The organism is Actinobaculum sp. 352, from assembly GCF_003957265.1.
In the GTDB taxonomy this organism is placed as follows: domain Bacteria; phylum Actinomycetota; class Actinomycetes; order Actinomycetales; family Actinomycetaceae; genus Asp313.
Genome location: NZ_RQSN01000001.1, coordinates 230687 through 346029 on the forward strand (window position 1 = coordinate 230687; position 115343 = coordinate 346029).

The window sequence follows — 115343 nt, forward strand, 5'->3', positions numbered from 1 at the left end:
AACGACGGATGACATGTTGGCCGTTGTGTATGCAACGTTGACCTGGTGGCAGGAGTCACTCCTGCAGGCTGTCCGGATTAAAGGGATGCGCGGCTAAAGTCTTGAGGTATGGATCAACGGCCGATCGGCATCTTCGACTCAGGGGCAGGCGGGCTTACGGTAGCTCGTGCCATCATTGATCAACTGCCCTGGGAATCGATCACTTACATAGGCGACACTGTCCATTCGCCGTACGGTCCACGCCCTATCGCCGATATTCGCCGGTACGCCATTGAGGTGATGGACCAACTGGTTGACTCCGGTGTCAAGATGCTTGTTATTGCCTGTAATTCGGCGTCGGCGGCGGCATTACACGATGCGCGGGAACGCTACGAAGCGCGGCTGGATATTCCGGTGATTGAGGTGATCCATCCCGCAGTGCGGCGGGCGGTACGCGCGACGAGTTCGGGCAAGGTGGGGGTCATCGGTACCCGGGCGACAATCGAATCGGGGGCCTACCAGGATTCCTTCGCGGCAGCACCAGACCTGACACTGGTGACGCAGGCGTGCCCACGTTTTGTTGAATTGGCGGAAGCGGGGATTACGGCGGGCCCTGAGGTGCAGGAGGTTGCGGAAGAGTATCTGGCACCCATGCGGCATGCCGATATCGATACGCTGGTACTGGGCTGCACGCATTACCCGCTGCTCGCCGGGGCGATTGGATACACGATGGGGGAGGACGTCACCCTCGTGTCCTCTTCCGACGAGACCGCGCGCGACGTTTATCGCGAACTTACTCAACGCGCAATCCTCGCCAATGGGGATGGTCCGCGCCGTAACTTCTACGCCACGGGGGATCCGGAGTCCTTTGGCCATTTGGCGCGTCGTTTCTTGGGGCCCGAGGTTGGGTTCGTTCATTCCACGAAGGAGATGCCACGGTGAGGCTTACAGTAATTGGCTGTTCCGGGTCGATGTCAGGAAGGCAGTCGGCCGCTTCCTCGTATCTCGTCCAGGCGGATGGTCACAATGACGACGGCGAATTGCGCACCTACTCCTTTGTGATGGATTTCGGTCCCGGAGCGATGGGACAGTTGTTGAACTATGCCGATCCCGCAGAGCTGAACGCAATGTTCCTCTCGCATCTGCACACGGATCACTGCGCCGATATCGTCGGCATGCAGGTGTACAGGCGGTGGCTACCCGCCGGACCGCTGCCACGCCTCGACGTGTACTGCCCCGGTGACGGCCTGTCTCGCACCCGCCAGATTGGCGGTGATCCCATCGAGGAGACATACGCGGGGGAATTCTCTTTCACCGAGCTGCGCCCGGGGATGCGAGTTGAGGTGGGACCAATGGTGGTGGAGGCATTCGAAGCCTGGCACACGGTTCCCGCCCTCGGCCTGCGTATTACCGGTCCATCCGACCATGAACCGGGCCGTGAGGTCGTATTCGGATTCACGGGAGACACCGACTATTGCGAGTCGGAGGTCGAAATGGCTCGCGGGGTCGATCTGTTGCTGGCGGAGTCCGCTTTTGAGGATGGCCGAGACTCCGTGCGAGGCGTACACATGACAGGTGAACGTGCAGGGCGTCTTGCGGCGCAGGCACAGGCTGGTCGGCTCTTGCTGACGCACCTGCAGCCTTGGACAAGCCCGGAGAAGGTACGGCGGGCAGCCGAGGACGTGTATGGCGGACCCGTGCGTTGCGTGGAGCCCGGTGATGTCTACCGCTTGTGAGGCGGCTCCACCGCTGCACGGTTAGCGCGGTCGAGTGGAATCTGGCGATGTCTACAGGTTGTGGGGCGGCGCGGGGTGTGGACGGACGGGGATCCTATGCCCAGCGCTGGTAGGCTCGGCATATGAGCACTTGGTCGCGCGCGGACGAACGCGCAGTCGATGAACTTCGTCCCGTTACCATTCACCGCAGGTGGCTTGACCAGGGTGAAGGCAGTGTCTTGATCTCTTTCGGGCGTACTACCGTCTTATGTGTCGCTTCTTTTTCGGAAGGTGTGCCGCGCTGGCGGCGCGATTCCGGGCTAGGCTGGGTGACGAGTGAATACGCGATGCTGCCCCGGGCTACGAGTGAGCGTTCCCAGCGAGAGTCGATACGAGGAAAGGTGGGGGGCCGTACCCAGGAGATCTCTCGCCTCGTCGGTCGTTCACTGCGTGCCGCAGTCGATATGACGGCGCTGGGGGAGAATACAGTAACGATTGATTGCGATGTCCTGCAGGCCGATGGAGGCACACGAACGGCTGCGGTGACCGGTGGATTCGTTGCCCTCGCAGATGCCTTGAATTGGGCCGTGGGCAGGGGAATCGTTAAGCCGCGTGTGAACCGACCGGTGCTGGCCGATACTGTGTCGGCGATTTCGGTAGGAATCGTGGACGGGCATCCGGTGCTTGATCTTCCCTACGAAGAGGATTCCCGTGCAGATACCGATATGAACGTTGTGGCCATGGGATCGGGAAAGCTTGTCGAGGTACAGGGAACCGCCGAGCACAATCCGTTCTCTCGCGAGGAGTTGGACGCTCTTTTGGATTTGGCGGAGCGTGGAAATAGTGCCCTGGCACAGCAGCAGCGTGAGGCGTTGTTCGACGACGATCCTATCGATCCACGCATCATCGGTGATGGCAGCACGGCGAGGTGACAGGAGATGACGGATACGCCGGTGCTGGTGCTCGCGACTCGCAATGAGCATAAAGTCGGTGAATTACGAGCCATACTCGCACCCCTGTTGCCCGGTGTGGACCCGCAGCGCATTGTCGGGGCGTCGTCGTTCGACTTGCCCGACCCGGTGGAGGATGAGGTTACATTCGCGGGCAATGCTTTGATCAAAGCCCGCCAGATCGTTCGGAACACCGGGTTCCTTGCCGTTGCCGATGATTCCGGTCTTTGTGTCGATGTTCTCGGCGGCGCCCCCGGTGTATTCTCTGCGCGGTGGAGTGGACGGCATGGCGATGACCAAGCGAATCTACAACTGCTCCTCGACCAGTTGGCAGGGGTGCAAGAACAGCATCGCGGTGCACGCTTTCACTGTGCGGCTGTGATGGTTACACCCGAGGGACGCGAAGTCGTATGTGAGGCGAAAATGACCGGGACATTGCTATACGCGCCCCGTGGCGACAACGGGTTCGGCTATGATCCGATTTTTCAACCCACTGGCATGACGTGTTCCAACGCGGAGCTCAGCGCTGAGCAGAAGGATGCGATATCGCACCGTGGCAAGGCGTTCCGCGAACTCGCACCGCTATTGGGCGCCGAGATATCCCAACGCTTGGCGCAATAGCGCTGCATGAGCTTCGGTGAGCTCATTCTGCAACTCTGGGGTGCGGGTCTCTCCGGGAGTGAACCAGGTGAATTCGAGGGAGTCGGTTCCGGGGTTGCAATCGCCGTGCATTGGAATTATGTAGGCAAGCGAAACGGCATGCTGTCGTTTGTCGAACCAGCCTGCACCGGGAGTGGGGAAGTACTCTCCGATGGTAAACGGTGTGATAGACGGCGGAAGCTGCGGAAGGGCCATCGGCCCCAGGTCCTTCTCGATGTGTCGTGCCAGAGCATCGCGAACACTTTCGTGATAGAGCACGCGCCCGGATGGGAATGTCCGCATGATTGAATCGGCATTGACGCACAGGATCATTCCGACTGCTTCCAAACGGCCGAGGTCATCGAGCCGTACCGGAACGATGTCGACATACACCATCGGAACCTTACGCCGGACGAATTCTAAGTCTTCCGGGGGCAGCCACGGTCCCATATCTGCCGAATCGATCTCGCTCATGCCACTAGTGTGCCAGCACATGAGGCGGGCGTGGTGCCGAGTGGGTCGCATTTCTTCGCGAGTGAACGCCTCGGAGGGCATGTTCGCTGAACATGCTGCCTGTGCAAAGCTCAGCGGCTGCGCTCGTGGCAGAGAATTACACATATCACGGGGCAGCGTTTAGGAAAGCCGACGATGAAGCGGGTAGAATGTCCGAGCCAGCGCGAGTGGCGGAATTGGCAGACGCGTCAGATTTAGGTTCTGGTGCCTTCGGGTGTATGGGTTCGAGTCCCATCTCGCGCACTAGCATTGCTGCGATGCCGTATTCCTGTACCTGCCGCAGCGCGTAGAATGAGCTTTGTAACAACGGGTTAATCCTCCCAGGCCGATGTAAGCGATCAGAGCGCAACCGATGGGGCGTTCTCCGGCTGCCGATGTTGCCGGGCTGCGCGGATTTCTTGGTTATTGAGGTCCTGCAATGGGGGCGGGCGTGGATGGTGGTCAGGTGACAGATGGGAAGAATCGGCGGTTGATGCCATTCGGTGTCAACCTGCCTGCCGGATCCAGTTTGAACTACCACACGGGTGGCTGGCGCACAGAGCGGCCCATCTACCTGACCAGTGGTGCTCCCTGCAACGCAGCCTGCCCCGCCCGGGAACTGCCGCGTGAGTGGATGCGGCCGATCCATGAGGGAATGACGGATGAGAAGGTGTTCCAGGCTTGGTCTGCCATTCTGGAGGTGAATCCCTTGCCCGCCGTCGTTGGACGGGTTTGTTACCACCCGTGTCAAACGGCGTGCTACCGTGACCGTCTCGACGGCGAGGTCGGTATCGCTTCCCTCGAGCAGTTCGTGGGTGACTATGCCCTGGACCGCGGGTGGAACCCGCCAACACCACGGTACGAGCTTGATCGGCGCATTCTTGTTATCGGGTCCGGGCCACTCGGCCTTTCTGCCGGATATCAATTGCGACGCCGCGGATTCCGCATCGAGATCCGCGAAGCGCAGCGTGTGTTGGGCGGGATGATGCGCTATGGCATCCCGCCCAATAGGTTGGATCATGAAGTGCTGGCCGCCGAAATCGCGGCGCTGGAAGGCACGGGCATCGAGATGCACACCAAAGCGGGTGTGCGACGCATTGATGAAGAAGTGCCCAAGTATGACGCGGTGATCTTCGCCGGTGGCGGCGGGAAATGCGTGGCTGTCGTCCCGGAGAAGGTGTTATGGAATCAACCGGCGCACACCGAACGGCGTAAGACCCGTACCGTTACCGCAGCAATCGGGCGCGGTATGCTCACCGCGCGTGCCGTTATTCAGCATTTCTCTAAGCTTGACGGCTGGCAGGATACGATTGCGCAACTGGGGGCGGAACGCACCGGGGAGGCCCCCGGATCCGGCGTCGGCGTCGTTCCCTTTGCGGACCTGGAACCCTGGTATTACCCGGCAGTACGCAGTGTCGCACGGCCAATCGTGCGTAATAGAGATCTTATCGGTGTGGTGCCGGATCGCGTCATGCCGAGGCTGACGGAGCAGGAGGCCTTGATAGAGGCGTGCCGCTGCCTGTCATGTGGCAGTTGTTTGCGGTGCGACACCTGCTATGGGGTGTGCCCGGAGAATGCGATTGAGAAAGTGTGGAGCGCTGACACCGACTATCGGATTGACCTCGACTTCTGCAAGGGATGCGGAGTGTGCGTGGAGGAGTGCCCGGCGGGTGCGATGCGAATGGTTCCCGAGGTGCGCTGATCGGGTGACGCGCGAGACGAGAGAACCACCTTTGCAGCGCCACGGTCCCTCGGTGTTTTGCTGTCGGGGCAGGGTCCGCAGCCGAGTGCTCCGACGCCGTGGATTGCGAAACCCGTGGTGTGAGCCACGCTTCTGAACTAGAGTTATTGGCATGGGAGCCGGGTGTTTTACCCGGTACGCCTTGGCTCGTAGGACCATGGTCCCCGGAGTTGTGGCACGGGTTACATAGACTTTGTACTACCGAGTGAGTTCATTAGTGATAATGGGTGAACTCAGGCGTCACAATAGATGTGCAAGAGCATCGAAGGAGATGTGGATGATCACTGAAAAGCCGAAGAACGAGGAGGAGTTTCAGCAGTACCTCATGGAGATCCGTGAGCTTGCTGAGGGTCCTTTCGACGAGATGCAGAAAGAGATCGAGGTAACCAACAAGTTCCCCGAAGAGTTCTATGAGCTCGCGAAGGAGCACAACCTCTATCGCTTCTACATGCCCGAGCAGTACGGTGGCTGGGGCTTCACGACGACGCAGATCATGAAGGTCCAGGAGGAGTTCTCCCGTGGCCCCGGTGGTATGCGCATGCATTTGCACCATGCTGCCGGTCTGAACTGGCGTATCATGGACGACTTTGCCCAGCCGGAGCTCAAGGAATGGGCGATGCCCCGCTTCGCTGACAAGACCCTCTTCGTCAACTTCGCCTTGACGGAACAGGAAGCGGGCTCGGGTGCCGATATCAAGACGATCGCGGTGCGCGATGGCGATGAATGGGTCATTAACGGTGAGAAGACCCTCATCTCCCACACCGATTGCTCAGACGGCACGTACTTGATTACGCTGACCGATCCAGACGCCGAGGACAAGAACCGCCGCCTTACGGCATTCTTCGTGCCGACAGATACCCCCGGCTACGAGATCGTTGACATGCCGCATATGATGGGATGCCGCGGTGCCGGTCACGGCTATCTGCACTTCAAGGACTGCCGCGTCCCCGATAAGTACCGCCTGGGCGAGGTCGGCGAGGGGCTACACGTCGCCATGTACTCCCTCGGACTTTCCCGCCTGCACATCGCCGATTCCAACCTCGGAATGGCGCAGCGCATGCTCGAGCTGCAGATCAAGCGGGCAAAGGATCGCGTGACCTTCGGAAAGCCGCTTGCACAGCGCCAGGCCATTCAGAGCTATATCGCCGAGTCTGGCAAGTGGGTGTACATGGTCCGCTCGATGGTGCATGAGGCTGCCGGGCGTTATGACCGCGGCGAAGATCCGATGACGCAGGCTTCGCTGGCAAAGCTCGCTTCGATCGATATGGTCAAGATCGTCTCGGACAATATGCTCGAGATCTTCGGTGGTATCGGGTACTTCGAGGATTGCGAGTACGGCCCGGTTGAGCGGCTTTACCGTGATTGCCGCGCAATGTGGCTGGAGGAAGGCCCGCCGACCGTTCAGCGTACGACGGCCGCTCGCGGCCTGATCGCCTCCGGCGGCGATCTTTGGAATTCTTGAGTCTCGGGATTTCCGCCCTGGGCGCGGCGGCTTTTCGAGTCGCCGCGCCTTCCATAGGTGGCTCCGTAGGTGTGGCCACCCCGCACACACTGGCGGTTGCGTCACGAGCTAGCAGCGCCAGAAAAGGCCCAAATATACGAATTGTGAGGACTCTATGAACCCGCTGCAGGGAATCAAAGTAGTGGATATGACCGCCTTTCTCGCAGCGCCGACGGTGGCGCGCATCCTTGGCGAGTGGGGCGCCGATGTGATTAAGGTCGAAGCACCGAAGGGCGATCCGGGCCGCACGCAGGGCGCGGTTTTCGGCACCCCATATACCGACGACGAAAACCTCGGCTTTGACATGTCAAACATGAACAAACGCTTCATGACAGTCGATTTGCGGCAGGAGGAGGGGCACGAAGTCATGGACCGGCTCTTGGCCGATGCCGACGTGTTCCTGACGTCGACGCGTGTCAAGTCCTTGAAGAAGCTTGGTTACGACTTCGAGACGCTGCATCAGAAATTCCCCCGCCTCGTGATGGCTCAGGTACTTGGCTTCGGTAAGAACGGGCCGCTCAAGGATGCCGCCGGTTTCGATATGACGGCCTGCATGTCACGTGGTGGCGTGCTGGGAACCCAGGTGAACCGTGGTGATCATCCCATGATTCCAGCCAATGGGTACGGTGACTTCCAGGTCTCCTTTGTTCTAGCAGCCGGCATCCTTGCGGCGCTGGTGGGACGGGAGCGGACCGGAGAAGGTGACTACGTGACAACCTCGTTGTTCCACTCCGGCGTCTTCATGATCAACACCGCCATGATCTCAGCCCAGTATGGCAACGTATACCCGAAGGATCGGCGCGAGGTGATCAATCCCTTCAATAACACGTACACCGCGGGCGATGGGAAGATCATCACGTTGTGCGCACCGGAGTATGACCGTGACTGGGATAAGGTCGTCACCCTTCTTGGGCGTGAGGACCTCGTCGGAAACGAACGGTACAACATCTGTGACAACATCAACGCCAATGGGCTCAATGGTGAGGTTGTCGATATCATCGACGAGGCCATTGCCAAGAAGCCGCGCTCCTACTGGTTGGATCTCTTCCTGGAGAACGATGTGCCGGCGGAGGCATGCCAGCTACCCAACGACATCTACGAGGACGAGCAGGGCTGGGCAAATGATGTTCTGCGAAAGGTGCGCTGTGATTCGGGCAATGAGCGCATGATCCCCACCAATCCGGTGCGGTTTGACTCGCAAGGTGACCCGGAGTTGAAACTGACTCGCGCCCAAGGTTCCGATACCGTGGAAATTCTGGGTGAGCTCGGCTATTCCCCAGAGGATATCGACCGCCTTCTTGCTTCCGGTGCCGCCCAGGGCACATTCGCTCGCAACTGACCTAGCGGGTGTGGGCGGCGTGCTTAGCGCGCCGCCCACCGTAAAGAAGGTTGCTATGAGTAGTGCACACCTAGCGGTTGGATTTGGGGAAGCGCTTCCTGAACTTCGCCACCCAGCGATTGCTGATTATTGGGATGAGGCTGTGGCGGCTGTTCCCGACCAACTTGCTGTTGCCGATGCCTGCGGTCCCGGTTTTGAAATGACGTACCGTCAAGTGGATGACGCGGCCAGACGGTTGGCAACGGTCCTGTTAGCGCACGGTATGCGACGGGGTGACGTACTGGCCATCCAAATGCCGAATTGCTGTGAGTTCTTCATCTGCGCCATGGCGGCATTCAAAATCGGTGTGACGGTAACTCCGGTGTTACCGAACTATGGATGCTCGGAACTCAGCTACATTCTGGATAAGACTCAGGCGGCGATTTATATCACTGCCTCCGAGATTCGCGACAGATCCTACAACTCCCTCATTGAACGTGCCTGTGGGCGTGCGACTGTGCGTTGCGCACTCGTCAATCAACGTGGCAACACGCCAGTACCCGCTGCGACCAACGAAGTGCCGGTGCTTGATCTCATGGAGGAGATCGCACACGCGCAGCCCCTGGAGGAAAGCGTAGTCTGCGCACCCGATGAGGTAGCCGCCATTCTCTTCACCTCGGGGTCGGAGGCGGCGCCGAAAGGTGTTCTTCTGACCCATCGGAATCTACTGTCCTCGGAGAGCGCCTTTATTCTGGCGGGCGGTTTTCGCATGGGTGAGCATATGCTCATGCCCGCATCACTCGCCCATGCGACCGGCTTCATGCACGGCATGCTGACACCGATTATGGTCCGTGGCTCGTCCATTATGGTGGACCGAGTACGGGGTGAGGAATGCGTGGCAATGATCGACAAGTTCCAGGTGACCCGCGGTATGGGGACACCCACGATCGTTGACCGCATTCTGTGTGCAGCGGAGACACTGAATAATCCATTGGGTAGTCTCGACTGTATGTTCTGTGGGGGTGCACCCATTCCCAAGAGCCTATTAGATGCAGCTGAAGGTTTCGGCGTCAGGCTCATTTCCGTTTACGGTTCGACTGAGTCCGCGCCTCACACCATGAGTAGGCAGAATGACGCTCCGGATCGTCATCTAACAACTGATGGTCGGGCTGTACCGGGTGTGGAGATAAGGGTGGTGAACCCCGACACGCACGAAACACTGCCCATCGGGGTCGAAGGCGAGGAGGCGAGCAGGGGGCCGAATGTCTTCGTTGGGTATCTGGGTGATCGGGCAGCAACGCGCCGGGTGCTGGATGACGAGGGCTGGTACTACTCGGGCGACCTGTGCGTGATGGACGAGCAGCGGTACATTCGCATTACCGGACGGCGCAAGGACATCATCTTGCGCGGCGGCGAGAACATCTCCGCATTGGAGGTGGAGCGGATCATTGACGCGATGCCGGGAGTTCTCGGAGTGTCCGTTATCGGCGTGCCGGATTCGGTGATGGGAGAGCGGGTTTGTGCCTGCGTGATCCCGAAGGATGAGCCGCTCACTGTGGATGATATGCGGGCATGGTTCAAGAGCCGCGGAGTGGCCCGATTTAAAACTCCGGAATACGTGGAGAACTTGTCAGAATTCCCGCTAACAGGGACTGGAAAGATAAGCAAGCGAACGCTACGAAACCAGTACGCTGGACTCGAGAAGGATACCGTTGGCAGATCACGGATCACTGCGGTGACGCAGCATCACGAGTGAGAAGCTGACAAAGGTTTCGACAATCAAAGGGGGATGACTGTGAGCGAAAAAGTGACGGCGAGCTCCCGCCGACCCGACGCGGGTATTCGCGCGATGCGCTCTGGTGCCGTCGGTTCGGTACTCGAGTTTTACGACTTCTTCATCTATACGCAGGCGGCAGCTATCGTCTTTCCGCAGGTTTTCTTCCCGGTTTCGAGTAGCTCACTGTCAATCATCTACTCTCTGGGCACCTTCGGTGTTGGATACATTGCCCGCCCCATAGGCGCATTCGTGCTCGGTGCTCTCGGTGACATTATCGGGCGTCGCAAAACGCTCATACTCACTATGACGCTGATGGGCATCTCCACCTTCGGCGTTGGTCTACTGCCCAGCTACGAACAAATTGGCATCGCGGCCCCTGCACTGCTGGTGTTCTTCCGCCTGATGCAGGGGTTCGGTGTGGCAGGCGAGCTATCGGGATCATCGACACTCATCATGGAGCAGACGCCGATTGGCTTGCGCGGCCGCCGCTCCTCGGTGACCTTGCAGGGGGCTCAGGCCGGGCAGATCTTTGCCGCGTTGATCTTCATCCCGCTTTCTGCCTTCATGTCCGATCACTCCTTTGAAACGATTGGTTGGCGGGTGCCCTTCATTCTCTCCGCGCTGTTTGTAATCTTTGGATTCCGTGTGCGTTTGAAAACCGTGGAGAGTAAGAAGAGTACGGCGGTGGATATTCCGCCGATTCGCACGGTATTCCGGGAATCCCCGGGCGCGCTGGCGCGGGTGTTCGTTATGGCGCTGATGAATATCATCCCGGTGACGGCGACGGTGTTCGGAGCCTCCTACGCCACCCAGGAGGACTACGGTATCGGTTGGCATGCGGATGTTTACCTCTGGATCCCCGTGGTCGGCAATGTTGTTGCTGTCCTTGTGATTCCGCACGTGGCATCCCTGTCTGACAAGCTCGGGCGCCGTCCGGTGATTATCGGCGGATCGCTGGGTGCGGGTCTGCTTTCCTTTGTGTATTTGTGGGCGATCTCAATCGACTCTGTTGCACTTACCGTGGTGATCGCCATCCTCATGTGGGGAATGCTCTACCAGGGCTATAACGCAGTGTTCCCCTCCTTCTATCCGGAACAGTTCCCCACTTCAACACGGGTCACCGGCATGGCGATTGCACAGAATCTTGGAACGACGGTTTCATCGCTAATGTCGATTGTTTTCGTCGCGTTAGTGGGCCCGGGTACCTCGTATGGGAAGATTGTCGCCGTCGTCGGTGGGCTGACGTTGGCCATCACCATTATGTCCGCTATCGCCACCTATCTGTCCCCGGAGACTTCGCGTATGCAGGCCGACCAGCTCGGCGTGCCTGGAGCCGTTCCGATGGATGAGGAGGAATATCAGTTGCTTCGCCAAGAGAACCTGGCGAAAGTCAGTACCCGCCTGATCGGTTAACCGTTCAGGTCTACCGCTGGCGGTGCCGCCGTCGCGGAATAAACACAGAAAGGTCCCTTTATGGCACAGATTATGACTGAGGAGCAAGAGCTCCTCGTAGAGGCGATCCGGGAGTTCGTATGGCGTGAAGTTGCGCCATCGGTGGCTGAGCGTGACCGGGAGAGTCGCTGTGAGCTTTCGGATTTCCAGTCGGCCTTCGAGATGGGCTTCCATATGTTGGAGATCCCGGAGGAGTATGGCGGCTCAGGAATCGACTTCCAGACAGGCGCCATGGTCTTTGAAGAATTGGGCAAGGTGGATGCCGGCTACGCCATTACACTCGTGTCCACATTCGTGGCCTTCCGGAACGTGATGCTTGCCGGAACAAAGGAGCAGGCGGAATTATTCGCCGACAAGATCCGCGACGGCGGCCTCGGGTGTTTCGCCATCACCGAGCCCGGTGCCGGGTCTGATGCGGCAAGCATTCGCACCACGGCTGTGCGCGACGGCGACGAGTATGTTCTCAATGGACAGAAGTGCTGGATCACCAATGGTGCCATTGCAAACGTCTACCTGATATCGGCCAAGACGGATCCCGACGCCGGTGCACACGGTATCTCCACCTTCCTCGTGGAGGCGGATCGGGAGGGTGTTTCAGCCGGCGAGCATGAGGACAAGATGGGCCTGCGCACCTCCAACACCTGCGACCTCATTCTCAATGATGTGCGTATTCCCGCCGACCACCTGGTAGGTAAGGAAGGGGAGGGATTCAAGATCGCCATGTCGGGCCTTGATGTCTCCCGCGCCTTCATGGCAACCATTGCGGTTGGCATGATGCAGCGTGCCCTCGATGAGGCCGGCAAGTATTCTCTGCAGCGTCAGCAGTTCGGCAAGCCGATCATGGAGTTCCAGATGGTGCAAGATCTGCTTGCGCGGATGGCCGCGAAGACGGAGGCCTGCCGGGCCTTGGTACAGCACACCATGCGGTTGATCGACAACGACTACCGCGTGCAGAAGGAAGGGGCGATCACCAAGCAGTTCGTCACCGATTGCCTGCAGGAGGTCGCTTCTGATGCTGTGCAGGTGATGGGCGGTAACGGGTACACCAAGCAGTATCCGGTGGAGAAGATCATGCGCGATGCCAAGATCTTCCAGATTATGGAGGGAACGAACCAGATTCAGTCCATAGTGATCGCCCGGCAGCTGAAGAAGGAGTACGAGAAGCAGATCTAATGCGACGGGTTCCCGGCGTCATATGTGCCAGTTGACTTGCTGGCACGTGACGGTAGCCGGGGAACATCCGGCTTTGAATAGGCGGTCGCAGTGGAATCGCATATCCGGATTTGGAGCGGAGGGCGGGTTCGCGGACGGACTGGCTATGAGAGAGTGCAGAGGCGGTGCCTGCGCAGAGGACTCACGACGTGACACGCGCTTGGTCGGCGTCGGAAAGTACAAGACGCAGTACAGTCTCCTCGATAAGCTCGCGGACATGTGGGCCTGCGTCGGGCCCCAGCATGTCGCGGCCGAAGATCGCCTTGAACGACTTCTGATGCTCAGTCCTATTCAGCGCGAGAGCCGACAGAACTTGATGGACATCGAGGGCGGAGGGCGCATCCGGACCGCTACGAAATACGCCGCTGGCACGGCCGCGTGCCAGAATCGATTCGACGACGTCGACGGCGGAGCGATTGAGCTCAAAAAAACCTGGGTCCGAGTGCTCCATGGCCCCATTGAGGAGCAGATTCTCGGAGGCGATGATGCGGACGTTGTCGGGATTGTTTTCAAAGTACGTCAGCGACGACCGGACAAGTTCGCGCAAGGCAGCGACTGGCTCGAGGCTGTCCAGATCAAGGTTCAACTCTAACTGGCGTACCATCTGGTAGGCCTGGCGTAGGGCTTCGACGTAGAGCCCCTGCTTGCTGCCGAAGTAATAGTAAATCATTCGCTTGGAGGTGCGGGTCTGACGGGCTATCTCGTCAATTCGTGCGCCATTGAAACCATGGCGCGAAAACTCGGTGACGGCGACGTGTAAGATCTCGCGCTGCGTGCGCTCAGGATCGCGCCGCACCGGGGGCGTTTGCCCGGTTTCGCTTTCCAAGCTCTCTTCGGTTATGGACGCCTTGGCCACTGTAGTGTTCCTATCTGCCAACCGCTTGCCTTGCACCGTAGGCAGGTGCTCACCTGTTCTAGAGTCATTATAGATACAGTCAGGGTAGCTCCCGGATACGATGGCGCCCTTGGACCTAAGTGCCTGCCCGGGGCGTGAGTGCCCGGGCAGGCGTGGTCATGTGCCTGCCTGGGGCGCATCTTACCTTCGCAGCCAGCTGTGGCGAGTGCTGCCGGTAGAGGCACGGCTCCGGGCGTTAGGCAAAGGGAGCTGGGATGCCCGTTTAGGTCACGCCCATGCGCATGAGGGTGGGGATGACGTGTTCGCGGCCGCGTTGTGTCGCACGGCTCGCTGCCACATGCGCATGAGGTGGGGCTGAAGGCTGGCGAGATGATTACAGTGTTCAGGCTGTAGTAATATCACGACGCCGCAGCAGCGCGAGGCCGAGCGTGATACCCATAACGGCGATGAGCAGTAGCAAGGTCAACGCGGCCCAATTGGGATCCCGGTCCGTGGCATAGTCGAACAGACTGAGCCGAAGTACCCAGCGAGGCAGGTGCAATAGGCCTCCGAACCAGGAGACGAATGCCGACCAGGCAATAGCCGCCCACACCAGCGGCATCAGTCGCCGCGCGAAGCCGTAAAGTGCGGCACCGATACCCAGTGCAGCGTAGATTCCGGGCAGCTGGCTGACGCTCATAAGGGCTGTTTGGCGAGCTGCGGTAGCGTCAAGTTCAGTGGCGGTGCCGGCGGCAAGTACGGCAGCGCAGGCGAAGACCAGTGCGCTCGCCGTTAGAAATGCCACCGCGACGCGCGCACCGAAGAAACGGATCCTGCTCACTCCGGTGCTGAGTTCGATATCGGCCAAACCCGCTGTTTCTGCGGCTGTGGCGGTGCCGATCAACGTTGTGCCCGCGATGGAAATGATGATGGCGAGAAACATCGTCGCCGCAGTCACAAACTGCGCGGTGGAACTCGTCGAATCCGTCATCGCGGAGAGGATGTCGCCATAGCCAGAAGTCTCAGCAAGGTCAAGGACCGTGGTCGACATGGTGCCGAAGAGCATCGCGAGAAGAAGAATGACGGCGGTCCATGAGACAATCGATCCGCGTGCGAGGCGTGTGGTCAGCGAGAGCGAGGAAGAGACGCGCAGACGCGCCGCACTGGCACTTCGTGGCTGGAGGAAGGCTCCGTGCAGTTCACGATGCAGGAACAGTTGCTGTGCCAGCACAAAAAGGGCTATGACGATGGCGAGCATAGGAAGTGCGGCGCCTAGCAGGTTCTTGCTATATGGGGCGAGAATGTCCTTCCAACCGAGCGGGGTGATCCAGCGTATCCACATTTGTCCCGTGGCGTCGGCTGCCACTCGCAGGGCGTAACCGAGCAATACTGAAGCCAGGGCAACACGACGAGCGGGTACCTGTGGCAACAGCTGCTCTAGAACCAAGGCAATCGCTGCATAGGTCAAACCCGCCAGCAGCAGCGCCACACCCATGACGATACTTCCTGCCGGGGAAAAGTCAGCGACGAAAAGGCTTTCTGCAACCAGGAGTCCTGTTATCAAGGCGGCAAAAAGCACCATGGGAATGATGGCAATGAGTATCTGAGCGGCGATCAGTTTTCGGGTCGGCACGCCTGTGGTTTGTATGAGTTCACGGATACCGCCGTCCTCCTCCCGACGTCCGTTCGTCAGAACAATTGCCGCAACTGCGGTCAATATCATTGCGTAGGCTCCCAGCTGCCATTGGAATAGGCTGCCGATAGTGAGGGGATCGGAGATCGGGCCGAAAAAGAGACCGATGGAATTGGAGTCAGTCAGGATTCCCATTATGCCCTGCAGCTCGGAAGCGTCGTCAAAGAAGGAGGCATATACGGGCGGTACGGCGATAATGAGAACGGTCAGTCCGCCTAGCCAGGCGAGGAGCGCCAAGAATCTGCTTCGTAGCCCGATGAATACTAGGCGGCGAATTTGATACTGCGTCGCCTGTCCATTTGGACGCATTGGAGTGCTCATCGCGCCACCGCCTGATAATGGCGCAGAAATAGGTCCTCGAGACTGGCCGGGGTACAGGTGATATCGGCCAGCCCGGATTTGACCGCGAGTTCAAGGACGCGGGGGACGACACTGCCGGACGCTTCGACGACGAGGCCGTCGTCGCCGTCAGATGTGGCCGCGCCAATGGGCAGCGAGACTACCGGCGTGGCCCGATCAGAGGAAGAGGTAGCGAGTTCTTCCCGCAATGCGGCAAGTCCACGTTCAAACTGTGCTAACTGGGCGGGTGGGCCAGAGAGGCGAATCTGCCGTGCCGCCAGGTGCCGCAGGTGATCAAGAGGGCCAGCTTCCACGGTTTTTCCGTCGCGAATAATCGTCACATCCGTACAGAGTTCCTGCACTTCGCTGAGAATATGGCTTGACAGGAGAACCGTCTTACCCGCCTGCCGTACCTCCTGCACGCATTGCCGGAATATGTTCTCCATCAAGGGGTCGAGGCCGCTTGTTGGCTCGTCGAGTAAGAGCACATCGACAGGGGCGGCGAAGGCGGCGACCAGAACGACCTTGCGCCGGTTTCCGGTGGAATAGGTACGTACACGCTTCGTGGGATCGAGGGCGAAGCGTTCGATGAGTTCGCGTTCGCGTGCCACGTCACGTACTCCCCGCAGTCCAGCGATGGCATCGAGTACCTGTTGACCGGAAAATGCGGGCCAGAGGGAAACTTCTCCGGGAACGTACGCGACGCTGCGGTTAATAGTGGCGGCGTCGGTGGCCGGGTTCTGACCGAGAACACGCATATGGCCTCCGTCAAGGTGATACAGGCCGAGTAGGGCGCGAATGGTAGTGGACTTACCAGAACCGTTAGGTCCGAGAAAGCCGTGCACGCTCCCCGCTTCGACGGTGAGATCAAGCCGGTCCAGTGCGGCGAGAGACCCGAAGTGCTTAACCAGCCCATGTGCTTCAATTGGGTGACCCACGAGTAACTCCTTTTGGTCGAGTTAATCCCTTTTGTCACTATCTCATCATGTGACCCAGGGTCACGGTCAACATATGCGAGCAGATTTGCCCCGCGGTCACGGTCAACGTATGCGCGGGGCCGATCTCCGCTTGATCTGTCGTAAGCGGCTTTTCCGGTGCTGTATCGGTGGAGCGTAAATGAGGGCTAGGCTTGGGGCATGAAGATCGCACGACTCAGCCTTGAGCAAGGCCCACGCTACGCCGTTCTCGACGAGGAGAACGCCCAATATCTGGTTCTCGCCGATGATCCTATGTTCGGGAAGTTTGAGCCGACCGGTCAGCGGATAGCGGAGCAGGATGCTCGCCTTGTCGCCCCCATGCTTCCACGGTCGAAGGTAGTCGGAGTGGCGGGGACTTATCCGGCACCGGGTATGTCGGTCGCAGACCGTGACCGTCCGACACTTGACGATCTGCTCGTTTTCTTGAAGCCCAACACCGCGGTGATCGGACCGAACGACCCGATTGTTTTGCCGAGCTGGGCGCCCCAGGTCGATCATGAAGTGGAACTCGCCGTCGTGATCGGACGGGTGAGCAAGGATGTTCCGGTGAACCGCGCGGCGGAGGCGATCTTCGGGTACACGGTTGCCAATGATGTGACGGCACGGCTTGAATCGCTGACCCGCGCAAAGACCTTCGACACGGCCTGCCCGGTAGGGCCGATCATTGACACATCTCTTGATCCTTCGGATGTGCAGCTCGTTTCGCGGGTGAACGGCGAGCAACGCCGTACAGGGCGGACGAGCGAGCTCGCGTACTCAATTCCGGAGTTGGTTTCCTACCTGTCGACGCTGTTCACCCTGCTACCCGGCGACATTATCCTCACCGGCACACCGGCGGGCGACGGTCAGATTGAGGCGGGGCAAAGCGTAGAGGTGGAATGCGAAGGAATAGGCATTCTGCGCAATCCCGTTGTTCGGCAGGACTAGGCACCAGGCACTAGGCGCGCCGCGTCATCTGCATCTACCGATAAAGCGCACTCTCAATGCGATCAAGTAGTTCCGTGAGAATCGGGCGTGGCGTTGCGAAGGCCAAGCGGGCGAATGTGGCATAGTCGCGTCCGCTCAACAAGCCCTCGGTCAGGGCAACTCGTGCCTCCTCTCGGATGAAGGTTGCGGGGGAACGGCGCCCGAAACGCCCGCTGCTGGCCAGGTCGGTGAACTCGAGGAAGGATATGTAGGTGCCTTCCGCGTGGGCTACTTCGACTCCTTCCCAGGTGACAACCCGTTCCTCCAGCAAGTCGCGATTGCTGGCCAAGTAGGCGCGGACCTCGTCATTCCACGCCTGTGCTTCCATGTAGCACACCGCTGCAGCGCGGGCGCCCAAAGTGCTAGTCGGCTCGGTGACGGGGTAGGAGATCGGCTTGAATCGCTGCCAGTGGGACGGGTTATTGAAGACCATCTGGGCGCATTTGAGGCCGGGGATATTCCAGCCCTTCGAGGCGGCGACAGAGGTGATGCTGTGGGCAGCCGCCGCGTCGTTGATGGTTGCGTAGGGTATGTAGGTGGCGTCGTCGTCCAGAATCAACGAAGCGTGAACGGCGTCTTCAAAAACGTAACCGTCATGTTTGGCGACGACGGCGCAGACCGCCTCCAGTTCTTCACGAGTGAGGCAACGCCCGGTTGGGTTCCACGGGTTGCAGAGCACAAGAAGGCCCGCTCCGGCCGAGAAGGCGCGCTCTATTCCCGCGATATCGAGGTGCCAGGTGTTGCCGTCGTGAATGGCCGGGACTTGGATGGCCTCACGGCCGAACTCGCCCGGGATGGTCAGGAAGGGCATGTAGGCCGGGGTGGGGATGATAACCGCGCTTCCGGGGCGGGTGAAATGCTTGATTGTTTGGCGCATGGCTTCAAGAACTTCGGGCACGAGGAGCATTCGCTCGGGTTCAGGCTCCCAGCCGAAACGGGAGAGCCAGCGCGATGTTGCCGTGAGGCTACGCGAGCGATCCTCGTCTGTCAGGTAACCCATGGTTCCGCGCTGTGCCTCGGCGATGATAAAGTCGCGCACCTCGTTTGCTATGCCGAAGTCCATCTCAGCAATCCAGGCGCCGATTGTGCCCGGGTATTTTGTCCACTTTTGCGACGCGTACGACGTAAGCGTGTCGATGGTCGGGGAGTCGAAGTCATTTGCCATGCCTCCCAGTCTAATGTTTTGGGAGTGGGGGATGAGTGCGGTGGAGAGGTCGAAGTGCCCGGGGCCGTACGCGCGTGGAGGGTGCGGCGATTTGGTGATGGCGTCAGCCATGAGGTTGATCGTGTTCAGGTGCGCGGTGGACGTGTAGTCGCGATTTGGTGGCGGCGTCAGCGTGCCGTTCAAGGTTATCCACAGGATGTGTATTCCCGGTGCGCGGTACTTGTAGCGCAGGTAGCCTCTGGTTATGAGCGGGAAACAGGTGAAGAAGCGCAGAGAGCGTGCTGGCGAGCGAATCACGGTGCCGGGCTGGCGTGGCATTGTGTCGGCGTTCATTGCCTTCCTCATCTGTGCCCTGCTTGGAAGTTGTGGTCGAGCCGATGAGGCCGAGCCGAGCGGCGCTTCATCGGATGTGACGGTAGCCAGTGCGGGCGCTGCGACCGAGTCCGGGGAGGGCGGCGGGGCTGGCAGGGTACCCGATGCGCCGGAAGTGGATCCTCCTGAGCGTCCGCCGGAAATGGATCGTGCCGACGAGGTCGGCGCAGACGCAGCGGCGCAGTACTTCTTGGAGTTATACCTGTACGCGTATCTCACAGGCGACTTGACTGAGTGGAACGCAATGTCACTAGAGGAATGCGAGTTTTGTGCGTCTGTGGCGGGTGATGTTGAGTCCTTGACAGCTGACGGGGGCTGGGCAGATGCGGCGGTTGACGTAGCGGATGCTCAGGTCTGGATCAGCGATGACGATCCGAACTACTACCGGGTGGATTTCCTTGTGCGTCGAACGGATGCCGTTAGGCACGAGCCTGATGGTGGTGTCAGAACATACGAGGATGGCGACTATGCGTTGATTTTCGGGCTGCATCAAAATGGGGAGTGGATGATCTCATCGTTTGACATTGTGGAGGCCTCGCAGTTTGGGACGGGCACATGACCACTCGATTTGGTCTGCTCTTTTCCATTCTTCTTGTCCCACTGCTTCTCGCGGGCACTAATGACGACTTCGAGTGGGGAGGTGCTGCGGGCGGCCCCAATGTAGAGATTTCGGGCAAGGGCTGGGGATCGTCCGTGTCGACCGCAGGTAATCGTCCCGTTACCCCGGCGAGCACCGGAGGGGCCGCCGCTGCGAAGCCGCATGGCTCCGTAACTCGGCAGTCGAATCCTGTGGCCGGAAATGCATCATGGGCTACGAACTGGACAAGCGCAAAAGAACGTTGGCAGGCGACGACGCGAGCGGCGGCAGCACGCCGAAGTTCAACTCCGATTGCGCCGACCTGCCCCACGGGTTTCGTCAAGGTGATTCGTGCGGATGCCATGGGATGCGTGCATTCCTCTGCGCTGGCCGCGGGCACCATAGGAACGGCGTGGGTTCCCTTCGGCACTCCGGCACAAACCGCGTCGGCGCCAGTTCCCGCAGTGGACGCTGCGGTGGAAGACGGGCAGACACCGGGCGGCACCTCGATTGACCCTTCGACGTTGATAACCATTGAGGACGTCCAACGTCTGATCACGGATGCGGGAGCGGTACAACTCTCACCGGCACGAAGCTGGGTGTATGTCAACAAACCGGTCTACTATTCGACTGACGCTGCCGCACACGACGAACAACTCGTTGTACTTGGGCAGAACGTCACCGTGCACCTGGATCCGGTGAGCTTTCGCTGGGATCCCGGTGATGGCACGGAGCCCTTCACCACGAGCACACCTGGAGGAAGCTGGCCCGACGGTACAGTGACCTACACCTATTTGACCGCGTCGTCGGACGTATCGGTGCGGCTGGAAGTGACCTGGCAGGCGAGCTTCACGGTGGGAGGCGTGACCTACCCGATAACGGGAAACGCCACCGGCACAGCGACCAGCGATCCTTTCACGGTGCGGGAAGCGGAGGCGGTGCTCGACAGGTAATGCGCGGCGTATGCGCGTATTCGGCGTCACCGTGGTGCACGCGATAACCTTGGATCATCATGGCTACTACAACTGCTGCGGGTTCCGATATCCGCGTTCGCTTCTGTCCATCTCCCACTGGAACTCCTCATGTTGGAATGGTGCGCACCTGCCTGTTCAACTACGCATATGCCAGGCACGTAGGCGGCACCTTCGTGTTCCGCATCGAGGACACCGATGCCGCCCGCGACTCGGAAGAGTCTTTCAACGCCATCATTGACTCGCTGCAGTGGATGGGACTCGACTGGGATGAGGGTGTTGGTGTCGGCGGTCCGCACGGTCCCTACCGGCAGTCGGAGCGCACCGGAATCTATGCCGACGTCGCCGCCAAACTCCTGGCGGGCGGTTATGCATACGAATCCTTCTCCACACCGGAGGAGGTCGAGAAACGGCACCGAGACGCTGGGCGCGATCCGAAGCTCGGCTACGACGGATATGACCGCACTCTCACCCAAGAGCAAAAAGACGCGTATCGCGCCGAAGGTCGGCAACCGGTTCTGCGCATGCGTATGCCCGATGAAGACATCACGTTCACCGACCTCGTCCGGGGCGAGATCACCTTCAAGGCCGGTTCGGTCCCGGACTACGTAATTGTTCGCGCCGGGGGAGACCCGCTCTATACGCTGACCAACCCGGTCGACGACGCAATGATGGAAATCACGCATGTCCTGCGCGGTGAGGATCTGCTGTCATCCACACCGCGACAAATCGTCATGTACCTGGCGCTGGAAGAGCTTGGCATCGCCAAATTCACTCCACGCTTTGGCCATTTGCCCTACGTCATGGGAGAGGGGAACCGGAAACTTTCTAAGCGTGATCCAGAATCGAATCTTCTCCTGCATCGTGAACGCGGGATCATACCGGAAGGTCTGCTCAACTATCTCGGTCTTCTCGGGTGGTCCATCGCGCCTGACCACGACATCTTCTCAAAGGATGAAATGGTGGCCGCGTTCGACATTAGCGACGTCAATCCAAACCCCGCCCGTTTCGACGACAAGAAATGCGTGGCGATCAACGCGGAGCATATTCGACAGTTGGACCTTGCTGATTACACGGCACGCCTCGTTCCCTACCTCCAGCAGGCAGGGGTTGTTGCCACATCCGCCTATGACGAGTTGACGGATGAACAACGCGCCAGGCTCGACGCCGCTGCACCCCTCGCGCAGACCCGAATGCAGCTGCTCGGGGAAGTAGGCGAACTGCTCCGCTTCCTCTTCGTCAACGCCGTCGACCTGACATACAACGAAAAAGCTATCGGCAAGCTAAAGGACTCTGCGCCGGATGCTTTGCGAGCCGCGGCGGACGTACTACGTGGACTGGAGGACTTCACCCCGGAGGCGATCAAGCCCGCGCTGGATGCCGAACTTGTCGACAGGCTGGGAATCAAGCCTCGTCTCGCATACGGCCCACTGTTCGTGGCGATGACCGGAACGAATGTCTCGATCCCGGTCGTCGATTCAATCGCCATCTTGGGCAAGGCAGAAGCGCTGACCCGCATCGAACAGCTTCTTACGAGAATCGTTCGTTAGGCGAAGCATGGGAATCCGTGCAGGCCTACGACTCGGCGGATATCGCTTCCGACGCCGCCTGCAACATGAACCCGCGCAGGCGGCGAACATGCCGGCGGCGCTCAGTGCGCGGTTGCCGCGCGCAACACCACGCCCCGGTATCCTCGCGCGGACATGGTGCTATCACTTTGCCGACGCGCTGCAGGACGAGGAGGGGGATCTCACGGCGAATTCACTGGCCTTCGTCATGGGGCATCCCTTCCTTGAGCCGACTGACTACGTTGCGGCGGTGCGTGAAACAGCGTCCCGGTGCACTGCAGCGCTGCGAGCCGGCAAACCCATCGCCAGGGCCGCCGTCGCCGCGTTGACAGCTGCCACGGTGACCTACGGCTTCGGTGAGGCCGAACAAGTCGCTGCGGTCGATGAAGTTCTTGGTGAAGAGCTTCGTCACCGCCTCGATGACGTGATCACGGCGGTGCTGGCACGCCCGGAGCTGGCCTGGTGGAGTGAGCGCTACCAGCCATCCGAATATCCGTGGTACCGCACATCCGAGTCGGATCTCGACCCGCAGCGCCGCAGTGCCAGTTCGCCGTATCCCACAATTAGTGGCGCCCTGTGGTGGCCGTCGAGCCAATTGATACTTCCCGCGTTTGAGAGTTATCGGCGTATCCCCGCGGGTCTGGCGGACGTACCCTGCACGTATCTGGCCTTTGGAGATGACAGCGACGAGGCCGACCCGGCCTCGCTGCGCTACGGGGAAGCTCCCGGTGGCCAGGGTAGGGTCTACGATGTTGAAGGTCCGGAGCACTGGGTGGACCTAGTGGAACGATACCCCGCCCGCTTAATCGATAGCGATGTGCTGAGATACGGATGGCAAGGCGATGTGCCGGGCCAGGCCTATACCGTGGACTGGTACTCGGCGGCGCGGGACTATGACGGGGTACATCTTGCAATAGGTGCCGCGCTGCGCAGCCAATATGCACCATTGCCTCTGGACCAGGAGCGATTGGGCGGCCCGGCGTGGACGATGATGACGGGGTGGGTTCCGGGACAGGTGCTGTGGCTTGACGCGGAACGAGAAGCAGCTATCGCTGCCAAAGATTGACGCGCGGCTGGCAATGACCTAATGGTGTGGTAGCTGCTAGGAATGCTGGAGCGAAGTTCGGCACGCAGACAGCGAGAACAGGGCGAGTGAATCGAAGGCGTGACGTGCTCCACGAGCCAGCGCTTTGCTCCTCGCGCTCTGATCGGGTAGCCTATTCTTCTGGCGCCGCTGAAAGGCGGTAGAACCCTTGGGGTATGGTGTAATTGGCAACACAGCTGATTCTGGTTCAGCCATTCTAGGTTCGAGTCCTGGTACCCCAGCCAACGGTCCTGGCACTGCCTGGGCCACGCGGGACTTCCCGCAAAGTTGACGCGAGCTCCTATCGTCTAGCGGCCTAGGACACCGCCCTCTCACGGCGGTAACGCCGGTTCAAATCCGGCTAGGAGTACGAGCTGGCCTATCCGGTCAGCCCACACCTGCGCTCGTGACCGGCGGCAAACCCGGCGGGCACTAGGCTCAGGTGTTTAGGCTCCCATCGTCTAGCGGCCTAGGACACCGCCCTCTCACGGCGGTAACGCCGGTTCAAATCCGGCTGGGAGTACCACAGTATTCGACGGCGCACAGATGCAGCTCCCGAGGCCCGGCCCGATTCTCGTCGCGCACTCACACACCTATTTCGTCGATCCGGCCATAAGTGCGTTCACAAAGTAGCGCTGGAAGGCGAAGAAGACGAGCAGAGGAACGAGCATCGACAGGAAAGCGCCCGATGAGAGCAGGTCGATGTTGGCGGAGAAGTTGCGCAGTGATTTCTGTAGCTCGACCGTGATCGGTGCGTCGTTCGCGCCGGCGAATATCAGTGCCACCAACATGTCATTCCAGGACCAGAGGAACTGAAAGATCGTCAGCGAAGCGATCGAAGGAAGCGCCAGTGGCAAACAGATCCGTCCGAAGATGTAGAGCTCATTGGCGCCGTCGATCCGTGCCGCCTCAAGCATTTCGGCGGGAATCTGGCGGAAGAAGTTGCGTAAGAGGTAGACCGCGAAAGGCAGCCCGAAAGCGGTATGGAAGAGAATGACCGCCCAACGCGTACCGAAGATATGCATGTCGCGGAAGAGCCGTGCCAGCGGGATGAAGGAGACCTGCAGCGGCACGGCCATCAGGGCAACGGTTGCAACCAGCACCCAATCGCGGCCACGAAACCGGATCCACGCTAGCGCGTACCCTGCCATTGCACCAAGCGCGACAACGAGGAAGGTCGAGGGAACAACGATCAGAACCGTGTTGAGCAGCGCTCTGGCAAAGGAGGGTGACGAGAGGCGCCGCGCGTAGTTATCCAGTGTCAACTGCGACAGGTCACCAAATGCGGTCCACCACCCCGACTGTTCCGAGGCAGTATTCGTGCGCAAGGAAGAGACGAGGAGACCGAAGGTGGGCAGCATCCACATGACGGCCACAATGATGAGAACAACATTGACGGCCCCGCGGTTTATGAATCCGACGAGGCGCGAAGCAATGCTGCGCCCTTTGTGGTGCAGTGAGACGGGTTGCACGGTGGCGTGCGCTGAGGTGACGATGCGGGTGCCTTCCACAATTGTGCGCGATTGCTCGCTCGCATCCGAGTCCACCTGCGCGGCCGCGGCACCATTCCCGCGATCCGCGGCGCTACTGGGAGGCGTAGCCGCGTTATAGGCATGCTTTGCACTCATGACAGACCACCTCGGCGGAAGTTACGGATGTTGATAATCATGAAGGGGAGGACCATAAGCAGCAGGAAAACCGCCAGAGTGGAACCCATCCCGAAATTACGCGCGCCGTACTCGGTCCACATCTGAACCGCCACCACGTTAGAAGCCGGTTTCGACTCACCCGGAGAGATCACATAGACCAAGTCGAAGATCTTCAACACATTGATCATGAGGGTAACCAGTACAACGGAGAGCACCGGCATCAGTTGCGGAACGGTGATGTGCCGGAACACCTGCCATTCGTTGGCACCGTCCGTGCGTGCGGCTTCCATGAGTGAACGATCGACCGCCGAGAGTCCGGACGCGATCATCACCATCGAAAAGCCTGCCCAAATCCAGATGAAGGCGAGGATGATAACCGGTGTGATCAGTGATGGCCCAAGCCAATTCACACCGCTAGGCGCGGCGGAGAAGTTGGCTGCCGGCAGACTAACCGTGAACTCCTGGCCACCGGGAACATCCAAGATGAAGGTTCCGTCCTCCTCGGTTGTGGCAGTTGCGGCGACACTGCCATCGGCAGCAATTGCTTCCACCTGGATTCCTCGCAGGCCGCGTTTGCCACCATCGATCTGACCAATTTCGCCTCCTCCGCCCTTGACGAAGTCCAACCACACGGTCCCGATGATGGCATTGTCGTTCGCCTGGGCGGCTACCGCTTCCTCCGCATCCGCAACGCTGTCTTGATTGATACCTACGAGAGGGAACAAAGCGACATCGCCTGCGCGGTAGAGACCATCGGTTGTGACATCGCCACTGGAGGTACGGCTGATGCCTTGGTCGTCGCGTGGGCGGGCGTTCGGATAGGTGGTGGAGTCATCGAATACATTCTTGGCATGGACGAGGATCGCATTCACAAGGCCCTTATTCGGATCCGGGGAGAAAGCTGCCCGCCATACGACGCCCGATGCAAGCATGGAGATCGCCATCGGCATGAAGATCACCAGTTTGAACGCTGTTTTCCAGCGCACCTTATCCATCAGCACGGCGAAGATGAGGCCTAGCACCGTACATATGATCGGCGCGACAACAACCCATATGAGATTGTTGCGCACCGCCGTGAACGTGGAACTACGGCGAAACATCGTTGCGTAATTCTCCAGGCCGACGAAGGTACCGGCGTCGTCGAAAAGTGAACGCCACACCGAGTAGATGATCGGATAGACGACCATCACCACGAGTATGAGGAGCGCCGGCCCCAATAGGATGGCAAGGAGCAGGCGCGGGTCATCCACCTTGCGGGGTTTGCGCCCCCGCAACTGGCCGGCGCGCTCCTGCGTCGTAGTGTGTGCTTTCACGCTCATGGCGGTGCGCGACTCCCTTATCCGCCGTAGGCGCTGACGGCCGCTTCCTCAAGGCGTTGCGCGGTTCCGTCAACATCGGATGGGTTCTGGTAGAAGGTAATCATTTCAGCCCAGAAGCCCTGGCCTTCGGTCCCACCGAAGGCCGTGGGTGTGAGGTCGGAGAGATCGAAGCGGAAGACTTCCGCGTCTACCAGTTGCTGAGCGATGTCTCGTGAGGTGTCATCGGGGTAAAGAGCCATGTCAGCGTTTTGGTTCGGCGATGTGAACCCACCCTTGGCAATCCAAATATTCGCAGCAGTTGGGGACGCCAGGTACTTCATCAGTGCCTGTGTGCCCTCGCCGTCGTCGAAGGCGACGGCGACATTTCCGGCTCCCATAACGGACTGTGGGGAGTCGTCGATAGACGGGAACGGATAGAAGTTTGCGTCCTCACCGACGACGGCGTTCGTCTGGTCGGTGATGTTACCGGCGACGAAGTCGCCCTCGTAGACAGTCGCGCCCTCCGGGGTATCGCGGAAAACTGCGGTGACAGAATCCGGGAATGTGCGCTGTGATCCGCCGGCCAGAACAATGTCATCATTGCCCCAAAGCTCGCCGAGAATGGTCAACGCCTCCTTCACCGATTCATCGGTCCAAGGAATCTCATGGTTGGCCAGCTGGTCGTACATTTCGGGACCGGCAGTACGTAGATAGACGTTTTCAAACCAGTCCGTCAACGGCCATCCGACGTCGGCTCCGACAACGAGGCCGGGAACACCCGAGTCGGAAACCGTCTGCAGGGTCGTGGTGAAGTCGTCCCAGCTCTTGGGAATGTCGACTCCAGCATCCTCGTAGGCGGCGACGTTGTACCAGATGGTCGATTTGTTGGCGGCCTTGAACCAGACTCCATATGAGGTGCCGTCGACGGTACCGAGGTCGAGCCACGTATCCGAATAGTTGGCCTGTACTTCCTCAAGGACATCATCCGCGAGCGGGGAGATCGAACCGTCTTGGGCTAGCTGCGTCATGAGCCCGGGTTGTGGAATCAACGCCACATTTGGCGGCTTTCCACCCTCGATCTGAGTACCGAGTGTTGTGGCGACGTTGTTGCCCAGCGATGTGTAGACAGTCTCCGCTCCTGTTTGCCTCTCGAATTCGTCGAGAACGGCCTCGAAGTTCTCCTGTTCTGCGCCGGACCAGTCTGCGGCGACATTGAGGGTTTGGCCGGAGAGATCCGGCAGATCCAGATCCTCGACATTGACTGTGGGGCCGCTGGAGTCCGTTGTGGTGTTCTCGGTGTCACTCCCGGAACAAGCTGTTAGTACTAATGCGGCGCTGGCGAGTATCGCGAGCGCTGAGCTGCATCGTTGCATGTTTCCTCCTGAGGTGTTTTCGGCGAGCAACTCACTACTCACAATAGGTGTGATGTGGCGCACTTTCAAGTACTTGGATGTTTGTGCTGCTCAGCGAGGTGCGTGCACTGGTATCGCTGGGGCGGAGGTCTCGCCTCGGCAGCGGGTAGGGAGAAGCCGAGCGGGTAGGGAGAAGCCGAGCGGGTAGGAAGAAGCCGGGTAGGCGGGAGGTGTGCCGCAGCAGTTGCGGCAATGGTGTGTGGTTGAGGTGGCAGCACCGGCGTACCGCAGTGCTGGAATCAGGGGTGGGAGGGGATACCGGTGCCGAGAGTAACCGCTGCGCAATCTGGGGAATGCCCGACGTCGGGCACCTCCACAACCGGTATGCCGGGCGCATAATGGCGGATAATCTCCAGTGCCGTGGCCCGTTGTCCGGCTTCGTCGATACGGGTGAGCTGTCCGACGGCGACGGCCCGCACCTTGTGGAAGGTTCCCGCCTGGCTATGCTGGGCGAGATAGCCGACGATACTTCGCAAGGAAGGGCCGAGAGACTCGATGAGGAACACGCTGCCGGTGACATCGGGCCAGTAAGGTGTACCCGCTAGTTTCAGAAAGCAGCGTAGATTCCCTCCCGTCCATGGAAGTCGTAAAACTTCCGCAGCGGTGATGCCCGGTTCGGTTATCACTCGGTCCGGACGGCATATCACCGCGTTGAGTACATGGTTCAAGGGGTCAAAGCCACGGCGCAGTCCGGCCAGGAGATTCCACAAGACGGTATGTTGGCCGGTTCGAGCCGAGATGGCGCCGAGCACACAACTAAGATCGGAGTAACCGATCAGTGGCTTCGGATGGCTGGAGATGAGGGGCCAATCGAGGTAGGGCAGGACCTCGTTGGCCAGATTTCCGCCGGAGATATCGACGATGCCGACAGCCTGCTCGTCGGCATAGGCGGCGTTGAGCAGGTCGGCGCGCAACTGCGGATCCCAGCGTTCGGCGGGCTGCGTGGCGGCGGCATTCACGACGGCGCGTGCGTCGAGATGATAACCCGCTGCGGCGAGCGCCGAACTGAGAGTCGGCAAATGTTCGTCGGCCCAGGGGAACAACGGATCGGAACATGACGTCATAGCAAGACGACGCATGCTCTTATGCTACCGGCTCGGGCTGCGTGGCGTTCAGCGCAAGGAATGGCGAATGGTCAATGTTGGCGACGTCGAATCCGGCAACCGCTCGATCACAGCAAGGAGTAGGCCCACATGCCTACGGCTACCAGTGCGGCACCACAGAGCCTCTCCACAGTGAGTGGGGAGACTTTCGTGCTGAACCAACCGAAGTGGTCTATGGCAACCGAGGCGGTGATCTGGCCGCACAGCGCGACAAGGATCGCCGGTCCGGTGCCGATAACCGGAGCTGCACTAGCCAGGCCCACTACGAATGCGGCGCCGAGCGGGCCTCCCAACCACATCCACCATGGCGTAAGCGGTATCCGGCGTGGCCGCCAGCGCAGTGCAATCAGCAGCAGGAGAAGGAAAACCGTGGAGGTGGAGTAGGAGACCAGGCCCGATGAGATCGACGATCCCATGGCCACGGTGAGGCGGCCATTAACCGCTGTTTGCACGGCGGACAGCACGCCGACGCCTGCTCCGAGTAGAAAATAAACAGGTGTGATTGTGCTGCGTGCTTTGGAGGTGAGTGTCGTTTCGCCGGTGCGAGTGGACGCCTTATCGCCGACGCGACGTCGGTGCCACCCTTGCGTCGGCCCGATAATCGCGAGGTAAATGCCGAGCAGCACCGCGAGGACGCCGAGGAGGCGTGGCAGCGACATTGCGCGTACCAGGGATTCGAACCAACCTTGAGAATCTATGAGGACGCCAGCTGCGATCTTCCCAATTAGCGGCAGGATGACCGAACCGGCGGCGCCAATGTGGGGGAAAAGCAGTATCAGCGCGACAAGTGCGGTGGCACCGAGCAGGCCGCCGGAGAAAGCCCATAGCGGCGTATGCGGTGCGACCGTGAGGGGAAGACCACGAACTAGGGCGACGAGCGCGAGCGTCAGCGAGCCCACGATGAAGGCGACAAGGGCAGCGCCGACTGCGGCCTGCAGGCTCGCCCGTCGGGCGGAGGGGGACCTCCGGACAAAAGCCGGCTTGCCCCCGTCGCCACGAGGGACCGCGCGGTCGGAGGGGGCGGATGGGCCCGAGGGGAAAGCCCCGCCGGAGGGCATGGACTCACCGGGAGCGCTTGCTCCGTCCGCGGTGATTGCTCCGTCTTCAGCCGAAGATCCAGTGACAGGCATGAGTTCGCGGCCATCGCCGTTTGGCACAGCCCTCGCGTCATCGGACTGAGAGAATCCGGCGCGGAGCCGAGAATTCATTGCCGTCTGAATGGGCAGCGCGCAACCTGCGGCAATCGTGAAGATAAGAATTGCGATCATGACCCTGTGGCCTCCTCCTGGTGGCGAATTAACAGCGGGCTAGTTAGCGGTGCGACGGCTGACTTTTCCGATGGCGGCTCGCAAGAGACGAGTCACGAGAGCTCTTCCAGTAAGGGGCGAGCGAGGATATCCCAGCGCCAAGCCTGATCCAACCACTCCTTACCGGCGCGGCCCATCGCCTTGGCGCGATCCGGGTCTTCAAGTAGATAACACAGAGCGGCGATGCTGGCCTCGACACTATGGCCGGAAGCAACCAGGCCTGTTTTTCCGGGAAGAACAGCCTCGGGAGCACCGCCGGAATCTCCGCTGATCGCGGGAAGTCCGGCGGCGTAGGCCTCTAGATACACAATTCCGAGTCCTTCGATGTCCAAGCCCCCGCCACGTGTGCGGCACGGCATGGCGAAGATATCTCCCAAACTGTAGTGGGCAGCAAGTTCCTCGTAAGGCACCTCCCCGGTGAAGGTAATGGCATCCGCGGCAGGAGAGGTGGCAGCGAGCTCCCGCAGACGAGCCTCGTAGGGACCTTTTCCGACGATGACCAGCTGTGCTCTCGGGAAGCGGGCGCATACCTGCGGCCAAGCCGCGATGAGTGTGTCCTGCCCTTTGCGCTCGACCAGGCGGGAGATGCACACCACGACGGGCGCGTCATCGGCAATCCCATAGCGCTCACGCAGAGCAGTGCGCCAGGTGGCGGAGAATGCAAAAGCCTCGGGGTCGATTCCACCGGGTAGGCGCACGCGGTGGACATCGCCCAGGCAGCCGCGTAAACGGCGCAGGGTTGCCTCGGTGAGATAGGTGACGGTATCGGCATGAGTGAGGATGCGGCGCAGAAATTGGCGTGCTCCGGGCAGCATGGACCAACCGATTTCATGTCCGTGCGTGGTCGCGATAATATGCGTGGCTCCGGCGTCTCGGGCGGCCTCGCCCATGATTCCCAGCGGCGTTGACGCTCCGAACCAGACGTTGTCCACCGAATGCTCGCGGATAATGCGCTGCATTTCGCGCCGCACCCGCGGTGTGGGGAGCATCATGGTGCCGGGGTAACGGTAGGTGCGCCACGGCTGGGCGCCGTCGTATTCTTCGGCGCCTCCGCCGGGCGGGCTGGAACAATAGACGACGAACTGCTCGGGATCGAGTAGCCGAGCAAAGCCTTCAAGGTACGTCTGGATCCCGCCTTTGCGGGGCGGAAAGTCATTGGTGACCAGAAGGGTTTTTCTCATCCTTATATCGTATGCCAGGGCGACGTCGAGCCACGGCATATCCCACCGGATGTGGTCAGTGGCGATCAATCACGGCGGCGAGCGATCACAAAGCGACACCCCGTCGCGCTGTAGCTCAGCGGGGCGGATCGGGTGACGAGCGTCTCGTCAGTCGTGGTCCTCGTCGGGCATTTCAAGGCCTTCCGTGGTCTGCAGGACATCGCTGAGACGATTCGCGGCAGTGACCACGGCAGCCGCATGTTGGCGCCCCGGCTGGCGACCCATTCGCTCAATTGGGCCGGATATCGAGACGGCGGCGATGACTCGGCCGGATGGTCCGCGCACGGGTGCGGAGATGGAGGCAACTCCGGGTTCGCGTTCGCCAACGGACTGCGCCCAGCCACGACGTCGTACGGCTGACAGATTGGTGGCGGTGTAGCTTGCTCCGTGCAGGCCCCGGTGTAAACGGTCCGGCTCCTCCCAGGCCAGCAGCACCTGCGCGGCCGAACCTGCCTTCATGGACAACGTTGCACCTACCGGGATGGAATCACGTAAGCCCATGGCGCGTTCGGCTGCGGCTACACACACCCGTTGTTCGCCTTGATGCCGGAATAACTGCGCCGATTCGCCGGTGTGATCGCGCAATGCCGTGAGTATCGGGCCGGCAGCAGCCAGAAGGCGGTCCTCACCAGCTGCTGATGCCAGCTCGGCCAGGCGGGGACCGAGGACGAATCGTCCCTGCATGTCGCGAGCCACCATGCGGTGATACTCCAGTGCTACCGCGAGGCGATGCGCTGTCGGTCGTGCCAGATGGGTTGCGGTGACGAGCTGCGCCAAGGTCTGCGGACCCGACTCAAGTGCACTGAGTACGGAGGCAGCTTTGTCAAGTACACCGACGCCGCTTCCTTCGGCCGCGCCTGCCTTGAGGTCACCATCGACCGCAGAATTGGATGACGGTTTCGAACTGTCCATGCTCTGATATTCTCATCTCAAAGCGTGAGATGCAAACGCGTGGCAGTATCGCATTGCGCGAGTGTAGTTTCACGGCCAGCAAGGAGTAGTAATGAGCGGAACCCTCGCAGAAAAGGTTTGGAACGATCATATCGTTAAGCACGGGGAGAACGGTTCCCCGGACTTGCTATATGTCGACCTGCAGCTTGTCCATGAGGTGACAAGCCCGCAAGCCTTCGAAGGGCTACGACTAGCCGGTCGACGCGTTCGTCACCCGGAACAGACGATTGCAACCGAGGACCATAATACTCCAACGGTGAATATCGACCTGCCAATTGCCGACGAGACCTCGCGCGCACAAATCAACCAACTGCGTGAGAACTGCGAGGAATTCGGTGTACCGCTGTACTCGCTAGGTAACGCGGATCAGGGGATTGTGCACGTTGTCGGCCCGCAACTGGGACTCACACAGCCGGGTATGACCATCGTGTGTGGCGACTCGCACACGTCGACGCACGGAGCCTTCGGAGCGCTCGCTTTCGGTATCGGCACTTCGCAGGTCGAGCACGTACTGGCCACGCAGACGCTTCCCATGGCGCCATTTAAGACGATGGCCGTGAACGTGAGCGGCCAGCTTAAGCCGGGAACAACCGCCAAGGACATTATTCTCGCCATCATCGCGAAAATCGGCACCAATGGTGCGCAGGGTCATGTCATTGAGTATCGCGGCGAGGCGATCCGTTCGCTCTCGATGGAAGCGCGGATGACGATTTGCAATATGTCGATTGAGGCGGGAGCCCGGGCCGGCATGATCGCCCCGGACGAGACAACCTTCGACTACATCAAGGGACGTCCCAACGCGCCGGAGAACTGGGACGAGGCAGTCGCGTACTGGCGGACCCTCATTTCCGACGACGACGCTGTGTTCGACGCGGTTGTTGATCTGGATGCATCCGAGTTGGAGCCCTTCGTTACCTGGGGGACCAATCCCGGGCAGGGCATTCCCATCTCCGGCGTCGTACCTGAGCCATCGGATATCGCCGATGAGACCCAGCGGCGGGCGGCGGAGTCGGCCATTGAGTATATGGGCTTGGTTCCGGGCACACCCATGCGCGAGATTGCGGTTGATACGGTGTTCATCGGTTCGTGTACTAACGGTCGAATCGAAGATTTGCGTGCGGTCGCCTCCGTGATCAAGGGACGGAAGAAGGCGGAGGGGCTGCGGGTACTTGTAGTTCCCGGCTCCGCCCGCGTGCGTCTGCAGGCAGAGGCGGAGGGCCTGGATCGGATATTCCTCGATTTCGGCGCGGAATGGCGAAATGCGGGCTGTTCCATGTGCCTGGCCATGAATCCCGATAAGCTCTCGCCGGGTGAACGTTCCGCGTCGACGTCGAACCGTAATTTCCAGGGACGGCAGGGGCCTGGTGGCCGGACGCATTTGGTCTCACCGCTGGTGGCTGCGGCCACCGCAGTGAAAGGTACCTTCGCTACCCCGGCGGATTTGAACTGAGCGACGAATCGAGAGGACGAGACCATGGAGAAGTTCACCACTCATACCGGTATCGGAGTTCCGCTGCGCCGCTCGGCGGTCGATACGGATCAAATCATTCCTGCCGTTTACCTCAAACGTATTACCCGGACCGGGTTCGACGACGCACTATTCGCGGCTTGGCGGCGCGATCCTGCATTCGTGCTCAACCGTGAGGAGTACCGGCGTGGTTCTGTGCTGGTGGCGGGCCCGGATTTCGGCACTGGATCGTCGCGCGAGCACGCGGTGTGGGCGCTGAAGGATTATGGTTTCCGCGCCGTGCTCGCCCCGAAATTCGCGGATATTTTCCGCGGCAATGCGGGCAAGCAGGGCCTAGTGGCCGGGGTGTGTACCCAGGAAGACATTGAGCAACTGTGGAAGCTTCTCGAAAACGAGCCGGGGCTGGAAGTAACTGTGGACCTGGTCGAACGCCAGGTCCGCTGTGGTGCCTTCATCTGCGATTTTCAGCTTGACGATTACACCCGCTGGTGCTTGATGGAAGGGCTGGACGATATCGCGCTGACTCTGCGCGATGAGGCTGCTATCACGGCGTACGAGGCGGCCCGCCCGAGTTTCAAACCCGCGACTCTACCCCAAAAGCACCTTCCCGCAGTTGAAGTGGTCTCCGCGCGGCCGGTGAGTGGAGATGCACCGTTGGCCTAGAGAGCTATTCTGGTATAGCCTACAGTTCTCTAGAAGGCGGCCAGCTGGGCGAACACGGTTGGCCGGGTGCCGAAGGGAAGAATATGACGAAACTCCGGGTACAAGGCGGAACACCGCTCTCTGGCGAAATCACCGTACGCGGGGCAAAGAACTTCGTGTCAAAGGCAATGGTTGCCACCTTGCTTGCCCCCGAGACTTCGACGCTACGCAACGTACCCCTGATCCGGGACGTTGAGGTCGTTACGGAGCTACTCCGATTACACGGCGTGCAGGTCGACTATGACCAGGAAGCCGGGACTCTATCCATCACCCCCGGGGTTACCCACCTGCCCGAGAATCCGGAGGAAATGGACCGTTTGGCCGGGTCCTCGCGCATCCCCATTCTGTTTGCGGGACCGCTGCTGCATAACCTCGGTGAGGCCTTTATCCCGGATCTAGGCGGATGCCATATCGGTGACCGCCCCGTGAATTTCCATCTCAACGTGCTGGAGGACTTCGGCGCCAAGCGCATCCAAGAGCCGGCCGGTATGCATTTGGTTGCGCCGAAGGGGCTCAAGGCGCGTCCGGTCCGCCTGCCGTACCCATCGGTTGGTGCAACTGAGCAGACCCTGCTGACGGCAGTAATGGCCGAAGGTATCACAGAGCTGACCAATGCTGCGATTGAACCGGAAATCATGGATCTGATCGCGGTGTTGCAGAAGATGGGTGCGATTATTTCGGTGGACACTGATCGGACAATTCGCGTCGAAGGCGTTGATCGCCTCGTCGGCTTCTCCCATACGGCTCTGCCCGACCGTATCGAGGCCGGTTCCTGGGCCTGCGCTGCACTGGCAACCGGCGGAGACGTCTTTGTACGCGGTGCCGAGCAACAGGCAATGACGAGTTTCCTCAATGTCTTCCGCAAGGTTGGCGGAGCATTCGATGTGCGCGACGACGGCATCCGTTTCTGGCATCCGGGCGGTGAGCTCCATTCGATGGCACTGCAGACCGACGTTCACCCCGGCTTCATGACCGACTGGCAACAGCCGCTCGTCGTCGCTCTCACGCAGGCCTCCGGAATCTCGATCGTGCACGAAACCGTGTATGAGAACCGCTTCGGCTTCACCGAAGCCCTGGTGGAAATGGGTGCCCACATCCAGACCTATCGAGAGTGCCTGGGCGGACTGCCGTGCCGATTCGGTCAGCGTAACTTCTATCACTCGGCGGTTATTCAGGGGCCGACCAAACTTCACGCCGCAGATATCGAAGTGCCCGATTTGCGCGGCGGGTTTTCCCATCTGATCGCCGCTCTGGCAGCCGATGGCTGCTCACTCGTTTCCGGTATCGACATCATTGACCGTGGCTACGAGCACTTCATGCAGAAGCTCGGAGCGTTGGGCGCAGATGTTGAAAAGATTGCGGAGTGAGGCACGCGCGGTCGATGAGCCGAGCTGTTCGGCTCTTGCCGCAGTGAATGTGGCGGCGCTGCGGGGAGGAGGAGTGGCCGAGGACGTTGGACTCTTCTCCAGATTGCGGACGCGGTGCGCCCACACACGCCTTGCCTGGCGGTCCCGGCGCGGGCAGCGGCCGGGGCCACTGGTGATGCGCCTTGTCGCGCCACCGTTGGTGGCGCTCACGCATGCCATACAGGATATGCGAGTCGACGGTGCGGCGACGCTCCCTACCGGCCCCCTGTTGGTTGTCGCCAATCACACCTGCCACCTTGATGCGCTCACGGTGGGCGTCGCGCTTTATGAGGCGGGGATCGCCCCGCATTTCGCAGCGCGGGCGGATCTGTTCCGGGTGCCGGTGGTGGGGTGGATTCTGCGGCGAATGGGCCAGATTCCGGTTCACCGTTCCGATGATGGCGAAGGCGACGCAGCTGCCGCTATGACCGAGATGGCCGAGAGGTTGCAACGGGGCGAATGCGTCGTCGTCTTCCCGGAAGGAACCTTCACTCGCGATCCCGAGAAGTGGCCAATGCGGGCAAAAACCGGTGCGGCACGGTTGGCCCTGAGATTCCCGGGTGTGCCGGTGGTAGGTCTCGCCCATTGGGGCAATGAGGGCCTTATCGATCCATGGACAGGGAAAGTGGCCTGGCAAAGGCTTGGGCGGCAATCCTCACGGTTGGATGTGCGTTTCACCGCGCCGTTGAACCTAAAACAGTTCTGGGGGAGTGACGCGACCTATGAGCTGCTCACCGACATGACAGAGTCGATGATGACGACGATCACCGACGAGCTGGCGCTACTGCGGTCCGAGGACCCGGCTTCTGCTGGGCTGACGCCGCGGAAGCGCCGCTGGGACCGGACCATCGACGGTGACCCGTACCGTGTGCAGAACGCCCGTAACAAGGCACGACGTCGTCGAGCCGAACGAAGGAGGGCGCGGCTGCTGCTGACAACCGGACTGTTAGGTACGAGCGCCTTTCTACGTCGTATCCGTGATGGCCGACGCGGGAATTGACCGGCGTCGGCATATGCCGTGTTCGAGCGGCAGGGGAACATGCACGGCCGTGCGTACGCGTGAACGTTCTCTTGTGCTCTCAGTCGCGTGCGATGTCGATGACGATTCTGTCCGGATCGCTGAGACGCGTGATGCGATAGGAGCGTTCGCGGTCTGTACCGATGTAAATGAGGTGAGATCCTTCGAAGGGATAGGCCACATCGGCGTCTTGGATAACGGTTGTATCGGCCACTGCGGCGGGATTAAGTGACGGTGGGTCTGCTTGCTCGGGGTAAGTGACTCCGCTGACTGACACTTGCAGGTAGGTGGCGCCGCCCATGTCGATACGGTCTCCCTTGCCGTCGCTAATCGGTTCGTCTACCCACTGCGCGTACCATTGCAGATCACCGTCGCCAGCGGAGTATTCGACGACGAGTCGGTCGTAGCCGTCGTGCCCACCCAGACGCGAGGACACCGGCACGTAGGTACCGGAGACATTGAGGTAGTCTTCGCTCTGCGACATGCCGGTGACAAAGCCATCATCCGCCTCATCCGGGTCCGACGGCGTCGCCACGGGTGTCGTACCCGCCGTCGACGGTTGCGCCGAGCTGGTGGAACTCTTCGGCGGGGTTGTCTGTGGGGAAGTTGAAGGAGAAGACGATTCCGAACCGGTACAGGCACTCAGGCCTGCCACGACGGCGAAGCACAGTGCAAGGTGACGGACGCGCTTCATAAGTCCTCCTGGTCATGTCGACGGTGCCGACATGACGACACCCGCGGATCACTAGGATTAACTCTAGGCCGTGATCGCCTAGAAGCGTGCGCACACCGCGCTCGACTGGGCAAACGAGATCGAACTGTGACACTGTGGGCAAGAAGATTGCCGGTGCCTCCGGCGCTGACACTCGGCGTGAGAGCACATGACAGGCTAGGCTAGGCATTGGTAGCGCCGGGTTCGATATGAAAGGGCAGCGTCGTGGCATCGAAGAAACGGGTCGCGCTAATTTACGGCGGTGTGTCAGGCGAGCACTCGGTGTCCTGCCTGACTGCGGCTTCCGTGATGCGCGCAATGGACCCGCAGAAGTACGAAATTCTTCCGATCGGTATCCGCAAGGATGGCACCTGGGTTCCCGGTGTACAAGATCCGGCCGTGTTGGAAGCTGCTGGACCGCGCGGCGAGGTTGCCGCTTCAAGCGGCGAAGTATTGCTGGGCAAGCAGAAAGATAACGGTGTCGCCTACTCGGTCAGCACTGTGCCAAGCGATGACGCGCACAACGCGTCCTCTGCCACGACGACGGCGCAGACTAGGGAGGTCAATGGCGCTCTGGCGACGCTGGGCGGACAGCAGTGCGGCCCCGTGCTCAGCGAGTTAGGGCGTATCGATGTCGCCTTCCCACTGCTCCACGGCCCCTTCGGTGAGGATGGCACAATCCAGGGCATGTTGGAAATGACCGGTATCCCGTATGTAGGATCGGGTGTTTTTGCCTCGGCAGCCGGAATGGATAAACACTATATGAAGGTGGTACTGGAAGCGGCGGGCTTGCCGGTGGCGCCTTACGTTCTGGTGACCGCGCGGCGGTGGCGCACGGAGCGTGATGCCATACTCCAGGAAGTCGAACAGCGGTTACGGTATCCCATATTCGTCAAGCCTGCCCGTGCCGGTTCTTCTCTCGGTATCTCACGTGTCGAGGATGCCAGTGGGTTGGCCGCGGCGGTGCAACTGGCACAGGAAACGGATCCCAAGGTCATCATCGAACAGGGTGTGGCTGGCCGCGAGATCGAGTGTGCGGTTCTGGGCGGGCATGGCGATGAGTCGGCTCGAGCCTCCGTACTCGGTGAAATCGTGCTGGACAGCCAGTGGTACGACTACCAGACGAAGTACATTCAGACCGAGGGCTTCCACATGGAGATTCCTGCGGCGGTGGATGACGATACGGCTGCCAGAATGCGGGCGATGGCGATCAAGGTCTTTGAAGCCTTCGAATGCGAAGGCATGACGCGGGTGGACTTCTTCCTCACCGATGAAGGCGAGATCGTCGTCAATGAGCACAACACGATTCCCGGATTCACGGCAGTATCCATGTATCCGATTCTGTGGCAGAAAACCGGACTCGACTATTCCGCACTGATCGACGAACTCATCACACTCGCATTGGAGCGTCCGCTTGGTCTGCGCTGACGGGGCGGACGTGGTGCCGTGGTGAAGAGCGTGGCTCTCAGTAGTGGGCGTGTTCGGGACCTCTGCGAAGATGATCTGCTGGCGATTCTGCGCAAGTATCTGCCATCGGCGAGCGGGGTAGTGGTCCCGTCCGGTGATGACAGTGCCGTCTTGCCGGTTCCTGATGGCCGGGTTGCGGTTTCCACGGACATGCTGGTTGAAGATGTGCATTTTCGGCGCGGCTGGTCCAGTGGCGAGGATGTCGGTTGGCGAGCGGCGATGCAGAATCTTGCCGACGCGGTGGCGATGGGTGCTGTGCCGATCTCCCTAGTCGTTTCTCTCGAACTGCCCGGAGACTTACCGGTGGTATGGGTCGAAGGCTTGGCCCGGGGCATGGCTGCCGCCTGTGCGCTGTGTGGCACCGGTGTCGACGGCGGGGATCTGGTGGGCGGTAACAAGGTTGCGATATCGGTGACCGTGCTAGGCACACTGGAAGGGCGTGACCCGGTTCTTCGCTCCGCGGCTCGTTCCGGCGAACCGTTGATCCACGCGGGGGTGCTTGGCCGGGCGGCCGCTGGGATGGCCTTGTTGGGACATGGCTACGCGCGTCGGCGGGCGGCGTTTCTGGATGAAGAAAGCCTTGCCATCGACGACTTTCTACGCCCGAAGCCGCCCCTGCGGCAGGCATTGGCTGCGTGCCGCGATGGGGCCATCGGTGCCTTCATGGACGTATCGGATGGATTACTGCGTGACGCGCGGCGTATGGCGCAGGCGTCCGGTGTGTGGCTTGATATCGAATCAACGCGGTTGGCGGACTCCATACATCCGCTGATTGGAATCGGACGGCGAATGGGAATGGCCGATCCGTGGCAGTGGGCGTTGGAGACTGCCCTCAGCGGGGGAGAGGATCACGGGTTCCTCGGGACTTTGCGGGTGCACGCCGAGCGGGCATGGGGGCTGAACACGCCGACCTTGCCAGATGGTTTTACCCGCATTGGCACGGTGCGAGAGGCGCACGACGGCGGCCTGGTGACCGTTGACGGGCGAGAGATTGCTCTTACCGGGGGCTGGGACCACTTTGGTGGTGCGTGAGGGGAAAGCCGCCCGCCAACTGAGAAGCTGGGTGTACCTTGTGTCTGTATGCCCGGGGAGTTCTAGAGGGGCTCATTCTGGAGGGGTCCGGCGGTGTAGGGCGGCAGGGAGAGGCTATTGAAGGAGGCTGTGACCTTTTCTTCTTGTGCTTGGAAGTCTTCGTATCCGGCTTTGGTTGCCTCGGCGTGTTTGTTGAGGCGTTGTACGAATGTGGTGCGGGAGGTTTCGATCGCCTTGGCGGCGGTTTCGGCACTGGCGCCGAGGTGGCCGTTGATGATGCCGTCATTGGATGCCCGGATGGCATCGCCATTGCCGGTCCCATCGATGATGTTGCCGAGGTCTTCCGTATTTCGTACCAGCGAGGCCAGAACGTTCAGGTTGATGTAAGCCTTCTTGTTCATGGTGTTGTCTCCTCAGTTACAGGTGTTGGTGTTGTGGTGGGCCATTCTTCGGGTTCGATGGTGGCCCAGGTGCCGCGGCCGGAGCCACGTAGGTATTCCGGGATGGGCTCGGTGCCATCGGGCCAGTCATCAAATCCAACACCTTGCGCGCAGCCAGTGTCGACTATAACGGCAGTTGCCCCCTCATACTTGAGAAGGACAGTCGCACCATTGTCAGGGTTGACGAGGATGGCGGCGTTGCCTTTGCTATGGACGTAGGGTTCTGGGGCTTGGAAGCCGTAGGGTGTCGCTAGCTCGTAGACGTCCTGTAAGGCTTGTTCCCAGTTCTCCTCGGTCAACGGAACAGTCGATGTTGCCAGCGTATATCTCTCGGAGATATAGCCTTCTGGACAGTCGATGCGAGCCGATAGGCTGGCTTGGTCGGCGGTGGTGCGGGGTGTCCATTCTCCGACGTCGTATTTGTCGGAGAGCATGTTGTAGATGTTGATGAGGAGGGTGAGGGTTTCGGCGCGGGCCTGGGAGATGGGCATATCGCTGACAGACTGCTGCTGGACGGGTTCCCCGAAATACTTGCTGCGCGTATCCGCACACCCGGCCGTAACAAGCAAGCACAGGCATGCGAGGACGGCGAGGAGGCGGGCCGGGCGTGACAGCAGGCTGTGGGGCCGTGGTGTGGGGCGTGCTATGCGTGGACTGTTGCTCATGGTGTTGTCCCAGTGGTGGGCTCGGGTGTGGTGGTGGGCCATTCTTCGGGTTCGATGGTGGCCCAGCGTCCTCGGCCGGAGCCGCGGAGGTATTCGGGGATGGGCTCGGTGCCGTCGGGCCAGTTGTCAAACCCAACACCACGGGCACAACCGGTATCAATATCAATAGATGTCAGGCCGATATATCCGATGTTGAGTGTTGCGCCGTTGTTCGGATTGAAAAGGACTGCGGCGTTGCCTTCACTGTGGACGTAGGGTTGTGGGGCGGTAAAGCCGTAGGGTTTGGCTAGCTCGTAGACGTCCTGTAGGGCTTGGTCCCAGTTTTCCTCGGTTAATGGACGAGCCGACGACGCCAGCCGATAGGTCTCCGATGCGTAGCCTTCCGGGCACTGTAATCCTGTGGTCAAGCCGACCTGGTCGGCATTCGTCTTCGGTACCCATTCTCCGACGTCGTATTTGTCGGAGAGCATGTTGTAGATGCTGATGAGCAAAGTGAGGGTTTCGGAGCGGGCTTGGGAGATGGGCATATCGCTGACAGACTGCTGCTGGACGGGTTCCCCGAAATACTTGCTGCGCGTATCCGCACACCCGGCCACCACAACCAGACACAGGCTTGCGAGGACGGCGAGGCGGCGGGCCGAGCCTGCCCGCTGGGAGTGATGGTGCAGTGTTGTCATATCAGTCCTCGTCGGGGATTGCCATGCCCTCACCAATAATAATGCTGGCAATATTATGCACGGAGGTGGTGGAACGGATGGTCGGGTTCTTCGGCCTTGACAGGTACTCCGAGTGCCCCTCGGATCCCTCATAGCGGGTGCCATCAGCATCGGTAGTGGCGTCGGTGCTGAAGTTCTCGAAGACCGGCACACGATCCGGGTCCAGGCTGTACCAGCCCAGGTCGGCGACCGCATCACCATCGGCTTCCCCGACGAAGGTATGCCCACCGATCATATTCAGCTCGGCATTCGAGATGGTTCCCACCCCGGGAGACCCAATGAAAATGGTGTTATCCGGAGCGGTGGTCTCCTGCGCGGCAAGACCCGCTGTCAGGGAACCAAACGAGTGCCCCATATTCGTCAAATTGAAATCACCCGCAGCATGCGTAGCTTCCAGGCCATCCAGGAAGACACTCAACCGCGGCGCACCATCATCGGCCATATTCGTGGTAAGAGGCGAGCGGACGGCCCCACGGGTAGGAAGAGGCAGCAACTCATTCATATCTGGCGGCTCATAATCCAACCACACCACACCAGCCGCCTTCTCACCACTTCGCCCAGGGTTTCGGTCGAGTAGTCTTTGCGCTTCTCCGATTACCGTATCCATGTTCTGGACGTCGTATCCCCAGGAGGTCGGAGTACCTGCCAGGTTCTCGAGAACATTGGAGGTCATACCCGGGGTGAAGGTGACAACATTCTCCGCGTTGTCAATATCGCCCACACCGATCGCACCACGCATATGCTCCGAGCTGCCGTTGAAATCGTAGACCAGCAGACTGTACTGCCCCGGCGGGGAATCCCACAAAGCCTCCGGGCTCTCCATCGGGAAATGCGCCCGCAGTGCTTCGACAGTGAAGACTTTATTGGCCGCCGCGTAGCCGTCTGGAGCATACTTCTTCAGTGTCTCCCACAGTTCGATGGCTCGCTCACGATCAAGCGGGTTGTCCTCCACATAATCACGAAGATCAAGTTCATCAACCACCGCGCGCAACGCTTCATAGTCAGGATCATTCCACAGGCGAATCGTATTCGCCTTCGACCGGCAGTCCAGTGGTATCCCGTCCAGGTTGCCAATCCACTCCGGATGATTGATTCCAATGTCCTTCTGTTCAGCCGGTGTGAGCGCCGTCCACCAGTCATTGACCTCATGCGCAGTCCAAGCCGGGTCGGGCTCACTGACTCCGGCCTGAATAATCGACGCCGGAGCACCCGTAGCAAGCTTCTCTGTCCCGGCTAGTTCCTCGTAGACTCCCTTGAGGACTTGTAACAGTTGCTCGGCACGTTGCATCAACCGGTGGACTTGACTGCCAATTTCTTCTTGCGCGGTAGGGGTAATCTTCTCCATGGTCACCGGCCCCGGATCCCACCAGCGCACGGGAATACCCGACACTGTGCCATCCTCGTTGATTGTCACATCATGAGAAGCCGCCTCATCCTTAAGGGCATACGCATCCGAACAAATACGGTCCACCTCCTCGGCAGCATCCCGGAAACGACTCGCAACCTTCTCATACAGGGTGACAATATCGGCAGCATCATCGGCAAGCGCGTTACGCGAGTGTATCTCCGCCGTCGCGAACGCACCCTCCAACTCGCCATCAGAGTTGATTGACTCCAACTGCTCACGCACGTAGTCATACTTGAGCGCCTTCGCATGCAACTCAGACGCAGCCTCCCTCAGCAACCTGCCCTTCCACAACAACAAATCAGAAAACGCTGCCATGTCGAGACCTCCAGCCGATAGAGGGAACCGGAAATGGGGACAACTGACACCCTACCGTAGGGGACTAGGGTACGCAACCTCTTTGCCGAGTAGATGGGTGGGGTTTGGTGGTCGGGTGTGGGTTGGTTCGCAAGAGACGAATCACTGGTTCAATCCGGCCTTTAGACCTTCAACGCTGAGAAGGGCCCACTGGTAAACAGAAAGGGCCGCCCGGAGGCGACCCCTAGCGTTAAGCAGTGCGGCTCAGATGGCGCGCTCGACCTTGCCGGCCTTAATGCACGAGGTGCAAACGTTAAGGCGCTTGGTTGTACCGTTCACAACGGCGCGCACGCGCTGAATATTCGGATTCCACCGGCGGTTGGTCCGCACGTGGGAATGCGAGACGCTCTTACCGAAGCCCGGGTGCTTGCCGCAAACATCACAAACAGAAGCCACGGTTCTTCTCCTTCGATCGCTGACGGGACGCCAGCGGCGTCTCCTAACCACCAGTCGGCGACTGGCAACTCATAAAGTATAGGCGGCCTGGCCGACGCTGTCCAAGCACGCCGTTCGTGGTATCGCGCACGTACACATGCACTTCCGCATACTGCTGATCGCCACGATACCTGGGATGAGATATGGCTGCAGCAACGGGCACGGGTAGGCTGAGCACAGTACGCGGAGTTCCGGGTGATGCATGCCTGCGGATGGAGTATTGAAACGCTCGAGGAGGGCAGATGGCGACAGCGGTAACGAGCGACGGGTGGACGGCGCTGACCCGCCCGCTGGAGCGCGCTCTGGGTAAACGTACCGCAAACGCGCTAGCTAAACTCGACCTGCATACCGTTGGTGATCTCATCTATCATTTTCCGTTCCGCCTCGCCCACCGTGGCGAACTCATGCCCATTGCGGCCGTGCGCGAAGGCGAACCGGTGACGGTAATCGCCCGCGTGATCGGTACCAACCTGCGCCCCATGAATGCCCGGCGCGGCTATATCCTGCAGGTCCGCATCACCGACGGAACATACGACCTGGCGCTGACGTTCTTCGGCAAAAGCAGCCGCCCGCTGCAGTATCACGAACGCCGCCTACAGGTGGGAACAGTTGCCACCTTCTCCGGCACGATCTCCTCCTACCGCGGCCAGCTGCAACTGACCCATCCCGAGTACGAACTGGTGGACGACGAACCGGATCTGGCCCGCCTGGAACGCCCGATACCGATTTACCATGCCGCCGAGCGTGTACCGTCGTGGCAGGTGGAGAAGGCAATCGCCACAATCCTTCCGTCCATCACGCCGGCCGACCTGCCGGATCCTCTTCCTCCGGACTATCGGCAGCAGCACGGCCTCCCCGCCCGTTACGACGCCGTGCGTACTTTACACATGCCCGACGACGACGCCTCATGGAAGCAGGCGTCTCTCCGCATGGCACACGAGGAGGCCTTCGTTCTCCAGGCGAATCTAGCGCGGCGTGCCGTTGCTGCAAAGGACCGGGCTACGGCGGCCTTTTCGCCGCATACCGGCGGTATTCTGGAGGCGTTCGACGCGCGTTTGCCCTACCGGCTGACCGCGGGTCAGCGCGCGGTCGGGGAAGAGATTGCCGCCGAACTTGCCACCACAACACCGATGCAACGTCTACTGCAGGGCGACGTCGGATCGGGCAAAACGGTCGTGGCACTGCGTGCCATGCTGCAGGTGGTCGACGGCGGCGGGCAGGCTGCCCTGCTGGCTCCCACCGAAGTGCTGGCCTGGCAGCACCTGCGTACCATTGAAGATCTGCTCGGGCCGCTGGGGTTAGCGGGGCAACTCGGGGGAGCGGAGACCGCCACGCGCGTGGAAATACTGACTGGTTCGCTCACCACACGGCAGCGCCGCCAGGCACTGGCGCGGATTGCCTCCGGGGAAGCGGGCCTTATCGTGGGCACGCATGCCCTGCTCTCCGAGGACGTCCAGATCCCTTTTCTCGGATTGGCGGTGGTTGACGAACAGCACCGCTTCGGCGTGGACCAACGTGACCGCCTCGCGGGCGGCGTGCACACCCTGGTTATGACGGCAACGCCGATCCCGCGCACGATTGCGATGAGTGTGTTCGGGGATCTAGATGTGTCCACACTGCGGGAGCTTCCCGCCGGGCGAAAAAGCGTTGCGACCACGGTTGTCCCGGCCACCAATGAACGGTGGATGGCACGCGTCTGGGAGCGCGCGCGGGAAGAAGTCGATGGCGGGGGGCGCGTGTACATCGTCTGTCCCCGCATCGATGGCGAGGAGAATCCCGACGAGGACCTTGCCAGCGTGTTGGACGTAGCGGAAGAACTGCGCGCCCGTCGGATTTTGAACGGGATTGCAATCGGTGTGATGCACGGGCGTCTCAGCACGGAGGAGAAGACCGTCGCCATGGCAGAATTCGCGGGCGGTAACACCCCGATCCTCGTCTCCACCACGGTTATTGAGGTGGGCGTGGATGTGCCCGAGGCGACCCTGATGGTTATTCTCGACGCGGACCGCTTCGGTCTGTCACAGCTACACCAATTGCGTGGGCGGATTGGCCGCGGCGGCAAGGAAGGCACCTGCCTGGCAGTTTCGCGTGCAATTGCGGGAACCTTGGCGGCCGAGCGACTCGCGGTCTTCGCTTCGACGACGGACGGATTCGAGCTCGCCGAACGCGACCTGCAACTGCGATCCGAAGGAGACGTGTTGGGAACCAGCCAGTCGGGACGTGCCTCGCACCTGCGGTTCCTCTCCGTAGTACGCGATGTCGAACTCATTGCTCAGGCCCGTGACGCCGCGCGCACGCTCGTGGCGAGCGATCCGGAGCTTTCAGAGCACGCGGAACTGGCTGCCGCCGTCGCCGAACTAGATGAAGGCCGCGCCGATTATCTGGAGAAGGGATAGATATGACCCGCATCGTTGCCGGTAGCGCGGGTGGTAGAGCTATTAAGGTGCCGACAGCGCATACCCGCCCAACATCTGAACGAGTTCGCGAGGCGTTATTCTCTCGCTTAGAGCATCGCGGCTATGTCGCGGACTGCAACGTTTTGGATCTATTCGCCGGCTCGGGAGCCCTCGGACTAGAGGCGGCATCACGCGGTGCCGCACACGTGGAACTGGTCGAATCCTCGCGCCCTGCGGCCAAGCTCATCCGGCAGAATGCGGCGAACCTCGGCCTCGATGTGCAGGTCCACACCGCCAAGGCCGAGTCATGGGTGACGCTGCCCCCGCGTAGGGAATTTGACCTCGTGCTGTTGGACCCGCCGTATGCGCTGGAGGAGGCTGTGCTTGGGCAGATTCTTTTCGGTCTTATGCCGCATGTGGCTGATGATGCCCTCGTCGTCGTGGAGCGGGCGAAACGCTCTCCTGAACCCCGTTGGCCGGATGGTCTGGAATTGCAAGACTTCCGTGACTGGGGAGACACCCGGGTGTGGAGTGCGATTCACCGCTCTCCGGGGCACTAGGCTGGAGATATGACAATTGCGGTGTGTCCGGGATCCTTTGATCCCATCACCCTCGGGCATATGGATGTGATTCGTCGGGCGAGGGGTTTGTTCGACGAGGTCGTCGTGGCCGTGGGAGCGAACCCTGCAAAACGGTATCTATTCTCAGCCGAGGAGCGATGCGCCCTGGCGTCCGAGGCGTTGGCGGACATCCCCGGTGTGCGCGTCGAACTCCTGCCCGGTCTCATCGCCGAGTACTGCCGCGATATCGGCGCTTTCGCAATCATTAGAGGTTTGCGCGGAGCAGCGGATTACGATGAGGAACAGGCCATGGCATTGATGAATAGACACCTCACAGGTATCGAGACAGTGTTTATCATGGGCGATACCAACCTGGGGCATGTGGCATCCTCTCTGGTTAAGGATGTGGCAAGTCACGGCGGTGATATTTCAGGGCTGGTACCGAAAAACGTTGCGGAGGCACTCGTGAAACGCGTCCGCCAGAACGGGGAGAACTGATGTCAGAGCAGGAAGAGCAGGGGCAATCCCTTGTTGAGATTCTCGAAGAGTTGATCGGCTTGGTCAGCGAGGCGCGATCAGTTCCGATGTCGGCATCGGTTATGGTCAATCGTTCGCAGTTGCTGGATTTGCTGGAAACGGCACGAGACATCGTCCCGGATCAGATTGTCCAGGCTGACGGACTGCTGGCGCGCGCCGATACTGTGGCTGCCGAGGCGCAGGAAGAAGGCGAGCAAATCGTGCAGCGGGCGCGCCAGGATGCGGAGGATATTATTCAGGAGGCGCGTCAGCAGGCCTCACGGCTGGTCTCACAGGACGCGGTGACCATCGCGGCAAAGGCACAAGCGCAGCGTATTCTGGACGAGGCCACATCTCAGGCCGAGAAACTGCGTCAAGGTGCCGACGAGTATTCCGACAGCACCTTGGCCACCCTGCAGAACGATGTAGCTGAGCTCGGCGGGGGGATCGAGGAACTGGTGGCGGGCGTACAGAACCGCGTTGATCAACTTGTCAGCCAGATTCGTGCCGGCCGGGCCGTGCTGGCCGAGCGGCACAATGACGAGGAGGAATCATGGATCTGAGAAGTCCGTATGTCATTTCCATCGTGGAATTGCCTCGCCAAGAGGGTGCCAGCATGAACTGGGAGGCGACCCTCGATGCTCCTTCCGATATGGGCGTGGAAATGATCGGTGTTCCCGCGGGCAGCCCGGTGCGGGTGGCACTGACGTTGCATTCCGTCTCCGAGGGCGTGTACGTCTCCGGTACGGTATCGACCCGGTTGGTCGGGCAGTGCGCGCGCTGCCTGCGGGATATCGCGGAGGACGTGACGGAGTCTGTTGGAGAGCTCGTGTTTTACCCGGAACGGCGAGCCGCTCTGGTGGAGGAAGGGGACGAGGAGGCCGCTGCTGCACAGGTGGTAGAGCACGACCATATCGACCTGGAGCCGATTCTGCGCGACGCCGTCGTATTGGCCTTGCCATTCACGCCTCTGTGCCGCCCAGACTGCCCCGGGCTGTGTTCCGAATGCGGCCAGCCCTGGGATGAATTGCCGACGGATCATCACCACGAACAGGTCGATTCACGTTTTGACGCCCTCGCCGAACTGGAAGCCGAATTGCGCGATCAGGAGCAGCAGTGAGCTACCACGACTTGGTTGATAGATGGGGCATCGATATCGCGCGACCGTTGTTACGCCTGGCGCTGACGCATCGCAGCTTCGCCTATGAACACGACGAAGAACACAACGAACGCCTCGAGTTCCTGGGTGACTCCGTGCTGGGCATGATCGTCGCAGATATGGTTTTCCGCGAGTTTCCAGACGCCAGCGAGGGTGACATGTCGCGTATGAAAACGCATGCGGTCTCCGAGAAGGGCCTGGCTGATATCGCTCATCGACTTGGGATTGGAGAGTTCATCCGGCTCGGGCGCGGTGAGAAGCAAAGCGGGGGAGCGCAGAAGGACTCCATCCTCTCGGACACTGTGGAGGCGCTCATCGGTGCCACTTACCTGCAACACGGTCTGGAACCGACGCGAAGGATCGTGGAGGGGTTGACCGCTGAGAGAATCGCCGAGGCAAGTACGCTCGGACCGAGCCTGGACTGGCAGACGAGTTTTGAGGAGATCGCGCATCAACGCGGCATGGTCGGAACACTCAAGTTCGATGTCACCAGCGAGGGCCCCGATCATCAGCGCGTATTCACCGCCGTCGCGTACATGGGAGATAGGCAGTGGGGTACGGGTACCGGCTCAAGCCAGAAGAACGCGCGGCATAAGGCCGCCGAAGCGTCCTACAAGATGATCACGGCGGATGCCTGAGCTTCCCAGGTGGAGACCATCCGTCGCGGGCTGGAACGGCATGTGCTGGGGCGGACGATTGTTGGGGTGAAGTCCTACGGTGAGCGGGTCGTCCGCCGTGCACCGCAAGGGTTGGAGCCGCTGAAGAACAGCCGCATCAGTGCCGTGGTCAGGCGAGGCAAGTTCCTCTGGTTCGACCTTGGCGACGCGGCACTGGTGGCCCATCTGGGAATGTCCGGCCAGTTTCGACTGGGAGGTTGCGTGCGGCACACCCGCGCCGTTCTGACCCTCGACGACGGCCAACGCCGCATCTTTGCCGATCAACGAACATTCGGCTACCTCGCCCCAGATTTCTGGGCGCCCAGCGCGGTTCCGGGCGGTGAGGGCAGCCAACGGTGTGCGATTCCCAGTATGGTGCAGCATATTGCGCGTGACCTGTTGGATCCCGCGCTGGACCGGCAGCGTTTGTCCGAGCGGACGTGCCGGAAGAAGACGCCGATCAAAACCGCGTTACTCGATCAGACACTGGTATCCGGGATCGGATCGATTTACGCGGACGAAGCGCTGTTCGCGGCGCGCATTCACCCGTTGCGGCCGGCGAACACGCTGACTGGCCAGAGCGTGTTTCACCTGTACACGGAGGCCTCGGCGGTTCTGGAGGCAGCGCTGATGGTGGGTGGAACGTCTTTTGATGCCCTGTACGTGGGAGTCGACGGCGAAACGGGCTACTTCGAGATTTCTCTCCAGGCCTACGGGCGTAGTGGAAGGCCGTGCAGTCGCTGCGGAAACACGCTTGAGACGCTGCGCGTATCGGGACGTTCGGCCGTGTTTTGCCCATTTTGCCAGCCACTGTGACGTATGGCGCGGTCCGGAGCTGATCGATGAGTCGATGGTCAGTGAAATCTAGAATAGAATCTCAGTTGGCTAGCGAGATGAGAGGCTGTAGAGGTGGCAGTCACCGACGATATTAGAGTGATGATCATTGACGACCATGAAGTGGTTCGCCGTGGAATCGCCGAAGTTGTGGACCGCGCCGACGGATTGATGGTGGTCGCCGAGGCGGGAAGCGTCGCAGAAGCGGTGCGGCGTGGGGAACTCGTGCACCCCGAAGTGGCCCTCGTGGATCTGCGTCTGCCCGATGGCACAGGTATCGATATTATCCAGCAGTTGCATGAGGTTTCACCAACCACCCGTTGCATCGTACTGACATCGTTCGACGACGACGACGCCCTGGCCGAATCGCTGGCTGCAGGAGCCAAGGCGTACCTGCTCAAGTCGGTGCGCGGTGCCGAGATTACAGAGAACATCCGTGCAGTGGCGGCCGGGCGCACACTACTCGATGAACGGACCGTGAACCGGCGGCGGGCGGACCACAATAACCCAACGGCTAATCTGACACCGTCGGAGCGTAAGGTCCTGGAACTGATCGGCGACGGACTGTCGAACCGCGAGATTGGCGAACGGCTCGGAGTCGCAGAGAAAACGGTGAAGAACCACATCACGTCGCTGCTGTCAAAGATGGGGTTGCAGCGGCGCACGCAGGTTGCCGCCTGGGTTGCCGGCCAGCGAGCCGCCGGTTGGCGGAACAGCTAGTCCACCAGCGCGGTCCATTCAACTTTTGTGCCCGTTGTGCCATGCACTGGGCGAATGGAGAATGTTCCCTGATGGCGTCGGGCTCGGGCGGCGAGATTCGACAGTCCTGATCGGCGCGATGACGTGCGATCAATTCCGCGGCCGTCATCACATACTACGATTTTCACACGGTGGCTTTCGATGGTGATTGCGATGTCAACCGTATTGGCCTGGGCGTGCCGTGCCGCGTTGGAGAGGCATTCCCGCACCACGGCGACGACGTCGTCGGAGAGGTCTGCGCCCAATTCATCGTCGATCTCCGTATGCGAGCCGGAGGTGACGATGGATCCCAGATTGCTGATTGTCAGACCGGGGGAGAAACCGAGGGAGCTGGTTGCGGACGTGGTTTCGCGCCGCAGGCGATCAACCAACGGTACCGTCGCCTGCGGGTCGCGCAGTGAGTAGATGATCTGGCGAATCTGTGCCACGGATTCGTCGATGGACTTGATGGCGCGGTCAAGGGAGGCAAGTACGGGCCGGGGTACGGTTTCCTCGTTGGCGAGGTCTTCCCGCGCCGCCGTGAGTTCCATACCGGAGGCGAAGAGCTGTTGGATGGCGAAGTCGTGCAGGTCGCGGGAGATTCGTGCCCGGTCTTCCATCTGATCCGCCTGGGCCTGGGCGTGGCGCGCGGAGGCCAACTCGAGAGCCAGCGCGGCCTGTTTGGCAACATTTTCCGCCATGGAGAGGTCGGAGAGGTCGAATTCCGGTTTGTCCGGGTTACGTAGGAGGACGATGACGCCCTGTGAGCTTCCGCGGGCGACCATGGGTGCATATAGTGCCGGTCCGAAGCGTGCCAGTCCCTCGACCAGCAGGTTCTTTTGACGTTGCATCGTATCGACGATCAGACCTGATCCTTCGCGGATCACGGCTTGCGCGCGTCCCTCGGGCGGAAAAACGGTTCCGATGAGTTTTTCCGCACCCTCACCATCTGCAATTTCGCATGCCCACGTGTCACCCACCGACGGCAGTACGATGAGTGCAACGTCAGCCTTGGCGACGCGTCGCATTTCTTTGGCGATCAACTGCAGCGCCTCCTCCTCATCCGTTCCTTCCAGTAGCGCGGTGGTGATGGCACGGGAGGCGGCGATCCACTGTGCGCGAGTGTTTGACTCGGCATAAAGGCGCGCGTTCTCCAGTGCAATGCCGGCTGCCTGTGCCAGCAGCAGCATGTTCTGGCCGTCCGAGGAACTGAAGCTTCCGGTCTTATTCGCCAGCATGAGGTGTCCGAACAGACGCCCGCGAATGCGAACCGCCACCCCAAGGAAATTCGTCATTTCCGGGTGGTTTGTGGGCCAGGAGATGTTCTTGCTGTAGTTGGATAGGTCGTCGATGATGAGGTACCCCTCGCCGGGAATATCCGCAATCACACCGCGATCTTGTGCGGGGCGGCCGATGGCGGACGCGCGCTGATAGTCCAAACCGGTGAAGATGAGCTGTGCCGTCTCGCCGTGTGAGCCCAGTACGGCCAATGCGCCGTAGCGGGCACCGGTCAGGGCAACGGCGGAGTCGACGAGGGCCTGAAGCACGGATTGCTGGTCCAGCCGGGTGGTGAGTTCGAAAGCGGAGGAGATGATCGCGGCTACCGAAGGAGTGACTGCGTCGGGAGCCTGCTCGCTGGCTGCGACGAGCTCAGCCTGGGGCTTCTGACTCATGGCATCCTCCCCCCTATTCGCGGTTCACAGCCCAACCATACTCCGGGAGCTGTTGCAGAAGTTCCCGGTGTGTTCCAGCGGCCCGGATTGCACCATTCTGCCCGATAACAATGATTTGATCGGCTGCCGCAAGCTGCCCGAGCCGATGCGTCACAAGAACAATCGTACGGCCCTCGTCACGGATTGCGAACAAATCCGCAATCAGCCTATCAGCGCTATCCGTATCGAGGTGTTCCGCCGGTTCGTCCAAGAGGAGGAAGGGGGCGGGACTTGCCAATGCTCGCGCAAGGAGTAGTCGACGTCGTTCGCCACCGGATAGGGTAGTGGCATCGGTACCGAGCGGGGTGTGCAAACCGTGCGGCAGCTGTTGGAGCCAGTCGGCCAGCCCGACACGTTGCAGAAGCTGTTCGGCTTCGGCCTCGGTGACAGAGCCGCGCGCCACCCGGAGATTTTCCAGTACGGTTGTGGCAAATACGTGCGCGTCTTCGGCGGTGAGTGTGAGCAGGTGTGATACCGCTCCCCGGTCGAGTTGGGAAATCTCCTCACCGTCCAGGCGAACTGATCCGCCATGCGGTGGCAGCAGACCGGCCAGGGTATACAACAAGGTCGACTTTCCCACTCCGGATGGTCCGACAATGGCCAGACTTTGCCCGCGCGATAGGTGAAAGGAAACCGGGCCGATGACATCGGGGCCGCCCGGCCATCCGGCAACCACATTGGTGGCGATCAACTCGTTGGCGCTGACTTTTGCTCCGGTAGGTTCATCTTGCACGGTGGGCGGCAGTTCGGGGTGTGTAGCCGCGCGGTCAATCAGGGCGAGGATACGCTCGGAGGCCGCGCCGCAGCGTACCAACGTGGTGGCAGCTTTGGCCAGTGGCTCGGTGGCCTCAAAGGAGGCAAGGGGAGTGAGCACGAGAACTGCTAATTCAACCGGGGCGATCATCCCCGCCGCGAGTTGCTGCGCGCCGATCACGAGTGCAGCGACGACGGCGATACCCATGGCAAGTACGTCGAGCGCGGCGGCGAGAGCGGCGGGCCGGGCGGCGGCATCCCGGTTTTGAATGATACGTGTTTCCGTGCGAGCAGCAGCTGCTTCGGCCTGCGCCAGTCGGCCGGATACTCTGAGTTCTGCTGCGCCTTCCAGCAGTGAGAGCGCCTGGGTGGTTAGCTCGGCTCGGTCGCGTACCTGCGCGAGTTCGGAACGGTATGCGCCGCGCATTGCCAGGTAGGGCGCACCGATCCCGGATAACAGCAGACATAGTGCCAGCACGCAACCAATAGCGGGAGAAAAGGAGGAGACGATACCGACGGAGAGCAGGCAGACAGCCCCAGCCACTGCGGCGGGTTGCAGAGCACGCACGACCAGGTCGCCGACGTCGTCGACATCCTTACCTGTTCTGGCCAGCAGGTCGCCGCGCCGCACGGAGGTAACTACGTCCGTGGGTGAGTCTGCCAGGCGCTGATAGATTGTGGCACGCAGAGTTGACATGCCATAAAGAGCTATTCGATGGGAGGCAATCCTATTCAGGTAGCGGAAGACGGCCTTGCCGATCCCGAGCGCCCGTACTGCAGTTGAGGCGACGGCGAGGGCCAGTACTGGCGGCATCTGGGAGGCACGTGCGATGAGCCAGGCCGAGACAGCCGCGAGGCCGACCGAGCATCCCAGGCCTGCCCAACCGGCTACGACGGAAAGAACGAACCCTTTGCGGTCGATGCGCAGGAGCGAGATGGCGCGCCTAATGGCATGCCATTGGGAAGAGGGAAGAACGACACTCATCGCGCCACTCCCGATGCTACATCGACCACACGGTCTGCTTCGCGGATGATTGCATTGCGATGAGCAATCACCAGCACCGTATGGCCCGATGCGCGAAGCGTGCGGACGGCTTGGCAGACGAGTTCTTCGGACAGGGCATCGAGATGGGCGGAGGGCTCATCAAGAATGACCAGGGGGTGGGCGGCAACGAGGGCGCGGGTAAGCGCAAGGCGTTGGCGTTGTCCAAGCGACAGGCCGGTACCACCTTGTCCGATGCGTGTATGCCAGCCGTTGGGCAAGGTGGTGATGACACGGTCGAATCCGGTCAGGGCGGCCGCCGCGTCCAATTCCTCTCCGATGCCCGTCTGCAGGTTCTCCAGCACGGTTCCCGGTACCAGCGTTGGGCGTTGCGGAACCCAGGTGATTTGCGACCACCACGATGCCTGATCAATCTCTGCCAGGGGCGCACCGGCGACGGTGATACTGCCGTGTGTCGGTTCCAGCAGTTGTAAGAGGGCGAGCACTGCCGTGGACTTCCCCGCTCCGGAAGGCCCGCGCAAAGCCACTACTTCCCCCGGGTGAATGGATGCGTCCATCCGGTAGGGCGCAATCGTGTCGCGTTCCGGGGAGTGAACACTCAACGCGCTGATCGTGATGGTGGCTTGCCGTAAGTCGGGAGCGGGGCGAGGACCGGACGCGGTCGGCGCCGACTCATCCAGAAGAGTAAAGGCCTGCTCGGTTGCGGCGACTCCGTCGGCGGAGGCATGGAATTGGGAGCCGACCTCCCGCAGGGGCTTGAAGACCTCCGGGGTCAACATAATGATCGCGAGTCCCGCTGCCAGGCCGAGATGGCCGGCAACCATGCGCAGCCCGACCTCCACCGCTACCAGTGCTGTTGACAGAGTCGTCAGGAACTCGAGGACGGCACCGGAGAGAAAGGCGACTGAGAGCGTCCGCATGGTCTTTGCCGCATAATCGTCGCCGAGTTCCTGGACGCGCCGACGCGGGCCCTGTTCGCGTCCCAGTGCTTTCAGCGTGCTGAGGCCGGCTAACAGATCGAGCAACTGTTCTCCGAGGCGTTGCATGGCCGCTAGACGCGAGTCCGAGAAGGTCTTCGTCATGCGGCCTACAAGGACCATGAAGAGCGGGATGAGAGGAATGCAGACGACAATGGCCAGCGCGCTCACCCAGTCGGTGCACAAGATGACGAGCAGGGTGAAGGGAGTGACGGTGACGGAGAGGATGAGTTGCGGGAGGTACTTGACGAAGTAGGGTTCGAGGTCTTCGAGCGCATCGGTCACCAGCGTCACCGTGGGGGAGGTGCGGCCATTGGCGAGCCAGCGCGGGCCGAGGTCGCCCGCGTGCCGGAGAACCCGCGTCCGCAGGTCAGCCATCACGCGCAGAGCAGCGCGATGCCCGAAGGCCTCCTGCAGGTAGGTGAGCACGATGCGCGCAGCGAATACGCAGAGCAGGGCGCCGATAAGGGGGAGTATCGGCGCCAGGTCAGCCTCTCCATCGATCAGGGAACCCGCTGCGTGTGCGATAAGCAGGCATTGTGCGACGATCAGGCCGGCTATCAGCATGCCCGTGCCCGCCAGGAAGATAATGTAGCGGCGGGCAGCGCGGATGTAGCGCAGCAGGCGGGGATCAAGTGGCTTCATAGGCGGCCTTCTCTGTGCCTCTTGTATGTTTTCGGATTCTATGCGTTTTGGAGGTATTGGTCTCCTGGTGTGTGTACGGTTGTGAGTCCGTGGGGCAGTAGGTGTCTCACTGCTTGTCGTCCGGAAAAGCCGTGGAGCCGCTGGCCGCAAAGCGGCGGATGTTCCGCGGGTCGAGCCCGGCGGCTTCGTCGGGCACCTGCGCGACGGAGATCCGCCGTCGGAATACCCAGTAGCCCCATGCCGTGTAGCCGAGAACAATGGGAACGAAGACGAGTGCGGCAATGGTCATGATGGTCTGTGTGGGCGCCGTCGCAGAGGCTTGTACGAGGTGCAAGGAGTATGCCGGATCGACGGACGATTTCATGACCGACGGATAGATCGCCGTCCAGATGAATACGACGAGGAGGGCGATGGCGACGAAATGGGTCAAGAATGCGGGCATTTCGATGTCGCGCCACGTCATGAATACTGCACAGGCGATACAAGCTATGCCGAGTAGCAGTACGGCCGCTGAGGCCGTGGAGTTAGCCGTGTGAGAGAACTGTGCGATAAGTGCCCAGATAACGGCGAGCGTGGCGCTGGCCGGAACGCTCCTGCGCGCCAGGCGCAGGGCGCGGGTGTGCATCTCACCGCTTGTCTTCAGCGCGAGGAAAAGTGCGCCGTGCGAGAGGAAGAGAGCCACAAAAACGACTCCACCGAGCAGGGTGAAAGGAGTCAACAGCGAGAAGAAACCGCCGGTGAGATAGTGGTGCGCATCGGCGTAGTTGGCGGCGCTCAGTTGATCAGCAGGCACCGGGATGAAGGTGCCGCTCTCGTAGGTGCCGACTTCGATATGCATGCCCTGCACAAAGTTCGCGAAGGCGACGCCCCAGAGGAATGGCACGAGCCAGGCGGCCACGGTATGGAGCGTATCCCAGGTACTACGCCAACGTTGCGTGTTGATGGTCTTCCGCCACTCGAGGGAGCAGATACGCAGGATGAGAAGGATGAGAATAAGCGCCAGCGGGATGTACATGCCGGAGAACAGCAGGGCATACCAGGCGGGAAATGCTGCGAAGGTTGCACCGCCGGCAGTGAGCAGCCAGACCTCGTTGCCATCCCAATGCGGACCGATTGAGGTCAGTGCCACGCGCCGCTCCTTTTCATTGCGCGGCAGGAGCTTCAGGAGCATGCCGACTCCGAAGTCGAATCCTTCGAGTGCGAAGTATCCGATCCACAGGACGGCGATAAGAATGAACCAGAGAAGTTGGATAGTCGTGGGTTCCACGGATACCTCCTGTCAGGTCGCGGCAGTGCTGTTCTAGTAGACGAAACTCATCGGAGCGTCGGTGTCTTCATCGTGGTGGACCTCTTCCTTCTTCGGATTGACGCCCTCCAGCGCGTAGCGGCGCAGAAGCAACACCCAGATGACTCCGAGCCCGGTGTACACAAGGGTGAACAGAGCCATTGAGAAAATAACCGTGGTGGCGCTTACCGAGTTGGACACTCCGAGAGAGGTCATGAGCATGACGCCGTTATCGCCGGGGTTGACCACCCATGGCTGACGGCCCATCTCGGTGAGAATCCAGCCGAAGGAGTTGCCCAGGAAAGGCATCGGTATCATCCAGAGCCAGAATCGGCCCCATTTTTCTGATCGAAGCAAACGGTTTTCCCGTAGCGAATACAGCCCGGCCAGAGCCAGTGCGAGGCACAGGAAACCGATTCCCATCATGATGCGGAATGACCAGAAGGTGACCGTCAGATTTGGCCGGTAGTCGACGTCGTCGCCGTAGATGTCCGCGTACTTCTCCTGCAACTCGGTATTGACGTCATCAAGGCTGGGAATGAAGGATTCCGGGCCGGAGAAGTGGTTCGTGGCCATGAATGATTCGAGTCCGGGTATCGGGGCCGTAAGTTGCGCGCCGTCGCAGTCAGTCGTCCACATTACGATGACGAACTTGTGGCTTTCGCCGGATTCACATACTCCCATCATGGCGGAGGCCTTAGCAGGTTGGATTTCGGCGATATGCTGACCGATGAAATGCCCCGATCCGATAGCGCCGAGTGAGGCGATGAGCATCGTGACGAGTCCGAGTCTTGCGGTGGGTCGCCAGGCTGTGCGAGCTTCGTCATCACTTCCCGTGAGCCGGACCGAACGTGCCATCCACCAGAATGACATGCCGGCAACTAGCGTTCCGGCAACAAGGAAAGCGCCGGAGATCGTGTGGGCAAAGGTCAGCAGGGATGTCTTGTTAAACAGAACGTGGAGGAATCCACCCATGCCATCCAATTCGGCGCGGCCGGTCTCCGGATTGACGACGGCGCCGGTCGGATTCTGCATGAAGGAGTTGGCCGAGAGGATGAAGAATGCGGAAAGCACGGTACCGATGGCGAAGAGCCAGATACTTAGATTGTGCAGGCGTGGCGATAGGCGGTTCTTGCCGAAAATCCACAGTCCGAGGAATGTGGACTCGAGGAAGAATGCGAGTAGGGCCTCAAAGGCAAGAGGCGCGCCAAAAATGTCGCCGACGAAAATCGAATATTCGGACCAGTTCATGCCGAACTGGAATTCCTGCACGATGCCTGTGGCAACGCCCAGCGCAAAGGTGATCAACAGGAGCTTGCCGAAGAAATCCGTCATCCGAGCCAATGCGGGATTCGCGGAGCGCCGCGTCTTGGTTTGCAGGATGGCGACGAGGATCGACAGTCCGATGGTCAACGGTACCTGCAGAAAGTGGTAGACGGTAGTAATGCCGAATTGCCACCGTGCAAGGTCAAGAGCTTCCACTGCGCATCCCCCCAGCGAATTGAGTGTGTCGAAGGCGTGTGGAGGCGTGTTCACAGCGAGGCCGTGGAACCTTCGCCGCCACCAGAGAAAACTTGAGACGTTACAGATTGTGTGCTTGTACTTTAGCAGGCTCTGGGGTGCATGTGGTACAAATCGCGGCGGCTGCCGGTGTTGGCCCACAGCGGCGCCCGCTATGGGCGTTGGGGTGGGTGCGCTGTGAGTCCGGTAACTGGAAGCGTGGAAATGTGACATGCATCCGGGATGTAATCCTTGGGAGGATGCCTCAGGTGTGCCACAATATACGCGGAGCCGAGCACATGCGCATCAACTCGGCAACCCGACCGCTGATCCGCGCGACTGTGCGCCGTAAACACTTAAGCGCCGCCGCCGGTGCCGGATATCGGTTCGGGGGTATTTGAGCTTCCGCGGCTATGGGCCGTGACAACGGGTCTGCCTGAGGCGTTGGGATGCGGACGCCCGCGGGTAGACGGGAGAGTGCATACACGCATGGCTGACAAAGCCACAACGTCGGACGATATCGCGCGCGTTGGTGACGAAAACGTGGAAGAGACGTCCGCGAAGGAGAATACTGCGGCACGGGCTGCGACTACAAAAAAGAAAACCGCGACAGGAACGAGGAAAAAGGTCGGCCGTGCGTCGGCATCCGAGTCCGTTCCAGATGCAGGCTCACCGGAAGAGCCGGGCGCTGAAACGAATGCCACGCCGAAAACGCGAAGCACTGCGCGCAAGTCAACGGCAAGAATTCGAAGCGCTAGAACGCCGCGGGTGACCGAAGATCAAGATACGGGTGAGAACCCGGTTGATGCGGCGGCCCAGGTGTACGAGCGCGAGGAAGGTGGCGAACCGGGTGCGCGAGGCGCAGCTAAGAAGTCAACTCGCGCTCGTGCGCGGAAGAAGGCAGCGGGCGACGTTGTCAGCGAAGATGCATCCAGCGCGGTGGCGGCGTCATTGGCAGCGTTGGAAGAACGCGCACCGGCGAGGACTTCGCGGGCAGCCAAAGTAGCGGGTGAGCCGCTTGCCGACTTTGGAATTGATCTTGATGCGATTCCGCCGCGGGGTAGCTCCAAACGTAAGTCGGCATCCGCTGCGGAGCACGCCCGCACTCCAGACGGCGCTGCCGATACGGACGCCGTCGTGAGCTCAGGGCCTACAGATAGCGGTGTGGAACCTGTGGGTATGACGGCGCTTTTGTTCCAAGAGCCGGACACGTCGAGTCTCTTCCGCGAGCCGGAGACTCGCATCTCACGACGGCGGGGCAGTAGCCGTAGTAATACAGCGGCATCAACCACCGACGACGATAGTGTCACGCCCGCAACACGTAAGCGGACCCGCGGAAGCCGGAGCGCGTCCTCGGCCGACAAGACCGACAACCACACGCGCCGTGGTAACGAAAAGGATGTCGTTACCGAGGAGTCCAGCGCACACAGTTCGCCGAGTGCGAGAAGCACCGATTCGGCCCCGACGCCCGCAGAGGCTGCTTCTGCCACTCGCGAAGCGCGGCGTCGTCGGCGCGGCACACGCGGCCGCCGTCGGACAGAGGAAACGAACGAAGAGAAAAGGACGACGGAGGCGACGAACGCCGCGGCGGAGCAGACTGAGGCCGATGATGCAGATTCGACAACGACGCGTCGTCGGCGGCGTCGCCGGGCGAATGGTGAGAACGGCGACGAGGTCACGGCCCTGAAGGGCTCCACTCGTCTGGAGGCCAAGCGGCAGCGTCGTAAAGAAGGCCGTGAGGCTGGACGACGTCGGCATGTGATCACCGAGTCTGAGTATCTGGCCCGGCGTGAATCGGTGAAACGTGAGATGCTCGTACGTGAGCAGGACGGCTTGAACCAGATTGCGGTGCTCGAGGATGACATTCTCGTGGAGCACTACGTTGCTCGCCATACCCAGGTTTCCATGGTGGGTAATGTGTACCTCGGGCGCATCCAGAACGTACTACCGTCCATGGAGGCCGCTTTTGTTGATATTGGCAAGGGACGTAACGCCGTTCTCTACGCCGGTGAAGTCAACTGGGAAGCCGCCGGCATGGAAGGTAAGCCGCGGCGTATCGAACAGGCACTGAAATCCGGCGATACCGTCATGGTTCAAGTGACGAAGGATCCGATCGGGCATAAGGGTGCGCGACTGACGGCACAGATAACACTGGCCGGAAGGCATCTTGTTCTCGTTCCGTCGGGCGCGATGACCGGTATTTCCAGGAAGCTTCCGGATAAGGAACGTCATCGCCTGAAGCGGCTGCTGCGGCAGATCGTGCCGGAAGAGCACGGCGTCATTGTGCGTACTGCGGCGGAAGGCGCCACCGAAGAGCAGTTGCGCGCCGATGTGGAACGTTTGACGAAGACCTGGGAAGACATCCAGGCCAAGGCAAAGAATACGAAGGCCGCGCCGATGCTGTTGAAAGGCGAGCCGGAACTTGCCGTGCGCGTTGTGCGCGATATCTTCAACGAAGATTTCGCTGCTTTGAAGGTTCAGGGCCGCGACGCCTGGCAGACCATCAGTGATTATGTGGGGGAGTTGTCTCCCGAACTGGTGGACCGCCTGCAACACTGGACCAGCCCGGACGATATCTTCGCCGAGCATCGTGTGGATGAGCAGTTGGCGAAGGCTTTTGATCGTAAGGTATGGCTGCCATCGGGTGGCACGTTGGTTATCGACCGTACCGAGGCGATGACGGTTATCGATGTTAACACCGGTAAATTCACGGGTAGTGGCGGCACTCTCGAGGAAACGGTCACGCGTAACAACCTCGAAGCCGCCGAGGAGATCGTTCGCCAGCTACGCCTGCGGGATATCGGCGGAATCATCGTGATCGACTTCATTGACATGGTGCTGGAATCCAACCGCGAGTTGGTGCTGCGGCGCCTGGTCGAATGTCTGGGGCGGGATCGGACTCGACACCAGGTTGCCGAGGTCACTTCGCTGGGCCTGGTGCAGATGACGAGGAAGCGCGTGGGCCAAGGGCTCGTGGAGGCCTTTTCGACGGCCTGCGAGGCCTGCGAGGGACGTGGTTTCATCACTCATACCCATCCGGTGGAGCAGTCGGCGGGGCTGCGGGATGGCGGTTTCTCACGTCGCAAGACGCGCGGTCGAGTGGAGCAGCGCGCAGTTGGAGCCGGTGCGCGGACATCCGGAACACCGGATGAGAAGCATAGCGACGTCAAGGCTGCCCTGAATTCCATTGCCGCTGCTGCCTCCCACCATCGCGAGGCCGAGGCTAAGGAAGAAGGCACTAGTACGGCATCCGTACCGTCGTCTGCATCGAGTACGGTGAAGAAGGATTCGGCGCCTAAGGCAGAGGTATCCAAGTCGGCGGTGCAGGAGGCTCCGCCGCAGGAGCAAGCGACCAAGGCCGCCGATGCGGGTGAAGCTCAACCGCAGCCGTCGGAACCGAAGTCGACGGCTCAAAAGAAGAGCAAGACCCACCGGGTCTCGTCGGCGGGAACAATCACTCCCGGCGCGGGTGCGGCTGCAATTCTCAGTTTTCCCGCCAAGTGATAGTGGAGTTCTTCGCCGACGCTAGTGTCGGCGTGGTGAACCCCATACGAAATCGGCGTGTGGAGGGTCTGGCAGACTTGCTGCCCGCTGCCCGCTGCCCGTAATATAGAAACTCGGCGCCCACGGGTGCCGGTAATCGTTAGCGCTCCGCGCTTCCGCGCGAGCAATTGAACCGACAGAGGATGAGCAACGTGGTGTACGCGATCGTGAAGGCTGGCGGTCGACAGGAAAAGGTGTCCGTCGGATCCGTCGTCGTCGTGAACAAGATGGACGGCCAGGTCGGTGATACAGTCGAGCTGGAACCCATTATGCTCGTTGACGGTGACAAGGTCACCACGGCTGCTGACGGCATTTCGGCGAAGGTGACTGCCGAGATCGTTCGCGACGAGGCCGGGCCGAAGATCTCCATCGTCAAGTACAAGAACAAGACTGGTTATCGTAAGCGGCAGGGTCATCGCCAGAAGCTGACCCGTCTGAAGATCACCGATATCAAGTGACGATTACGAGGCTCTGGTTCCCTGCCCGGGTCTCGTTGATAAAGAAGAATTAGAGGTCAGAACAATGGCACATAAGAAGGGCGCAAGTTCCTCCCGCAACGGGCGCGACTCGAACGCACAGCGTCTGGGTGTCAAGCGGTACGGCGGTCAGGCCGTGAAGGCCGGCGAGATTCTCGTGCGTCAGCGCGGCACCCACTTCCACCCCGGTGTAAACGTAGGCCGTGGCAAGGATGATACCCTGTTCGCTTTGGCTGCCGGTCATGTTTCCTTCGGTGTGCGGCGCGACCGCAAGGTTGTCGACGTCGTTACTGCCGAGGCCTGAGACATCAGCTTCCTGAAGGGGCGGGAGGGATAACCTTCCGCCCTTTTGTTGTGTTGTGGGCGGGAGGACACGAATATGGCGAGTTTTGTTGATCAAGTCGTTGTGCATGTAGCTGCGGGCAATGGCGGTCATGGATGCGCCTCGGTGCGGCGGGAGAAGTTCAAGCCGCTCGGTGGGCCTGATGGAGCCAACGGTGGCCATGGCGGCGACGTCGTCGTACAGGCGGATCCGCAGGTGACGACGCTGTTGGAGTATCACCGTGCACCGCATCAGCGCGCGCAGTCGGGTACACCGGGGGCGGGTGGTATGCGCGCCGGGCGGCATGGCGACGATCTGGTGCTGCGCGTTCCCCCGGGCACCGTGGTCAAGAATGCAGAAGGCGACATCCTGGCTGACCTGGAACTGCCGGGAGACCGTTATGTTGCCGCCCATGGCGGTATGGGTGGCCTCGGGAACGCGGCCCTGGCCTCGCCTAAACGTAAGGCCCCCGGTTTCGCGTTATTGGGCGATGAGGGCGAACAACGCGACATCGTGCTTGAGCTCAAGTCTGTGGCCGATGTTGCTCTTGTCGGTTTTCCAAGTGCCGGCAAATCCTCGCTGATTGCGGCGATGAGTGCGGCCCGTCCAAAGATCGCCGACTACCCGTTCACCACTCTTGTGCCGAATCTTGGCGTGGTGCAGGCGGGCGAGTCACGCTTCACTATGGCAGATGTGCCGGGCCTGATTCCGGGCGCATCGGAAGGCAAAGGGCTTGGCTTGGAGTTCCTCCGGCATATTGAGCGGTGCACGGTGATTGTGCACGTTCTCGACTGCGCGACGCTGGAGCCGGGCCGGGACCCACTTTCCGATATGGATCTTATCGAGGCCGAGCTGGCCGCGTACGCGCAGGAACTACCGCCCGCCGAGGGACGTAAGCCGCTCATGGAGCGCCCTCGTTTGGTTGTTCTCAACAAAATCGATGTGCAGGAGGCACGTGAACTCGCCGAATTCGTGCGTGAGTCCATCGAGGAGCGCGGCCTGGAGGTAGTAGAAGTGTCGGCGGTTTCGCATGAGGGCTTGCAGCCGCTCGCCTTCAAGTTGGCATCCGTGGTGGAGACGGAGAGGGCCGCGATCCCCGCGCCGCAGGAACTGCCACGTATCGTCCTGCGCCCCCGGCACGACGATGCACCGTTCACGGTCTCGCGCCGGTCACATGGCGGCGAAGACTTCTTCCTGGTGCGCGGCGCGAAGCCTGAGCGATGGGTGCGGCAGACCGACTTCGACAACGACGAAGCTGTGGGTTATTTGGCGGATCGGCTCAACGGGATTGGCATTGAAGATGCGCTGCTGAAGGCCGGCGCGATGCCCGGTGCGATGGTGGTGATCGGGCCGGAAGACGGCGGCTATATCTTCGATTGGGAACCGACCATGGCAACGGGTGCCGAACTGCTGGGACCACGTGGCACGGATATGCGCCTCGAGGAAGGAGCACGTCCATCCCGGCGCGATAGAAAGGCGGCCTATCACGACCGTATGGATGCGAAGGCCGCAGCGCGCGAGGAGTTGTGGACTGATCGGGAGGCGGGCCTGTGGACCGATCCGGCACAAGAGTGAGGTGCGACTGAGGGCGACGACGTCGCTCGGCGCAGTCCTATCAACCGGAGGGTTGGCATGGTCTCGGCCGAGCGGGACGCTCCGCCCCGTGTGATGTCCACGAACTTGGCGTATGTAGGGCCCGTGCGGGTCCATTCGGCGGCGCGGCATCGGTCCTGCGGCAAAAAAGTGGCACGATAGAGGGCGTGAAGTCGCCGCTTGTCAATCGTGCCATGTTGGGCCAGGTGCCGCGAATTGTGGTAAAAATCGGGTCATCGTCACTGACGATGCCTGACGGCACCTTGAACAACGTCGCATTGGTCCGCCTATCGGAAACACTGTCCGAGGCGCACGGGCGCGGACAACAGGTTGTTCTCATCTCATCCGGGGCGACATCGTTAGGCATTGGACCACTGGGGCTGTCCGGACGTCCGAGGGATATCAGTACCCACCAAGCGGCGGCAATGGTGGGGCAGTCCAGGCTAATGGCACGCTACGCGGCAGAGTTCGCCAAGGCCGACATCACCGTTGGACAAGTGCTCCTGACCGCCACCGATGTTGTGAATCGACGACACTACGCGAATGTACAAAACGCGCTGTCGTCGTTGCTGGCCTTGGGTGTCATCCCCATCGTGAATGAGAACGATGCCGTTGTCACCGATGAGTTGCGATTCGGTGACAATGATCGCCTCGCTGCACTGGTATCACACCTGGTAGCGGCGGACGCATTGATTTTCTTGACCGACGTCGACGGCCTGTACACCGCGCCGCCGCGGGTTAAGGGCGCCCAACGCATCAGCGAGGTGACCTCGACAGACATGTTGGATCAGCTGGAGATCACCGGGCGTGGCTCCGATATCGGCACCGGAGGCATGCGGACCAAGGTGGATGCAGCGGGGCTGGCTTGTTCCGGGGGAGTGCCGGTGCTGCTGACCAGTGCGGAGAATCTGGCGGCGGCGCTTGCGGGAGAAGAGGTCGGCACCTGGTTCCCGATCAGGGGGAAGCGGTCGTCGGCGCGGCGGCTGTGGCTGGAACATGCGGCGCTGGTGCGTGGCCAGATTATTGTCGATGCTGGTGCAGCTACGGCGCTGCGGAAAGGTGGAGCCTCGCTGCTACCTGTTGGCGTGACTGCGGTGGCTGGAAAGTTCGCGCCCGGTGACCTGGTGGAGATCGTGGAGCTCGGCGGGCAACCAGTGGCGCGTGGCTTGAGTGGGTTCGCGTCCGAGGAGCTCATGCGCCTGGCTGGCGATAAGACGGAGGCACGGGGCATGCGCCCCGCTGTTCACGTCAACGATCTCGTGCGCATCAAACGGAAGTGACAGAGCATACAATCCCCTCGCTGCCTTGGAAAATAGGCACTCCACAATCGTGAGAACGTCCACTTCGCGGGCATTCGTCTTGCCATGCGGACGCCAATGCGTTTAGTCTAGACGCGTGCCCGGGATTCGGGCATGCCCCGTCACGAGCGGGCCAAAACTCAGCACTATGTGCCGAAGGGACGAAAAGCCATGACAACAACGCGAAATACAGCCACAAAGACCGTAGCTCTATGTTCGTTCATGCGCTTCAACCGTGCCTTCTATAAGCATTGTCGAATGTGTCGGTGAACCCGACGCCGGCATACAGCCACTTTCCTCCTAGCGCTACGAGCGCCACACGTTTTGTTTTTCGAGCCGGAGATCCGGTTTTACGTCGTGAATGGATGAACAACGACAATGACTATCCAGTTAACAACCATTGAGAGTACAAGCAGCAAGACCAGTGCCCAGCAGCGAGCCGAAGAGCGTGTCACTGACGCCGTCATCGGCATTGATCTCACTTTGTTAGGGGCGCCGTCGGGGGAGTCACTGAGCGCCTGGGGTGCAGACCTACCAGTGGAGCACATTAATTTTCCGCGTCTCGCCTCCTGCGCGAGCGCATCCAGTTCGGGCGGCATCGATATTGTGACCCTCTCGCGGTCCTTCCGGACCCGGTCCGATGGTCGGGGCGGTCGTATGGACGGTGTCCGTACCGCAGCTCGCCTGGTTGAGCACGGCGTCGGGCCAATCGGAGTAGAAGTTCCAGCGGACCCGACGGTAATTGAAAAAGCACTTGGCGAGTTGGCCGCTGTTAGTCAGGACGCGAGCACGCTGGAGATCAGCGTGGATGGCACCACGGATTTGGCGGCTTTGGCCGCTCCATTGGAGCGTGCCCGTACTGCAGGATTGCGTATTATGATCCGAGTCGCGGTGCGGGATCTCACCGAGCTCGATCTAGCGGAACTGGTCGAGTATGCCGATTCGATACGTCTGCTGACCAACGATCCGCACGAGTCACGTGAGGCGCGCTTCGCCTTGCGTTCGGCGGCGTACGCTCAGGGGCGATCACTTCCCGTCTTCGTGGAGATCGGCATCATCATTTCTGGCAATATCTCCGCCGCAAACGAGCGAGCGCTGTTGGTGGAGGCGATCGAGGGCAGCCCGGTCTTTGCCGGGAAGGCGCATGTTGTGGGGACGGTGTACGACGTGGCGGACGCGGCAGAGTCATGGATCGGACTTGGCGCGGCTGACGGAATCATCTTCCTGCCGGCATCGGTGCCTACCGACCTCGCCTCGGTTATTCGTGGTGTGCTGCCGTTGCTCCGCGCCCGTGGCGGTGAAGCCGACATACAGTGAACCGCAGGGGCTAGGCAGGGATTCCTCGGATCGCGGTGCCAGCGGGAGTCGTGACATTTGTGCCCGGCCGGACCATCGTCTGATTCGAGCGATATCCCTGCGGGGGCTCCTGAGCTGCCATTGACAACAAGGTTCTTCTGTCCTGGGTTGGGATCGGGCCCGTTCTTACGGTAGAGTGAACAACGGTAGCTAACTCACCGAAGAAGGGAGTCCTCATCGTGGCAGATTACAATGATCTCCCCGAACTCATCGGCAAACTGAAACTTGCGGCGATTGACGCGTATATGGTCCACCGTGGCTTCATTATCTCGGGAGACGGAGCGCATTATGCGCGGGTAGGAACGCCGATACCCGGCGTCGTGTCCGTTCCCGAAACGGTGACTGTTACTTGTCCGAATGAAGCAGGCCAGGGTGGAGGTGTCACAACACAAACCTCGTCGTCAAGATCCAGTCTCTCGTACGTTGATGATTTCGCGGAGATTCGGGCGCGTATCGACGACGCGCTATAAGGCTGGACGGATCTGCCAGATCCCGATGATATTAAGGCGGCACAACTCAAGGCAGAGGGGGTGTGCGGTGCTCTACCGGGCGGAACTGGTAGTAACAGCATGGGGCGAAGTCCCATTGACGGATGGCTCACTGGCATGGCGGAAAACCTTGATGCGATGTCGGGCCATGTGGTCGAGGATTTCAAGACCAAGTTTTTGACGCAACTCGGAGTGGCCATGATGGGGCAACACGACATAGCAGTTGTATGGGCGGCGACGCTTGCGGCTGAGAAAGGTGCCTTCGAGGCGGCGCGGGCTTCCGTGGTTGACGCAATTCAGCAGGCTACGGCAGCATGCGACAAGGCGGCAATTCAAAGCTATGGCGACATCAAGATGGCATTGCGAGTTGCGGACTGGGCGTTGAAGGCGGTTTCCTCCTTCACTTCGGCAGGAGCTACTGCGATTCTGGCGTTAACCGGCCTGGGACTCGAAGTCGTTAAGACATTCGCGGAGGAAATTGAAGAGCTGGACGAAGAGGTGTATGTGTATGAGGAAGCAATGGTGGCGTTCGAGAAGGCCTTGGCACAGGTCAATGCGGAACTGATAGAAGTTGAAGAACAGGTACGGGCGAATCTGCTCTACAATCTCGAGGCGATACGTTCACGAAAAGGTGCCTTTGATCTGACGATCAAGCGTACCGAGAATAACGGCAGCCAGGATCTTCAGGTCGAGCGCGGGCTAGTCAATGAGATCACCAACTCTTATATGCCGATGATCGCCGATGAACTCAAGGGGATTGCCTATCGAATTCCCGGCGTCTCCATGAAAATGGCGGTGCTGCGGGACGGGCATATTGGTATTGGCGAGCAAGGACCGAGTGGACCATTTGGTGAAATGAGAATCCTGTTGGAAGAGTTAGTGCGTGACCTCTCCTGGGAGGTGGAAAAAGGTGCGGAAGACCTGAGGTTGGCTGCGCAAGCAATAGTGGACCGGGATTCTGAAGCGCAGAGGCGATGGGATGAACTGGACAGCTTCCTAGATGGTGGAAGCGGCATTGATCCCTGGAATGACGAGCACGAGCGCGATACGCGAGAGAGGCCTTGAGAAATGCAGATGCGAACATTCCGCGCACTTATTCGTTGGTCTCTGGTCGCGATCACTGTCGCATTGTCCTCGTGGTTGTTTTGGTCCAGGCCATCCGTCGAAGTGTGGAACATCTTCCCAGGAACGGTCGCGTGTGATTCGCTTTCGATTGAACTTCACAGTGGCTACGGCGGTACGGGAGAAATCATGTGGACTGATACGTTGGAACGTTCCAGATCCCGTGTCGATTCTGATCGGGCTGATGACATGGAGCAATCGCTGCGTGTCGCTTGCACTGCAGCCCGGCAGGGCCGGACAACGCTCATCCTCTCCAGCTTGATCGTGACCGGTTTCGTCTTCGTCGTGTTGCGGTCTCCTTTCCGGGGTGAGGATCATCCTGCACGGCGGGGGAGCGTTGGCAACTACTTCTTCCCGGACTCAACGCTACGCCACGCGAAGCCGGAGGATGACGGCAAGCCGGGGGAAACCGAGAAGCCGGAGGGCAGTGCGAAGCAGTGTGACGCGAAGATGAGCCAAAGCGACGACCCGCCCAGTGATCCCCCGGTCGGCTGATGCGTTACACGATATGAAGATGCCGGAACGAGTGCACCCGCAATGAAGCGTCTTCTGGCGCAATCGTGCACTGCGTAACAGCACCTCACCATTTGACGCTCAGAAAGTGCGAAGAGACAAAAGGGTAGGGCCTCCGCGCATCGTCATAATGATGTGCGGAGGCCCTTTCGGTACTTCGACGCCGACCGTATGTGTCAAGGCGCCGTGCGACGGGGGTCTTCAGGCGCGGCCTTCGCGGCATGGAGAACCGCACTTTGCCGAGCCTCGTCGCACGCGCTTCACGCTCTGGCGCAGCTGCCGCGCACTCACCGGCAGGTGCCTGCGACGTCGCCTCGCTCTCAGGCTTCGGCAGACCCGCTAGCAGCCTCCATCTCCGCCACCTTCGCGCGCACTGCATCCATATCCAGTGCCTCGACCTGCTCAATCAGATTCTCAAGCTGCGCTGAGGGTAGCGCACCCGCCTGTTCAAATACGCGAATTCCGTCACGGAACACCATGAGCGTGGGGATGGCGCTAATGCCGAATGTGGCGGTGAGCTCCTGCTGGTCCTCGGTATCAACTTTTCCGAAGGTTAGATCTGTGTGCTGCTCCGAGGACTTCTCGTAGATCGGGCCGAATTGGCGGCATGGCCTGCACCAGGAGGCCCAGAAATCGAGGAGGACTGTTCCTTCCTTTACAGTGTCGGCGAAGTTCTCTTTGGTGATCGTAACGGTTGCCATAGCTACCTTTCGTCGTGGACCGTCTGGTCTGGTCAAGGTTCCAATTGACTGGTTCCAGTTACGCTAACGAGTGCACTGCTGGGAGTATTCCACCTGCTCGTTTACTCGTAGCGAAACCATGGCATGTACGTGTGGTGGGAGTCGGCAGAGCAGCGGCGGGACAGTGTCGAATATAGGCGGCGACGGTCAAAAACCCGTAGGCTAGAACCGTGATAGGCAATGATTCAGCGGCTGTTCAAGGAGTCGAGGCAATCGCCCGGCGTGCTCGCACTGCGTCGCAGACGTTACGTGGGACGACGTCGACTGACAAAAGTGCGATCCTGCGGGCCATCGCGGCATCGCTGGAAGCTAATGTGAGCGCGATTATCGCGGCAAACGAGCGGGATATGGCACAGGGTCGTGAGGCTGGGCTTTCAGATGCACTTCTCGACCGGCTTTTACTCAGCGAAGACCGAATCAACGCGATAGCCGATGCCGCGCGGCATGTGGCCACCTTGCCGGATCCCATCGGCGAGGTCGTACGTGGAACTACCTTGCCCAACGGGCTGCGAATTCGGCAGGTGCGAGTGCCCATGGGTGTTATCGGCATGATTTATGAGGCACGCCCGAATGTAACCGTTGATGCTGCCGCACTCGCACTTAAGGCCGGTTCGGCGGTGATCTTGCGCGGCGGTCATGCGGCCGCGCAGACGAACGAGGTCCTGGTTGATCTCATGAGGAACGCGGTGGCGGATGCGGGGTTGGATGCGGATTCGGTGCAAACCATCGATCAGTTCGGTCGGGAAGGCTCCGTTGCGCTCATGCGTGCGCGAGGCTTGGTGGACCTAGTGATTCCGCGTGGAGGCAGCGGGCTGATTCAAACAGTTGTGCGTGAGTCGCTGGTTCCGGTCATTGAGACCGGTGTGGGCAACTGCCACGTGTATGTCGACCGCGCAGCGGCATTGGACAAGGCTCTCGCCATCACCATTAACGCCAAGACCCATCGGCCTGGCGTCTGCAACGCGGCCGAGTCCCTTCTTGTGCATCGAGACGTGGCCGCAGAGTTCCTTCCGCAGGCACTGCGCGAACTCGCCGCGCGCGACGTGGTACTGCATGGCTGCGAAGCGACGGTACGGCTGGCACCGGACGACGTCGTCGTTAATCCGGCGATGGAGGAAGACTGGGCCACCGAATACCTCGGTCTTGAGATGGCAGTGCGAGTAGTCGAGACGGAAGAAGAAGCCGTAGATCATATTCGCAGGTACTCGACGGGGCACACCGAAGCCATCATTTCTCAAGACGTAGAGGCGATCCGGTACTTCACTGATGCTATCGACGGCGCCGCAATCATGATCAATGCCTCGACGCGGTTCACCGACGGGGGTGAACTTGGCCTCGGAGCGGAGATCGGCATTTCAACGCAGAAGCTTCACGCGCGCGGGCCGATGGGACTCAGCGAACTGACGACCACCACGTGGATTGTGGAGGGCGATGGACATGTCCGGAGCTGAGTCGGCGGGGGATACTCGTCAGTCGACGTGCGGAAGTGAACCGCGCCACACGGCAGACTCGAGCGATCTCAGCCAGCCGACCCCGCGTGCCGCCGTCGCCGAAAATGTACGGGTTCCCGTCAAACCTCATTCCGGTCGGACGCGTATTGGCATCATGGGCGGAACCTTTGATCCAATTCATCATGGGCACCTTGTGGCGGCCTCCGAGGTGCAGCACACTTTCGGTCTTGATGAGGTGGTGTTCGTACCTACCGGCAGGCAACCCTTTAAACGCGATCAAAAGGTGACCCTGCCCGAGCATCGCTACCTCATGACCGTTATCGCCACCGCCTCCAACTCGCGTTTCTCCGTCTCGCGCGTGGATATTGAGCGCGAAGGCACAACCTACACCATCGACACGCTGCGTGATTTGCGACGGGTCTACCCCGATGCAGAGTTCTACTTCATTACCGGCGCGGATGTGCTCCCTGACATTCTGCGGTGGAAAGATTCCGATGAGCTGTGGGGCATGGCTCATTTCATTGGTGTGACACGACCAGGTCATCGGCTCGCCACCACCGGATTGCCACCGGAGGGTATTACCCTTTTAGAAGTACCCGCGATGGCGATTTCGTCTACGGATTGTCGGAAGCGGGTCGCCGCCGGTGCACCAATCTGGTATCTGGTGCCCGACGGCGTCGTACAGTACATTGCGAAATACCGCTTGTATCGGGGCGACATGCCGATATCTCAAGAGGTATCCAACGGCGCGAGTCGCGTCGGGAAGGAGCAAGGATGAGCGAGGGGACATCCGAAACGCCGCGCCTATCCCGGCGGGAGATGCGCGAGCGCGGTCTACTGAAGCCGGTCTCCGAGGGAATCGCGTCTGCCGAGCGGTTGTCGCGCACCCAGGAACTTAAATTGCGTCGTCCTTCTCGTAAGGAGATGAGAGAGAGGGAAGCCGCCCAGCGGCAGCAGGCGGAGGCGGTAGAGGCTTCCACCGCTGATGACGTCGCGACATCTCCGGCGCGGGCCGATGAGAAGACTGAGAGTGTTACATCTACCGCGCCGGTCAGTCAGGATGAATCCGCGTGGCGTCCACGGCCACTTCCGACCCAAGCTACCGAGCCAAGTAGGTCAGGTGGAGACCCCTTTGCCGCTGCCGACCGGAAGTCGCCAGGCCAGAAGACATCAGAGCAAATTGAAGAGGTAGCGGCTCACGACCCCGTGCAACCCGCCGAGGAAACTGGCCGTCGCAGTGTCTTTGATCGTTTCAGCTCCGACGAAGGCGCATCATTCGATTCATTGCCCGCAGTCGAGGAGAAGATTGCGGATACGGGGGAGATGAGCCAACCGGCAGTGTCTCCCTTTGCGCCTCCGGGGCGCTGGGCTGCCGCAGCCGCTATTAGTACGGCCCCATCGGCAGACGAGGCGCCGCTGCCCGAGGACGATGACTGGGACGACGAGGACCCGCGTAGCCTGCAGGAGCGCCTCTTGGAGCGCGTGCAGCAGGAGGGGCGCACGGCAGGTGACATTCACGCTGCCGAGGCCGCGACGGATGGCCGAGAAAGCGACGCGGCCTCGGGTCGGGATCGCGCCAGTGACCACGCCAAAGGCGACGATACCGATCTCGACGTACCGGCCACAGGGTCATCTTCGGGGCCACACACCGGTGAGACGGCAGGCGCGAGTGGCGTGCCGCAGGCTCCAGCGGCGGTTCTGGAGCAGGCCAAGCTGGCCTACAATCCGCCCGGTGCATCAAGTGCATCGGACGCGAAATCTTATGGTGCGCCGTCGTCGTACAGGTATGTAGGTGAAGACAGCGACTTCGATGATGAGGATGAAAGGCCGCGCGGTTGGCTGATCGTTGCGATTTTCATCCTCGGCGGGTTAGTTGTTGGCCTCCTGCTGGGGTGGCTGTATCACTATCTGAGAGGAGCGGGAGATTCGCTGATTATCAACGATGCCGTGACCTACGCCGGGGCGGTCTTTCGCGCACCGGCTTCCCTGGTATCGGCCTTCTGCGGACTGTAGGAGAGTATGTGACAGTTTCACCCCAGATAGAGGAATATGTTTGCCTGGCGGTTCGTGCCGCCGATGAGCTGAAGGCGACGAGCATTCTTGCCCTCGATGTGTCGCAAAGGCTGGTCCTCTCAGAAGTGTTCCTTGTACTGTCTGGTTCGAGTGACCGGCAAGTGCGGGCAATCGTCGACGCCGTCGAGGAACGGTTGCACACTGCTGGGCTGAAGCGGACCCGGCGGGAGGGATACGACGAGGCGCATTGGGTGCTGATTGACTACGGCGATCTGGTTGTGCACGTGCTGCAGGACGAAGACCGCGAATACTATGCGCTGGACAGGCTGTGGGCGGACTGCCCGGTTCTTGATTTAGAGGTTTCCGCAGATGATGCGTCAGTGCAGGTCGGCTCGGATTCTCATGCTGTGGTGGACGTGGCGGAATGACAGCGGAACGTATTGTGGTTTGGCGGCATGGGCAGACTGCTCTTAACGCCAGCGGGCACATTCAAGGAGCGCAGGATCACCCGCTCAACGACACGGGACGGACACAAGCACGTGAGATCGCCCCGCAGATTGCGGCTTTGAATCCTACGCGAATCGTCAGTTCACCACTTTCGCGTGCTTTTGATACCGCCCAAGAGGCGGCCGCGTTGGTGAAACTGCCCATCGAGACAGACCCGCGCTTGCGTGAGCGCTCGTTTGGTGTATGGGAAGGTTTGAATCGGGCGCAGATCCGGGAACGCTATCCCGAGCAGTTTGCGGTGTGGAATGCCGGCGGCCAACCGGAGGGCGTCGGCGTGGAGACGAAGAACGCGACCGGTATCCGCTTCGCCGCAGCAGCTGAGGAGCACGCCGCAGCGATGGAGAGGGGAACGCTGCTTATCGTTGCTCACGGCGCTGCGATTGCCTATGGAACTTGCCAGCTGTTGGGGCTGAATGCCGATGAGTGGATGGGCCTACGCGGCCTCGACAACTGCCATTGGGGCATGCTCATTGCGCAGGGGGAACGCATTCCGCGCTGGCGGCTTGTGGCATATAACCGCCTTGTGAACGACGAAGCCGTCCCCAACTTAGAAACGCAGTGACAGGCTGTGCGGAGCCGGTTGCGCGGCCGCGAGACGCGGCTAGTGGCTGGTAGTGGCGGGCGCCCGGGCAACGATCAGCGCGGACTGGAGTGGCTGCGAAATCGGCAAGGCGGCCCCACCGAACCGCTGTTGGTGGAGGTGCGGGGAAGCGTGACCTGTTTCTCAGCATGTGTTAGCCCTGTTGATTTGTGAGTGCCGCGGCAACTGAGTACTATAGTCAGAGTCCACTTGGGGCTATGGCGCAGTTGGTAGCGCGCTTCCATGGCATGGAAGAGGTCAGGGGTTCGAATCCCCTTAGCTCCACAAGGTTTGTGGCGCCGAACTCGTGGAGTTCGGCTTTTCTGCTATGTTGGCAAGGCCTTGATCCGAAGCGGGCTGAGAAGCCGGATTGTGTGGCTGGGGTGGGCGTGTTGGGTTAATGGACAGAATGTGGGTCTATTGTCGGCGTGTTGGGGTTATTTTTGGTGGTGTCCGGCCCAGCCTTTGTGTATTGAGATGCCATCTTCCCAGGGTGCTTATGCGGGGCATCGACTTAACAGCCGGATCTGTCTTGGGGTGGCTAGTGACGCAGCAAACTCAAACGATGTCTGTGGCCGGAAGAGCGATGGTTGTCAAAATCCCGTCCAAAGGCGAATCGCCCGCTTTGGTTGCACCGTGGAATCCGCGGTATTCCGCCACTTCTTATATGGAGCCAATCAACTTTTCCGTTGTTTGGACGGGATTCTGACAATCCAAGGTGAGCGCGAGCAGCTGCAGGCGCGACTGCGAACCTAATGACGGGAATGATCCCGTTGGCGCGTGGTCGGTGCCCTTCAAGTGGCGCCAACGAACACGTTCAATCTGACAACTAGATTGATCGTTGTGAAGACGCGGCGTGAGAACGTTGTACGTACCAGTAGGAGTCGTCTACGGCAATTTCGGCCTGAAATTCATTTGAAGGGGTTCCGCATGTCACTCGCCGGGGAACGTTCGGGTCATCAATTCCAGCCTGAGATTCGTGCCGTTTATGAGTCCTCCACAGTGAAAATTGGTGTAGGAAATCGGCGGTTTCCTGCGCCTGGCCCTGCGCTGTGCGGCATACTTGGGTTATGGCGACCAAACGTATAGGAATCCTCACGGCGGGCGGCGATGCCCCTGGACTCAACGCAGCAATTCGTGGCTTCGGCAAGGCAGCAATCGGTGAACACGGCTGGAAGCTGTTCGGTTTTCGCGATGGAATGCGCGGACTGGCGGAGAATCGTTTCACTGAACTCGATGCGTCGGCGCTTTCCGGCATCCTTACCACCGGCGGTACATTGCTCGGCACGAGCCGCGATAAGGTCCACCGCATGGTTGTGGATGGCGAAGTTCGCGATATGATCCCGACAATCGTCGAGAACGTTGAGAAGGACAAGCTCGACGCGCTCGTCTGTCTGGGCGGGGGAGGGACTGCGAAGAACGCGCGCCGTCTCATGGACGCGGGGATCAACGTCATCCACCTTCCGAAGACCATCGATAACGATATCGTTCACACAGATTCATCCTTCGGTTTCTCCACTGCGCTGGAGATCGCGACGGAGGCCGTGGACCGTCTGCATTCGACGGCGCATTCCCATCATCGCATCATCCTCACCGAGATCATGGGGCATCGCGCCGGGTGGCTGGCGCTTGGCGCCGGAGTTGCCGGCGGGGCCGATGTAATTCTTCTGCCCGAGGTTCCCTACTCGGTGGACTCTATTGCCGAGCGCATTGAACGGCGGCGGAAGCAGGGATCGACTTTCTCCGTCGTTGCGGTGGCGGAAGGCGCGCTGAGCATTGCCGATGCGGAAGAACTTGCCCATGCCCAAGCCCTGGTCAAGGACGCCTCAAGCCCTGAGCTCAAAGCGATGGCAAAGAAGGGAGTCAAAGCGCTCGAGGCATCGCATCGCGCCAACACCTTCACACTTGCCGAGCAATTGGAAGAAGCGACCGGTCTGGAGGCCCGCGTCACCATCTTGGGATACGTCCAGCGCGGCGGCACGCCCAATGCCGCGGACCGCCTGCTGGGTACAAGGCTCGGCGTAGCCGGGGCAAACGCCATCGCGGCCGGAAAGTTTGGCGTCATGGTGGCGGACCGCGGGCATGACACGGCTCTTGTGCCGCTTAAGGATGTGGCCGGCAAGGTGAAGTACGTGCCGCGTGACCATGAGTGGATCAAGGCGGCCCGGGCAGTCGGTACGGCGCTGGGCGACTAAGACCTGCGGCTAAGAGATCATCGGGATGCCAGCAGATGCAAGCGGGCGCTCGGTACAGCCTTGGGCGACTAAGACCTGCGGCTAGGATCCGCAGGGCCGAACCTGCATTCCCGGCCGCGAATCCGACTGCTCGCTGCGGGATCGGGCAGCTCGCCGGGAGCCGGGGCTGGCGACGGCCAGTGAGACAGCGGCAGCCTGCTGCGCGCCAAGGGTGGCGTACGGGCTTCCGGTGTTTGGGCTCAGCTAGCCCGGTCGCCTCTCCAGTCGCCTGCAAGCGGTCCTTCCAGGTATCGCGCCAGGTATTGGCCGGTGAGAGTTGACCGGGACTGGACAAGATCGTGCGGCGTGCCAGTGAAAACAACCGTCCCGCCCTCCTTTCCGGCCCCGGGTCCAAGGTCTATGATCCAGTCGGCATGCGCCATAACCGCTTGGTTATGCTCGATAACGACGACGGTACGGCCGTCGTCGACAATCTGATCCAGAAGCTGTAAGAGACCTGCAATATCGGCGAGGTGGAGGCCGATGGTTGGCTCGTCGAGCACGATCACGGCGGCTTCCTCCCCGAGCTGTGCGGCGAGTCGGAGGCGTTGGCGTTCCCCACCGGAGAGACTGGATAGAGGCTGGCCCAGGAGCAGGTACCCGAGTCCGACGGCGCGCATCCGTTCGAGGATTCGTACCGCAGAAGCAACTCTGGTTTCCTTCACCGAGAAGAGCGCGTGGGCGTCGTCTACGGATAGTGCCAGCACATCGGCAATGCTCAGCCCGCCGAAGCGATACTGCAGCACCTCCTGGGAGTACCGCCGCCCCTGACATGCTTCGCATACGGTTGTGACCGTCTCCATGAAGCCGAGTTCGGTGTCCACCACACCTGTTCCGGAGCAAACGGGGCATGCGCCGACGGAATTGGCTGAAAAGAGGGAGGGTTTAACGCCCGCCGCCTTGGCGAAGGCCTTGCGGATAGGGTCGAGCAGGCCGGTCCATGTGGCGGGGCTGGAGCGCCGCGATCCCTTCAAAACCGTTTGATCGAGGGTTACCACGCCATCGAGCGGGGAGAGACTGCCGTGGATGAGGCTGGACTTGCCCGAACCGGCCACACCCGTGACGACGGTGAGAACTCCTTGCGGGATATCCACGTCGACCCGTTGAAGGTTGTTGGTTGTGGCAGCGCGGATAGGAATATACCCGTGAGCAGTGCGAACAGTGGTTTTCAGTGCTGCTCGGTCGGCCAGATGACGGCCGGTCAGCGTGTTGCTATCTCGCAGTGCCTCGAGCGTGCCTTCGAAAACAATTCGACCCCCGTCATGTCCGGCCCCCGGGCCGAGATCGACGATGCGGTCCGCGATGGAGATGATTTCCGGCCGGTGTTCGACCACGAGAACCGTGTTGCCCTTGTCCCGCAGCGACAGCAGAAGCTTGCCCAGTGCGGCAAGATCATGCGGATGGAGGCCAATGCTCGGTTCGTCGAAGACGTAGGTGACATCGGTGAGAGCGGAGCCCAGGTGGCGTGCGAGTCTCATACGCTGCGTCTCTCCGCCGGAGAGGGTCGAGGTTGGCCTGTCCAGACTGAGGTATCCAAGGCCGATCTGCACGAATGCGTCAAGCATTTCTGCGAGGTGCTCAAGTAGCGTCGCGGCCCCCTCGATACCATCGACCTTTACTGTCTGAGCGGTTGGGCCCGATGGGTTCACTGCGGCGTCGTGCAGGTCGTGTATCCACCCGGCAAGGTCACTGAGCTGCATGGCACACGCCTGTGCGATGGTGAGACCGGCAATGCTTGCTGTGCGGGCATGTTCCGCGAGCCGTGTCCCGTCGCATTCGGGGCAATTGCGAAACACCACTGCCCGTTCAACAAAGGCTCGCATATGTGCTTGTAATGATGCGGGATCCTTGGAAAGCACGGAGGAGCGCAGCCGGGGGATAAGGCCCTCGTAGGTGATGTTATGCGACGATATGCGAATCTTCGTCGGTTCCTTGTAGAGGAAATCATCGAGCTGCTTCGCGGTGAAAGTCTTAATCGGCTTGTCGGCGGGGAAGAGACCCGTTTCGGCGAAGGCTTTAACGTAGTATCCGTCGGCGGTGTAGCCCGGAACTTTAATCGCTCCTTCTGCCAGCGAAAGATTCTCGTCGTACACGGCTGTGAGGTCGATCTCCGACACCGAGCCGGTGCCCTCGCAGCGCGGGCACATACCGCCTTGAACTGAGAAACGCCTGTGTTCGGTGACGGTGCGCCCGTTCTTCTCTGTTTTGATGGCACCTCCACCGCTTACTGAGGGGACGTTAAAGGCGAAGGCCTGCGGTGGGCCAACGTGCGGTGTGGACAGGCGCGAGTAGAGGAGGCGCAGTGAGCTGTTGATGTCGCTGGCGGTGCCGAGCGTGGAGCGGGTATTCGCGGGGAGGCGGTCTTGCGAGACGATGATGGCAGGTGTCAGACCTTCCAACCGGTCGACGTCGGGTCGAGCGGATGACGGCATGAAGTTCTGAACGAAACTCGAATAGGTCTCATTGATGAGCCTGCGTGACTCCGCCGCAATAGTCGCGAACACCAGTGAAGACTTACCCGATCCCGACACGCCGGTGAACACGGTGAGGCGGCGTTTTGGAAGCGTGAGGCCGATGTTGCGGAGGTTGTTTTCGCGTGCGCCGGTGACGGTGATGGCATCGTGGAGTGGGGCGGCAGTCATCTTCGTGCTCTCGTTTGAACCACCGTGCCCCTCGCAAGGGGCATTGGTGCGCTCGGTCAAGCTGTCGTTCCCTTCAGGAGAGCCGCTGGCGAGCCCGTCCCCGTGGCTCCTCTGCTCGGCTCGGTGGCTCTTCTGCTTGGCAGGGCCCTGATCGTGGGAGGATATCGCGTTCACCGGACGATCATATCTAATGCGGCATGCGCGCCGGGGGACTACCCCAATGGCACTCCGCTATATGTGGCGAGGGCATCGACCAACTGCTCCTGGAACGCCGTATCGCGTGTAGCGGGATGCGGTTCAAGAATTTCCTGATGGAACCAATACTCGCCGGTGACCTGAGCGGAGGGCATGTCGCTGGTGGTAAGCCATACCTGCGTGACGTGCCCCAGGCGAAGGTCGTCGGTCGCATCCTGGCTGCCCATTCGAGTGGGGACCCAGCCGGGCCGTACGGCATTGGCAAGAACCTCGGGCCACATCCGCGCCACATAAGAGGCCAACGCCGTGACCAGGAGCTTCGTATCGGAGTACGTGCGGGTTGCGCGGGTGTCGGACCAGTCGATCCCGCTGAGATCGGCGCGGCCGCCGGTGTGCATCCCGCTACTGCGGCAAACAAGGCGTTCCGGCCTATCAATGAGTGCCGTCAGAACATACGGGGCGACGACATTTACCGGAAGGAGCGCACGGCCATCGATGATTCCGGCATTGTGGATGACTGCGTCCATCTGACCGAGCCTGTTCACGTCATCGGCAAGTCTGGTGACTTCCTCGAGTTCGGCAAAATCGCCGCCGACGACGTCGGCACCACGATCCATAAGATCGGTGAGACTCCGCGCACGTTTCGCAGTGCGTGCATGAACGACGACGTCATGGTCGGCGTCGAGTAGCTCAGCGGCGGCATTTCGCCCGAGCTCCTGGGTCGAACCGGTGATGAAGATGCGGGACATCAAGACTTCTGACTGGTTTGCCGACCCTGGCGGAAGGGGCCGAGGCACGTGTGGGTAGGAATGACCGTCTCTGGAAGGGGAGACCACCGCCCATATGGGCCGCCGAAGCCTCGCTGTTTCCTCCGTCACATTCACGAGAGGCATATGGCATGCTGAGAAGAAGCATATGGCACGCTCGGGCGAAGAATTTGGCACGCTCGCCAAAAGGCTTGGCTCGGCGGCAACGCTTGCATCCCAACGCTGCAATGATCGCATCTGACGCGGTGATGGTCTTTACCCAACACGGTGACGTTTTTGCTCAATTGTGCCGGGATTCGGATTGGGCTGCTACCCACTCGAAGAGCCGGACGGCTTCGCGCGGGCCGTCTCCACGGACGAGCAGATGGTACGTTGCACGGGAAATCTCGTCGGGCAGGGGCAGCACCACGCCCGAGGTCGTATCGGTGAGGAAGACGGCGTCGGTGGTAAAACTCAACAACCCGGAGGTGGGAACAAGTTGCTGGAACACTGAGAAGTCCTCTTGCAGGATCAGCGTCGAATGTGGCAGGGCCATCTGCACCCGCTCCAGCCAGAATCCGACCCCCGCATACAGCAGGAAGGTCTCACCATCCAGGTCGTCGCGGGTCAGTGTTTTCTGCGCGGCGAGGCGGTGGCTCTCAGGTACGAGAACCGATAGTTGTTCGCTCATGAGCGGGACTGAGTTGATGGCCGGATAATGCAACGGTTGTAAGGAGATCGCCAGATCAATCTCGGCGCTGATAAGGCGCCGCTCCACATCACTTTGGCCGATGGTCTGGGAAGAGAGAAGCAGACCGGGGAAGCGCTCCACCGCAAGAGCGGTGAGACGCCACAGAGGCGCCGGGGCGACCGTTCCGACCGTCAGGGTCTGGGCGCGATTCGCCAGCTCGTTGAGCGCGGCGCGCATGAGACGCTCCTCCCGCAGGATCGAGTGGACGTATTCGAGTGCGGTGGCACCGGCCCTGTTCAGAGAGATGCTGCGCCCGTGCCTGTCAAAGAGAGCTATGCCGAGGTCCTTCTCCAGCCGTGCTAGTGAACGGCTGAGGGCGCTCTGGGACATGATCAATTCGTCCGCAGCGGCGCTCACCGTGCCGAATTCCGCCACCGCCTCCAACTGACGCAATTGTTCGAAGTTCATCGCCCAGTCCTTATGTGGATTGTGCATAAGCAGATGTCTAACATGCATTGTAAATAAAGGATTTGACCTGCGAGACTTATGTGTAACGAACGTAAAAGGCGTGCAGGCGCGCCGATGGGCGTGGATACACCGGCAAGCGCTCCATGGCTCAAGACGCAACAGAACACGGTGCCCGAGGGCAGGCGCCAGCGGGGCACCGAAGATGAGGAGGAGGGCAACATGCTCGAGTTCACCATGAACGACGGACGGCGTATCCCGGCTGTCGGTTACGGCGTATTTCTGATGACGCCCGCCGAGGTCGAGGCGCATCTGCCAGAGGCTTTTGCTGTGGGGTACCGGCATATCGACACAGCGAATGCCTATTTCAATGAGAAGGCGGTTGGCCGCGCCGTTCGCGCCAGCGGAATCCCGCGCGAAGAGCTGTTCATCACCACCAAACTCTTCCCGCAGAGCTACCCACTTGAGCAGTGCCGGGCGGATATTGATGCCACGCTGCGGCGTCTGGATATGGACTACATTGATCTTCTGCTGCTGCATCAGCCCTATGGCGAGCGAGTACACGCAGGCGTGGAAGGCCATGGAAGAGGCGGTTGAGGCTGGGAAGGTTCGCTCCATCGGCCTATCGAACTTCCCACAGCGCAAGCTGCAGGAGATTCTGGACATTGCGAACATTGTGCCGACGGTAGTGCAGGTTGAGATGCATCCCTACTGGAACCAGCATGCGATGAAGCAGCTCTTGGCGGATAAGGGTGTTGTGTTCGAGGCGTGGTACCCGCTCGGGCATGGCGATGCCACTTTATTGGCTGAACCCGTGTTTGCGCGTCTGGGGGAGAAGTACGGAAAGACGCCGGCGCAGACCATCTTGCGTTGGCACCTTCAGCAAGGCAACGTGATTTTTCCGAAGACGCTCAATCCTGCACACATGGCGGAGAACATTGACCTGTTCGATTTCGAATTGGCGGATGCCGAGATGGCCGAGATTGCAGAGCTCCCTCAAAAGCCGTACTACGTCATTCCGGAAGACGCGCCAGATTTCACCAAAACAGTCAATGACTATGACGCCATGCAGGACTAAGCACATCGGAACAAGGTCGCGGTTCTGGCGGCTGTGCTGTATGGCGCTTTCGCGGCAAGAGCGCGGGGTACGAAAGGTGCTCTCGGCCGCGGAGAACCACGCAGACACCCGCGGCCGCGCGATCCACAAACTATGCAGGTGGCGACACCTGCAGGCGCATGAAAGAAGAGCAATGCTGTACACAACACTGAATAATGGCGTTGAAATGCCCATGCTCGGCTACGGAGTCTTTCAGACCCCGCCCGATGAGACCGAGCGGTGCGTGACCGAGGCACTGGAAGTCGGTTATGGGCTTATCGACACGGCTCAGGCCTACGCCAATGAAGAGGGAGTCGGTGCCGCTTTCGCAAAGAGTGGTCTTGCACGGGACGAAGTGTTCATTACATCCAAGATCTGGGTGTCCAATATGAACTATGAACGTGCCGCCGCTTCGATTGATGAATCGTTGGAGAAACTCGGCACTGATCATATCGATCTGATGCTGCTCCACCAGGCGATGGGTGACTATCCCGGTGCGTATCGCGCGATGGAGGATGCATACAAAGCGGGCAAACTGCGCGCAATCGGGCTTTCCAACTTCTATCCCGAGCGGTTGATTGATGTCGCGACTCTGGCAGAGGTTCTGCCAGCCGTCAATCAGATCGAAACCCACCCGTTCCGGCAGGAGGACGCTGCTCATGAAGTGATGGCGAACCTTGGGGTTCAGCACGAGGCATGGGCGCCCTTTGCCGAGGGCCAGAACAACATCTTCACTAATCCGGTGCTGGCTGAGATTGGCGCCAAGTACGGAAAGAAGCCGGGCCAGGTAACCCTGCGCGCGCTGATACAGAAGGGCGTCGTCGTCATCCCGAAGTCAACGCATCGCGACCGTATGGAGGAGAATTTCAACGTGTTCGACTTCGAGCTGACCGATGAGGACCTCGCCGCTTTCCAGACGCTCGACGATGGCACATTCCCGCGCATCTTCGACCACTACGATCCGAAGGTCGTGCAATGGCTGCTCGGCGATCTCGTCAAGAAGCAGCAGCTGGGCGGCGGTAGTCTGTACTGACAGTACATGTGCGCGTGTCGGGTGATACAGGTGGTGTGTCCTCCGTCTGACAGTGGCACCTCGGCAATTGAGCGCGGCATGCCCATAGCTGAGCGTGGCACGCCCACAGCTGAGCGCGGCACGCACACAGTTGACACCGCATGACAGCGGCTCGTTGAGTTTTGCATTGATAGGAGAATGACAGACGGCAAAGAAGCAAACAGTCGGCCGCGATAATTTAGGAACCTTGGCCCCGCAATTTGCGGCCCTCAACGACGACGTTCTTTTCGCGCAGGTATGGGCACGTGAGGACGAGCTCAGCGCCCGTGATCGTTCCATGATCACGATTGCCGCACTGTTTTCGGTCGGCCTGTATCCACAACTGCGCGCGCATCTTGAGCTTGGAAAGGCGCATGGGATCACCAGGGAGGAAGCCGTTGAGATCGTGACGCAGTTGGCCTTTTGCTGTGGCTGGCCGAAAGCCTGGAGCACGTTCCCGATGATCGCGGAAATCTGGGGCGACGACGCTGCCTGAGGCGCAGGTACGCCGTCCGGACGTGAAGCGCCGCTACGCCGTACGGCCCCGGCAGACCCCGAGGTTCGAGCGCTGCCCCACGGTGCGGCCGCCGTACCCAAGCACGCCGGGCCCGACACTGGCTGCTGGTCCCGCGCGAGAGGAAAGCCTTCTAATGCGGCTCAGATTAACGTGAGTCTAACGCACAAAACCGAGGTCAGCTCTCCAGGACACTGCGCACCTGTTCGTCTGGCCGCCGACGCGTGAGCACGGGACGGAGCAGCAGATAGGTGTCAAATAGGATGAGCATAGCCAGAGCCGCCACGAGGAAACTCACTTCCGCCCCATTGCTCAAACGGCTCGCGTAGGTATTTCCCGGCAGAGTGAATGAGCGGTAAACGATGATTGTGAACAGTGCGGTACCCGCAGAGCCGGTGATTTGCTGGATGGTGTTGTTTAGGGATGAACCGTCCGGGTATTGCTCAGGCTCCAGGCTCTTCAAGGAGTTGGATGTCAGCGCGGTCATCGCGAACGGGAGACCCAGGGCATACACGACGCAGAATATGGCGAAGGAGGCCTTGCCGAGATCCCAGTACATTGTTGCGGCCACGCCCAGATAGCCGACGGTGCAGACGGCTAGGCCGTAGGGAACAATGCGCGTACCGAAGCGATCATAGGCAATTCCCGCCATGAGGTTGGCGATAGCAGTTGCGACACCGCTGGGAAGGATGAGCAGCCCCGCCTGGGAAGCGCTCATGCCCCACGTGTCCTGCAGGAAGAGCGGTGCGACAAGGATGGTACCAAATAGTATTGTCTGCAAGACGCCGACCAAGACGATGGAGGCACGGTACTGACGGTTCGCGAAGATTCGCACGTTGAGCAGTGGGCGCTCTAAGCGGAGTTGGCGCCGCGAGTACACGATAAGTGCTATAACGCCGACGCCTGCCGGCACTAATGTGGTCGGCGCGGTAAAGCCCGCGGAGGCGGCATTGCCAACCGCGTATACCACACCGCCGAAGCCGAGTATGGAGAAGATGACGGAGCGCATGTCGAGAGTGGTCTGCCGTGCTTCGATTGTGTCTGGTAGGAAAATGCTCAGGGCGATGATAAGAAGGATGAGTATCGGAATAATGACGTAGAACAGCCATGGCAGGCCGAAAGAGGTGAGGATGACTCCCGCAAAAGTGGGGGAGAGCGCCGGTGCTGCCATAAGTACGAACATCATGACGCCGTTGTAGGTGCCGAGCCTGTTCTTCGGTGCCAAGGTGATAATCACTGCCATCATCACCGGAGTGAAGAAGGAGCAGCCAAGGGCCTGAATCAGCCGTCCTGCCAGCAGTATGCCGAAGTTCGGAGCAAAAGCGGAGACAAGAAGGCCGAAGAGCAGCACGGTGAGCGCGCCGAGTACGGTTTTGCGAGATCCGAAGCGGCCCATCGCGAAGGCAGACAATGGCATGAAGGTACCGGTAATAAGCATGTACCCGGTTGTCAACCACTGGGCGCTTGTAACCTCGATGCCATAGATTTTTGAGATGGCGATAAGGGCGATGTTCATCTCGGCTTCGTTGAAGATGCAGACGAAGCCCGCGAGCACGAGGAGCGCGATGGTCGGCAGAGGCGACCTGGTTGTGGATACTGACATGTTCTTACAAAACGTGCGGTGATGATGCTAGACGATTGACGGCTCCGGATTGGCTGGATTCACGGCCCGGGTTGCCCGGAGCGGTGTGTATTGACTATTGGGCAATCCACCACTCATACCTCTACCTTAGCCTGCGAACTATTCGTACTATGCGTGCGGCTTGCTTCTCTAGTTCCTCGCGGGTGAGAGATACTCTCTGCTCCTTGCCCCGCTGTTCCTCACCACTGTGAGCTTTGCCGCCGGGCGCAGCATTGCCAGTGTGAAGAGCTGCCAGCAAGTTCTGCCGGTCATTCTCGCAGCCGGGCATAAACAACTCGTTACCGGCCTTTATGGTGGCCGCGGCGATTGCGCGCGGATACCTCTGATCTGTGCGCGCCATAGAGTCGATAACCCAGTCGGTCATAACAAGGCCCTTGTAGCCCCACTCCTGGCGGAGAAGTGTTTCCAACAAGGCGGAAGACTCGGAGGTATGAACTCCATTGATGAGGTTGTAGGAGGTCATCAGGCCATGCGGCTGGTCTGTACGGATCGTAATCTCAAAACTTCGCAGGTAGAGTTCGCGCGCAGCACGCTCCGACACATGGCTGCACGAGTGTAGGCGGTTGGCTTCTTGATTGTTGCAAGCGAAGTGCTTGATGGTTACTCCGCGCCCCGGATGGGCCTGCACGCCGCGCGCTATTGCAGCGGCCATCTGGCCAGATAGCAGTGGATCCTCGGAGAAGTACTCGAAGTTACGACCGCACAAGATTGAACGGTGCAGATTCACTGCCGGAGCCAACCAGAGGTGTACACCGAAGTGTTCCATTTCCGCGCCTACAATGTCGCCGAGTTTCTCGGCCAGTGTCAGGTTCCAGGTTTGCGCGATGGCCGTACCGATGGGAAGAGCGGTGGTGTACTGCTCGTAGGACCGCTGCGGCCGCCGGGGTGCGGTCTCGCCCGCCTGTGCTGGTGCATCATCTTCCCGTAACTCGGCATAAAGGCCGCCGAGCGCGGGGCGCAGAGCAAAGCGACCATCCGCATCTTCACCCACTTCCGGTGCCAAGCGCAGTCCGGCGGGTCCGTCGGCAAGAATAAGCGAGGGGAGACCGGGGATCGCGGTCGTTGTCTGTCCGGCCGCACCGATAAGGGTTTGTGAGGCCTGCCCGATGACGGATTGCTTCATGGCGGAGTCGCCGTAGTCACCAAGAACCAGATGACAGAGCTCATCGTCGGATAACCCGCTGACGTGGTCGAGCGCATCGGCAAGGTCTACGGGCTCGCAAGCGTCCGCGCGGCGGAGATCGGCGGCCGTGACAAGTACTCGCGGTACCTGGTTGTATGCGGGGCGCGGTGCCGCGTATTGCGGTGACGTGAAATCTGTGAATCCGGGATCGGCCAGTACCTGATGTACCCTGCGAACCGTAGCGGTTTCGGAGAGCTCGACGACGGCGCACACCTCCGTGTCGCGGCTAGACGTGCCGACGCGAATCACATATTCACCGGCTTCGAGAACCATGGCCACTGCCGCCGCATCGTAAGATGCGAGGTCGGCGAGGTCGAAGGTGACGGTGACCCGCTCGGTGCTGCCGGCCGATATCTCATCGGTTTTTGCAAAGCCTGCCAAGACTTGGTGCGGCTGGTCGAGCCTGCCGTTGGGTGCGCTGACGTACACTTGTACAACTTCCTTGCCCGCGTGTTCGCCCGTATTGGTAACGGCCGCCTGCACGCTGACCAGCGAGTGGTCCGAAGATACTGCGCGCACCTCGACGTCGAAGGTGGTGTATCCGAGTCCGAAACCGAAGGGGAAAAGCGGTGCGACACCAACCGAGTCGAAGTAGCGATATCCGACGTAGATGCCTTCGCGGTAGTACGTGTCGTCTGGATCGCCGAAGTTGCCGATGGAGGGGTAATCTTCCCACGCAGTCCAGGTGGTTGAGAGTTTTCCGGAGGGATAGCTCCTGCCGAGCAGGACGTCGGCAAAAGCATCACCAATACTGGCACCAAGCTGTGAGAGAAGGAGGATATTGGGTACGTGGCTCACCGGGCTGAGGTCGACGACGCCTCCCACATTCAGAACCAGTAGGAACCTCTCAAACTGGGCGGCAAGAACCTGAATATCCCTGATTTCGGAATGCGTGAGGAGTACGTCGCCGCGCTGCGCCACCCGGTCGTTGCCCTCACCCGACTCGCGGGAGACCACGTACACCGCGGCGTCGCCCGTGCCTGCAAGCGGCAGATCATACTCCGGCGCGGCTTCGACGGCGCCCATGCCGAACTCCGGTGCCGGAATACCGGCCTGCGCGGCACGCCTCTTCAAATCTGCGACGAAGCGGCGGTGATGCGCGGCGGCGACGTCGTCGTAGGCATCGAGCCACGGCTTGGTTGTCAGCACGAAACCGGCATTCTCCAGCCCTTCTTCAATGGTGACAACGTGGCGAGAATTGACGTCGCCCGAACCGCTGCCGCCTTTGACAGTGCGACGCGCCCCCGCGCCGTACAAAGCGAGCCTGCCCGGGTGGGAGAGAGGGAAGGATCCGTCGGACTTCAGAAAGACCATCGATTCGGGGGTATTGGCTCGGACTACCGCGAGATGGTCGATCTCGTATTGGTTCACCTATCGTAACCCGTCTACTTGTGTTGACATTGTTTCCCCCGGTGATGTGGTGAGCAAGCGGTCGCATGCTGTCGGGCACATGCGCACCATTCATCACCGGGGCAACACCGAGTCTAGTCATTTGCCGGGCGGCGAGTTGTGCGTCGAGTATCAAGGGACCAAGACGAGCTTACCCGCAGCGCCGCCGGCGTCTACACGAGTCAGGGCCTCCGCAGCTTCTTCCAGTGGCAGAACGTCACCTATATGGGCTTTGACACCGCGACCGGCAAGAACCTTGACCGCCTGTTCCAACTGTTCGCCGTCGGAATGTACGTAGACGAATCGGTATCGCTGCTTTCGGGCTGCGGCTGCCCGGTCGAAGCACATTCCTGCCACAGTGAACAGAGCCCGCTTGAGGTGCCCGTACGCTTCCCGGCGTGCGAACTCACGGTTAGGACCGCCTCGCAGCGACACCAGGGTTCCACCCTCGCACATGATTCCCAGTTGGCGTTTGACTTCTTTGCCGCCGAGACCATCGATAACGAAGTCGACATCTCGGAGCACTTGCGTGTAGTCCTGAGTGCGATAGTCGATGAACTGTTCCGCGCCTAAGGCGAGAATACGTGGTTCGTGCCGAGCATTACCCGATGTGATAACGCGTAACCCGCGATCTGCAGCCAGCGGAATAATCGTTGCGCCCAGGCTACCGGTGCCGCCGGAGATAAACACCGTGTTGCCAGGGCGTGCTCCATGCAAGAGGTCCAAAGCCTGCGCTGCTGTTAACGCGGTCAGTGATAGGGAAGCGGCCTCTTGGAAGTTGTAATCATCGGGGATCGGTGCCAGCGCGTTTTCGTCTACCGCTGCGTACTGCGCGAACGCTCCGATACGATTAACCGGCATTCGGCACATGACGCGTTGGCCGACCTGCACGCGGGTCACCTCCGCCCCGACCGCTTCCACCTCGCCGGCCAGCTCGTTACCCAAGATGAGCGGAGTTCGGTATCTGGCGAGGAGCTGAACCTCCTTGCGTGCGATCATCGTGTCAACAGGATTGACACCCGCGGCACGCACGCGCACCAGGGCATCTCTCGGTGCGACTTTCGGTTCGCGGACATCGTCCACCTGAACGGCGTAGGGCGCCTTTCCATAGTGGATCAGAACAGCCGCCTTCATTCGTTTCCTCCCGGCTTTAGTTGGGCTATTTCGTCTGGATGTAATCGCGCGCGCATGCTGCCGATGCAGTCGTGAAGCGACTGCGACGCCAAGGCGCATCGGAGGGCGTCTTCGGCATGTGCCATGACTTCGGAAAGTACCGGCGTGATGTGCCGCCCCACAATGCAGTCATCGTTGGGATTGCGGTGTAGATCCATCACGCGAAGGGGTTCGCCGCAGGCGGCGTCATGAATTGCCAGCAGCGTGGCATCACGGGGTGCCATAGCCATCTCGTATCCCTGCGAACCGCTGCGTGAGGTAACGATGCCGGATTGGACCAGACCTGCCATTACCTTGCGCACATAGCTAGCGTTGACTTCCGTGCTAGTAGCAATGCGGGCGGAGGTTATGGGGCTATCTGCCGCGGATGCTTGCGAAATCAGCATCAGTCCGTGGACGGCAACGGAGAATCGGGTATCCCTAGCAACTTCCTGTGCTAGCAAATGATACAGCTTCATGTTCTGGCGTGGTGCCGTGTTCATGTTCTGGTGCGGCGTCGTTCTCAGGTTCCGATACGGCATCGTTTGCCGCGATGACCGAGCGGGGTCTGGTTGAAACGGCCTGACACTGGCACACTAGAACTTGTTGGACGCTGGCGCTGCCATGGATCGTTTCTTTCTCACGGATGAAGGAACGACGACGGCGAGACTCGTATCCGCGGATGTGGGTAGATACCGCTAGGGCTAGGTGCTACCTCTTGGCCGGAGTGTTTGTTTCTGCGGATGTGCGGAGGCGCTGGCACACCTCCGGTAGCCGTCCAGACGATAAGGAACGGGAGACGTAGACATGCAATACACCAAACTAGGAACGACGGATATCACCATCTCGAAACTCTGCATCGGTGGGATGAGCTTCGGGCGAGTCTTCGAGGACTTCCACCAGTGGGTTATCGACCAGCCGACGACGCAGGCGGTGATCGCCCGCGCGTTGGAACTCGGCATCAACTTCATCGACACGGCCAATGTGTACGCCCACGGTACCAGTGAGGAGTTCATAGGAGAATCACTTAAGAAGCTCGGGGTAAAACGCGAGGACGTAGTACTTGCCTCGAAGGTGTATTTCAACGAGGGGAACCTCTCCCGTGCCGCGATTACCCGAGAGATCGATGGAACACTGGCCCGCTTGGGCACCGATTACCTCGATCTGTACATCATCCATCGCTTCGACTATGGCACTCCGATCGAGGAGACGATGGAGACCCTCGACTCGTTGGTCCAGGCAGGCAGGGTTCGTGCGCTCGGAGCGTCGGCCATGTACGCCTATCAGCTCCACAATATGCAGGTGGTGGCGCATGAAAACGGCTGGACGAAGTTCGCCAGCATGCAGAATCATTATAACTTGCTGTACCGGGAGGACGAACGAGAAATGATCCCTGTGTGCCAGCAATATGGTATGTCGCTCACCCCGTACAGTCCCCTCGCTTCGGGGCATTTGACGCGACCGACATGGGATTCTGATTCGCTTCGGTCAACCACGGACGGCACCATGCGTAGGAAGTATGATCGCGATCGGGAGACGGGTATTCCGATTGTTGGGCGGGTGGCAGAAGTTTCCGAACGGTACGGCGTCGCCATGTCTGATGTAGCTTTGGCCTGGCACTGGGTCAAAGGCGTTGCCGCTCCCATCGTCGGGTGCTCGCGCCCGAGCAGGGTTGACGATGCTGTGCGAGCGTTGGATCTCAAACTGTCCGACGACGACGTCGCCTATCTGGAGGAGCTATACGTACCGCATGAGCTGGTCGGGCCGCTTGCCCGTCCGGGCGACAAGCCGCTTCCTGGAGCCGCTGTTAGAAGGTGACGCGGGTCGGCGGTGAAGCGGGTCGATGGTGAAGACGCGTGCGCTGTCGGGCCTCCGCTCCGGGGCGGGGTGCCGCGCGCGAGTCAATGCGCCGGGTACTGACCGGGGAAGATAGTTGCGGGCTGGCACGCTCGGCCATCGAGCGGGGGCCGGATGTGGGTGGTGGGTCCATTTGGCGACTATGGATTTGCTCCGTGTGTTTTGGCGTGGTCCGGGTTCTTCACGGGAGTGCGTGAAGAACCCGGAGTGGATCCATAGCCGACCGAAGAGGGAACCTGGTGCCAGCGAATTCATGCCTGATTAAGCTCCGAGTGCGTTCCTGCGCCATGGTGGAGAGGTTGCCTTCTCGTGTTTTGAGTAGGGTCACGGTTCGCTCCATGTGGAAGTTGGTGATTATCGCGCTGAAGGTCTTGCCGGTGCTGTTCTAAATGAGTCGGCTGAGATCGGAAGGTGAGTAGCCGAAAAGAGCGGCCGTCTCCGCCAAGGTTGCGTGGTGGTAGTTGACGCCAAGACAGTCAAGAACGGCCACAATCAGGTTGTTTGGAGCGCCGGGCAGCTGTAACGGTGATCGGTGCCATCATCGACGTGGCACCGGCAGCAATTCTGCTTCTCGCGTTGCTTCCCCTCGTCAAATACAGGCTTGACCAGCCGACGATGGACCGGATAACGGTAACTCATTGCGCGGCGTCAAGGAGAGCCTGTGAAGGAGGCGGTTGCCCTTTGACCGCAGGATCGGGTTGCCTGTCAATGGGGTGGGCTCGTGTCAGCGCCTCCCGCCGCCGGGCAATTCCAAAGCTGCGGGGACCGGGATTAGCCATCTGGTCGGCGGACGCGCCACCAGCCAGATCGTGCGCTTCCCTCCCGACTTAATTGGCCGGCGGCTCGCAGCTCAGCTATGAGTCGCTCGGCCGTCCGCTGCGAACAACCGAGTTGTACCGCCAAGGCACGTACGGTCAGGTGCGGGTCATCGCGGAGCAGCCCGAGTATTCGCTGCCGTCGATTCTGCAGTGGGTGTGGCTCAATGTAGGGGAGTAGTGCGTCGCGGATCGCCTCGAGCGCGAAGACGACAAAACTCTCGCAAGACCCCGCTTGATTTGATGTGGCAATGGTCCGGTAGTACTCCTCTTGGCGTGCATGGATAACGGTTTCGACCGGCAGCCATGCAAGCGGAGCCCGCCAGTGTGACAGTAGCAGCGTATGCCAAAGGCGCCCAGTGCGCCCGTTACCGTCGGTGAACGGATGAATAGACTCAAACTCGTAATGGAAAAGGCACGAGGCGAGAAGTGGGTGAAGGTCTGTCGAACTCAGCCAGGAGAACAGGTTCCGTATGGTATCCGGCACGTATTTTGCTGGGGTGCCGGGATGGATCAGCTTGCCGTCTTTGAAGACTCCCGCGTTACCAGCCCGGAACTGCCCGGCATCGGGAATCAGTCCGTCCATGAGTATGGCGTGTGCCTGTAGGAGGTCCGCCGGGGAGTAAGGGTCAAAAGAACTCATGTGTGTAAGCACGGTTGGCGTTCTCAACCTCACGAATATCCGATGGCGGTCCGAGTACCCGCTCACCGTTGATGATTGCGGTGACGTCTTGGTGCGACAGCGAGTTCCCTTCAATGAGGAGCGAAGAGTGAATTGTTTGGATTCGCGTCTCGCGGCGAAGATGAGGGTTGGTGCTCAAACGGGGGTCTGGGCCCAATCTTCCAATCAACTCGGCGATGTCCATGCATAGGCTGTCGATCTGTGCGGTATGTATGAATGGCTGTGAATAGCCCATGGTTGCCCCTTCGAGAGATCTCGATCACCGTCAAAGTTTACCGCCAATGGCGGTGAAGTGCAGACCGCACTATGGTGATGGGTGGCGCCGCTAGTGTCCGCGGCGTTTTGGCATTGTTGGCATTTTGGCATCGTCGGACCTGCCGCGTTCCGAGGGCCGCGATCCCCGTTACCGTGCCGATAGGTGCCAGCAGTGCCGTTGCGCCCAGGTAATGGTGTTGTGGTGGTGCAAGAACTCGCGCAGGGTGAACTCCAGGTACGGCCGAGCGCCTTTGGCAAGCGTCGGCGAGCGAAAGGATCAGGTGCATGACAGACTAGCGATGCCTCACAAGCACCCACGCGAAACAACCGCACGAGGCCATGCCCCGGGTGTCGCATCGCTCATGTCCGCACAACTTCATGACACAGTTGCGTATCTCCGCCGTCGTCCGGCATATGCGGCAGTGATGCGGGATTGCCGCACCGCGTGGCCTCCGAGTACAAGGAGGCGCAATGCAGCTCAACCTTTCCGAACTTGAATTTACCTACCCTGGCGCGAGTACACCGATCCTCGCCGGCATTACTGTGAGCTTTCCGCAAGGATGGACCGGGATAATCGGTGACAATGGCTGTGGTAAGACAACGCTCGCGCGTATTGCCTGCCGGGAGCTTGAGGCCGACGTCGGCGTCGTCGTACCGGACTTGTTGGCATACTACTGTGCGCAGGATGCGACGGAGCTGCCTAAACTCTTGGAAGACTTCGCTTATGCGTACGATGCGCGCACACTTCGTATTCGGCGGGAACTCGAGATCGAGGACGACTGGGCGTGGCGATATGAGACCTTGTCCGGCGGTCAGCGGAAGATGACACAGATAGCATGCGCTCTGTGGAACGCGCCGGATGTATTGGTGCTCGACGAACCGACAAATCATGTTGATGCTTCTGCGCGTGCGGCCATCGGCCGTGTGTTCGGGAGTTTCGGCGGTATCGGGATCCTCATTTCACACGACAGGGAATTGCTTGATGCCCTGTGTTCGCAATGTCTGTTGATGGGATCGGGAGGAGCCGTGTTGCGGCCCGGCGGGTACTCGGATGCCACCGCGCAAGCGGAGTTGGAGGCCCTAACCCTGCTGCGGCAGCGGGACACGGCAAGACGTGAGCAGAAACGCATCGCCCGGGAAGCGCAGCGACGGCGTGAGGAGGCGTCGCGTACCGCTTCGCGGCGTAGTGGGCGCAATATCGCCACCCGTGATAACGACGCTCGCTTTCGGCTGCGTCAGACCATAGTGAGCGGGAAAGACGGGGTGGCAGGACGGCTTTCGGCAAGAATGGAGGCGCGGCTTGAGCGGGCCAATACGGAGGTGGAAGGGATCCGCTTAGAAAAGCACTACGACGCTGAGGTGTGGGTCGACTCCCGCCCTAGCAGGCGGCCTGTCGTGCTCGAGTTGCCGCAACAGGATCTAGCACTGGGTGAATCGAAAATCCTGCGCACACCCCCGCTACATATCGGTCATCGTGAGCATATTGCGCTGGTGGGAGATAACGGTAGCGGTAAGACGACGTTAGTGAAGGCTTTGCTGGGCCCGCGAACCGATGGAAGTGTGGTGCGTTCACCGTCTGAGAATAGCGTGCCGGAGCACGGACGTTTCCTCTACCACGATGCACCGTTGATTTCGGCGACGACGTCGATCACGTGGAGGATCAAGCCGGAAACGGAGGGCGCGCTGCGATTAGTGGTGGAGGGCGCTTGAGAGTGCGGATGCGGCCTGGCGGATGCGGCTTGAGAGTGCGGATGCGGCCCATGGGGCAACGATGCGACTTTCCGCATGTTACTGCTACCTTCGCTACGCACTACATCGCTCATCGAGATGCCGACGATGCGACCTCCGCATGGCATTTCTACCTTTCCGCTGGGTGCGCTGTGCGCGTGGGATCGTCCCCATACACTTCTTCCGTCCTCATCGTGCTGCGCACCTGCTCCAGAAAACGTTCGGCAATGGGGGAGAAGACCTGCCCTTTTCGCCAGATGAGGTACACGGGTGACGTCAACGTGGGCGATAGGGGGCGGAAGACTAGATCACTAGTGGGGCCGGTATCGACAAGCCGATCAAACGTGAGCAAATAGCCGAGGCCCTCACGCGCGAAAACCGATCCGTTATAGGCGAGGCGAAATGTTCCTTCGAGGTGGAGTTCCTTCATGCGCTTTCCCGCCCAGCGCGGTATATCGCTGGCCCAGGACTGCTCGGAACAGAACAGGGGGAGCCCTGCGAGGTCATCGATAGTGAGCGCGCTCGAGCGAGCGAGTGGGTCGTCCCGGCGCATAACAACACCCCACAAGTCGGCAGCCGGCAGCCGCAGCACGTCATATCTTGTGGCGTCGGGTTCTTCCACCAGAGCGGCGAAGTCCAGCACACCGCGATCCAGTTTCTCAGTGACCTGCTCGGTGTCTCCGCTGGTGATGTGGTAGCGAAGTCCGGGGTGGTTTGCCTTGAGCCGACGGATCGCACCGGCAATAAGGCGAATCTGGAAGGACTCAGCGAGACCGAGATGAAGGTCTCCGCCGGTGATGTCCCGTAAGGCGGCGAATTCAGTTTCGATTCGATCGGCTAGGCGTATAAGGTCGTCGGCGCGGTCGCGTAGTAGCCGTCCTTCGTCGGTAAGTTCGATGCTGAAGGAGTGCCGGATGAACAGTTTCTGCCCGAGCTCTCGTTCGAGGGCTTTGAGTTGTTTGGAGAGCGTTGGCTGTGAGACACCCAGTATTTCAGCGGCACGGGTCATGTTGCTGTCGTGTGCGACGGCCGCGAAATAGCGCAAGGTCCGTATCTTCATGTGATATTCGTCTCCCATCGCTCCGCAGAGTTAGACAAACTCGATGATATGCACATCAAGAATAACTGACATGCACGTTAGGCATTGGTGGAATATCGGCGGAGTGGATAGTTTCAATAGCAGGAATCCGCGCGAGCGATCAACCGCCTAGGCGTCGCGCGCATCCTCTGGAAAGGAGAGGACATGACGAACGAATCTCTTGAGTTGACCAACGAGTGGGACAAGGTCTTTCCGGCCTCGGTGGAGGTCGGCCACGAAAGGGTTACTTTCCACAATCGATTCGGTATCACTCTGGCGGCCGACCTCTACACGCCGAAAGGGGTATCGGGGCCACGGCCAGCGTTGGCGGTGTCCGGCCCGTTCGGTGCGGTCAAGGAGCAGTCCAGCGGCTTATACGCCCAAAAGATGGCCGAGTACGGCTTCTTGGCCATCGCCTTCGATCCCAGTTTCACGGGTGAGTCCGGCGGCACGCCGCGCTACATGAATTCGCCGGATATTAATATCGAGGATTTCCAGGCCGCCGTCGATTACCTTTCCGTGCGCGACGACGTCGATGCGGACAATATCGGCATCATTGGCATTTGCGGTTGGGGAGGAATGGCGTTGGCCGCCGCTGCGGCAGATCCACGCATTAAGGCGACGGTCGTCTCCACTATGTATGACCTGAGTCGGGTGGCGGCCAATGGCTACTTCGACTCGGCGGACTCCGCTGAGGCCCGCAATCAGATGCGCGCATCCGTGGCGGCCCAGCGCACTGCCAGCTACAGGGTTGGCACCTACGCCATGGCGGGTGGCGTGGTGGACCCGCTTCCCGACGATGCGCCGCAGTTCGTCAAGGACTATTACGACTATTACAAGACGCCGCGCGGCTACCACCCGCGCTCGCTGAACTCGAATGACGGGTGGACTGTTATTGGCGGGTCGTCGCTAATGAATGCCACGCTGTTGGGCTACATTGAGGAAATCGAGAACGCTGTGATGATTGTGCATGGGGAAGAGGCGCACTCGTTCTATATGGGCAAGGATGCCTTCGCTCGGCTCCAGGGGGACAACAAGGTGTTCGTTCCTATCCCTGGCGCCTCCCATACCGATCTGTACGACGGCGGTGGGAAGAACGCCATCCCATGGGATCAGATCGCTGAGTTCTTCGCGCTGCATTTGTGCTGACCGCGACGAACTCGGTCCGCATGCCCGGCGGATGGGGGAAGCCTCGCAATTTCTTTATCTAGTGGTCTCTCACCGGTCCCCACGCCGATGAGGGCGCGGGGACCGCCGTCTAATCCGTATGAACATGGCGGCACCTGGGCACAGCGCGGTCCCGTGCCCTGCAAGGTGGCGGTCGGGATGGCAGCGTCTCTTGTGTGCACAGTTGGACCTGGTCCAACCGGAGGAGATCGCTGACCATTGCCAGCCCACCCCGCGTGGCTGAACTGTGGGTGCCACGCGCATGGGGAGATCGGTGCGCGTCCGCTATGTGGGAGTCTGCGTAGCGCGTCTATGGTGTGAGTTGCCGGTGCGCGTCCGCTATGCGGGAGTTTGGTAGTGGGGAATGAAGGGCGGATGTCAAAATCCCGTCCAAACGACGGAAGACTTGAATGTCTCCATTGAAGGAGTGGCGGAATTTCGCGGATCTTGTGGCTTGGCTCTGCTGCGTGATGCTCGTTTGGACGGGATTTTGACACGCCACCGGCAGTCGAAGGGAAGGACAAGGGCAAAGGTCGTCCAAAATTGATGTGGCACCCTCAATCCACGAACATCGACTTTGCCCACGCTAGGGGGCGGTGCTGTATTCACCGTCTTGGCGACGGCGCCGTTGACGGTAGAGGCCAGCAAAGAGTGAGCACAGCCCGACAACTGCGAGCACTGCGCCAGCCTCCCACGATCCTCTGCCCGTTGTAGCAACAAGTATCAGTAAGGTCACCCCAGCTGCCAGAAGCGCGACTCCGAGTTTTGTCAACCAGCTGGTATCGGGGGAATATGATGTCCAACTCATGGTGATCACAGTGCCGAGCAGCTCTTGTTTATGACCTTATAGCCAAACGGCTGAGCCCATGCTCGCATTTAAATCTCGGCACATTGTCTTCCCTTCGGGCCTGTCTTGTCAGCTAGATACCAGCCAAGGGCAGATCCAAGTGCCGAGCAGGCGACGCCACCGATCACGCCACCGCCAGCAAGCGTGCACAGACCACCTGCGGCTCCGCCCCATCCGACGCTACTTCCGAAGTTCCAGTCTCTTGGTGTCAGGTAAATGCATAAGTAGCGTCCAACGCCCACATGGAACTGCGGGGAAGCGGTACCTCCAGTTTGATCATCAGAGACGACTTTCCATCGGATCCCGTTTGTCTCGTGCATAACGCCATCGGCTGGCACGGTCTCGCTCTTCCTGAAGATCTCATCTAGGTCTGACTCTTGATCCTGGACTTGCGCGACTACTGTTGTGGTACCTCGCATGCCGGTTGTCTTCTCGGACGGGGTGGCGGCGGCCGCCGAACCAAGAGCGAGTGAGGCCGCCAGAAGCGATCCGAGAAGTGTTAGTCCTCTTCTCATGGTTCCGTTCTCCCTTTCGAACTTCGTTGTAAGAAAAGAGGCACGCCAAATGCATGACGTGCCTCTGAAGAATATTATATGGCTTGTCGTTTCCTCCCTGTCAAGGTTTGGGTTATAGGTCATTTTGTGTTGTTGGGGTTAGTCCCGGGTGCTGTGGTAGGGGGTGGAGTTCGTGGAATCCGAACCCGCCGAGGCTCCTGGCCGCCGCAGCTATGGGCGCCCAGTCGTCCTGGGCACTGGTGGGGCGGAGCATTTGGCATCCGTGGAGCGGCACAACGTCGACGAGGAGAGAAGTGCCGTCGGAGCTTCGCACAGACAGCTGAATCATCTACGGGCATAACCTCTCATGTGAGAAGCGTTTGCGGGCAGGGCATCGCGTTGGCAAGCGATGGAGCCCAATAGCCAGTGCAGAAATGACACAAAGCGGTGTATCGCGGAGGTCTGCTAGCCGGCGCGCGGACTTACGGCGGGCACTGTCAGCTGGGGCCTGGACCGAAGTCAGCGAACTCGAGGATGCGCTAGCTGGGCTTTCAGGTGGGGACTTGAAGGCACTCGCCCGCGACCGTGAAGGCACTCGTGTTTCGGTCGTGTCGCTGGCAGAAGCAACAGATTTCCGTCTCATCGCTGGCAGAAGCAACAGACGGTTGCTTGACGGCGCGGCGGTAACTGTGCTCTGGCTATACCAGGTCCGCCCGAAGGAGCGGCTGACAAGGAGGTTGAAATGTCTATTGGAGAAGCGATTGCGAAGGCGCGGACTGTCCGCGGGATGACCCAGAGCGATCTGGCCGATGAGGTCATGGTGACGCGGCAGGCGGTATCGCGATGGGAGACCGGTGCGACCACGCCGGGTGTCGATATGTGTAAATTATTGGCAAGAGCGTTGGACGTGCCGGTTACGACGCTTCTTGGGCTTCCGCCAGCGCCAAACTGCCAGAGCTGTGGCATGCCCATCCCGAAGCCGGAGCAGCATGGTGCCGAAGCCGATGGAACCCTCTCGCAGGATTACTGCGCCTGGTGCTACCAGGACGGCACTTTCGTCGGTGAAGAGACCATGGATGGGCTGATTGAGTTCAGCGCGCCTTATATGGCCGAAAGTACTGGAATCACAAACGACGAAGCCATCTCATATATGACGGCGGTACTACCGCATTTGCGCCGCTGGAAACAGTAGTGATGCGGGGGCGGCGTTTCGGCGTCGGCCCCCACAACAGTCCAACTGACACGACGATGTCGACAGTGTGACGGTCGGCGTCTCGGCGTCGGCCCCCACAACAGTCCAACTCGCACAGTGGAAACGGTCCAACTCACGCAATGAAAATCGTCCAACTCACGCAATGAAAACAGTCCAACTCACCCAATGAGGTACGCTTTTCCTTGAGTTACCAGTTGTATGTGACTGGAGGAGGGGACGGTGACTACGCGCTACATGAGTCGCGTCCCAGATGACGCATTAGCGGCTCTTCTTGCACACAGCGGAGCTGTTCAGGTCAGGGGGCCCAAATGGTGTGGAAAGACGGCGACCTGCTCGCAAGTCGCGGCAAGCGCCATTTACCTTCAGGATCCCGATCGTAGCTAGTCATATCTGGCGCTTGCCGATGCTAAGCCTTCCGCGTTGCTAGAGGGCGCAACTCCGCGCCTTATCGACGAATGGCAGATGGCGCCGCAACTGTGGGACGCGATTCGGTTTGCTGTTGATCGCAGGGGAGAACCGGGACAGTTTGTTCTGACCGGTTCGTCAACCCCCACGGTTACGAGCGCACATTCCGGTGTAGGACGAATCGCAGCCCTCACCATGCGAACGATGAGTCTCTTTGAATCAATGGAATCCAGCGGCAGTGTTTCCCTGGAAGCGGTTTTCGATGGCGACACCGAGATCGGTGGAGTTTCGCTGCTTGTTGTGGAAGGAATCGCGCGGGTTTTGTGCCGTGGAGGCTGGCCTGCCGCAGTTACGGCTGGCGATACGGTGCCAGTGGGTCGGTTAGCGCAAACGTACGTTGAGGGGCCTATTCGCTCTGATGTTGCACGCATGGATGGTGCACGTCGTAATTCAACGCGTATGCGCGCATTAGTGCGGTCATACGCACGGCATATATCCACCCAGGCTGCACAGGCAACAATTGCGGCGGACATGGCCGCCGACGATGCTTCTATCGCGCCGAACACGGTGCGCGACTATCTTGATGCACTAACTCGTGCTTACGTTATCGAGGACCTGGCCACTTGGAATTCGGCGTTGCGTTCCCGCACGGCGATTAGAACAAGTCCGACTCGGCATTTTGTTGATCCATCCATCGGCACTTCCGTGATGCGTTGGGCCCCGTCCATCTCATGGCAGATTTTGAAGCTTTCGGACTCCAATTCGAGTCACTGGTTGTGCGGGATTTGCGGATTTACGCAGAGTTCCTCGATGGTGCGCTTTTCCACTACCGTGACAAGACCGGATTGGAAGCCGATGCCGTTGTCGTGCTGGCTGATGGGCGCTGGGCGCCGCTCGAAGTGAAAATCGGCTCGCGTGAACTGGACGATGCAGCCAAGCGTTTGCGACGTCTGCGCGAACGCGTGGATACTCGCCGCATGGGAGAGCCGTCGTTCCTGGGTATCATCACTGCAGGTGTTACCGCCTATCGTCGGCCTGATGGCGTGCTTGTGATACCGCTGGCCTGCCGGTGCCCGTGAGTCTGCGCACTTGAAACATGAAGTATCCACGGCCCGTACCTGCCCCTTATTCACAGCGCGAGTCCGCACGCTGGCGGACACGCACCGGAAGCCCGCCGCTTTTGTGTCTCACACCATGTGAGGCCGCGCATTTGTGGACATGTACCTCCGTGGCGACACGAATCTCGGCGTGTGGGCACGAATCGCCCGTGTAGGGACAAGTCTCCCCGTGTGGGTCCGAGTCTCCCCCGTGCGGGCGCGAATCCCACCGCCCGTGTATGACCGACCTTGGGAAGGTCGTATGCCTTACGGCACCGGGTGGCGTTTGTCGCCTCCGCTCCGGCAGCCGACCGGTTAAGCGGCTCTTCCGGTTAAACCTGGTGGCACGAGCGGTAGTCAAGCCTGTCGGACCCGGCGGCAATCAAGCCTCCTGGCCCAGCGGTAATCAAACCTGCTGGCCCGAGCGATAATAGAGCACGGCGATCTGCGTTCTGTTCCGCAACCCCAGCTTGGCAAGTATGGAACTGATATGGTTGCGCACCGTTCCCTCGCTCATGAAAAGCGCCTGGGCAATCTCGGCATTATCTAAGCCCTCGCTCACAGCTTCTACTACCTCGTACTCACGATCAGTGAGGCAATCGAACTCCGAGGCGCGAGCCGAGCTTCCCGGTAACTTCACACGCAGCGCCGAACTCTCCAGCACCTCTCCTTCCAGAACACGCATTCCGGCCATCACGGAGCGTAAGGCGGGTGCGATTCGTGCGATGTCTTGTTTAATGAGGTAGCCGCGCGCACCCATATGCAGTGCGCGGACGATGTATTCGTCGTCAGCGAAAGTTGTAAGAAAAACAATGCGTGCCTGCGGGTCTATGGCCAGAATCTGCTCCGCCGCTTCGAGGCCATCGCCACCGGGCATTTGGATGTCCATGAGCAGCACGTCGGGCTTGTTTTGCGCGTAGAGCGTGACCGACTCCGGGCCATTGGCCCCTTGGGCAACGACGTCGATATCCTCTTGCGCCGAGAGGATCGTGCTCAGTGAGTCGGCAACAATAGGATCATCGTCAACGATGAGTATTCTCATGGTGTTCCCTCTCCGCTGGTGTTGTGGCTCGGATGAGTTCCGGTCCTCGAGGCCGTGTAGCGGCACGAATCAGTTCCCAGTTTCGAACTAGCGCCAGACTTCAAAGCACTGCTACTGCCGGGTATAAGCGCGAGTATACCGCTGATGCCACTGGCTGCGGCACCGGCACCGAGCACCGCGGCGGCCTCGGGTACGAAGCGCAAGAGCCACGGCCACGGTGTGGCGGAAAGCTTGCGCACGCCCGCTGCAAGTGATGCGGGTAGAAGGGCGTGGTAAGTCAGCTTTGCAGCTGTGCGTTTCGGTAGGGCACGTGCACCCGCCGCAGCACCACCGAGCAATGCGATATAGGTAGCGTTGAGCAGTACCTGCCGCGACCACTGGTTGGGGATGGGAAGAGGCGGCGCACCGACGAGGACGCGGACGATGTTGTCAGCGAGACGTTCCACCAGGGGTTGACGGACGAGGAAATCGCCGATGTTGACCAGGAGTGCGAAACCGAGCTGCAAGGCAGGCAATAACACGAATACCGTCGTTGAACCGGGCACTTTCCCAACATGCAGATGAACCCACTGATCGCGAAAGCGTTTGCGAATCCAGCCGAAGCCGTACTCACCGCTTTCCCCGAGCACGCCTGTAACCGCCGGGCTGCCATCTGCCGGTACAACGTCGTGAAGCATGCGATGCAGAGCCGTTGGGGATAGGAACCGCTGCCCGTTCGCGGCGCCGCCGTTTAGCAGCATGGAAAGAAAGCGGCCCGCATCGGCGGCGGAGGCGTATGTGGCGCCGGAAGGAGCTTGAATCCAGGAGTGCGCCCCGGCAGGAAAGTCTCGTACCGGCAAAGGAAAGCCGAATATGCTCACATGCCCCACTGGTTCGCGGGGTGACGGCAGGAAGGAACGGTGGGCCCGGCTTGCCTTTGTTGCCGAAACACCTCTCTCCGCACTGCGCTGACGCGCGGACGGCGTCGGGGTGGATATGCCGCATGAATCTGCACGCTTGTGCCCGCAGTCGGCTTCTGAGCGGGGTGACATTGCTGGGTGTGCCGTCTCTGGGCACCGGTTTTCAACTGTGCTGTCGGCCATGGCGAGCGGTGTGAGAATACGTTGCTGCAGGGCGCCGGAGAAGGAAACGCCCAGGGTTGCCTCAATCACCTGCCCGAGCAGATTGTAGTTCTGATTCGCGTAGCGAAAAGCGCGGCCTCGCGCCAGCCGCATGTGCCCCGGGGTGGCGTCGGTGGCAAGTCCACTGCAATGATGGGCGAGGTCGACGACGGTTACATCCTGCGGTACTCCTGCCTGCGGCAGATATTGCGTGATCGGTGTGTTGAGGTCAATCGTGCCTTCCTCGGCGAGTTGTAGCAGGAGCGCGGCCGTTAGCGACTTACTTGTGGAACCGAGTATTACCGGATCGTTTGCGCCGAGCCCGCCGTATTCGACGGTGAGTTTGGGGCCATCTGGTCCAACAAGCTGCACGACGCCGCCGGGAACAGCCGTGCGGCGAAAGGTCGCCAGGACGAGCTTTTTGAGGAGGCGCTCATGTTCCGAACCGAGCCGAGGACTAGTCATATGGCCTCTTCCTCTTTTGCTTGGGGATAGTAGCGAATACTGTGACCGGTGCGGTCTTGATCCGCAGCACACCTCCCAGCGACTCTACCCGCTCCCGCATGGAGCGCACGCCCATACCCTCGCTATGGTCGAGTCGATCCTTTTCGCCGACCGTACCATCGTTTTCGACGACCAATTGCCAGAAAGCAGGGTAGTCGGTGAGCTTGATCTGGACCGAGCGAGCGTGGCCGTGGCGTACTGCGTTTGTCAGAGCTTCGCGGGCCACGGCGATAAGTGACTGAGCGACGGTAGGAGGCGGGGATTCGTTCAGTGTGCAATCCACGACGACGTCGTCGATCCCGCAGCGCTGGCCGAGCAGATTCAAAGTGACGGGGAGATCAACACCCTCATCTGCCAACGTGTGCACGCTGCGACGCATGGAGCCGAGCGCCTCGTCGAGCGTAGAGCCGACGTCGTCAAGCTCGCCCACTATCGCGCCGTCGTCCTTGTGCACGATCTGCAGTGCCTTGACACGGAAAATCAGCCGCGTGAGCAGATGGCCCACATTGTCATGGATATCGCGGGCAATCCGCGTGCGCTCAGCAAGCGTGGCCGCGCGAGCCTCGTAATCCTGGGACTCCACAAGCCGCGCATTGGAATCCTGTAGCTCGCGCAGTCTTTCTTGTAGGTCATCGCGCGTGGCGAATAGACGCGCGCGAATGACGTCGACTTGCGCCGAGCGTACGGCGAGAGTCGCCGCCAATACATACACGACGACGTAGACGGCGGACTCGACCGGGCGGTGTACGAGGATAAGGGGATACGGGACCAGCGCGGGCAGCCATCTATACGCCTGGCGTGAGAGCACGGCGGTGCGGGTGAGATCGTAGAGGACAAGCGCCATTCCGGGAAGGGAGAGTGGTGAGAAACAGCTGGCGGCAAGGTATGCGAGTGCGCAGATGGCGGCGATACGGGTGCCTGCAAAAGAAGAACTGAAACCACTGAGCGCAAGTGCGCTAAGCAGCCAGCAGATCTGCTGCGCATAAGGCTGCCCGGAAAGCAGTAGAAGGACGATGCATCCGACGAAGATCGCCGTCTTATCTGCCAATGGTCCCATGAGGAGATTATACGAAGGCTACATACAACCCCTGACAAAACTCATGGCTGCAAGCAAATCCGATGACAGGTTTCACTCCTCCTTAACATATCTTCCCTGCAATGATCGAGACGGCAGAAAGGAAAGGAAGCGGCATGACCGACATGACCGATCAGACGGATAGCGCCCAAGCGGTGAGCGTTAACGGGTTGGTGAAGCGCTACGGCGAACTGTTAGCGGTTGATGGCCTGTCATTGGGAATCGCGCACGGTGAGATCTTCGGGCTCTTGGGCCCCAACGGCTCAGGTAAGACGACCACTATTAACTGCATCCTGCAGCTGCTGAAATATGATCGCGGCGAGATTGAAGTGTTCGGGCGTCCCATCCGCGCTACCTCCTACGATCTGAAACGGCGCATCGGCGTTGTGCCGCAGGAAGTAGCTGTTCTAGAGGAATTGACCGTACGAGAGAACATTGACGCCTTTTGCGCTCTGTACGTACCCGACCGGAAGAAAAGGCAACGCCTCGTGGGCGAGGCCATGGACTTCGTCGGTCTGGGGAAGTTCGCGAGGTTCCGGCCGAAGAAGCTCTCTGGGGGTCTGCTGCGGCGGCTCAATATCGCCTGCGGCATTGCCCATCGGCCGGACCTTATCGTGTTGGATGAGCCGACGGTTGCCGTAGACCCGCAGAGTCGCAACGCCATCCTCGATGGGATCAAGAACCTCAATGCGCAGGGCGTGACCGTCATTTATACGAGCCATTACATGGAGGAAGTCGAACAGCTTTGCACGCGCATCATGATCATGGATAGCGGGCGAGAGATTGCGAGTGGCACCAATAACGAACTGAAAGCCATGATCGGCGTCGGGGAGCGGATACGCGTCGAAGTTCTTCAGCCGGAGAATCCGCGCCAACCCACCCTCGATGCGGTGCGTCGCATCCAACATGTGCGCACGGTTGCATGGGAGGCGCCGGAGCTGCTTATCGAGTGTACAAACGGCACGCATAACCTGGCCGATGTGCTGGGAGTGTTGAGCGCGGAGGGTATCGCCTATGGGCGTATCACTTCCGAGCCGCCCACCCTCAATGATGTTTTCCTGGAACTGACCGGGCGAGAGCTACGCGACGAGGCGGCCTGATATGTGGGCGACTTGTGCATATCAAATACTGAATCTTCTGCGTTCGAAGATCACCTTGCTATGGACCATGGGCTTGCCCATTTCGCTGTCGTTGATCTTCATGGGCATGTTCTCGAATCTGGATCAGGTGTATCGGGCAGAACCAATCGCCATCGGCATCGTGCACGACGAGGACTTCGAGCAGGCACCCGGTCTGGACGAGATGGTCACAGCCCTCGCCACCGGGGATGACCAACTCATTACGGTGTCATTCCACGAGTCTGTAGAGGAGGCTGAGAAGGCGGCGAAGGACGACGACATCCTCGGCTACATCGCCGTGGATTCCAGAGTTCCAGTTCTACATCTCACGACGAGAGGGAACGGCACGAGTTCCGCCCTTGTGCTGCGCGCGGTTCTCGACTCGTATGTTCAAAAACAAGCCGAATATGCGGCGCTCGCTGCGCAGGGGCTCGACCCACAACAGCTTGTTACAGCGGAAGTTACGCGAGTCTTTACCGAGCGCACCCAGGTGACAAAGACGGTGGTCAAACCGGCAACTCGGTACTACTACGCTCTGCTGGCTTTCACCTGCGGAATGGGGGCTCTGATGGCCCTCGAAGCCGTGCGAAACGTTGCTGGCCGTTCCTCGGCCGTCGGAGCGCGGCGGACCCTGGCGGGCATTCCACGCTGGAAGGTGCTGCTTGGCACCATCGCCGGTGCCTGGATCTGCATGTTCGGGTGCATGATCGTGGTGTTCATGTTCCTGAAGTTCGTCGCAGGAGTGCAATTCGGCTCTCGGGCGGGTTGGCTAGTCCTTGCCATCGCACTGTCGAGTCTTATGACGTGCGCGGGTGGATCAGTACTTGGAACGATTCGGCAATGCGACCCAGGGATCGTCTCCGCAATAAGCTGCCTGCTGTCGTTGTTCACGGGCTTGTACGGAGATGCTTCCCAGCGTCTGGCCAATATGGTTGAGCAAGGTGCACCACTGGTGGCGCAAATGAACCCGCTGTGGCAGTCGACGCGCAGCTTCTTGTCTCTGCTCTATTACGACGAGATGGAGCCCTTCGTGCGCAGTTGCATGGTTATCTGTGCCATGGCGGGTGTCTTCTTTGTTATCGCATTGATCCGCATGAGGAGGATGAGCTATGAACGTCTTTAGAACATCAATGAAGGTTGCTGCGGCTCACCGCTTATACATTCTCATCTACCTCGTACTGTTGAGCTCCTTCGGCCTGTTCATCGGAAAAGTGCAGGGTGGAGAGAACCTCGAAAAGGAAGTTGTCGACACGCAGCAATACACGGTTGCCGTGATTGACAGAGACAATTCGGCAATTTCGCGCGGGCTCACCGCATATGTTGAATCGATGGGGGAGGTAACGGATCTTGAGGACACCCCTCGCTCCATTCAAGATGCGACGGCACAAGACTATATTTCGTACATCGTGATTATCCCCGCGGGATATGGCGATAGCCTTCGCGCCGCTGCGAGTGAACAAACGGAGGTTCCTCTCCTCGATACGGTCGTCAACTACCGCTCCGCCGCAGGTTCGCTTCTTGATACTCGCGTTAATGGCTACCTGGCGCAGGTCTACAACTATCTCTCGCTGGCGGGCAGCAGTCCCGAGCAGGCGATTGCGCTGGCCGATGAGGCGATAGCACAAAGCGCCGATGTAGAGCTTGTGACAGCGGATGATCCACCGCTTCCGAACGGCCTGCGCGTGTTCGCCGAGTTCTCCATGTACCCGATGGTTGCTTTTAGCGTGGTCGCCATCACCATTCTGTTGATCGCATTGAACCGACGTCCTGTCCGTTCACGCCTCTCCGCAGCGCCGCTGAGTGGTACCTCGCGTAACGTCAGCGTTATGTGGGCGTGTCTGATGGTGGGCTTCCTCGGCTGGCTATGGATCTCGGCTCTGGGACTGGTCTTTTTTGGACTTGATTCTCTCGCAACATCAGCGCCCTCAATTGGGGTTTTGGGTCTGGCGCTGTTCGCCGTGATGCTCAATGGCATTGCCATCGGCTTCCTGGTTGGCCAACTCGGCGGAGGAGATAATGCCGCCAACGCGGTCGCCAATATTGGCGGTATGACGATGTGCTTCCTGGGGGGAGCGTGGATACCGCTGGAGCTCATGCCAGACGGTCTGACCACCCTGGCGCGTTTCACCCCGGGCTACTGGGCCAACGAGGCGATTATGGGGGCATCCCAATCTGGTGCGGCGAGCACGGGAACGATACTCGGCTATGTCGGCCAATGTGGCGTATGTGCACTGTTTGCTGTTGCTATCTTCGCCGTCGCCCTCGCAATCGGGCGGTCACGTGCCCGCGCCTCGCTGTAGCTTCGTCATTTGCCCACGGAAAGAGCGAAAGCCCGCAGCTCTCGCTCGTCTCAGGAGGGACTGTGAGATGAAGGGGCTGCCGGATCTGTTATCGTCACGGTCCCGGCAGTGCCATCCACGAGCAGCTCCACACCGTCGGGCAGAGAAGTGGCGTTGCCGGTTCCGAGTACGGCGGGAATCCCGTACTCGCGGGCAACAATCGCCGCATGAGAAAGCGGACCACCGGAATCAGCGACGACGGCCGCCGCGACGGCGAATAGCGGCGTCCACGTTGGGTCGGTGTAGGGGCACACGAGGATATCCCCGGGCTGGAGCCGCGCAGCTTCGTCCGGCGAGTGGATGATTCGCGCCGGGCCGCAGGCGCGTCCGGAACTGGATGGTTGGCCACGTAGAGTGTGCAACTCGTCTAGTGTGCTGCCAACTTCGGGGTCGCCGCGATCCAGCCACACGGACTGTGCGGTGGGGCGCACTCGCTGACGCCTCGCGGCGAGTGAAGAGAGCTGCTTATCAGCGTCGTCGAGTGCCTGCTGCACCTCCTCCATGTACAGGAACCGGATATTTGCAGGATCGTCGAGTTGTCCGCGATCAGCGAGGCGGCGGCTGATCTCGTCCATACCCGCCCGGGCGACGCAGAAGAACTCTTCGAGCATGTAGGCTGTTCCTTCGCGGGCAATGTGGCGTGCTTGAAATCGCCGCGCATTCCTCTTCCAGAGGAAACGCAGCGGCCGTGGAAGCCGGGCGTTGATGAATCGGGCAGTGTTCTCGCCGCGGGTATGTGGCGGTGTGGACAATGCGGGTGTGTTCTGTGGAATCTGGACCGGGTTGCCCCGCAGTGTCGTTGCCAGCAGCGTGTAGAAGGAACCAGGATCCTCCCGCCAGGATCTATTTGAGAATGGCAGATAGAGACGAGTGCAGCGAGCGCCGTAGGAAGCGAGGAACTCATCGACAAGTTCTTGGAACTGTCGACCTCGTTTACTACCGCTCAGCACAGCCGGTAGCCGGTCGGAAGGTGTGCCTGTCAGAAGGGCTGTGAGACCAAATTCGCGTGCTTGCTGCGCCAAGAGGCTGATTTGCGCGGTCATCGCCGCCGTTTTGTACGGAACGCCGATGAGGAGCTCCTCCGGTGTAACCTGCGGGTTCGCATGTACCAATCGGATTAGGAGCGAGCAGATCGTCCGGTTGACCACCAAAGGAGCGTTGTAGTTGAGGAATCGACTGGCAGTCAGGCGTGAGCACTCCGCCAAGGAAAGGTGAACCAGGTCCATGACCTCGCGGTCGCTCATCTCGCGCAGGCGCGTGACTCGTTGGAGCATCGCATCAAGGCGCGAGCGCAGTCTTGATTCCTCGTGGGTCCAGCGTGCAGGGTCGTGCGACATTCCACGGTGAAATAGGACAGCCAAGCGTGCCGGCGTGGTGAGAGTTGGACGCGGCGCCGTCATACGAATGCGGATAACCCCGGTGCCCTCGCCGCGAATAAGGGCGGCGGCCGAATCGACTTTCAGCCCGGCTGCTCGCATGAGCTCTTGAATTGCGTCCTGTATTTGATGCACAGCGAACAGGTCAAGCGGGAATGGTGCGGGGTAGTGTTCAATCATGTCGTCACGCAGTACTTTGCTTAAACGCGCCGCAGCACGTTCGTTCCTTGAGACGACGGCTTCTGTTGCGGTGGTGATGGGCCGCGTTTGCAACAAATAGAGTTCCTCCCCGCAAAAGGCCCATTCAATATCCTGTCCGCAGCCGTAGTAGGCCTCGACTTGCTCGCCTAAACCCAACAGGCGCATGAGTTGCTTATCCGTAATGCTCTGTCGGCCTCGGTCCTGCTCCGGCACAGTCCGAGTGGTGGGTGGGCTGCCCGGGGAGGCGTCAATTCGTGTTTCCTTGCGGCCTATTTCTCGGGTGAGCACGCCGGGTGGTCGTCGGGCGAGGGTGAAGGTATCCGGTGTGACCAGACCCGTGACCACCGATTCGCCCAGTCCGTATGACGAGTTGACAAGCATTGTGTCTTCGCTGCCGGTGACGGGGTTCCGGGTGAAGAGCACGCCGGCCGTATCGGCGGGAACCATGGTCTGGACGACGACGGCGAGGGCGAGAGCGTCATCGGGTATTCCCTGCGTTTTGCGATAGGCAACGGCACGATCCGACCACAGTGAGGTCCAACACCTGCGAACGGCATAGAGTACGGCACTTTCTCCTATAACGCCCAAGAAAGTCTCTTGTTGACCCGCGAAACTCGCCTCCGCCAGGTCTTCAGCTGTCGCAGAGGAACGCACAGCAACCGGTGGGGAACCAAGAAGGCGGTACGCAGTGCAAATCGCCGTCTGCACGGTTGGTGGAATGACGCTCTCAAGGATGCGGTTGCGCGCAAGGGACGCCCTGCCTTTGGCGGCATCCTCCCGGATCTGCGCGGTACTGCTACCTAGAGTCTCTCGATAGGCGCGCGTCGTGATGCAGAATCCGCGGGGAACGGGAAAACCGGCACGAGCGCACTCCGCCAGATGCAACGCCTTACCACCTACGCGTTGTGCGTTACCCGCGTCCGCCTCGTCAAACCATGCGATCATATCCGCCTACCTCTATAGTCGTAGAGCCTTGGTGGAGATTCTATACTTATGGAGGTGCCTCGTCGAGATAAATTGCGAACTGATTCCGGGCGGGTTCTTATAGGAGCGGATTCCATGAGAGGACGGGAGATGAGTGATCGTCGCCGGCAGATTGCGGATGCGGGGATTCATATTCTGTCAGCACGAGGGGCCCGCGCACTTACGCATTTGAACGTCGACCGTGAGCTGGGCCTCGCAAATGGATCGACATCGTATTATGCGCGAACTCGCCGCGACTTGATCAAACTGGTTGTAGAACGATTGGCGGAGCGAACGGTGGAAGAGCTGTCGGTGGAGGTTGCGACAGCCGCATGGAATGTGGAGGACGAGCGGAGCGTGGCGGCTCGAGTAGCCACTGGTCTGGCACGCTCGGCTCGCCGTACGGAGGATCATCGGGCGAGGATATTACTACTCATGGAGTGTCGCTCCGATCCTGAACTCTACGATGCGCTGCTGCGAGGGACTTCGGTGCGCGAACACTTCAGCCGCGAGGTGCTTCCGTTTCTCCAGAGCTTGAATGTTGCGGACGTGGAAGAGCGCGCTGCGGATCTCGCTGCTCTTGTTGATGCTCTACTGATGCAACGTGTGATCCGCAATGCGCCGGTGGATGAGGAACTCATCATCTACTCCTTCCTCTCCGGCTTGTCGCGTGTTACTTCTGCCGACTAGCTGACAGTGAGCGATTACTACGCTGAGTGCGAAGAATTCGCCCACGATCTGGCTGCGATGTCGGCGATCTTCGGCTTTTCCGTATGCTACATTTGACGCTTTTGAATGGGGCAGGCCGACGTCGTCAAGCGCGGAACAGGCCTGACGCAAGAGAGGCGTCCGCGTTGCCTTCGGCTTCGGTGGCGACGTTCATGACGGGACATGTTGACAAACAATAATCATGAAACGCCTGACATGTAGCAAGGTCTCAACCTTGATACTATGGGCACCTGTGACCGGTCCTTGGGGTTGTTTGTAAGGCAGATGACACCAATCGATGTCGATACGGGCAGTCCCATCCGGTTGGCCTTGACAATGCTGCTTTCCGTGTCGGTAACCGTCGGCATGGTGGCGCGGCGAGGCGTGATAATAACGGATACGTTCACCTACGGCAGTAGATCACTGGAGGAGACAATATGGCCGATCTGATGAGGCAGGTTACTGACCACCTGGAGGCAGCGCAGTCTGCGGAAGACGGCCGCAGTGCGGAACTTGTCGCACGCGACGGCGTGCTGCGGCAAACGATCATTGCGCTGCGTTCGGGCACACGACTGCGCACACACAACTCGCCGCCGGCGGCGTCGTTGCAGGTCCTTGCCGGAAAGGTGCGAGTAGAAATTGGTGACGAGCTACAGGGAGAGTTCAAGACGGGTGAACTGTGGGTTCTGACCCACGAGCGTCACTCAGTGCTTGCGGTTGAGAACAGCGCGTTCCTATTGACGACGGTGACGTCGACAGGCGAAGGGTCGCACGCGTAGGTCCCGCTACGCATCTCTCGCGTGTCCGCTGAGCGGATGTAGTCGACAGACGGCGCAGGCACTGCCATACTAAAAGAGTCATGTCCCGGGGACGGTGAAACTCCGTACCGGCGGTGAGAGTCCGCGACCCAGCCCGGAAGGGCTGGCTGATCCGGTGAAATTCCGGAACCGACAGTAAGAGTCTGGATGGGAGGAACATGATGTGAGTCATGCACTCCAGCATGTCGTTCGGTCGTTGACTGGCGCACATGCGGGTGTCTCTCGCTTCCCCGGGTCGATGAGGACACCGGGAGGATGAGCTGTGAGCAGTGCCCTGTGGCGGGCCGATGAAGTGACTGCGATGCGCGGCGCGCTTAATGCCGCTTGCAAGGGCGTGCGTGGTGCGAATCCTCTCGTTGGTGCAAGCATCATTGTGGACCAGCAGATTGTAGCCACCGGTTACCACCATGGTGCGGGCACGGCGCACGCCGAGGTCGAAGCTATCACTCAGGCGCAAGCTGCAGGCTATGACCTACAGGGTGCGACGGCGGTTGTCACCCTCGAGCCCTGCAACCACACGGGGCGCACCGGGCCGTGCACGCGCGCGTTGATCGATGCCGGAATCGGCCGTGTTGTCTACGCGGTCGCAGACCCGCACCGGCAGGCGTCCGGTGGTGCGGACTACCTGCGACGCTCGGGCATCGATGTTGTCAGCGGGCTATGCGCCGATGAGGCACGCCAATTGAACCGGCGCTGGCTGCGCGCGATTACGGAGAACCGCCCCTTCGTGACGGCCAAAATCGCACAATCGATTGATGGATTCGTGGCAGCCGCAGATGGCAGTAGTCAGTGGATTACGGGTATGGAAGCACGCCACGCCGGGCACGAATTGCGTGCGCAGGCCGACGCGATACTGGTAGGTACCGGAACAGTTGCCGCGGACAATCCCCGATTGTCCGCCCGCAACGCGCATGGTGTCGAACGAGGGGCGCAGCCGCTTCGCGTGGTTATGGGGCATACCCCGGTTCCCTCGACAGCGGCGTTGCGGGACGGGCGCTGGTGCCAACTGCACACGCATAACCCACAGGAAGCGTTGGCGCAACTTGCAGCTCGGGGAATCGAACATGTGCTCGTAGAGGGTGGCCCGACTGTCACGACGGCCTTTATTGCGGCGGAACTCGTCGATTCCCTCGTCATCTACCAGGCACCCATATTCTTCGGAACCGGTAAGCGATCTGTCGGCGATCTGGGAATCGCTACGCTCGCCGCAGCCCATCGTTTCGTACTTGATACACCCCCCGAGCAGTGCGGCGACGACGTCGTGCTACATCTATCACCGACACAATAAGGAGAGCAATGGCGAAGGTATCCGCGCATAATCCCCGCGCCGAACGGCTCACCGGGGCCGATTCGCACAATAGGAACGCCACGGCTTCGCATTCCGAACAGGCTGAGAGCACACCTACCACTACGCCATTGCGCTGCGGTAACAGGATACGGGCCATTGACCAGGACTTCGCAGATATTCACCAGACAGTGGCGGCATTCGCCGCCGGGAGGCCGGTAGTCGTCGTCGATGACGAGAATCGCGAGAACGAAGGTGATCTGATCATTGCGGGGGCATTGGCCACTCCGGAAACCGTAGGTATGTTGGTTCGCTACACCTCGGGTCTCATATGTGCTCCGATTACCCGGGAGCGTGCCGAGGAGATGCAACTGCCGCTGATGGTAACCGACAGCGAAGATCCTAAGCGGACGGCATACACCGTCAGCTGCGACGCCCGATTCGGTACCTCGACCGGTATCAGCGCGCATGACCGCTGTGCGGCGGTGCGGGTTCTGGCCGATGAGACCGCGGGAGCCGATCAGTTGCAACGGCCCGGGCACGTGCTCCCACTTATTGCACGTCCGGGGGGAGTGCTTGAACGGGCCGGGCACACCGAGGCTGCCATTGACCTGTGCCGCCTGGCGGGCCTTCCACTGGCGGCCGCAATCGGGGAAGTCGTGCACGACGACGGGTCCATGATGCGGCTGGACGCCCTGCGCAGTTTCGCGGCCGAACATGGTCTGCAGATTATGACTATTGAACGCCTGCAACAGTACCTGCGCCTCGCCGAGAACACAGCATCCCACGGCCTGAACAATAGTGAGGCCGGTAGCACTGGGTACGCGAACGAAGCCGATTATGCGGGGGCTCCTCGTGACGCAGGCGTTCGGCTTCGCAGCGTGACGGACCCGGCTATGGAACCCGTGCGCGATGGTCTTCCTGCCGCCGAGCATTCGGGAACGGTTGAACTGCCGACCGACTTCGGCGCGTTCTCGGCCGAAGCCTGGGCACTGGAGGGGGCCGAGCATATCTCCCTGATAGCTCCATTGCCGGATACCACTGAGGCGCCGCTGGTCCGACTCCATTCTGAATGCGTGACCGGCGATGTGCTCGGATCGCATCGCTGCGACTGTGGCGAACAACTGCATGCGGCGCTTGCGAAGATTCACGCAGAGGGAGGCGTCCTCATCTATCTGCGGGATCACGAGGGGCGAGGTATCGGCCTTCTTAACAAACTGCGTGCCTATGAGCTGCAGCAGGCGGGGGCGGATACCGTCGATGCGAACGAAATGCTAGGACTGCCCGTGGATGCGCGCTCCTACACGGCTGCCGCTGCAATTCTGCGGGCGTTGGGAATCCAGCGTGTCCGCCT

At 60.3% G+C, this 115343-nt stretch carries 102 protein-coding genes, 5 tRNA genes, 1 pseudogene and 1 riboswitch (2 of these 109 running past the window's edge); of the genes and pseudogenes, 68 read left to right on the top strand and 40 right to left on the bottom strand.

The features are described 5' to 3' along the window. From EKN07_RS00915 to rdgB, 5 genes are all read left to right on the top strand, one after another. A protein-coding gene (locus EKN07_RS00915) for a DUF2017 family protein (protein WP_164505460.1) crosses the window boundary here: on the top strand, positions 1-97 show its 3' end. Its footprint begins 581 nt before the window's first position; the window shows 97 of its 678 coding nt (coding positions 582-678); the start codon falls outside the window, past its left edge; the stop codon is at positions 95-97. Between the two features lie 11 nt (positions 98-108). Then, positions 109-921, top strand: a complete 813-nt coding sequence (gene murI / locus EKN07_RS00920) for a glutamate racemase (protein ID WP_126145433.1) — start codon at positions 109-111, stop codon at positions 919-921. Continuing rightward, a complete protein-coding gene (locus tag EKN07_RS00925) occupies positions 918-1715 on the top strand; it encodes an MBL fold metallo-hydrolase (RefSeq protein ID WP_108715407.1) in 798 nt (265 codons plus the stop codon). The genes murI and EKN07_RS00925 overlap by 4 nt, the downstream gene beginning before the upstream one ends. A 122-nt stretch (positions 1716-1837) precedes the next feature. After that, on the top strand, positions 1838-2626 hold the full coding sequence (rph, locus tag EKN07_RS00930; protein ID WP_126145434.1) for a ribonuclease PH: 789 nt from the start codon (positions 1838-1840) through the stop codon (positions 2624-2626). Positions 2627-2632: 6 nt separating this feature from the next. Further along, positions 2633-3265, top strand: coding sequence for an RdgB/HAM1 family non-canonical purine NTP pyrophosphatase (gene rdgB / locus EKN07_RS00935; protein WP_108715408.1), 633 nt, complete (start codon positions 2633-2635; stop codon positions 3263-3265). Here rdgB and EKN07_RS00940 read toward each other — a convergent pair. Further along, positions 3227-3757, bottom strand: a complete 531-nt coding sequence (locus EKN07_RS00940) for a DUF4916 domain-containing protein (protein WP_108715409.1) — start codon at positions 3755-3757, stop codon at positions 3227-3229. The two genes, rdgB and EKN07_RS00940, sit on opposite strands and share 39 nt — an antisense overlap. 200 nt (positions 3758-3957) lie before the next feature. Here EKN07_RS00940 and EKN07_RS00945 point away from each other — a divergent pair. From EKN07_RS00945 to EKN07_RS00975, 7 genes are all read left to right on the top strand, one after another. Beyond that, positions 3958-4039: transfer RNA gene (locus EKN07_RS00945), tRNA-Leu, on the top strand. 175 nt (positions 4040-4214) lie between these two features. Next, positions 4215-5477: an NAD(P)-binding protein gene (locus EKN07_RS00950; protein ID WP_126145435.1), complete on the top strand. Its 1263-nt coding sequence runs from the start codon at positions 4215-4217 to the stop codon at positions 5475-5477. A gap of 316 nt (positions 5478-5793) precedes the next feature. Continuing rightward, on the top strand, positions 5794-6978 hold the full coding sequence (locus tag EKN07_RS00955) for an acyl-CoA dehydrogenase family protein (RefSeq protein WP_108715411.1): 1185 nt from the start codon (positions 5794-5796) through the stop codon (positions 6976-6978). Between the two features lie 154 nt (positions 6979-7132). Then, entirely contained in the window at positions 7133-8356 is a 1224-nt protein-coding gene (locus EKN07_RS00960; protein WP_108715412.1) for a CoA transferase, read from the top strand. Positions 8357-8411: 55 nt separating this feature from the next. Continuing rightward, positions 8412-10091, top strand: coding sequence for an AMP-binding protein (locus tag EKN07_RS00965; protein WP_126145436.1), 1680 nt, complete (start codon positions 8412-8414; stop codon positions 10089-10091). A gap of 39 nt (positions 10092-10130) precedes the next feature. After that, the gene (locus EKN07_RS00970) at positions 10131-11525 is read left to right on the top strand and encodes an MFS transporter (protein ID WP_205647326.1); all 1395 of its coding nucleotides are present in this window, start codon (positions 10131-10133) and stop codon (positions 11523-11525) included. A gap of 60 nt (positions 11526-11585) precedes the next feature. Further along, positions 11586-12737, top strand: a complete 1152-nt coding sequence (locus EKN07_RS00975; protein ID WP_126145437.1) for an acyl-CoA dehydrogenase family protein — start codon at positions 11586-11588, stop codon at positions 12735-12737. 181 nt (positions 12738-12918) lie between these two features. On the opposite strand, the gene EKN07_RS00980 is transcribed toward EKN07_RS00975, so the two are convergent. The 3 genes from EKN07_RS00980 to EKN07_RS00990 form a co-directional block, all read right to left on the bottom strand. Then, a complete protein-coding gene (locus EKN07_RS00980) occupies positions 12919-13632 on the bottom strand; it encodes a TetR/AcrR family transcriptional regulator (protein WP_164546566.1) in 714 nt (237 codons plus the stop codon). Positions 13633-14014: 382 nt separating this feature from the next. Continuing rightward, positions 14015-15625 (bottom strand): hypothetical protein, encoded by a 1611-nt coding sequence (locus tag EKN07_RS00985; RefSeq protein ID WP_125482439.1) that lies wholly within the window; start codon positions 15623-15625, stop codon positions 14015-14017. After that, on the bottom strand, positions 15622-16581 hold the full coding sequence (locus EKN07_RS00990; protein WP_108715418.1) for an ABC transporter ATP-binding protein: 960 nt from the start codon (positions 16579-16581) through the stop codon (positions 15622-15624). The genes EKN07_RS00985 and EKN07_RS00990 overlap by 4 nt, the downstream gene beginning before the upstream one ends. A 198-nt stretch (positions 16582-16779) precedes the next feature. Here EKN07_RS00990 and EKN07_RS00995 point away from each other — a divergent pair, with 198 nt between their 5' ends. Further along, positions 16780-17547, top strand: coding sequence for a fumarylacetoacetate hydrolase family protein (locus EKN07_RS00995; RefSeq protein ID WP_126145439.1), 768 nt, complete (start codon positions 16780-16782; stop codon positions 17545-17547). Between the two features lie 34 nt (positions 17548-17581). On the opposite strand, the gene EKN07_RS01000 is transcribed toward EKN07_RS00995, so the two are convergent. Then, entirely contained in the window at positions 17582-18751 is a 1170-nt protein-coding gene (locus EKN07_RS01000; protein WP_108716654.1) for an aminotransferase class I/II-fold pyridoxal phosphate-dependent enzyme, read from the bottom strand. Positions 18752-18995: 244 nt separating this feature from the next. Between EKN07_RS01000 and EKN07_RS01005 the strand changes: the two genes are divergently transcribed. The 7 genes from EKN07_RS01005 (at position 18996) to EKN07_RS01035 (ending at position 23849) form a co-directional block, all read left to right on the top strand. Beyond that, on the top strand, positions 18996-19682 hold the full coding sequence (locus tag EKN07_RS01005) for a DUF6318 family protein (protein WP_125482440.1): 687 nt from the start codon (positions 18996-18998) through the stop codon (positions 19680-19682). Then, complete coding sequence (locus EKN07_RS01010) at positions 19679-20653, top strand: hypothetical protein (RefSeq protein WP_108715421.1); 975 nt, start codon at positions 19679-19681, stop codon at positions 20651-20653. Before EKN07_RS01005 ends, EKN07_RS01010 begins: the two co-directional genes overlap by 4 nt. Positions 20654-20712: 59 nt before the next feature. Further along, the gene (gene gltX, locus EKN07_RS01015; protein ID WP_108715422.1) at positions 20713-22221 is read left to right on the top strand and encodes a glutamate--tRNA ligase; all 1509 of its coding nucleotides are present in this window, start codon (positions 20713-20715) and stop codon (positions 22219-22221) included. Positions 22222-22228: 7 nt separating this feature from the next. Then, complete coding sequence (locus EKN07_RS01020; protein WP_108715423.1) at positions 22229-23305, top strand: hypothetical protein; 1077 nt, start codon at positions 22229-22231, stop codon at positions 23303-23305. Between the two features lie 188 nt (positions 23306-23493). Continuing rightward, positions 23494-23568, top strand: a tRNA-Gln gene (locus EKN07_RS01025). Positions 23569-23620: 52 nt separating this feature from the next. Next, positions 23621-23693 (top strand) — tRNA-Glu (locus EKN07_RS01030). 80 nt (positions 23694-23773) lie between these two features. Beyond that, positions 23774-23849: transfer RNA gene (locus EKN07_RS01035), tRNA-Glu, on the top strand. A gap of 67 nt (positions 23850-23916) precedes the next feature. Here the strand turns inward: EKN07_RS01035 and EKN07_RS01040 are convergent. The 7 genes from EKN07_RS01040 to EKN07_RS01070 all read right to left on the bottom strand — a co-directional run bounded on the left by EKN07_RS01040 (position 23917) and on the right by EKN07_RS01070 (position 32224). Next, positions 23917-24951 carry a carbohydrate ABC transporter permease gene (locus EKN07_RS01040; protein ID WP_108715424.1) on the bottom strand — a complete coding sequence of 345 codons (1035 nt, stop codon included), beginning with the start codon at positions 24949-24951 and terminating at the stop codon, positions 23917-23919. After that, positions 24948-26291 carry a sugar ABC transporter permease gene (locus EKN07_RS01045; RefSeq protein ID WP_126145440.1) on the bottom strand — a complete coding sequence of 448 codons (1344 nt, stop codon included), beginning with the start codon at positions 26289-26291 and terminating at the stop codon, positions 24948-24950. Before EKN07_RS01045 ends, EKN07_RS01040 begins: the two co-directional genes overlap by 4 nt. Before the next feature lie 17 nt (positions 26292-26308). Next, positions 26309-27643 carry an ABC transporter substrate-binding protein gene (locus EKN07_RS01050; protein ID WP_108715426.1) on the bottom strand — a complete coding sequence of 445 codons (1335 nt, stop codon included), beginning with the start codon at positions 27641-27643 and terminating at the stop codon, positions 26309-26311. Positions 27644-27921: 278 nt separating this feature from the next. Next, positions 27922-28761 carry an LD-carboxypeptidase gene (locus EKN07_RS01055; protein ID WP_126145441.1) on the bottom strand — a complete coding sequence of 280 codons (840 nt, stop codon included), beginning with the start codon at positions 28759-28761 and terminating at the stop codon, positions 27922-27924. A 92-nt stretch (positions 28762-28853) separates the two neighbouring features. Further along, positions 28854-30053, bottom strand: coding sequence for a DMT family transporter (locus EKN07_RS01060; protein ID WP_126145442.1), 1200 nt, complete (start codon positions 30051-30053; stop codon positions 28854-28856). Between the two features lie 92 nt (positions 30054-30145). Continuing rightward, positions 30146-31273: a glycosyltransferase family 4 protein gene (locus EKN07_RS01065; RefSeq protein WP_126145443.1), complete on the bottom strand. Its 1128-nt coding sequence runs from the start codon at positions 31271-31273 to the stop codon at positions 30146-30148. A 147-nt stretch (positions 31274-31420) separates the two neighbouring features. Next, complete coding sequence (locus tag EKN07_RS01070) at positions 31421-32224, bottom strand: IclR family transcriptional regulator (protein WP_108715430.1); 804 nt, start codon at positions 32222-32224, stop codon at positions 31421-31423. A 91-nt stretch (positions 32225-32315) separates the two neighbouring features. Here EKN07_RS01070 and leuC point away from each other — a divergent pair, with 91 nt between their 5' ends. From leuC to EKN07_RS01090, 4 genes are all read left to right on the top strand, one after another. Next, positions 32316-33713, top strand: coding sequence for a 3-isopropylmalate dehydratase large subunit (gene leuC, locus EKN07_RS01075; RefSeq protein WP_108715431.1), 1398 nt, complete (start codon positions 32316-32318; stop codon positions 33711-33713). A gap of 24 nt (positions 33714-33737) precedes the next feature. Further along, the gene (leuD, locus tag EKN07_RS01080; protein WP_108715432.1) at positions 33738-34394 is read left to right on the top strand and encodes a 3-isopropylmalate dehydratase small subunit; all 657 of its coding nucleotides are present in this window, start codon (positions 33738-33740) and stop codon (positions 34392-34394) included. A gap of 83 nt (positions 34395-34477) precedes the next feature. Then, positions 34478-35800 (top strand): UDP-N-acetylglucosamine 1-carboxyvinyltransferase, encoded by a 1323-nt coding sequence (murA, locus tag EKN07_RS01085; RefSeq protein ID WP_126145444.1) that lies wholly within the window; start codon positions 34478-34480, stop codon positions 35798-35800. Further along, positions 35778-36839: a lysophospholipid acyltransferase family protein gene (locus EKN07_RS01090; RefSeq protein WP_164505462.1), complete on the top strand. Its 1062-nt coding sequence runs from the start codon at positions 35778-35780 to the stop codon at positions 36837-36839. The genes murA and EKN07_RS01090 overlap by 23 nt, the downstream gene beginning before the upstream one ends. Positions 36840-36918: 79 nt before the next feature. Here EKN07_RS01090 and EKN07_RS01095 read toward each other — a convergent pair whose 3' ends face one another. Then, positions 36919-37551: a hypothetical protein gene (locus EKN07_RS01095; RefSeq protein WP_108715434.1), complete on the bottom strand. Its 633-nt coding sequence runs from the start codon at positions 37549-37551 to the stop codon at positions 36919-36921. A 243-nt stretch (positions 37552-37794) separates the two neighbouring features. On the opposite strand from EKN07_RS01095, the gene EKN07_RS01100 reads away from it, so the two are divergent. Next, positions 37795-38997 (top strand): D-alanine--D-alanine ligase family protein, encoded by a 1203-nt coding sequence (locus EKN07_RS01100; protein WP_108715435.1) that lies wholly within the window; start codon positions 37795-37797, stop codon positions 38995-38997. A gap of 30 nt (positions 38998-39027) precedes the next feature. Beyond that, positions 39028-40068 (top strand): thiamine-phosphate kinase, encoded by a 1041-nt coding sequence (gene thiL / locus EKN07_RS01105; RefSeq protein ID WP_126145445.1) that lies wholly within the window; start codon positions 39028-39030, stop codon positions 40066-40068. A gap of 62 nt (positions 40069-40130) precedes the next feature. On the opposite strand, the gene EKN07_RS01110 is transcribed toward thiL, so the two are convergent. From EKN07_RS01110 to rpmB, 5 genes are all read right to left on the bottom strand, one after another. Further along, positions 40131-40469: a hypothetical protein gene (locus EKN07_RS01110; RefSeq protein ID WP_126145446.1), complete on the bottom strand. Its 339-nt coding sequence runs from the start codon at positions 40467-40469 to the stop codon at positions 40131-40133. Further along, positions 40466-41173 carry an LppA family lipoprotein gene (locus EKN07_RS01115; RefSeq protein ID WP_164546567.1) on the bottom strand — a complete coding sequence of 236 codons (708 nt, stop codon included), beginning with the start codon at positions 41171-41173 and terminating at the stop codon, positions 40466-40468. Before EKN07_RS01115 ends, EKN07_RS01110 begins: the two co-directional genes overlap by 4 nt. Then, positions 41170-41850 (bottom strand): LppA family lipoprotein, encoded by a 681-nt coding sequence (locus tag EKN07_RS01120; RefSeq protein ID WP_164546568.1) that lies wholly within the window; start codon positions 41848-41850, stop codon positions 41170-41172. The genes EKN07_RS01115 and EKN07_RS01120 overlap by 4 nt, the downstream gene beginning before the upstream one ends. A gap of 1 nt (position 41851) precedes the next feature. Then, entirely contained in the window at positions 41852-43612 is a 1761-nt protein-coding gene (locus EKN07_RS01125) for an alpha/beta hydrolase (protein WP_126145449.1), read from the bottom strand. Between the two features lie 243 nt (positions 43613-43855). After that, a complete protein-coding gene (rpmB, locus tag EKN07_RS01130) occupies positions 43856-44047 on the bottom strand; it encodes a 50S ribosomal protein L28 (protein WP_108715440.1) in 192 nt (63 codons plus the stop codon). A gap of 281 nt (positions 44048-44328) precedes the next feature. On the opposite strand from rpmB, the gene EKN07_RS01135 reads away from it, so the two are divergent. The 8 genes from EKN07_RS01135 (at position 44329) to EKN07_RS01170 (ending at position 50927) form a co-directional block, all read left to right on the top strand. After that, entirely contained in the window at positions 44329-46482 is a 2154-nt protein-coding gene (locus EKN07_RS01135; RefSeq protein WP_126145450.1) for an ATP-dependent DNA helicase RecG, read from the top strand. A gap of 2 nt (positions 46483-46484) precedes the next feature. Continuing rightward, the gene (gene rsmD, locus EKN07_RS01140; protein ID WP_126145451.1) at positions 46485-47042 is read left to right on the top strand and encodes a 16S rRNA (guanine(966)-N(2))-methyltransferase RsmD; all 558 of its coding nucleotides are present in this window, start codon (positions 46485-46487) and stop codon (positions 47040-47042) included. A 9-nt stretch (positions 47043-47051) separates the two neighbouring features. Continuing rightward, entirely contained in the window at positions 47052-47540 is a 489-nt protein-coding gene (coaD, locus tag EKN07_RS01145; protein WP_108715443.1) for a pantetheine-phosphate adenylyltransferase, read from the top strand. After that, entirely contained in the window at positions 47540-48121 is a 582-nt protein-coding gene (locus tag EKN07_RS01150) for a hypothetical protein (protein ID WP_108715444.1), read from the top strand. The genes coaD and EKN07_RS01150 overlap by 1 nt, the downstream gene beginning before the upstream one ends. Continuing rightward, complete coding sequence (locus EKN07_RS01155; RefSeq protein ID WP_126145452.1) at positions 48112-48678, top strand: YceD family protein; 567 nt, start codon at positions 48112-48114, stop codon at positions 48676-48678. The genes EKN07_RS01150 and EKN07_RS01155 overlap by 10 nt, the downstream gene beginning before the upstream one ends. Continuing rightward, positions 48675-49355: a ribonuclease III gene (gene rnc, locus EKN07_RS01160; protein ID WP_108715446.1), complete on the top strand. Its 681-nt coding sequence runs from the start codon at positions 48675-48677 to the stop codon at positions 49353-49355. The genes EKN07_RS01155 and rnc overlap by 4 nt, the downstream gene beginning before the upstream one ends. A gap of 9 nt (positions 49356-49364) precedes the next feature. Next, positions 49365-50189, top strand: coding sequence for a bifunctional DNA-formamidopyrimidine glycosylase/DNA-(apurinic or apyrimidinic site) lyase (gene mutM, locus EKN07_RS01165; protein ID WP_241228091.1), 825 nt, complete (start codon positions 49365-49367; stop codon positions 50187-50189). A gap of 120 nt (positions 50190-50309) precedes the next feature. Further along, positions 50310-50927 (top strand): response regulator transcription factor, encoded by a 618-nt coding sequence (locus EKN07_RS01170; protein ID WP_108716656.1) that lies wholly within the window; start codon positions 50310-50312, stop codon positions 50925-50927. Here the strand turns inward: EKN07_RS01170 and EKN07_RS01175 are convergent. From EKN07_RS01175 to EKN07_RS01195, 5 genes are all read right to left on the bottom strand, one after another. Then, positions 50924-52618: a GAF domain-containing protein gene (locus tag EKN07_RS01175; RefSeq protein ID WP_108715448.1), complete on the bottom strand. Its 1695-nt coding sequence runs from the start codon at positions 52616-52618 to the stop codon at positions 50924-50926. The genes EKN07_RS01170 and EKN07_RS01175 overlap by 4 nt on opposite strands. Before the next feature lie 13 nt (positions 52619-52631). Next, entirely contained in the window at positions 52632-54395 is a 1764-nt protein-coding gene (cydC, locus tag EKN07_RS01180; protein WP_126145453.1) for a thiol reductant ABC exporter subunit CydC, read from the bottom strand. After that, complete coding sequence (gene cydD / locus EKN07_RS01185) at positions 54392-56035, bottom strand: thiol reductant ABC exporter subunit CydD (protein WP_126145454.1); 1644 nt, start codon at positions 56033-56035, stop codon at positions 54392-54394. Before cydD ends, cydC begins: the two co-directional genes overlap by 4 nt. A gap of 106 nt (positions 56036-56141) precedes the next feature. Beyond that, a complete protein-coding gene (cydB, locus tag EKN07_RS01190; RefSeq protein ID WP_126145455.1) occupies positions 56142-57302 on the bottom strand; it encodes a cytochrome d ubiquinol oxidase subunit II in 1161 nt (386 codons plus the stop codon). 33 nt (positions 57303-57335) lie between these two features. After that, entirely contained in the window at positions 57336-58802 is a 1467-nt protein-coding gene (locus tag EKN07_RS01195; protein WP_108716657.1) for a cytochrome ubiquinol oxidase subunit I, read from the bottom strand. A gap of 1197 nt (positions 58803-59999) precedes the next feature. On the opposite strand from EKN07_RS01195, the gene EKN07_RS01200 reads away from it, so the two are divergent. The 9 genes from EKN07_RS01200 to EKN07_RS01240 all read left to right on the top strand — a co-directional run bounded on the left by EKN07_RS01200 (position 60000) and on the right by EKN07_RS01240 (position 69513). Beyond that, a complete protein-coding gene (locus EKN07_RS01200; protein ID WP_241228102.1) occupies positions 60000-62324 on the top strand; it encodes an Rne/Rng family ribonuclease in 2325 nt (774 codons plus the stop codon). 182 nt (positions 62325-62506) lie between these two features. Then, positions 62507-62821: a 50S ribosomal protein L21 gene (rplU, locus tag EKN07_RS01205; RefSeq protein WP_108715453.1), complete on the top strand. Its 315-nt coding sequence runs from the start codon at positions 62507-62509 to the stop codon at positions 62819-62821. Positions 62822-62885: 64 nt separating this feature from the next. Further along, positions 62886-63143: a 50S ribosomal protein L27 gene (gene rpmA / locus EKN07_RS01210; RefSeq protein WP_108715454.1), complete on the top strand. Its 258-nt coding sequence runs from the start codon at positions 62886-62888 to the stop codon at positions 63141-63143. A gap of 75 nt (positions 63144-63218) precedes the next feature. Further along, positions 63219-64736 carry a GTPase ObgE gene (gene obgE / locus EKN07_RS01215; protein ID WP_126145457.1) on the top strand — a complete coding sequence of 506 codons (1518 nt, stop codon included), beginning with the start codon at positions 63219-63221 and terminating at the stop codon, positions 64734-64736. 185 nt (positions 64737-64921) lie between these two features. Beyond that, the gene (gene proB, locus EKN07_RS01220) at positions 64922-66034 is read left to right on the top strand and encodes a glutamate 5-kinase (RefSeq protein ID WP_346426234.1); all 1113 of its coding nucleotides are present in this window, start codon (positions 64922-64924) and stop codon (positions 66032-66034) included. A 396-nt stretch (positions 66035-66430) separates the two neighbouring features. Next, positions 66431-67369, top strand: a complete 939-nt coding sequence (locus EKN07_RS01225) for a hypothetical protein (RefSeq protein WP_108715455.1) — start codon at positions 66431-66433, stop codon at positions 67367-67369. A 218-nt stretch (positions 67370-67587) separates the two neighbouring features. After that, the gene (locus EKN07_RS01230; protein WP_108715456.1) at positions 67588-67878 is read left to right on the top strand and encodes a hypothetical protein; all 291 of its coding nucleotides are present in this window, start codon (positions 67588-67590) and stop codon (positions 67876-67878) included. A 99-nt stretch (positions 67879-67977) separates the two neighbouring features. Next, positions 67978-68961 carry a hypothetical protein gene (locus tag EKN07_RS01235; protein WP_206435642.1) on the top strand — a complete coding sequence of 328 codons (984 nt, stop codon included), beginning with the start codon at positions 67978-67980 and terminating at the stop codon, positions 68959-68961. A gap of 186 nt (positions 68962-69147) precedes the next feature. Further along, positions 69148-69513 (top strand): hypothetical protein, encoded by a 366-nt coding sequence (locus EKN07_RS01240; protein ID WP_125482443.1) that lies wholly within the window; start codon positions 69148-69150, stop codon positions 69511-69513. A 338-nt stretch (positions 69514-69851) separates the two neighbouring features. Here the strand turns inward: EKN07_RS01240 and trxA are convergent, their stop codons facing one another. Continuing rightward, positions 69852-70232: a thioredoxin gene (gene trxA, locus EKN07_RS01245; protein ID WP_126145460.1), complete on the bottom strand. Its 381-nt coding sequence runs from the start codon at positions 70230-70232 to the stop codon at positions 69852-69854. Positions 70233-70441: 209 nt separating this feature from the next. Between trxA and EKN07_RS01250 the strand changes: the two genes are divergently transcribed. The 7 genes from EKN07_RS01250 (at position 70442) to EKN07_RS01280 (ending at position 77017) form a co-directional block, all read left to right on the top strand. After that, positions 70442-71722: a glutamate-5-semialdehyde dehydrogenase gene (locus EKN07_RS01250; protein ID WP_108715460.1), complete on the top strand. Its 1281-nt coding sequence runs from the start codon at positions 70442-70444 to the stop codon at positions 71720-71722. Positions 71723-71876: 154 nt separating this feature from the next. Continuing rightward, the gene (gene nadD, locus EKN07_RS01255; protein WP_240611467.1) at positions 71877-72500 is read left to right on the top strand and encodes a nicotinate-nucleotide adenylyltransferase; all 624 of its coding nucleotides are present in this window, start codon (positions 71877-71879) and stop codon (positions 72498-72500) included. After that, positions 72497-73735 carry a hypothetical protein gene (locus tag EKN07_RS01260; RefSeq protein WP_108715461.1) on the top strand — a complete coding sequence of 413 codons (1239 nt, stop codon included), beginning with the start codon at positions 72497-72499 and terminating at the stop codon, positions 73733-73735. Before nadD ends, EKN07_RS01260 begins: the two co-directional genes overlap by 4 nt. Positions 73736-73743: 8 nt before the next feature. After that, positions 73744-74163: a ribosome silencing factor gene (gene rsfS, locus EKN07_RS01265; RefSeq protein ID WP_108715462.1), complete on the top strand. Its 420-nt coding sequence runs from the start codon at positions 73744-73746 to the stop codon at positions 74161-74163. Further along, positions 74160-74804: a histidine phosphatase family protein gene (locus EKN07_RS01270; RefSeq protein WP_108715463.1), complete on the top strand. Its 645-nt coding sequence runs from the start codon at positions 74160-74162 to the stop codon at positions 74802-74804. The genes rsfS and EKN07_RS01270 overlap by 4 nt, the downstream gene beginning before the upstream one ends. Positions 74805-75034: 230 nt before the next feature. Then, positions 75035-75107 (top strand) — tRNA-Ala (locus EKN07_RS01275). A gap of 785 nt (positions 75108-75892) precedes the next feature. Next, entirely contained in the window at positions 75893-77017 is a 1125-nt protein-coding gene (locus EKN07_RS01280) for an ATP-dependent 6-phosphofructokinase (protein WP_108716660.1), read from the top strand. 239 nt (positions 77018-77256) lie between these two features. Here the strand turns inward: EKN07_RS01280 and EKN07_RS01285 are convergent, their stop codons facing one another. From EKN07_RS01285 to EKN07_RS01295, 3 genes are all read right to left on the bottom strand, one after another. Beyond that, complete coding sequence (locus EKN07_RS01285; RefSeq protein ID WP_126145461.1) at positions 77257-79698, bottom strand: excinuclease ABC subunit UvrA; 2442 nt, start codon at positions 79696-79698, stop codon at positions 77257-77259. A 212-nt stretch (positions 79699-79910) separates the two neighbouring features. After that, complete coding sequence (locus tag EKN07_RS01290) at positions 79911-80642, bottom strand: SDR family NAD(P)-dependent oxidoreductase (RefSeq protein WP_126145462.1); 732 nt, start codon at positions 80640-80642, stop codon at positions 79911-79913. A 298-nt stretch (positions 80643-80940) separates the two neighbouring features. After that, complete coding sequence (locus EKN07_RS01295; protein WP_206435643.1) at positions 80941-81825, bottom strand: LysR family transcriptional regulator; 885 nt, start codon at positions 81823-81825, stop codon at positions 80941-80943. Positions 81826-81912: 87 nt separating this feature from the next. On the opposite strand from EKN07_RS01295, the gene EKN07_RS13160 reads away from it, so the two are divergent. The 4 genes from EKN07_RS13160 to EKN07_RS01315 all read left to right on the top strand — a co-directional run bounded on the left by EKN07_RS13160 (position 81913) and on the right by EKN07_RS01315 (position 84438). Then, positions 81913-82392 (top strand): aldo/keto reductase, encoded by a 480-nt coding sequence (locus EKN07_RS13160; RefSeq protein WP_206435644.1) that lies wholly within the window; start codon positions 81913-81915, stop codon positions 82390-82392. After that, positions 82343-82873, top strand: coding sequence for an aldo/keto reductase (locus EKN07_RS01305; RefSeq protein WP_164546570.1), 531 nt, complete (start codon positions 82343-82345; stop codon positions 82871-82873). The genes EKN07_RS13160 and EKN07_RS01305 overlap by 50 nt, the downstream gene beginning before the upstream one ends. A gap of 172 nt (positions 82874-83045) precedes the next feature. Then, complete coding sequence (locus tag EKN07_RS01310; protein WP_126145465.1) at positions 83046-83924, top strand: aldo/keto reductase; 879 nt, start codon at positions 83046-83048, stop codon at positions 83922-83924. Positions 83925-84150: 226 nt separating this feature from the next. Then, complete coding sequence (locus EKN07_RS01315) at positions 84151-84438, top strand: carboxymuconolactone decarboxylase family protein (protein ID WP_108715468.1); 288 nt, start codon at positions 84151-84153, stop codon at positions 84436-84438. 196 nt (positions 84439-84634) lie between these two features. Here EKN07_RS01315 and EKN07_RS01320 read toward each other — a convergent pair whose 3' ends face one another. From EKN07_RS01320 to EKN07_RS01335, 4 genes are all read right to left on the bottom strand, one after another. Further along, entirely contained in the window at positions 84635-86059 is a 1425-nt protein-coding gene (locus EKN07_RS01320) for an MFS transporter (protein ID WP_126145466.1), read from the bottom strand. A gap of 121 nt (positions 86060-86180) precedes the next feature. Continuing rightward, complete coding sequence (locus EKN07_RS01325) at positions 86181-88652, bottom strand: glycoside hydrolase family 3 N-terminal domain-containing protein (protein WP_241228092.1); 2472 nt, start codon at positions 88650-88652, stop codon at positions 86181-86183. Positions 88653-88802: 150 nt separating this feature from the next. Beyond that, positions 88803-89804 carry an NADP-dependent oxidoreductase gene (locus EKN07_RS01330; protein WP_126145468.1) on the bottom strand — a complete coding sequence of 334 codons (1002 nt, stop codon included), beginning with the start codon at positions 89802-89804 and terminating at the stop codon, positions 88803-88805. Beyond that, positions 89801-90325 (bottom strand): Rrf2 family transcriptional regulator, encoded by a 525-nt coding sequence (locus EKN07_RS01335; protein ID WP_164546571.1) that lies wholly within the window; start codon positions 90323-90325, stop codon positions 89801-89803. Before EKN07_RS01335 ends, EKN07_RS01330 begins: the two co-directional genes overlap by 4 nt. A 304-nt stretch (positions 90326-90629) precedes the next feature. Between EKN07_RS01335 and EKN07_RS01340 the strand changes: the two genes are divergently transcribed. Then, on the top strand, positions 90630-91640 hold the full coding sequence (locus EKN07_RS01340; RefSeq protein WP_126145470.1) for an aldo/keto reductase: 1011 nt from the start codon (positions 90630-90632) through the stop codon (positions 91638-91640). 810 nt (positions 91641-92450) lie between these two features. Here the strand turns inward: EKN07_RS01340 and EKN07_RS01345 are convergent. Continuing rightward, a complete protein-coding gene (locus EKN07_RS01345) occupies positions 92451-93137 on the bottom strand; it encodes a Fic family protein (RefSeq protein ID WP_241228093.1) in 687 nt (228 codons plus the stop codon). Further along, on the bottom strand, positions 93124-93411 hold the full coding sequence (locus EKN07_RS12915) for a hypothetical protein (protein ID WP_241228094.1): 288 nt from the start codon (positions 93409-93411) through the stop codon (positions 93124-93126). Before EKN07_RS12915 ends, EKN07_RS01345 begins: the two co-directional genes overlap by 14 nt. A gap of 491 nt (positions 93412-93902) precedes the next feature. On the opposite strand from EKN07_RS12915, the gene EKN07_RS01350 reads away from it, so the two are divergent. Continuing rightward, a complete protein-coding gene (locus tag EKN07_RS01350) occupies positions 93903-95141 on the top strand; it encodes an ATP-binding cassette domain-containing protein (RefSeq protein ID WP_126145471.1) in 1239 nt (412 codons plus the stop codon). Between the two features lie 148 nt (positions 95142-95289). Here the strand turns inward: EKN07_RS01350 and EKN07_RS01355 are convergent, their stop codons facing one another. Then, the gene (locus EKN07_RS01355; RefSeq protein WP_126145472.1) at positions 95290-96219 is read right to left on the bottom strand and encodes a LysR family transcriptional regulator; all 930 of its coding nucleotides are present in this window, start codon (positions 96217-96219) and stop codon (positions 95290-95292) included. A gap of 183 nt (positions 96220-96402) precedes the next feature. Here EKN07_RS01355 and EKN07_RS01360 point away from each other — a divergent pair, with 183 nt between their 5' ends. Then, positions 96403-97386, top strand: a complete 984-nt coding sequence (locus EKN07_RS01360) for an alpha/beta hydrolase (protein ID WP_126145473.1) — start codon at positions 96403-96405, stop codon at positions 97384-97386. Between the two features lie 604 nt (positions 97387-97990). Here EKN07_RS01360 and EKN07_RS01365 read toward each other — a convergent pair. Together EKN07_RS01365 and EKN07_RS01370 are read right to left on the bottom strand one after the other, a co-directional pair. Beyond that, complete coding sequence (locus tag EKN07_RS01365) at positions 97991-98212, bottom strand: DUF202 domain-containing protein (protein WP_126145474.1); 222 nt, start codon at positions 98210-98212, stop codon at positions 97991-97993. Positions 98213-98280: 68 nt separating this feature from the next. Beyond that, the gene (locus EKN07_RS01370) at positions 98281-98766 is read right to left on the bottom strand and encodes a hypothetical protein (RefSeq protein WP_126145475.1); all 486 of its coding nucleotides are present in this window, start codon (positions 98764-98766) and stop codon (positions 98281-98283) included. Positions 98767-99487: 721 nt separating this feature from the next. Here EKN07_RS01370 and EKN07_RS01375 point away from each other — a divergent pair. From EKN07_RS01375 to EKN07_RS12925, 3 genes and pseudogenes are all read left to right on the top strand, one after another. Next, positions 99488-99937, top strand: coding sequence for a zinc ribbon domain-containing protein (locus EKN07_RS01375; protein WP_108715476.1), 450 nt, complete (start codon positions 99488-99490; stop codon positions 99935-99937). A 483-nt stretch (positions 99938-100420) separates the two neighbouring features. Continuing rightward, a pseudogene (locus tag EKN07_RS12920) lies at positions 100421-100522 on the top strand (hypothetical protein); the annotation flags it as partial. A 572-nt stretch (positions 100523-101094) separates the two neighbouring features. Then, entirely contained in the window at positions 101095-101442 is a 348-nt protein-coding gene (locus tag EKN07_RS12925) for a DUF4143 domain-containing protein (protein WP_240611435.1), read from the top strand. 424 nt (positions 101443-101866) lie between these two features. On the opposite strand, the gene EKN07_RS01385 is transcribed toward EKN07_RS12925, so the two are convergent. Genes EKN07_RS01385 through EKN07_RS01395 form a run of 3 tightly spaced genes read right to left on the bottom strand, consistent with a single transcriptional unit; the run spans position 101867 to position 105163 of the window. Continuing rightward, entirely contained in the window at positions 101867-102502 is a 636-nt protein-coding gene (locus tag EKN07_RS01385) for a response regulator transcription factor (protein ID WP_126145476.1), read from the bottom strand. Then, positions 102499-104067 carry a serine hydrolase gene (locus tag EKN07_RS01390; RefSeq protein ID WP_126145477.1) on the bottom strand — a complete coding sequence of 523 codons (1569 nt, stop codon included), beginning with the start codon at positions 104065-104067 and terminating at the stop codon, positions 102499-102501. Before EKN07_RS01390 ends, EKN07_RS01385 begins: the two co-directional genes overlap by 4 nt. Further along, positions 104060-105163 (bottom strand): histidine kinase, encoded by a 1104-nt coding sequence (locus EKN07_RS01395; RefSeq protein WP_126145478.1) that lies wholly within the window; start codon positions 105161-105163, stop codon positions 104060-104062. The genes EKN07_RS01390 and EKN07_RS01395 overlap by 8 nt, the downstream gene beginning before the upstream one ends. A gap of 134 nt (positions 105164-105297) precedes the next feature. Between EKN07_RS01395 and EKN07_RS01400 the strand changes: the two genes are divergently transcribed. From EKN07_RS01400 to EKN07_RS01410, 3 genes are read left to right on the top strand one after another with little or no spacing between them, the layout of a single operon-like run. Continuing rightward, entirely contained in the window at positions 105298-106281 is a 984-nt protein-coding gene (locus EKN07_RS01400; RefSeq protein ID WP_205647333.1) for an ABC transporter ATP-binding protein, read from the top strand. 1 nt (position 106282) lies between these two features. Then, positions 106283-107422 (top strand): ABC transporter permease, encoded by a 1140-nt coding sequence (locus tag EKN07_RS01405; protein WP_126145479.1) that lies wholly within the window; start codon positions 106283-106285, stop codon positions 107420-107422. After that, the gene (locus tag EKN07_RS01410; protein ID WP_126145480.1) at positions 107409-108599 is read left to right on the top strand and encodes an ABC transporter permease; all 1191 of its coding nucleotides are present in this window, start codon (positions 107409-107411) and stop codon (positions 108597-108599) included. Before EKN07_RS01405 ends, EKN07_RS01410 begins: the two co-directional genes overlap by 14 nt. Before the next feature lie 50 nt (positions 108600-108649). On the opposite strand, the gene EKN07_RS01415 is transcribed toward EKN07_RS01410, so the two are convergent. After that, positions 108650-111160: a PEP/pyruvate-binding domain-containing protein gene (locus tag EKN07_RS01415; protein ID WP_126145481.1), complete on the bottom strand. Its 2511-nt coding sequence runs from the start codon at positions 111158-111160 to the stop codon at positions 108650-108652. A 129-nt stretch (positions 111161-111289) separates the two neighbouring features. Here EKN07_RS01415 and EKN07_RS01420 point away from each other — a divergent pair, with 129 nt between their 5' ends. The 5 genes from EKN07_RS01420 to ribA all read left to right on the top strand — a co-directional run. Next, on the top strand, positions 111290-111868 hold the full coding sequence (locus EKN07_RS01420) for a TetR family transcriptional regulator (RefSeq protein ID WP_108715482.1): 579 nt from the start codon (positions 111290-111292) through the stop codon (positions 111866-111868). A gap of 303 nt (positions 111869-112171) precedes the next feature. Beyond that, entirely contained in the window at positions 112172-112336 is a 165-nt protein-coding gene (locus EKN07_RS12445) for a hypothetical protein (protein WP_164505464.1), read from the top strand. After that, complete coding sequence (locus EKN07_RS01425) at positions 112324-112665, top strand: cupin (RefSeq protein WP_126145482.1); 342 nt, start codon at positions 112324-112326, stop codon at positions 112663-112665. Before EKN07_RS12445 ends, EKN07_RS01425 begins: the two co-directional genes overlap by 13 nt. Before the next feature lie 76 nt (positions 112666-112741). After that, positions 112742-112868, top strand: a riboswitch (FMN riboswitch). A gap of 98 nt (positions 112869-112966) precedes the next feature. Continuing rightward, complete coding sequence (gene ribD, locus EKN07_RS01430; protein ID WP_241228096.1) at positions 112967-113992, top strand: bifunctional diaminohydroxyphosphoribosylaminopyrimidine deaminase/5-amino-6-(5-phosphoribosylamino)uracil reductase RibD; 1026 nt, start codon at positions 112967-112969, stop codon at positions 113990-113992. Between the two features lie 8 nt (positions 113993-114000). Continuing rightward, positions 114001-115343: the 5' portion of a GTP cyclohydrolase II gene (gene ribA / locus EKN07_RS01435; RefSeq protein ID WP_126145483.1), read on the top strand. Its footprint extends 169 nt past the window's final position; only the first 1343 of its 1512 coding nucleotides appear in the window; the start codon lies at positions 114001-114003; its stop codon lies off the right edge, out of view.

Bases quoted from the DNA above. Each gene is read 5' to 3' on its own strand.
- EKN07_RS00955 (WP_108715411.1), top strand. From the start codon at position 5,794: ATGATCACTGAAAAGCCGAAGAACGAGGAGGAGTTTCAGCAGTACCTC.
- EKN07_RS01290 (WP_126145462.1), bottom strand. From the start codon at position 80,642: ATGTCCCGCATCTTCATCACCGGTTCGACCCAGGAGCTCGGGCGAAAT.
- EKN07_RS01410 (WP_126145480.1), top strand. From the start codon at position 107,409: ATGAACGTCTTTAGAACATCAATGAAGGTTGCTGCGGCTCACCGCTTA.
- EKN07_RS01225 (WP_108715455.1), top strand. From the start codon at position 66,431: ATGACTATCCAGTTAACAACCATTGAGAGTACAAGCAGCAAGACCAGT.
- rdgB (WP_108715408.1), top strand. From the start codon at position 2,633: ATGACGGATACGCCGGTGCTGGTGCTCGCGACTCGCAATGAGCATAAA.
- EKN07_RS01405 (WP_126145479.1), top strand. From the start codon at position 106,283: ATGTGGGCGACTTGTGCATATCAAATACTGAATCTTCTGCGTTCGAAG.
- EKN07_RS01415 (WP_126145481.1), bottom strand. From the start codon at position 111,160: ATGATCGCATGGTTTGACGAGGCGGACGCGGGTAACGCACAACGCGTA.
- EKN07_RS12915 (WP_241228094.1), bottom strand. From the start codon at position 93,411: ATGGGCTATTCACAGCCATTCATACATACCGCACAGATCGACAGCCTA.
- EKN07_RS01095 (WP_108715434.1), bottom strand. From the start codon at position 37,551: ATGAAGCGCGTCCGTCACCTTGCACTGTGCTTCGCCGTCGTGGCAGGC.
- rsmD (WP_126145451.1), top strand. From the start codon at position 46,485: ATGACCCGCATCGTTGCCGGTAGCGCGGGTGGTAGAGCTATTAAGGTG.
- EKN07_RS01335 (WP_164546571.1), bottom strand. From the start codon at position 90,325: ATGAACACGGCACCACGCCAGAACATGAAGCTGTATCATTTGCTAGCA.
- EKN07_RS01240 (WP_125482443.1), top strand. From the start codon at position 69,148: ATGTGGACTGATACGTTGGAACGTTCCAGATCCCGTGTCGATTCTGAT.
- EKN07_RS01200 (WP_241228102.1), top strand. From the start codon at position 60,000: ATGACGGCGCTTTTGTTCCAAGAGCCGGACACGTCGAGTCTCTTCCGC.
- EKN07_RS01375 (WP_108715476.1), top strand. From the start codon at position 99,488: ATGTCTATTGGAGAAGCGATTGCGAAGGCGCGGACTGTCCGCGGGATG.
- EKN07_RS01370 (WP_126145475.1), bottom strand. From the start codon at position 98,766: ATGAGAAGAGGACTAACACTTCTCGGATCGCTTCTGGCGGCCTCACTC.
- EKN07_RS01065 (WP_126145443.1), bottom strand. From the start codon at position 31,273: ATGAGAAAAACCCTTCTGGTCACCAATGACTTTCCGCCCCGCAAAGGC.
- EKN07_RS01330 (WP_126145468.1), bottom strand. From the start codon at position 89,804: ATGAAGGCGGCTGTTCTGATCCACTATGGAAAGGCGCCCTACGCCGTT.
- EKN07_RS01345 (WP_241228093.1), bottom strand. From the start codon at position 93,137: ATGAGTTCTTTTGACCCTTACTCCCCGGCGGACCTCCTACAGGCACAC.
- EKN07_RS01110 (WP_126145446.1), bottom strand. From the start codon at position 40,469: ATGAACAAGAAGGCTTACATCAACCTGAACGTTCTGGCCTCGCTGGTA.
- cydD (WP_126145454.1), bottom strand. From the start codon at position 56,035: ATGAAGCCACTTGATCCCCGCCTGCTGCGCTACATCCGCGCTGCCCGC.
- murI (WP_126145433.1), top strand. From the start codon at position 109: ATGGATCAACGGCCGATCGGCATCTTCGACTCAGGGGCAGGCGGGCTT.
- EKN07_RS01020 (WP_108715423.1), top strand. From the start codon at position 22,229: ATGGGAATCCGTGCAGGCCTACGACTCGGCGGATATCGCTTCCGACGC.
- EKN07_RS01005 (WP_125482440.1), top strand. From the start codon at position 18,996: ATGAGCGGGAAACAGGTGAAGAAGCGCAGAGAGCGTGCTGGCGAGCGA.
- EKN07_RS13160 (WP_206435644.1), top strand. From the start codon at position 81,913: ATGGGCGTGGATACACCGGCAAGCGCTCCATGGCTCAAGACGCAACAG.
- EKN07_RS01400 (WP_205647333.1), top strand. From the start codon at position 105,298: ATGACCGACATGACCGATCAGACGGATAGCGCCCAAGCGGTGAGCGTT.
- EKN07_RS01355 (WP_126145472.1), bottom strand. From the start codon at position 96,219: ATGAAGATACGGACCTTGCGCTATTTCGCGGCCGTCGCACACGACAGC.
- leuC (WP_108715431.1), top strand. From the start codon at position 32,316: ATGAGCGGAACCCTCGCAGAAAAGGTTTGGAACGATCATATCGTTAAG.
- EKN07_RS01090 (WP_164505462.1), top strand. From the start codon at position 35,778: ATGTTGAAAAGATTGCGGAGTGAGGCACGCGCGGTCGATGAGCCGAGC.
- EKN07_RS01120 (WP_164546568.1), bottom strand. From the start codon at position 41,850: ATGACAACACTGCACCATCACTCCCAGCGGGCAGGCTCGGCCCGCCGC.
- EKN07_RS01385 (WP_126145476.1), bottom strand. From the start codon at position 102,502: ATGAGAATACTCATCGTTGACGATGATCCTATTGTTGCCGACTCACTG.
- EKN07_RS01395 (WP_126145478.1), bottom strand. From the start codon at position 105,163: ATGGGACCATTGGCAGATAAGACGGCGATCTTCGTCGGATGCATCGTC.
- trxA (WP_126145460.1), bottom strand. From the start codon at position 70,232: ATGGCAACCGTTACGATCACCAAAGAGAACTTCGCCGACACTGTAAAG.
- cydC (WP_126145453.1), bottom strand. From the start codon at position 54,395: ATGAGTGTCGTTCTTCCCTCTTCCCAATGGCATGCCATTAGGCGCGCC.
- EKN07_RS01010 (WP_108715421.1), top strand. From the start codon at position 19,679: ATGACCACTCGATTTGGTCTGCTCTTTTCCATTCTTCTTGTCCCACTG.
- EKN07_RS01320 (WP_126145466.1), bottom strand. From the start codon at position 86,059: ATGTCAGTATCCACAACCAGGTCGCCTCTGCCGACCATCGCGCTCCTC.
- EKN07_RS00985 (WP_125482439.1), bottom strand. From the start codon at position 15,625: ATGAGCACTCCAATGCGTCCAAATGGACAGGCGACGCAGTATCAAATT.
- EKN07_RS12445 (WP_164505464.1), top strand. From the start codon at position 112,172: ATGACACCAATCGATGTCGATACGGGCAGTCCCATCCGGTTGGCCTTG.
- obgE (WP_126145457.1), top strand. From the start codon at position 63,219: ATGGCGAGTTTTGTTGATCAAGTCGTTGTGCATGTAGCTGCGGGCAAT.
- EKN07_RS01060 (WP_126145442.1), bottom strand. From the start codon at position 30,053: ATGATCGCAATTCTTATCTTCACGATTGCCGCAGGTTGCGCGCTGCCC.
- EKN07_RS01155 (WP_126145452.1), top strand. From the start codon at position 48,112: ATGGATCTGAGAAGTCCGTATGTCATTTCCATCGTGGAATTGCCTCGC.
- EKN07_RS01150 (WP_108715444.1), top strand. From the start codon at position 47,540: ATGTCAGAGCAGGAAGAGCAGGGGCAATCCCTTGTTGAGATTCTCGAA.
- EKN07_RS00965 (WP_126145436.1), top strand. From the start codon at position 8,412: ATGAGTAGTGCACACCTAGCGGTTGGATTTGGGGAAGCGCTTCCTGAA.
- EKN07_RS01260 (WP_108715461.1), top strand. From the start codon at position 72,497: ATGAGCGAGGGGACATCCGAAACGCCGCGCCTATCCCGGCGGGAGATG.
- EKN07_RS01000 (WP_108716654.1), bottom strand. From the start codon at position 18,751: ATGGCAAATGACTTCGACTCCCCGACCATCGACACGCTTACGTCGTAC.
- rpmA (WP_108715454.1), top strand. From the start codon at position 62,886: ATGGCACATAAGAAGGGCGCAAGTTCCTCCCGCAACGGGCGCGACTCG.
- EKN07_RS01310 (WP_126145465.1), top strand. From the start codon at position 83,046: ATGCTGTACACAACACTGAATAATGGCGTTGAAATGCCCATGCTCGGC.
- EKN07_RS01235 (WP_206435642.1), top strand. From the start codon at position 67,978: ATGGGGCGAAGTCCCATTGACGGATGGCTCACTGGCATGGCGGAAAAC.
- EKN07_RS01340 (WP_126145470.1), top strand. From the start codon at position 90,630: ATGCAATACACCAAACTAGGAACGACGGATATCACCATCTCGAAACTC.
- EKN07_RS01050 (WP_108715426.1), bottom strand. From the start codon at position 27,643: ATGCAACGATGCAGCTCAGCGCTCGCGATACTCGCCAGCGCCGCATTA.
- EKN07_RS00950 (WP_126145435.1), top strand. From the start codon at position 4,215: ATGGGGGCGGGCGTGGATGGTGGTCAGGTGACAGATGGGAAGAATCGG.
- EKN07_RS01305 (WP_164546570.1), top strand. From the start codon at position 82,343: ATGGCGAGCGAGTACACGCAGGCGTGGAAGGCCATGGAAGAGGCGGTT.
- EKN07_RS01390 (WP_126145477.1), bottom strand. From the start codon at position 104,067: ATGACTAGTCCTCGGCTCGGTTCGGAACATGAGCGCCTCCTCAAAAAG.
- EKN07_RS01055 (WP_126145441.1), bottom strand. From the start codon at position 28,761: ATGCGTCGTCTTGCTATGACGTCATGTTCCGATCCGTTGTTCCCCTGG.
- EKN07_RS01365 (WP_126145474.1), bottom strand. From the start codon at position 98,212: ATGAGTTGGACATCATATTCCCCCGATACCAGCTGGTTGACAAAACTC.
- EKN07_RS01170 (WP_108716656.1), top strand. From the start codon at position 50,310: ATGATCATTGACGACCATGAAGTGGTTCGCCGTGGAATCGCCGAAGTT.
- EKN07_RS01115 (WP_164546567.1), bottom strand. From the start codon at position 41,173: ATGAGCAACAGTCCACGCATAGCACGCCCCACACCACGGCCCCACAGC.
- EKN07_RS01040 (WP_108715424.1), bottom strand. From the start codon at position 24,951: ATGAGTGCAAAGCATGCCTATAACGCGGCTACGCCTCCCAGTAGCGCC.
- EKN07_RS01135 (WP_126145450.1), top strand. From the start codon at position 44,329: ATGGCGACAGCGGTAACGAGCGACGGGTGGACGGCGCTGACCCGCCCG.
- EKN07_RS01280 (WP_108716660.1), top strand. From the start codon at position 75,893: ATGGCGACCAAACGTATAGGAATCCTCACGGCGGGCGGCGATGCCCCT.
- leuD (WP_108715432.1), top strand. From the start codon at position 33,738: ATGGAGAAGTTCACCACTCATACCGGTATCGGAGTTCCGCTGCGCCGC.
- EKN07_RS01175 (WP_108715448.1), bottom strand. From the start codon at position 52,618: ATGAGTCAGAAGCCCCAGGCTGAGCTCGTCGCAGCCAGCGAGCAGGCT.
- EKN07_RS01125 (WP_126145449.1), bottom strand. From the start codon at position 43,612: ATGGCAGCGTTTTCTGATTTGTTGTTGTGGAAGGGCAGGTTGCTGAGG.
- murA (WP_126145444.1), top strand. From the start codon at position 34,478: ATGACGAAACTCCGGGTACAAGGCGGAACACCGCTCTCTGGCGAAATC.
- EKN07_RS00995 (WP_126145439.1), top strand. From the start codon at position 16,780: ATGAAGATCGCACGACTCAGCCTTGAGCAAGGCCCACGCTACGCCGTT.
- EKN07_RS01070 (WP_108715430.1), bottom strand. From the start codon at position 32,224: ATGGACAGTTCGAAACCGTCATCCAATTCTGCGGTCGATGGTGACCTC.
- rplU (WP_108715453.1), top strand. From the start codon at position 62,507: ATGAGCAACGTGGTGTACGCGATCGTGAAGGCTGGCGGTCGACAGGAA.
- EKN07_RS01045 (WP_126145440.1), bottom strand. From the start codon at position 26,291: ATGAGCGTGAAAGCACACACTACGACGCAGGAGCGCGCCGGCCAGTTG.
- EKN07_RS01425 (WP_126145482.1), top strand. From the start codon at position 112,324: ATGGCCGATCTGATGAGGCAGGTTACTGACCACCTGGAGGCAGCGCAG.
- EKN07_RS01270 (WP_108715463.1), top strand. From the start codon at position 74,160: ATGACAGCGGAACGTATTGTGGTTTGGCGGCATGGGCAGACTGCTCTT.
- EKN07_RS01350 (WP_126145471.1), top strand. From the start codon at position 93,903: ATGCAGCTCAACCTTTCCGAACTTGAATTTACCTACCCTGGCGCGAGT.
- EKN07_RS01360 (WP_126145473.1), top strand. From the start codon at position 96,403: ATGACGAACGAATCTCTTGAGTTGACCAACGAGTGGGACAAGGTCTTT.
- EKN07_RS01295 (WP_206435643.1), bottom strand. From the start codon at position 81,825: ATGCACAATCCACATAAGGACTGGGCGATGAACTTCGAACAATTGCGT.
- rph (WP_126145434.1), top strand. From the start codon at position 1,838: ATGAGCACTTGGTCGCGCGCGGACGAACGCGCAGTCGATGAACTTCGT.
- nadD (WP_240611467.1), top strand. From the start codon at position 71,877: ATGGGCGGAACCTTTGATCCAATTCATCATGGGCACCTTGTGGCGGCC.
- EKN07_RS12925 (WP_240611435.1), top strand. From the start codon at position 101,095: ATGGCAGATTTTGAAGCTTTCGGACTCCAATTCGAGTCACTGGTTGTG.
- EKN07_RS01285 (WP_126145461.1), bottom strand. From the start codon at position 79,698: ATGACTGCCGCCCCACTCCACGATGCCATCACCGTCACCGGCGCACGC.
- coaD (WP_108715443.1), top strand. From the start codon at position 47,052: ATGACAATTGCGGTGTGTCCGGGATCCTTTGATCCCATCACCCTCGGG.
- EKN07_RS00975 (WP_126145437.1), top strand. From the start codon at position 11,586: ATGGCACAGATTATGACTGAGGAGCAAGAGCTCCTCGTAGAGGCGATC.
- gltX (WP_108715422.1), top strand. From the start codon at position 20,713: ATGGCTACTACAACTGCTGCGGGTTCCGATATCCGCGTTCGCTTCTGT.
- EKN07_RS01420 (WP_108715482.1), top strand. From the start codon at position 111,290: ATGAGTGATCGTCGCCGGCAGATTGCGGATGCGGGGATTCATATTCTG.
- EKN07_RS00940 (WP_108715409.1), bottom strand. From the start codon at position 3,757: ATGAGCGAGATCGATTCGGCAGATATGGGACCGTGGCTGCCCCCGGAA.
- EKN07_RS00960 (WP_108715412.1), top strand. From the start codon at position 7,133: ATGAACCCGCTGCAGGGAATCAAAGTAGTGGATATGACCGCCTTTCTC.